This is a genomic window from Psychroserpens sp. Hel_I_66, from assembly GCF_000799465.1.
Lineage (GTDB): Bacteria > Bacteroidota > Bacteroidia > Flavobacteriales > Flavobacteriaceae > Psychroserpens.
Genome location: NZ_JUGU01000001.1, coordinates 2,944,557 through 3,059,899, shown reverse-complemented (window position 1 = coordinate 3,059,899; position 115,343 = coordinate 2,944,557). Strand labels below are relative to the sequence as shown.

Below are 115,343 nucleotides of genomic sequence, written 5' to 3'. Positions count from 1 at the left end.
ATAATTGGTAGCACCACAGCAGGAGCAGATGGCAATGTATCATCCATTAATTTACCAGGAGGCTTAAGCACTATGATATCTGGAATTGGAGTTCAATATCCAGATGGTAGCGAAACACAACGCATAGGGATTGTGCCAGATATAGAAGTAAAACCAACTATAAAAGGCATTACAGAAGGTCGTGATGAAGTATTAGAGAAAGCCATAGAGCTCATCAATCAAAATATAACTCAAACCGAAACTATAAAACACTAATGATTTCAAAACTCAATTTAGAACACATCTTATTCTTAGACATCGAAACAGTTCCTGAGACTGAGCATTTTTCTGAATTGGATGACGTCAAACAAGACTTATGGTCCCATAAATCACAATATCAAAGACGTGACGAATTTACTGCGGAAGAATTTTACGAGCGCGCAGGCATTTGGGCAGAGTTTGGTAAAATAGTTTGTATTTCGGTAGGGTATTTTAAAATGGAAGGTGATGTGAGAACGTTTAGGGTCACATCTTTTTTTGGTGATGAAATTAAAATTCTGAAAGATTTTAAAAATCTTCTCATCACTCATTTTAGCTCCAGCAAACATTTGCTTTGTGCGCACAACGGGAAGGAATTTGATTTCCCGTATATCGCACGTCGTATGATCATTCACAATATAGAGTTGCCTTATAAATTAAATCTCTTCGGAAAAAAACCCTGGGAAGTCCCACACGTCGACACATTAGAACTCTGGAAGTTTGGAGACTATAAAACCTATACCTCTCTTAAATTACTAACCAATGTTTTAGGCATCCCATCACCAAAAGATGACATAGATGGCAGCGAAGTGTATCGTGTCTATTACAAAGAAAAGGAAGTAGACCGCATCATTACCTATTGCGAGAAAGATACAATAGCAGTGGCTCAGATATTTTTGAGATTACGTGGAGATGAGCTACTTCATGATAATGAGATCATTCACGTTTAGGCAACATATTCGTAGCTAGTTAAGTTGTAAATGGAAATAAATTAAAGGGAAATTATGTACTAGTCTAAAACTTTTTTATGACTAAAATCAATTAATGGCATTCGTAGTTTTGTAAATGTGTATAAGAGATATAGAACATTTCCTGAGTGTAAATTTTATGGCGTTGGTTAGTGAAATCTCGAACTTTAACCCTATCAGAATCTTTCAAAAGCGAGACTGGAGCTTCTGTCCAAATAATGAGATTATTAAAGTTAAATACTTAAACTCCTTTAGTTGCACCAATGCTTTACTTCATGTTTACTGATTTCTATACTTTTCCAATTTGTTTCATTATCAGTTGAATTCTTTGGTTCTAAAAAAATTTTCAAAACAAAAAAATCCAGACACGATGTCTGGATTTTTAATATCAACTAATTAAATATATTTATTGTTTGATAAACTTACGGGTTTCAAATTTATCATTGACGTTAAACTGTACAAGGTAAAGTCCAGGTTTAAGATTGCCAACATCAATAGTGTTTGATGATGTACCTTTAGCAACTTCTTGACCTAACATATTTACAACAGTAAACTCTAGATTTTCAATATTAGATTCAATAAATAATTCTCGACCTTTAACTGGATTAGGGTATAAAGAAATCTGAACATCTAAATATTGAACAAAACCTTCATCTGTTATTCTAGCGGTACCACAAGGTCCTAAATTAATCCAACCTGATGATGTTCTTTCATATAGAGAACCTTGATACGTTACTTTATCTCCAATAGAGTAGGATTGACTTCCATTATATGGTGCAACTCCTGCACATTTATCTGCAGCTCCATTTGTTAAACTTACAGCGTCAACTGCCATATCACCTTGCCAGGTTGTACCTGTAGTTCCATCAAAACGAAGTTTTATATTAGAATTAGCATAAGACGATAAGTCTACATTGGCATTTAACCAAGAATTACCTTGATTGCCTGATCTTGTCCAAATTGTAGTCCAAGACGATCCATTATTTGTACTCACCGCTAATTTTAAATTACCCATTGCAGAAGTACCATACATATGATATTTAAAATTAAAAGTCGCTTGACTTTGTCCTGATAAATTAAAACATGGTGACTCTAAAATAGCACGCTTTGTTGAGTAGTTTGGTGAAGATGATTCCATAAATATGTATTGAGAACCTTCCGTTGCACTAGTAGGACCTGTATTGCTTGATGGTGTTGCGCCAGAACGTCTCGTCCAGTTAAAATCATCATTAGTTGCTTGTGTCCAAGCTCCAAATCCGCTCTCAAATCCTTCATTATAAGGAAATGAAGATACACCACCTGTACAACCCGTTGGAGGATTTGTTCCACCTGTAGTTATATTTACAGTATAATCTTCAACTTCTCCATAATCAAATGTCTCACAAGATGTTGGCGTACCATTATATTTCATAGATACTCGCAGTCTCTTATCTCCATTTGTGGTTCCTGCAGGTACTGTAAATGTTCCGCTTACTGGTGTTGTTTGGGTTGCAGCAATAGATAAAATTTGTTCTCCAGAATCTGTAAAATCCCCATCGTCATTATAATCTATCCATGCAGCATAACCCTCACTATACGTTGTACCCGTCCAGGTTGGAGTTACGGTTAACGTATAATTAGAGCCTTTATTTAAATCTGTTGAAGTGCTTGTAAAATCTGAATATGATTGAGCACCAGAAGATTTATTGATACTTCCCACTTGTACTCTAGAAATATACTCATCTGCAACACTGTTACCTTGTGAGTTACAATATTGATTACCTGTTTGACATGGGGTACATGATCCTCCACAGTCTACTCCTGTTTCATTTCCGTTTTGAATACCATCATTACAAGTTGGCTGTGTTACAGCTCCACATTTATCTGACAATGCTAAACTACGTCTAGCACCACCTGCAGCCAATACTGCACGCATTCTATTTTTTTGGCCAGTTGTGAATAAGTTCATACAAGAGTCATTTGTGTAATCCATATAGTTTTGAACCATATCTGTAGATCCACAAGATGTTTGTCCTATTGGACATCCTCCATTAGAGGTTTGATGAGTTGGTGTATCACTTACAAAATCATTTCCGCAGTTAGCATCTCCCCAAATATGACGAAGGTTAAAAAAGTGACCTACTTCATGAGTTGTTGTACGACCTCCATCAAATGGTGCAGAAACATTACCCGTTCTTCCAAAATAGTTATAAGCCATAACAACACCATCTGTAGCAGCACTTCCTCCTGGAAATTGCGCATAGCCTAAAATAGTTCCTCCATTACTTAACATTTGTGGCACAATCCACATATTTAAATATTCTGAAGTATTCCAAGGGTCAATCCCACCGGTTGATGATCTTTTCATGTCATCACTAGTTCCCCAGTCTCTTCTCGTTGTTGATTTTCTGGTAATACCGGTTGTTGCGTTACCATTAGGATCTACGGTGACTAAACAAAATTCAATTTCAGAATCTGCTGCCTGAGACCAAACATTGTCTGCATCTGGATTGGTTCTTCTAAAATCTTCATTTAAAACGTCTAGTTGTGATTGAATTTGGGCAACACTTATGTTCTCTGTACTATTTCGATACAAAACATGCACAACAACTGGAATGGTAATTATGCTACCATCAATTCTGCTATTTTGCATCTGCTCAATTTTGTTTTGAGTAAATATTTCAATCTGTTGCATACGGGCTTCAAGAGTTGGATCTTGTTGTTTCCTCGTTGCTAGATTTTCCATTGCTCCGCAGTTTCTCTCTTGTACATCTTGGGCAAATAAAGAAGTAATAGTGAGAAAACACAATAATGCTAAAGTAATTGTTTTTTTCATGTTAAATGTGTAATTAATTGTTGTTAAAAATAAATATTGTGTCGTGAAAGTATTAAAATATTGTTAATATCAAAACTTTACTATAACGTTTTCGTTGAATTACAATATTTGTTTTTTTGGTTACGGTTTTTCCGTAATTTACGTGAAGAAAACAACTACATTTCTTGATATGGAAGCTATTATAATGAGGAAACCTCTTTATCATGTAAACAAGATAAAGAGGTCTCACTAAGTAAATTTATTAAAAAATCTAATCTATTGTTTGATAAACTGTTTTGTAATGATTTCTCCTTCCGAAGAAAATATGATTCTATAGACTCCTCCGTTTAAATTACTAATGTTCATAGAGTTGTTTTTTACAATTCCTGCGGAAACTTTCTGTCCAACCATATTGTAAATTTCATAAGAAAGGTTGGAATATTCAGACTTTATATAAAGTGTTTTTCCTTCAACCGGATTAGGATATAAAATGATTTCCTTTACTTCATTTATTTCTGTGGGTTCTTTAGATATATCAGTCATATTTCTTGAGGAAATAGAACTGGTTGATAAATTAACATTATCAATGGCAATATCTGCTTTCCATACACTACCCGTAATTCTGTTGAATCTCAATTGTAAACTTCCTCCAGTATAAGCAGAAAGGTCGATATTAGCTGCGTTCCAAGAATTACCTTGATTTCCTATACTATTCCATATGCTAGTCCAACTTACTCCGTCATCTTGACTAACCTCTAACTCTATAGTTCCCATTTCTTTGTCTCCAAACTGGTGATAATTAAAACTGAATGTAGCTGAAGTTTCACTGCTTAAATCAAAACATGGTGAGTTTAAAACAGCTTGTTTGTTAGGATATCCCGTATCCCCTGATGCTTCAACATAAACATAATAAGTGCCCTGTGAAGCACCTGACGGTCCTGTACCTGTCGATGGTGTCCCAGCTGAATTGACCATCCAGTCCGTATCGTCAATTGACGATTGCGACCAGGCTCCCAAAGTGTTCTCAAACCCCTCCGAATATGGGAAGGAGCTGATACCATCCAAGCATCCGTTACCGGTGTTTGAGGAATTACCAGTACTACCCTCAGATAAATAAACATCGTCTATCGCGACATCCCCTTGCCATGTGTTACCGGTTACTCTATTGAAACGCAATTGTAGACTTCCTCCTGCATAGGCTCCAAGGTCTACATTTGCTGTTAGCCAAGTATCTCCCAAATTTCCACTACTGTTCCATATGGATGTCCAGGTCGTCCCATTGTCATCACTCGCCTCAAGATCGATGCTTCCCAGAGCATCTGCACCAAACTGGTGGTACTTAAAGCTGAAGTTCGCATCTGTTAGGCCTGAAAGATCAAAACACGGTGAGTTTAGGATTGCTTGCTTTGTAGGGGATCCCATAGGCGCAGAGGCTTCTACATAAACGTAGTAAGTGCCCTGTGAAGCACCTGAGGGTCCTGTACCTGTCGATGGTGTGCCATCTGAATTGACCATCCAGTCCGTGTCGTCAATTGACGATTGTGACCAGGCTCCCAAAGTGTTCTCAAACCCCTCCGAATATGGGAAGGAGCTGATACCATTCAAGCATCCGTTACCGGTGTTTGATGAACTATTAGTATTACCTTCAGATAAATAAATATCGTCTATCGCGACATCCCCTTGCCATGTGTTACCGGTTACTCTATTGAAACGCAATTGCAGACTTCCTCCTGCATAGGCTCCAAGGTCTACATCTGCTGTTAGCCAAATATCTCCCAAATTACCACTACTGTTCCATATGGATGTCCAGGTCGTCCCATTGTCATCACTCGCCTCAAGATCGATGCTTCCCAGAGCATCTGCACCAAACTGGTGGTACTTAAAGCTGAAGTTCGCATCTGTTAGGCCTGAAAGATCAAAACACGGTGAGTTTAGGATTGCTTGCTTTGTAGGGGATCCCATTGCAGAGGCTTCTACATAAACGTAGTAAGTGCCCTGTGAAGCACCTGACGGTCCTGTACCTGTCGATGGTGTGCCATCTGAATTGACCATCCAGTCCGTGTCGTCAATTGACGATTGCGACCAGGCTCCCAAAGTGTTCTCAAACCCCTCCGAATATGGGAAGGAGCTGATACCATCCAAGCATCCGTTACCTGTGTTTGAGGAATTACCACTACTACCCTCAGATAAATAAACATCGTCTATCGCAACATCCCCTTGCCATGTGTTACCGGTTACTCTATTGAAACGCAATTGTAGACTTCCTCCTGCATAGGCTCCAAGGTCTACATCTGCTGTTAGCCAAGTATCTCCCAAATTACCACTACTGTTCCAAATGGATGTCCAGGTCGTCCCGTTGTCATCACTCGCCTCAAGATCGATGCTTCCCAGAGCATCTGCACCAAACTGGTGGTACTTAAAGCTGAAGTTCGCATCTGTTAGGCCTGAAAGATCAAAACACGGTGAGTTTAGGATTGCTTGCTTTGTAGGGGATCCCATTGCAGAGGCTTCTACATAAACGTAGTAAGTGCCCTGTGAAGCACCTGATGGTCCCGTACCTGTCGATGGTGTCCCAGCTGAATTGACCATCCAGTCCGTGTCGTCAAATGACGATTGTGACCAGGCTCCCAAAGTGTTCTCAAATCCCTCCGAATATGGGAAGGATGTAACTTCTAAAGGACACTCAGTAGTAAAAGTAGGTAGTAATGTGACATCATCAATTTCATTCAAATATTCTTCAATACCAACATATCCACTAGGCCACACGTATGTTGTGATATCCTGGCTTTCATTAAAACCCTTATTAAGCATCCATTGGTTGGGAATACCATCATTATTCGTGTCAAAATTTGAAGGATGTGTATTTATGGGCTGAGTACTTACACTAGCTTGAAATGCATTATAATGAGCTGTCGATAGATTTGTTTCAGGAGTAAAATTTACAAGAATATCATTTTGAACATTATTCAAATAAATAGAATCTGGATTATCTATCTCTTCAATATTGTTTCCATTTTCATCCAAACGAGCATTAGCTCCTACATTGTATCTTACATCTTCAAAAGCGTCAACTGCAGATTGGATTGCAAAAGAACCGCCTAGAAGTGGAAATTGAGTATTTGCTTTAAAATCTGTTGTGAGTTGGCTGTTGGTTGGTGCTCCAGAATAGGGCGTTCCAATAGGATTAAATCTCCATCTCCAAGTAAAGTAATTATCTGCATTTGGATTTGTCAAAACATCACTTATGTAATTACCACTTGTGTATATAGATGGGAATTGAGTTACAGGTGCTCCCGTTGCTTGGCTAAAAGGATACCAGAGATTCCATCTTGATTCATCTGCAGCTGGATAATTAGTAAAATATTGATAATAATTACCTATATGATTTAGGTCATGCCCTCCTTGACTCACACTAATAAGCGTTCTAAAATTCCAAACTACATTATTAATAACATCTACTCTTCCGTTGGATTGATAATTAGGAAATCTTTTGCTACAATTATAAAACATGTTGTTTATAAAACTCATATTCTCAGATTGATCAACATCTCCGCCCAATATCATTCCCGTTTTATTACTTTCAGCAAATAGATTTCTTTGCCAAGTAAAATTACTACCGTTACCAGCATCTGCAGTTTCATCTGTACCCCAAGATATAGAGCAGTGGTCAATAATGTAATTGCTACAGTGGGAGATGTTAAGAGCATCAAGCTCTGTAGCAGGATAAGCAGGATAACTAGGTCTGAATCTTACATATCTTATTATAAGGTTATTCATATTTGAAATTTCAAATCTAGCTGATGAATTAGCACCTACAATAGTAATACCTCCATCTGGAGATGTTTGTCCTGCAATAGTAACATTATCTTGATCTCGGAAATGTAATTTATTAGTGAGGACAATTGTACCAGATACAGCAAAAGTTATAATGCCTCCATCGGTATTTTTTGTGTTTTCTAAGGCTTGTCTAAAGCTCCCAACACCAGAATTATTTAAATTAGTTACCACATACACAGGCTTACCTCTTCCGCCTGTTGCATAAGCTCCTGCTCCATTTGCTGTTGGAAAGGCTTTAAGTGTTTGAGCATTTAATGCTGTGAAAGAGAGAAATATTAAAAAAGAGAATAATATAGTCTGTTTAAAAATGTGATTCAATTTTGAATCACCAACTTTATTTTTATTTATTAAACTATTTTTTACTGAGGTATTTAATGAATTTATAGATTCATTTAAAACATTGTCAATTTTACACATCATGCCGACTTTATCAATTTATTGATTAATTCAAGATTTAAAAAAACTGTCTCACAACAGATTTGTGCGTAGAAAATTGAAGTTTATTATGAAAGGGGGTAGCGGAAAATCTAACGTAAAAATTTCACAATTAGAAGGCGCAAAACTATATATATTTTTAAACCTCACCTAACACAAACCAAAAATAGTTATTAACATTTTTTAAAATAAGTTAAGTGTTTTCAACAAATCTTAATATCAATACTTTTCGAAAATGCTCTATATCACCTGTATATCAGCACAAAACAAAAATATAAATCGCATTCATAGTTGTTAATTAATATCTTGATAAAATCAAAAATTTATTTGAAAAAACACCCGGTTTAAGTAATACAATTAGTTTTTATCCTAAAATTGTTCTAAAATTTCTAATTGATAAAATTAGAAAATAACTACATTTACTAATGCTTAAAACAAAATTACTTGATGTCAAAAACCTTTCAATTTCTTTTTCTTCGGAGAGCATTGAAAAAGAGATTATTCATAACATTTCCTATTATTTGCATCCAAATGAAATTTTAGGTGTTGTGGGAGAATCTGGTTCAGGAAAATCGGTATCCTCATTAGCGATTCTTGGTTTGCTTCCGAAGAAAATTTCAAAAATCAAAAATGGACAGATTCTATTTGAAGAGCGAGACCTCACCAACCTTACATCCAAACAATTTCAAAACATAAGAGGTAACGAAATTGCAATGATATTTCAAGAACCAATGAGTTCTCTAAACCCTTCAATGACCTGCGGTGAACAAGTTCAAGAGGTACTTTTGCAACATACAACTCTTTCAAAACCTAAAGCAAAAAACGAAACATTATCCCTTTTTGAAAAAGTAAAATTACCAACACATCAACGTGTTTACGACGCGTATCCTCATGAAATTTCGGGAGGACAGAAACAACGTGTCATGATTGCCATGGCAATTGCCTGTAAACCCAAAATATTAATTGCAGACGAGCCAACAACTGCGCTTGACGTTACCGTACAAAAAGACATTATTTTGTTGCTAAAACAGTTACAAAAAGAGCAAGAAATGAGCATTATCTTTATTTCCCATGACTTGTCACTTGTTTCAGAAATTGCAGATAGAATTATGGTGATGTATCGCGGAGATATTGTTGAACAAGGTGACGTTGAGCAAGTTTTTAAATTTCCGAAGCATTTATACACCAAAGCATTAATCAACTCAAAACCATCAATGGACACGCGACTTAAGCAATTACCAACCATTGATGATTTTATTAATAAAACTGCTAAATCAGATATTATTTCTTCGGAAGAACGCTCTCAAGCCCACAAAACATTATACGATAAAAAACCTCTTTTAGAAGTCATAAATCTCGAAAAGGAATTCATATCAAAATCTGGATGGTTCTCAAAACCAGATACTTTTAAAGCTGTGAATAATGTATCCTTCAAACTATACAAAGGGGAAACTTTAGGCTTGGTTGGAGAATCTGGATGCGGGAAATCAACACTTTCAAACGCTATATTGCAATTAGACAAAGCTACTGCTGGCTCCATTTTATATCAAGGTGAAGACATTACCAAACTTTCAAAGTCTGAAATTAGAAAACTTAGAAAAGACATCCAGATCATTTTTCAAGATCCCTACGCATCACTAAACCCAAGACTTACAGTGGGAAACGCAATTATGGAACCAATGAAAGTTCATCATATTGGCACCTCTGAAGTAGATAGAAAACAGCGCGTTTTAGATCTATTGTTAAAAGTTGGTTTAGACGAAACTTATTTTAATCGCTATCCTCATGAGTTTTCTGGCGGACAAAGACAACGTATTGGCATTGCTAGAGCTATTGCCTTAGAACCTCAACTAATTATTTGTGACGAATCGGTTTCTGCACTTGACATTTCAGTTCAGGCCCAGGTTTTAAACCTGCTTAATACACTTAAAAATGATTTTGGATTTACCTATATATTTATTTCACACGACATGGCTGTGGTTAAATATATGTCTGATCAATTGGTTGTAATGAATAAAGGGGAAATTGAAGAAATGGGAGATGCAGATGAACTCTACAGAAATCCTCAAAAAGAATACACTAAAAAACTTATTCATGCTATTCCAAAAGGATTATAGCATGAATATTTTTTTAGTTAGGGTTAAGATATTTTTGAGCAATCTCATTGTGTTTTGAAAACCAGCTAAAAGCTTGCTTTCGGTATTAGTAGGGTTTGGTAAATTTGGGGCAAAAAAGTTCATTCAGTTAAATTTTATGATAGATTTGGGGCAAATCATAAAGTTAGGTTAAACATTAAATATCTTATTCCGATTTGGTTTTGTAAACATAATATGATTTTTCAAATAATCAGCCTAAATACATAATTAATCGCTGTAATACATAATATTTTAACATTTAACACCTATTTAACAGATTTTTCTTACAAATATTTGTATTCTTTAATACTCTTCGGAACAAAAAAAAGCCACTCTAAAAGTGGCTCAATTAAAAATTTGAAGACTAATGCCTAAACATCCATTTCTGGAATATCACCTTCTATAATCAAAGTTCCTTCCGTAGCATTGTTAATCTCCTCTACCGAAACTCCCGGAGCGCGCTCTAAAAGTTTAAAACCTTTTGGTGTTACTTCTAAAACCGCAAGATTCGTTACAATCTTTTTAACGCATGCAACACCTGTTAATGGCAGTGAACATCGCTTTAATAATTTTGATTCTCCTGCTCTATTTGTGTGCATCATAGCAACAATAATGTTTTCTGCACTGGCAACTAGATCCATTGCGCCACCCATTCCTTTTACCATTTTACCCGGTATTTTCCAGTTGGCGATGTCTCCTTCTTCAGAGACTTCCATAGCACCAAGAATCGTTAAATCAACATGCTGACCACGAATCATCGAGAAACTCGTTGCTGAGTCAAAAAAACTTGCTCCTGGTAATGTAGTAATGGTTTGTTTACCAGCATTAATAATATCTGCATCTTCTTCACCTTCAAAAGGAAAAGGACCCATACCAAGCACTCCATTTTCACTTTGAAATTCTACTTCTATATCGTCTCTTACATAATTTGCAACTAGGGTTGGAATACCTATTCCAAGATTTACGTAATAACCGTCTTGTACTTCTTTTGCAATTCGTTTTGCGATTCCGTTTTTATCTAACATAATTAACCTCTTTGTCTAACTGTTCGCTGTTCTATTCTCTTTTCATATGTTTCACCTTGAAAAATACGTTTCACAAAAATACCAGGAACATGAATTTGATTAGGGTCTAATGCACCAACTGGCACTAATTCTTCAACCTCAGCTACCGTTATTGTTGCTGCGCCACACATATTAGGATTAAAGTTTCTGGCAGTTCCTTTAAATATTAAGTTTCCTGCTGCGTCCCCTTTCCAGGCTTTTACGAATGCAAAATCTGCTTTAAATGCATGTTCCAAGACATACATTTTACCATCAAATTCTCTGGTTTCTTTACCTTCTGCAACTTCGGTTCCATATCCAGCAGGTGTATAAAATGCTGGAAATCCTGCTTGTGCTGCTCTGCAACGCTCTGCTAAAGTTCCCTGCGGGATTAACTCGACATCCAACTCGCCAGACAGCATTTGTCGTTCAAACTCATCGTTTTCGCCCACATAAGAGGAAATCATTTTTTTGATTTGTTTTTTCTGAAGCAATAAGCCTAAACCAAAATCGTCAACTCCTGCGTTATTAGAAATACACGTGACGTTTTTTACGTTTCGTTTTACAAGTTCTGCAATGGCGTTTTCAGGAATACCCGAAAGCCCGAAACCTCCCAACATAAAGGTCATATCATCTGCCACTCCATCAAGAGCTTCTTGAACATTCGCTACTTTTTTACTGATCATTTTATTTGTTTTTAGCTACGGAAATTTACGAAATAAAAAAGCCATTCAAAAACGGAATGGCTTTATATTTTTCCGAAGAAAAATAAATATTTATATGGCTTTCATGATGTCTTAAAATTCCGACCACGAGATTCACACCTGCGCAGGAATGTGTTAAAAATCAATAACACCATCTAAATCATCATCTGGATCTGCGTCATCGTTTCCATTACCTTCCCATTTACTACAATCTACTTCTATAGATAGATTTTCTGGTTTTTCAAAATTCTCTTTTGAAATCCCCAACTCCTCATCTGCATAACACGCTTTCATATATAATCCCCAAATTGGCAATGCCATTGAGGCTCCTTGACCGTAAGTTATCGATTTAAAGTGTGCTGCTCTATCTTCTGCACCAACCCAAACTCCTGTTACAAGGTTAGGTACCATACCCATAAACCAACCATCACTTTGGTTTTGTGTCGTACCTGTTTTACCCGCAATAGGGTTTGTAAGTTCATAAGGATAACCTGTCATAATCTCTTTATAAACACCTTGATCTGCTCCCCAAGTTCTTGTTAATCTTGCTCCTGATCCTGCCTCTACAACACCTTGCATCAAATTAACCGTAGTATAGGCCACTTCTGCGCTGAGCACATCTTTTGTTTCAGGCGTAAATTGAAATAACACGGTTCCGTTTTTATCCTCTATACGTGTCACCATTACTGGTTTGTTGTAAACCCCCTTATTTGCAAATGTGGCGTAGGCTGCTACCATTTCATAAACACTAATATCTGGAGTACCCAATGCAATTGCTGGTACTGCTGGTATATCTGAATCTATCCCCAAATTATGCGCCATGTCCACAACTGGTTCTGGCCCAACTTTATCCATTAAACGTGCAGTTGCGGTGTTTACAGATTCTGCCAGTGCCTTTTTTAAGGTTAAAAAACCATCGTAACGACCATCTGAGTTTTTGGCTGTCCAAGGTAATGGGTTTCCAAATTTATTAGCTTCTATTGTAATTTGTTGTCTCGGGATCGTATCACAAGGCGATAAATGTAATTGGTCAATTGCTGTTGCATAAACAAAAGGTTTAAATGTAGAACCTACTTGACGTTTACCTTGTTTTACGTGATCGTATTGAAAATGTCTATAATTCATACCACCAACCCAGGCTTTGACATGACCTGTTTGAGGATCCATAGACATCATTCCTGGTTGAAGGAATGACTTATAATAACGCATGGAGTCTATAGGTTTCATGATGGTGTCAATCTCTGTTGGCTTACCGTTTCTCCAAGCAAAAACTTCCATTTGCGTAGGCTTTTGAAAAGATGCTATGATTTCTTTTTCAGATTTGCCTTGAGCCTTTAAAATTCTCCAACGCTCAGAACGTCTCATTCCTGTATTCATCAAGCTTTCTATTTCCTTCTCATCAAGTTCTAAAAAAGGTGCTGTTTTATTTCTATCTGGAGTATTTTGGTTATCAAATTCTGCTTGTAATCTTGGCATATGTCGACCTACAGCATCTTCTGCGTACTGCTGCATTCTAGAATCTATCGTGGTGTAGATTTTTAGTCCGTCGTTATAGAGATTAAAACGTTCACCATCTGGCTTTGGGTTGTCTCTAATCCAATCTTTCATGAACTTATCAAGATACGCTCTAAAATAAGTTGCAGTCCCTTCTCGATGGGATTCAGGCGAATAATTCAAATCGAGTTCTGTTTTTTGAAGACTATCTTTTTTTACTTCGGAAATGTACTCGTACTTATACATTTGTGCCAAAACTACATTTCTTCTATTCTTTACACCTTCAGGATTACGATGTGGTCTTGGGTTGTACAACGATGAGTTTTTGAACATCCCAACGAGCATTGCAGATTCTTTTAGATCTAAATCTTTTGGTTCTTTCCCAAAGTAAATACGGGATGCGCTTCTTATTCCATCGGCATTATTTCCGAAGTCATAAATATTAAAATACATTGCTATGATTTCCTCTTTAGTGTATTGACGTTCTAAACGGATAGCAATGACCCATTCTCTAACTTTTTGGAATAGACGTTGAAATTTATTTGAAGACACTTGTTTTGTAAACAGCTGTTTCGCCAATTGCTGGGAAATGGTACTGGCTCCTCCACCGCTTCCCATTTTAACAATGGCTCTAAGGGTTCCTCTAAAATCTATACCTGAGTGGTCATAGTGTCTTATATCTTCGGTCGCGACTAAAGCGTCAACCAATTCTTTTGGCAATTCTTCGTAATCTACAGGTGTTCTATTATCATCTAAATAAAATTTACCTAATGTTTTATCATCTGAAGAAATGATCTCTGTTGCCAAAAATGTTTTTGGATTTTCTAGAATGGTGTGATCTGGCATTTCTCCTAAAAGTCCCCAAGAAGCCAATAGAAACATAAAGAAAAATGCGAAAACGCCTCCTGCAAATAGGATCCAGAATCGTCTTATATATTTTGAAAAATCTTGAGCGCTATTTTTTGTGGATTTTTTCTTTGCTACAGTTTTTTTTGCCATAATCAATTTGTTTGCGAATGCTCTATTCTAAAACCGACATCTGTGATGCCTTCTAATTTGTCAATGCCATCGACACTTCCGTTTTGCCTCATGGCATGTTGTAAATAAATGGTGTATTCTCCTTTTTCTTCAAATACAAATGGTTCTTTATACCCTTTGTACCACAGCTTATTTTCTTTGATATCTGTAAATCCATCACCTAAAAAAGTACCATCTGGATTTGCCATTTTATATTCTAATGTATCTTTTATTGTTTTACCGTTTGGGTAATTGAGCTCTGCAATTAAAAACAAATTACTGTATTTAAAATCTTCTGTGTTTCTAAGGTTTACGAATAGATTGTAAGCTTTTGTTGTATCTGGAGGTGTTACCTTGAATTCAATTTTATTGTCTTTATCCCACTCATCTGGTACAGATTTATACTCATCAAAAACACGATTAGAATCACATGATGCCAAACTTAATATAACCATCAAACCAATGAACCCATACTTATTTTTTTGCATTACTACTGTTTGGTTTTTTTGTACGCTGTCTTTGCTTGCCTTTATTATTTCTACGTTTCTTTTTACGTTTTGGACCATCGAAACGTGTTAAACTATCTTGACCAACAACGTTTTCAAACTCTGTTTTAGTATCTTGTATGAGCTGGGATGCGTATTCTTCAAGACTTGCAACTTTTTCTCTCTTCTTATTTTTATCAATAATTTCGTTAGCTTGTTCTGTAGTTAATACGTGCCAATTCATCCATTCTCCTTCGTAGGCATACCACATATGACCTTTAAATATGTCTGTTTTTTGGCACACAGCTTTTCCTTTTTCAGTAAAAAGTTTTACATCTGTTTTTGGAAATGCTTTTAATGCATCTAAATAGGCATCTAACTCATAATTTAAACAGCATTTTAGCTTTCCGCACTGTCCAGCAAGTTTTAAAGGATTAAGAGATAATTGTTGGTAGCGAGCAGCAGATGTGCTTACAGATCTAAAATCTGTTAGCCATGTGGAGCAACATAGCTCCCTTCCGCAGGAGCCAATACCTCCAAGACGCGCTGCTTCTTGACGAAAACCAACTTGTTTCATCTCGATTCGAGTTCTAAACTCTCTTGCAAATAACTTGATAAGCTCTCTAAAATCTACCCGTTCTTCCGCAGTATAATAAAATGTGGCTTTGCTTGCGTCTCCTTGATATTCTATATCTGAGATTTTCATTTTAAGCTTTAAATCAATAGCAAACTGTCTTGCCTTGACTTTCATTGGCTCTTCTTTATCTCTTGCCTCAGACCAGATATCGATATCCTTTTGGCTAGCTTTACGGTAAATCTTTAAGACATTTTCTTCATCATCAATCTTAATTTTTTTACGCTTCATTTGTACTCTTACCAATTCTCCAGTAAGTGTAACCATACCAATATCATGGCCAGATTGTGCTTGAGTAGCTACAATATCTCCAATGCTAAGGGTTAAATTTTCTGTATTTTTGTAGTATTGTTTTCGCCCGTTTTTAAAACGAACTTCAACACCTATAAAAGGTTCTTCACCTTGTGGTAACGACATGTTGGCCAACCAATCAAAAACAGTAAGTTTATTGCAGCTATCTGTGCCACAGGTACCATTGTTTTTGCATCCTTTTGGTTGTCCTCCCTCTCCAGTTGAGCAACTTTTACAACTCATGAAATTTTATATATAATTTGATAACGTGAACACGTTACCAAATGGCGATTAATGTTTCTTTTGAAATGTAAAGATAAGATTATTTATTCATAAAAGTAAAGCGCTATAATCTTGTTATATTAAAAATTTTATACCGCTCATAACTTACTTGAATTTAAACTGTTATAAAAATTTTGCTCACATTTTTATTTCTATTCGATGTTTTAATATAATCTTAAAACTCATTTACTATGAAAACAAAAATTACGCTATTGGCTATCGCATTATTTTTAATTGAAATTTGCTTAGCCCAAACTCCAAATGTAAAAGTTGGAGGTGGAGAATTTAAATTTAATCCAGAAAAATCTCCTTGTTTGACTCACCAACAAAGAAGTAACATTTTTGAAAATTTACAAACCAGTATTGAAGACTTAAGACGACAGAACAGGTTATCATTTTCTGAAACTCGAAGAGGAAACCATCCACTATTTGTTTGGCCTCTCAAAAAAGCCGACGGACTAGAATATAATGACGTTTATGGAATTTCGGGCTATGTTGACCACAACTCCTCTTTTCCCAACCAACTAACAGATTATAATTGTGGCGCTCGTTCTTACGACACCAATGATGGTTATAACCATCAAGGCATAGATATGTTTACATGGCCATTTGGCTGGAAAATGATGGATAATGATGAAGTTGAAATCATTGCTGCAGCAGCTGGACAGATCATTTTTAAAAGTGATGGGAATTTTGACCGCAGCTGTTCTTTTGACACAACAACTCCTTGGAATGCAGTTTACGTACAGCATACCGATGGCAGTATTGCCCTTTATGGCCACATGAAAGATGGTTCTCCAACAACAAAAAGTGTTGGTGACATGGTTTTTGAGGGCGAATATTTGGGTATTGTAGGAAGCTCTGGTGTATCTACAGGACCTCACTTACATTTCGAAATTTATACAGACAATACATTTTCTCAACTGGTAGACCCTTATGATGGTGGTTGCAATAATTTAAATCCAGATTCTTGGTGGCAATCGCAAAGACCTTACAATAATCCTGGAATAAATGCAGCTTTGACACATACAGCAGATCCAATATTCCCTGCATGTCCAACTACTGAAACTTCTAATGAAAGCAATCAATTTGATGTTGGAGACGAAGTGTTTTTTACGATATTTTTAAGGGATCAAGAAGCAGGTACGAGTGTTAATCTTAGAATTGTGAAACCAGATGACACCGATTTATTTAACTTCAATTTTGATCTTACAGATGATTACTATGCATCTTGGTGGCGATGGAATGCTTTCCCTAATGTTGAAGGAGAATGGAAATGGGTCGCAACTTATGCTGGAGAAACGGTCACGCATACGTTTAACGTAGGAGAGGCACTTAATGTTGACGAACAGGATTTCGAAACGACTTCGGTCTATCCAAACCCGTTTAATGAGGTGCTCAATATTTCATCCAAAAAGAGAATTATTAAAGCTGAAGTGATAGATATTCTCGGGAAGACTGTTTTCTTGGAACAGCAAGTTTCCGAAGATATAAAAACTTTAAACCTCTCAAATTTATCTAACGGAATGTACTTTTTAAGGTTAGAAAGTGATACCAAAGAGACAAAAACAATAAAACTTGTTAAAAACTAAAAATCAATTAAACTCTATCTCGTAGTTCAATCTATTGGATAGGGTTTTTAACTCGGTTTTTGTTTTAAAGACGTTAGAAAACAGCATTTGACTCCACCCTATTTTGTTTGAGTATTGATTGAAGCTCTCTTCTTTCCAGTTAAATCCGTCTTTCCAGAATTTGTTCGGGGAAATGTAACAAAACGTATAATCAAAAATGAAACTCGACTGGTTTTTACCCTCTAAAACTGACAGCGTATTTGGAGCTAAAAGCGTTATTTTGTGGTCTTTACAATTATTTCTAATCGATTCTATCAACGCAGGATAATCCTCTTTTAAAGTGGAGATATCAAAATCATTATACTCTGTGTTTCCTATTTTTTGAATAGGTCTTATTTGCAAAATATCAAAACTATTGGCGTTAAAATGATTGAAAAAATCCTTTAGCTCGTAAAAATTATCTTTATTGAATGTGTAATTTATCCTAACCTTGAAATCATACTTCGATTTTAATTTTGCAAAAGCCTTAAACGCGTTCTGAAACTTTTCATAACTGGCTTTTTTCATGAAATTCTCATAACTTTCTTTAGTTACACCGTGAAGAGATATGGTAAATTCATTAAGTCCAGCTCTTAATAATGCTTCTATTTTTTCTTCGGAAAGCAGATTGGCATTGGTAGTTATGGAGATATAAGGTACTTTGTACGCTTTGCCCAATTCCACAATTCTAACTAAATTTTTATATAGCGTAGGTTCTGTACCGCAACCTATTTGCAACTTTAAAGCGCGTTTAAAAATAGATTTCGCAACCAATTCCAACTCGTCATCCTTAAATTGGCCTTTGAGTGTTTTTACATAATCCTCATCTGTAAAATAACACATTTTACAGCGTAAATTACATGCCATGACGGGATCTAGATTTACCGCTAAATACCTTTTATTAAATTTATGCAAAAGGTATAGACCAAGAAATTTAATTCTATGACTTTTAATCTTTCTATTAAGCTGTAAAAGTTTATAGATATTCATTTATCATGTTTTGCTGAAGGTATCAAAAATATTTCTTAAATCCTTCTTGAAAGGTAAATGGTCTGCTCTTCCTTTTTTAAAGATATCGTTGCTATTTCCCTGACCTTTGCGCAGTGCTTTTTGCTCTTCAAAAGGCAATCTGTTTATTTCCATACAATTGGTTGAGCAGCAGTTTTCCATTTGGGCTTTGCAATCTTCACATTGTATAAATAACAAATGGCAGGCCTCGTTAGCACAGTTGGTGTGCAAATCTGCTGGCTTACCGCATTGATGGCAATTTGCTATAACATCATCACTAATGCGCTCTGATCGACGCTCATCAAACACGAAATTTTTACCAATGAATTTGTTTTCCAGTTTATTGGATTCTATTTGTCTCACGTAGTTTATAATTCCGCCTTCTAATTGAAATACGTTTTTAAAACCTTTGTGTTTGTAGTATGCACTAGCTTTTTCGCAACGAATGCCTCCTGTACAATACATGACCAGATTTTTATCTTCTTTATGGTCTTTCAAATCCTCCTCAATTAGATCTAAAGATTCTCTAAAGGTGTCCACATCTGGCGTAATTGCATTTTTAAAATGACCAATCTCACTTTCATAATGGTTTCTCATATCAACCAAAACAGTATTGGGATCGTCTATTAATTCATTAAATTTTTCTGCATCAACATGCACTCCCTTATTGGTCACATCAAACGTATTGTCATTTAATCCGTCTGCCACAATTTTTTGGCGCACTTTCACCTTTAATTTCAAAAACGCAAAATTATCATGCTCAATAGCAATGTTCAATCTTACATGTTCCAAAAATGTTATTGTGTCTAAATGGTTTTTGAAAGATTCAAAATTTTCCGCAGGAATAGATAATTGAGCATTAATGCCCTCGTGAGCGACATAGATTCTACCGAGGACTTCTAATTGGTCCCAAGCTAAAAATAAATGGTTTCTAAAAATTTCGGTATTGCCAATTTTGGCGTACTTATAGAAAGAGATTGTTAAGCGTTCTTTACCCGCTTGCTCAATAAGATCTGCTCTTTCTTTAGCACTTAAGTTATTGTACAGTTGCATGCTATACTAATGTTTAAGGTTAAAAAAATGAAATGCAAAGATATAAAAAGTATTCAGTATTCAGTATTCAGTATTCAGTATTCAGTATTCAGTATTCAGTATTCAGTATTCAGTGTTTGGTGTTTGGTGTTTGGTGTTTGGTGTTTGGTGTTTGGTGTTTGGTGTTTGGGTTAAAATTTAACAATAGCGCATAAAAAAGCCCTGCGGATTCGATATAAACAGGGCTTTTTTAGAGGACTAACTCGTTATTAATATTTTTAAATGTTTCTTAAAAATACAATCCGAGTTAACCACCATCGGCCTTGCAGTTACTGTTCGTTAAAACAGCAGCCGAAAAACCCGATACTTTGTTTAAAATAATTTTTCTAAAAAATCTCATTTCTAATAAGAATTTAAGTGTTTTGGATATGCTTTATCCTATAGAAACGATTAAAAATCTTGATGTCTAAAAACATTTCAAACTAAGTCGCACACTTTCTAAATTACTAAAAAGTACAAAGTTTCTAGTTTCAATTTATCTATGATCTTTAATCTTATTTACAGATTTAAAGCTTCTTTTTCATAGCAAGATTTCCCAATCTCAATTGGTAGATGCAAAAAGTTTAAAAAGGTTGCGTCATATGTCAAAAAAAATTAAAAGATGTTGTATTTTAGCTAACCCTTTTTAAAGGATATTAATTATATAAACAAGTAAGAAATGAGCAGTGAAAAAGACGCTAAATTAAAAGCATTAAAATTAACTTTAGATAAATTAGATAAAGCCTACGGAAAAGGAACCGTTATGAAAATGAGCGATCAAGCAGTGGTTGATGTAGATGCTATTTCCTCAGGTTCTTTAGGTCTTGATATTGCTTTAGGAGTTGGTGGTTACCCAAGGGGTCGTGTGATAGAGATTTATGGTCCGGAATCTTCTGGTAAAACAACACTAACATTACATGCCATTGCCGAAGCTCAAAAAGCTGGAGGTATCGCAGCATTTATTGATGCAGAGCATGCTTTTGATAGAACTTATGCTGAAAAATTAGGCGTAGATATAGATAACTTAATTATTTCCCAACCAGATAATGGTGAACAAGCTTTAGAAATTGCAGATAACCTTATTAGATCTGGAGCTATTGATATCGTTGTTATTGACTCGGTTGCTGCATTAACGCCAAAAAGTGAAATTGAAGGTGAAATGGGTGACTCTAAAATGGGACTACACGCGCGTTTAATGTCTCAAGCATTAAGAAAATTAACAGGATCTATAAGCAAAACAAATTGTACCGTGATCTTTATTAACCAATTACGTGAAAAAATTGGAGTTATGTTTGGTAATCCAGAAACGACTACTGGTGGTAATGCTTTAAAATTTTATGCTTCGGTAAGATTAGATATTAGACGTTCTACTCAAATTAAGGAAACAGATGGTAATGTTGCAGGAAATAAAACCAGAGTAAAAGTGGTCAAGAATAAGGTCGCTCCTCCATTTAAAATGTGTGAATTTGACATCATGTATGGTGAAGGTATATCTAAAGTTGGAGAAATTCTAGATGTTGCTGTAGAACAAGAAATTGTTAAAAAGAGTGGTTCTTGGTTTAGTTATGGCGAAACCAAATTAGGTCAAGGTCGTGATGCGGTAAAAGCATTGATAAAAGACAATCCAGAATTAATGGATGAACTTGAAGAAAAGGTTCGCGCTAATATCAAAGCAACACAGTAAAATCTATTTTGAATTTAAAAAAAATCCCTTTTTTGGGATTTTTTTTGTTTTAAGACGCAACCTTTTCAGAAAATAGGCATCTATGTTATGAAATCTTTTATATTTCAAAATTAATTTTAACAAATGAAGAAAATTTTTTTATTAAGTTTTTTAGTGTTTTCAGTATTTGGATGTAGTCTCGATAATGATGCAATCAACTTTTATAATGAGGCATTGCCAATTGAATCTGTCAATGTGCCAGAGACATTTCAATTTGGGCAGGTTTACCAAATAGATGTAACCTATTTTAGGCCTACGGGTTGCCATATATTTAATAATTTTTTAGTTGAAAACGATGACAATGAAACCACTATCGTTCTTTTAAACACGGTTTACCTCAATTCAGATTGCCAAACATTTGAAGCTAACAGTAACCAAACAGAGGCGTCATTTAATTTTCAAGTGAATAATATTGGTACTCATGTTTTTAAATTCTGGCAGGGAAAAGATGATAATGGGAGTGATGTTTATCTAATCGTAGAAGTACCAGTAGAAGAATAAAACTAAATTAATTAAACCGAAATTATGTGAGTTCAGACCAACTCATAGAGCAATGTAAAAAAAATGATGCTCAAGCACAAAGTCAATTATATAAGCTATACGCGAGTAAATTGTTTTCAGTTTGTTTGAAGTATTCGCGCAATTATGCCGAAGCGGAAGATAATTTACAAGACGCCTATTTGACTATTTTTAAAAAAATTGGTCAGTATAAAAGTAAAGGATCCTTTGAAGGCTGGCTGAAAAGAATAGCTGTGAATACAGCATTACAGCGTTATAGGAGCGCTGGTGTGTTTAGTATAGTTAATGAGGACCAAATTGAAGATAAAGCAGTAGAGGTAAATGATGACGAAGACCTAAGTGTAGATTATTTATTATCAATAATTCAAGAATTACCAGATAGGTATAGACTGGTTTTTAATTTATACGCCTTAGATGATTATTCACATAAGGATATAGCAGAAATGTTAAACATATCAACCGGAACCTCAAAATCGAACTTAGCAAGAGCGCGTTTGATTTTAAAAGATAAAATAAAACAATATAAAGCGAGTCCCAATTCGCAAAGCATATAATGAGTGAAAAAAAACATATAGACAAACTCTTTAAGGAGCATCTCAAAGATTTTGAGGTAGCCCCTAATGATGCTGTCTGGGAACGTATTGAGAACGAACTCAATAAAGACAAACGTAAACGCAGAGTAATCCCTATTTGGTGGAAAGTCGCTGGAGTTGCTGCTGCCTTGGTTTTAATGTTCACAGTAAGTTACAGGCTATTAAATAACCAGGAAAATAGCGTTAATACAAAAACCGTTAATACAGAAAAAACAAACAATAACTCACAAAATACTGATGAAACGAATACTTCAGAATTAAATACTTCGGAAGACTTAGAACAAAATCCAATAGTTGTAAACGAGAAATCTTCTGAAGAAAATAACAACTCTACCATATCTCCAAACAAAAACTCAACAACAAAAAACAACTCAACAACAAACAAAAACTCAACAACAAACAATACAAATAATGAAACTGGTGTAGCGACTTCCGAAGAAAATGATACCAATAACAGTGATTCCCAAAAAAATAAATCACTTATCAATAACAAATCATTACAACGTGACGCAGTCGTTTCTAACGAAAAAAACAATCCAAAAAACAAAACAGACAAAACAAATCAAAACCTCAACAATACTGTGGTTGAAAATTCTAATGGTTCTAATACTCAAAACGAGAATCGCATTAATGATATCAAAAAGGAAAATTCTGAAATTGACCAACTCATAAAACAATCTAAGACGGAAACTTCAACCCAGATTACAGATTCTAATTCTTCGGAAAAAGAAAATAGTGAAACCTTGATAGATACCTCTAAAACTAAAATTTTAGAAACCGAAAATGCCATTGAAAAAGCAATTGCTGAAGCAGATAAAGAAGACAGTGAAAAACTCAAAGACAGTCTAGCTACTTTAAAACGCTGGAGTGTTGCACCTAACGTTGCCCCTGTTTACTTCAATTCGTTTGGTAATGGTTCTTCAATAGATGAGCAATTTATAGATAACACAAAAGAGGGCGAAGTGAATATGAGTTATGGTGTAAAAGGCACCTATGCCATTTCAAATAAATTTACAATTAGAGCTGGTGTGAATAAAGTAGATTTGGGATATTCTACAAATAATGTTGTTGCGTTTGCAAATCCCAATGCACAAAGCACAAATCAAGCTTTAGCGAATATAAATTCTACAGATTCTACTACCACTTTTATAAGTGCCAGAAACTTTAGTTTTGCTTCTGGTCCAGAGATTCTATTTACAAAAGAACAAGGTTCTATAAGTCAGCAATTAGGTTTCATAGAAGTTCCCATAGAACTAGAATATCACGTTCTTGATAGAAAATTTGGAATAGATGTTATTGGTGGATTTAGCACGCTGTTTTTAAGTGATAACAACGTCTATTCCGTAAAAAATAACGGTAACAGAACACGTTTGGGCGAAGCTAATAATATTAACGATATGAGTTATAGTGCCAATTTTGGAGTTGGCTTCAACTATAATATTTCCCAACAATTACGATTTAATCTTGAGCCAACGTTCAAGTATCAAATAAATACATTTAACAATACCTCTGGAGATTTTAAACCTTTCTTTATTGGTGTTTATACAGGACTTAGTTTTAAGTTTTAGGTTTTTTAGTTGGTTAGATAGTTATTGCAAATAAAAAGCAATAATGACTAAAAGCTGCTCTGTGCCAAGAGCAGCTTTTTTTTGTTTAGGCATTATAAATTTGGAGCTGAAGTTCAATCAAATCCCGGGCTTGCTTATTGAGTGCTTTGGTATCTGAAACTTTCAAACCTTCCGTAGAAATAAAACGATGCACTTTCGATCTCATTTTACCTGGAGTTCCACTAAAAAAGGTGTAAGAAAATCGCTTTTTATTATCGCCAAACGTAATTGGTACAATTGGGATTTGATGATTGATTGCCATTCTAAAAGCGCCATCTTTAAATTCGTCCAGCATAATACTTTCATCTGGCACACCACCTTCGGGGAATATACAAATACTCATGCCTTGTTTTAAACGTCGTTGTGCTCTTAAAAATACCGCTTGCCTACTTTTAGCATCATTTCTATCTACCAAAATACTCGTACGTTTATAGAAAAATCCAAATAATGGGATTTTAGCCAACTCTGCTTTACCAACAAATACAAACGGATTTTTCACCGTAACCAACATCAACATTATATCTGCCATTGAGGTGTGGTTGGCAACAAACATGTAGCTTTTATTTTTCTGCGGAATCTCCTCACGCTCAATCTTGACCCGAAAACCCATACCAATCAATATAAACCAAGACCAAATACGAGCCAACTTAAAAAAATATGGATACCAAGATTCTTTTAAAATAGATATTACCAATAACGGAAATAGCACTATTATGGGTACTGCCACCAATATGTAGAACCAAATGCGATATAAGGTAGAAGATATGTATCTAAAAATTATCATCGTGCTCAAAACTACTTAAATTAATTCAACATTTCTACTAAAAAAATTACCTTTGCTGACGATTAAAAAAGTTTTAAGTTTCATGACTGAATTAATTTAATTAAAAGAGATACCTGCTTTCGCAGGCAATACTATGGCAAGAATACTAACAGGAATACAAAGTACAGGAACACCACATTTAGGAAACATCTTAGGCGCCATTTTGCCTGCAATAGAAATGGCAAACGACCCAAATAACGATTCCTATTTGTTCATCGCAAATTTGCACACACTCACACAAATTAAAGATGGTGAGCTATTACGAGCAAACACCTATTCTACCGCAGCCACTTGGTTAGCGTTTGGTCTGGATATAGAAAAAACTGTGTTTTATCGCCAAAGTGACATTCCGCAGGTGACCGAACTGGCTTGGTATTTAGACTGTTTTTTTCCATACAAGCGCTTAAAATTAGCCCATGGTTTTAAAGACAAAGCAGACCGTTTAGATGACGTTAACTCTGGTTTGTTCATGTACCCAATGCTTATGGCAGCAGATATTTTATTATATGATGCCGAAATTATCCCAGTAGGCAAAGACCAGTTACAGCACATAGAAATGACCCGTGACGTTGCATCACGTTTTCATGCTCAAATGGGAGATACTTTTGTGTTGCCAGAAGGTAAAGTACAAGAAAACACCATGCTTATTCCTGGAACTGACGGTGAAAAAATGAGTAAAAGCAGAAACAACTTTATCAATCTCTTTTTACCAGAAAAGCAATTGCGTAAGCAAATCATGTCTATTGAAACAGACAGCACTCCTCTTGAGGATCCTAAAGATTGGTCAACCTGCAACTGTTTTGCGTTGTATAACTTACTGGCATCTCAAAGTGAGATTACGACCATGAAAGCCAATTACGAAAATGGAGGTTACGGTTACGGTCATGCAAAACAGGCGTTATATGAGTTGATACTCTCAAAGTTTTCTTCGGAAAGGGAACGTTACAACCATTACATGTCTAACCTCAGCGAAATTGACGCTGCTTTGGCTGTCGGAGCTGAAAAGGCCAAGTTGGTTGCAAATGAGGTTTTGGCTCGTGTTCGTAGCAAGGTTGGGTATTAACAAATTCTTGCGAATGCAGGAATCTCAAAGTAGAGAAGTACTGTTATCTTGATTTTTCGATCACACAAGAACAATAGCTATTTAAGATAAGATTCCCTCTTTAGCAGGAATGGGTCATGCCAACTCAAACAACTTCCCAGGCAAAGGTCGAGTAACACCTTTCAATTCCATACCTAATAAAACACTAGCAACTTTAAATGTAGGAAGTTCGCATTGTATCGCAATGACATCTAGCAACTGAGCATCTTTATCTTTTAGGAAATTATAAATCACTTTTTCTTCCGAAGATAATTCAACAAATAATTGTTTTTGAATGACTGGTTTGGTGTTTTTCTCTAATTGCCAGTTGAGCATATAAGCCACATCTAATGGATTTGATAATAAATGTGCTTGTTGCGTTTTTATCAAATTATTGCAACCTACACTTTGACTATCGGTAACACGTCCAGGAACTGCAAATACATCTTTACTATACGAATTTGCAATATCTGCTGTAACGAGACTGCCTCCTTTCTCTGCAGATTCTATCACAATTGTCGCTTCGCTCATACCTGCAATGATGCGGTTACGTTTCAAAAAGTTATTTCGGTCAAAAGGGTCTGTGCTCCAAAAATCGGTGAGGAATCCGCCATTTGCCTCAACATCTGCCATATACTTTTTATGGACTTTAGGATAGATCTGGTTTAAGCCATGAGCTAAACAACCAACAGTTTGTAAATTATGCTTAATCGCAGCTTTTTGTGCAGTTATATCTGTACCGTAAGCAAAACCTGAAATTATTACAGGATCAAAAGGAGCCAGTTCCTCAATGAGTTTTTCACAGAACGAAACTCCGTAGGTGGTGATTTTTCTAGTTCCAATCACGCTAATGATTCGTTTTTGTTTGAGGTCAACATTCCCAACTTGAAATAATAAAATTGGGCTATCAATACAGTGCTTTAATTTTTCGGGATAATCAAAATCTGTGAAATACAAAGGTGTAATGTCATTTTCTTTAATAAAACGGAGCTCATTTTCAGCTTCCTTTAAATGTTTGCTGTCAAATAACCCATGTAATATCGAGGCTCCTATGCCATCAATTTTAAGAAGGTTACTTTGCTTTTCTTTTAATACAGCTTCCGCAGAACCACAATGATTTATTAATTTTTTAGCAGTTACATCTCCTATTTTAGGAACGTGCTGCAGCGCTAAAACATAAATTAATTCTTGATCTGTCATTCTATAGTGTTGATATATAATTCACAAGAAACGAATTTTAGACTGTTAATAAATACTTCAGTCAATTTTTTATTCGCGTGTTAAAATTTTTAACTTTGTTTTTATGCAACTAGAGAATTACATAAGCGACTTATTGTACAGATATGATTGTGTTATCGTGCCTCACTTTGGAGCCTTTTTAACACATCGTGTTTCGGCAAAAATAAATGAAACGACACCTACGTTTTATCCGCCAAAAAAAGTATTGTCATTTAATGAACAATTACAAACCAATGACGGACTTTTAGCCAATTACATCGCTGAAATTGAAAAAGTGCCTTATCTCGTTGCTGTAGAGAGAATTGCTAAACACGTAAAATCTATCAAATCTTATTTAATTGAAGGAGAAACGATAGCCTTACAAAACATTGGCGAACTCATTCTAAATACTGAAGGCCACATCAATTTTGAACCTTCGCACAACATCAATTACCTTACCGATGCTTTTGGGCTATCCCAATTTTCATCTACTAAAATTACCAGAGAAGTTTATAAAGAGACCGTTGAAGAGGTAGAAAAAGCGATTCCTATCACCATTACTCCAGAGAAAAGAAAAAGCAGACCATATCTCAAATATGCTGCTATTGCATTAATTGCTTTAACAGTTGCGGGTTTTGCAGGTTCTAATTACTACGGAAACCAGATTGATAGCCATAACCAAATTGCACAAGAGGAAGCCAATGATCAATTGGATGCCAAAGTCCAGGAGGCTACGTTTATCATTAGCAATCCTTTGCCAGCTGCAACGCTTCAAGTAGAGAAAGTGACTGGGAATTACCATATTGTTGCTGGTGCATTTCGTGTGGAAGCAAATTCTGACAAAAAAGTGGAGCAACTCAAAGCCAAAGGTTTTAAGGCTCGTAAAATAGGCGTCAACCGTTATGGACTTCACGAAGTTGTTTACTCTAGTTATACAGATAGAATTGAAGCTTTAAATGCATTACGCAACATCAAACGTACGCAAAATCGTGATGCCTGGTTGTTGGTTAAGGCTTTAGATTAATTTAAAAGCGAGACTTTGGATCTTCTACATTTCCAAAGAAAACATTTTCATTTAACAAAAACTTAAATGGCGCAATTAAGCAGCAAAATCATCTTATCTTTGCTTTTTTAAATTTAGATTTCCGTTTTAATGGAAACAAAAAATTAAATTTTTTTAATGGAACCAAGAACTGCTTTTCAGTCTAAAACAATTATGACCGATTTGGTTTTACCAAGTGAAACCAACCCAATCAATAATCTTTTTGGTGGCGAATTACTGGCACGCATGGATCGTGCTGCAAGCATTGCTGCTCGTCGACATAGCAGAAGAATTGTTGTGACTGCAGCTGTAAATCACGTAGCTTTTAATCGCTCAATACCTTTAGGAAGTGTCGTGACTATTGAAGCCAAAGTTTCTCGTGCGTTTTCCAGCTCTATGGAAGTGTATCTGGACGTTTGGATCGAGGATAGAGAATCTGGCGAATGCATAAAGGCCAACGAAGCTATTTACACGTTTGTTGCTGTTGATGAAACTGGGAGACCGGTAAAAGTTCCAGAATTAATTGCAGAAACTAAATTAGAAAAAGAGCGTTATGATGCTGCATTGCGTCGTAAGCAGTTAAGCTTAGTGGTTGCAGGTAAAATGAAAGCTGCAGATGCTACTGAGTTGAAGGCTTTGTTTGAGTAATTGTTAGAATAGAAAACTTTAGATACTTTAGATTTTAAAATACTTACATTTTGTAAATCCAACTTGCTGGATTTTCAGGATTAGAGTCTTTAAAAACTCCAAAACCTAATATAGTTTCACCTTCATTATTTGTAAACACTTCTCCTATTTCTTGTTTAGTAGAAACTTTATCTCCTTTTCTAACATAGACTTTAGATAAATTTCTATACACAGTGATGTAATTACCGTGTCTTATCAAAACCACTGGATTAGAATTTTTCTGTCCAGAAACCGCTAGCACTTCTCCTTCAAAAACGACTCTCACTTTTTCGTTTTTATCAGTCGCAATTCTAACGCCATTACTATTTATTTTTACCGATGGATCAATTGGCGACGGTTGTGTGCCAAAACGCACTTTAACCACTCCTTTCTCAACTGGCCAAGATAATTTTCCTTTATTAGCAGCAAAATTTTTAGCAATCAATTTTGCCTCAGGTGTCAATGCGAATCCTTTTGAAGTTGTTGATTTACCAGCTTCCTTATTAGATGCAGCGATGGCTTCTCTAATCAATCTGTTAATTTCTCTATCTATAGCATCAATTTCTTGCTGCTTCTTTTTAATTTTAGACGAGTAAGAACTTAGGTTTTGTCTAATGGAAGCCATTAATTTTTCTTGCTCTTTCAACTCTTTTTCTAGTTCTTTTTTAGCTTCTCTATTCTCAACAATGAGTTTATCCTTATCTGCTTTTTGGCGCAGTAAATCGGTATTTAATTCTTGTAATTTTGTGGTTTTACCCTTTATTAAATCACCTTGCTCCTTTTGGTAATCTGTATATTGTTTGATGTATTGCAAACGCTTGTAGGCTTGTTTAAAATCGTCTGAAGATAAGAGGAACATGACTCGGCTTTGTTCCGATTTGTTTTTGTAGGACTTCACGATCATTTGAGAATAATCCTCTTTAAGCGTTGTTAATTGGTCTCTTAAACTGGAAATCTCGTTTTGATTGCCATTGATTTCTCTGGTCAATAAATTGGCTTGATCGTTTGTGACCTTTATTAAATTTCGTCTCACGCTTACTTTATGGTTGAGATCTTCTACTAAGGACAGCACGCCTTTCTCTTCCTTTTTATCTTTGGAATACAGGTTATTGAGAATGTTCAATTGCTTCTGAAATTCAACACGCTTCGCCTCGAGTGCTTTTTGTTTATCACTTTGTGCTTCCGAAGAAAAACTTTTAAGAAGTAAAAAAAGAAACAGAATATAGGTAAGTTTATTTGGCATCATCTAAAATAATTTCGTCAAATCCTGAAGGTATATTGAAGGGAAATCGCACCTCTTCATTTATTGAAACCGACTTATACTCCATCATGACATTGAGTTCTTCACTATCTTCTACAGCAATAATTTTAATGTTTTGAGGTAATATTTGCTTGTCAACATCTTGGTATCCCGTATAATCTATTTGCAGAAAACGCTTTTTTGAAGGTTGCAATAATTGTTGGGAATCCATTTTAAAGTGTGACGGATTGAACAATAGGAATAACTCTAAAATTGAATTCTGATTTTTGGGTTGTAAGATATAAGACGCTTCGTTGTTAGAAATGACATATGTATCATCTTTTAAGTTAAAAAGCGGTTCTCCAATTAACAAACTTTGCACTTTATCAAAATTTAATTCTACACCCAATAAATCACTTAAAAGCTTATAATCACCATCAAAATATTGGTTATTGATCTTATCATAAAACTGAACTCGGTCTGGAGTAATCATTGCTCTTGCGAGACCTAGAGTTGCGCTAATCCAAATGGTTTTATCTTTTTCCATTCTCATGCTAAGGGAATACGATGATTCTTTAAGGCCATCAATGATATCAATCTTTACTTTTGCTTGAAGTGTTTTAAAACTAGCATCATTCTTACCATTTTCCCTAATCAATTGCTTGGAGGTAAGCTTATTATCAATCTCACCATTAGCCACTACGCTTCTTGCAGATTTGCAGGATACACCCAAAATTAAAAATAAGCAGGCTGTAGTGATTTTTAAACTCTTCATATATTATTGATCTTTCAATAGGGCTTGCGCCTTTTTAGCAAACGTTTCAGATTTACTTATATTATTTAACTGCTTGTAAGATTCACTTAGCTGTTTGTAGAAATCTGCTTCCATTTTTGGATTTTCAACTAAAAAATCTAAACCTATCTCTAAGCTCTCTATGGCGTTTTCTGGTTGTTTGATTTTATTGTTTGCAACACCATTAACTAGATACAAAATAGGCTGTGACGGGAAAATATCTAAAGCTTCTTTGCTTCTTGTCACTGCTTCTTCATCTTTATTTAAATCTATTTGAAGCAGTAATACGTCTCTAATAATCTTGAACTCATTTGGCTCTTGCTGTAATGCTTCTTCGTAATATCCTAAGGCTTTCTCTTTATCATTAGATTTTAAATAATAATCACCTAACTCTATCAATGTCTTTACACTTTTGTCTTCACTTATCAAAGATGTCATCTCGACTAGGTCTGCCTCATACTCTGGATTCTTACCAACAAAATTAACGAAGTCGTTTAATACCTTGGTTTTTGCTTCTGGCTTTATTACTGGGCTGGCAAGCACAACCTTCATTGAGTTAATTGCATTTTTAGTATCGTTGTCATCTAAATAGAACTTGTATAATGCAAGGTGCACCAATTGTGATTCTGAATTGATTTCCAATAATCGTTTTGCAGAGTCAAATGCCTTTTTGGTTTCGCCAGTTTCGCTATATCTATAAATGAGACGCAGGTAATTGGACTCATCTTCAGGATTACTTTTAACACGATCTTCCAGATTTTCTATTCGGTCTTCATCATTACCTGTTAGATTGTAAATTTGATTGCGCAAAAAATCCCTGTCTTCACTGTATCCCAATTGAGAATCCATTTCATCTAAAAGCTTTATGGCGTCTTTATATTTTTCTAATTGAATATATAATGACGCTAGATCTTGCTTATAATCTGGATGAAATTTTACCAATTGCTTTACTGTTTTTAGCGCTTTATTGGTTTCGTTTTGCTGAATATAAACACCATACAACTCGTCTAAAAACCATTCGTTTTCTGGAGATTTGGAAACTGCTTCCTTAAAGGCATCTTCTGCAGCGCCAAAATTTTTGAGTTGCATGTAATTTTTTCCCAATTCGTAATACAACACAGGATCACTATCGTTGATTTCGATGCATTTTAAAAGCGCATCTGCAGATTTTTGGTAGTTCTCTATCCCTTTTTGTTTTAAGGCTTCAAAGAAATATTCCTGAAAGGTGTCCTCAACATTTCCTAAATCATCATCTGGACGCTTATTGAAATCAACTTGCGCAAGGGTTTTCTGCGGAAGCATAAAAATTCCGAAGAAAAAAAGCAGGATGTATAATTTAGTTTTCATAGTCATTTCCTTTTAAAAAAAGGAGTTTTAGTTGTTTTGCAACTAGTCAGGTTTCAAAATCTATTGCAAAATTAGTTTTGGGATTCCTGCTTTCGCAGGAACTAGGTTATTCCAAAACAGAATAATCGCCAATACTTATTGCTTTAAATTCACCGTTGTATATAACGTGATTGCCAATCATAGCATTGTCTAAATTAGCGTTTTTAATAGTAGTATGGTTTTGTATTAAGCTATTTTTAACGCTTGAATTGTCTACCACACAATTATCACCAATAGACACATTTGGGCCTATTGTGGCATTATTCAGTTTTACGTTTTCACCAATATAACAAGGTTCTATAATTGTTGAGTTATTGTTTTTTACTGTCTTGGCAATCATTTGCTCTTCGCCATCTGCTTTTAAAAAGCCTAACATTTTAGAATTGGTCTCTAGTGTAATGTTTTTGTTTCCGCAGTCCATCCACTCATCTACGGTTCCTGTTTTAAAAACTTTACCATCTGCCATCATACGTTTAATCCCATCGTTAATTTGGTACTCACCACCATTCATAACGTTTTGATCCAGTATTTCTTGCAATTTATCCTTTAAAACTGCAACATCTTTAAAATAGTAGATCCCAATTACAGCTTGATCGCTTACAAACGTTTTTGGTTTTTCAACTAATTCTACGATTTCTTCTTTATCATTTAATTTGACAACTCCATATGCTTCTGGGTTTTCTACTTGTTTGGTCCAAATGACACTATCTGCTTTTGGGTCGAGATCAAACTCTGCTCTAATTAATGTATCTGCATAGGCAATAACTGCTGGTCCAGAAAGCGATGGCTCTGCACACATAATAGCGTGTCCAGTGCCCAAAGGCTGATCTTGGCGGTAGATAGACGGTTTTGCGCCCAAACTTGTAGCTAATTCCTTTAAACTTTCTACAACCTCGTCACCAAACCAAGCTGGATCACCTAATACAAAAGCAATTTCCTCGATAGGTTGCTTTAGTACTTTTGCAATGTCTCTAACCAGTCGATGAACGATTGGCTGACCTGCAACAGGTATTAATGGTTTTGGAACTGTTAAACTATGTGGTCTTAGACGAGAACCTCGTCCAGCCATTGGTACTATTATTTTCATCTGTTAATCTTCAATATTTACTTGTAATTTATTTTCTTTTGCTATTTTGTTAAATGCTTCTAACTGTCCAAGTTCTTTCATTTCCTTGTATATGAACCCAATATGTTTTTGAGCGTCAATATTGTAAGGAGAATCCATTTCGAGATAAAGGTAATATGCCTTGATCATATTTTGTAAAGCAGGTTCGTAATCTTTTTGAAAGTAAAGAATCCTGCCTATCCCGTAAAAGCCCTCTGGATCATTATCATAAGTTATTTTATAGTTCTCATAAGCGCTTAAAGCATTTGGTAAGTCGCCATTGAGCGCATAAGCAACAGCAATATTCATGAGGGGCATTTTTCCTTTTGGATCTAATGCAAGTGATTTTTTATAACATGAAATAGCTTCATCAAAATTGTTCAATTTGCGATAGCTATATCCTAGATTATCCCAAGCAAAAGCAAAGTTTTTATCTTTATTTACCGCTTTTCTAAAAAGTGTAATGGCTTTTTCATAATCTTCATTTGCAAAGGCTATTTGACCTTCTTCATAAAACTTCATTGCTTTTTTTCGTTCTGAATAAGACTTATCTGATGCTTTATTATCGGTAAAATACATCTCTTTTAAAAACTCACAGTTATTGTAGAGATATTCTTCAATTTCTTCATAATTTTCAGAAATATCAATGATAAAATTTTTGTCATTACTAACAACTAAAGAGTCTGTTTTTATTTTAGACTTGCTTAAAGAGTCCATAGATTTTTCTAGAGAACTTAACAGATCATTATCGACTTGATAACCCAAGTTAGCAGATTGGATACAAACTTTTATCTCTTCACTTTTCTCTTTTTTTGTTTTATCGATATCAATTTTGGAAATACATTCACAAGCTTGATCTGAAATCTTTTTTATTTTTTCGTTATCCTGAGCACTGCTCAACGTAAATACTAAAAGGCAAATTAAAACGCTTATGCTTTTCATGATTTATTCTTTATTATTTTACTCCTGTACTCCCAAAACCACCTTCTCCTCGATCGGTTTCAGAAAGTAGTTCTACTTCAGTCCATTCTGCTCTTTCGTGTTTTGCAATCACTAATTGAGCAATACGCTCGCCATTATTTACGATGAAATCCTCATTAGATAAATTTACTAAAATCACGCCTATCTCACCTCTATAATCTGCATCGATTGTTCCTGGAGCATTGAGTACTGTGATTCCTTTTTTGGCTGCCAGCCCGCTTCGTGGTCTAACTTGAGCTTCTATACCAACTGGTAATTCTATAAATAATCCTGTACCAACGATCGTTCGTTCTAACGGTTTTAGAGTTCTAGATGCTGATAGACTTGCTCTTAAATCCATTCCTGCGGAAGCACTAGTTTCATAATGCGGTAGATCGTGATTGGATTTGTTGATTATTTTTATGTGCATGTTATCTTTTTAATAGTTGTATTAGTTGTTTTTTTTCTGAAAAGAACACGATACCCAAAAATACGATTAACATTGAAATTCCTATCATATAATTTTCTCTAAAATAGTAGAAAGAAAGAATGGACATTCCAATTGAGAGTATAAAATACAAACCTATTTTCTTGAGATTATATGGGATTGGGTAATATTTTCTTCCGAAGTAATAAGAAAGCAACATCATAATTAAATAAGCAACTAATGTGGCAATTGCAGACGCTTTATAACTATAGGCTTTAATAAAAAAAATGTTGATTATTAAAGTGATTATTGCCCCAACGATAGAAATATAAGCGCCAAATTTTGTCCTGTCTGTAATTTTATACCAGACTGATAGATTGTGGTAAATTCCCAAACAGAAGTTAGCTAACAAAATAATTGGCACTACCCACATGGCTTCCCAATAGGCTTCACTTCTAACAATATAAGGTTTTAAAAGATCTGCAAAAACGACTACAGTTAATAATATTACAGAACCAAACGCAACAAAAAACTCTAATATTCTAGCATAATTTTTTTGGGGATTTTCTGTTTTTGCGTGACTAAAGAAAAAGGGTTCTATTCCCAACCTATACGCTGTAGCAAATAACGTCATAAACAATGCTATTTTGTAGCAAGCTGAATACATCCCGATTTCAGTTTCGGCAATATCTGGTGGTAGTAATCTATCTAATAGTATGCGATCGAATGTCTCATTTATGGAGAAAGCAACTCCCGCAATTAAGACAGGAGACGCATAACGAAACATGGTCTTCCATAATTTGGAATCGAATTTATACTTGATTTTGGTATAAAACGAAAGCACGAAAATTAATGTTACAGCACTTGCAATGAGGTTAGCAATGAAGATATAACTGATTTCAAAATTATCTACGCAAATACTATTAAAGAAAGCGCCATAATAGGATAGATCTGCCAACCATAATAAGAAAAACAAGTTAAGGCCTAGGTTAATCGCAACATTAAGAATTTTAATAATTGCATACCGCATGGGTTGTGATGTTGCCCTAAGCCAAGCAAATGGGATAATGACTAGTGCATCTAGAAGTAAAATCCAAATCACTAGATTGATATATTTTACATCAATTTGAATTAAGGCTGCTATTTGATTCTGAAATATTAAAGCAAGAACAAAAAAGCCTAAAGAAGATATGATTATCGAAATTGCAGAAGTACCAATGACTTTATCTTTATCGTCTTCCTTGTTGAAAAATCTAAAGAATGCGGTTTCCATACCGTAAGCTAAAATCACATTAAATAATACAAAATAAGAAAAGATTACAGAGACTTTGCCATATTCTGCAACAGATGATAGCACACCATCTGTCGTATAAAGAGGCACTAACAAGAAACTCAACATCCTAGGCAAAACCGTAGCTAAACCATAAATAAATGTTTGTTTGAAAAGAGATTTCAGTGCACTCAAGAGTTCAATTTTGTTGGGCTTAAAAATACGTTTTTAGCAAACGTCAACCAAAGATATATTATTGGATCTCCTCTGGTCCATCTTCATAATATTGGCCTTCGTTTTCTATAATATCAGTTAGCTTAGATAATTAATTGAATTTCTTGTTTGGATTTGGTGGAGCGCTTGGGTAGTTTAAAGGCTCTCTTTCTTTTATGTTTGAAATTTTATAATATTGTGTTTTACCACTTTTAGTATAGCTTACAACGCACTCATGATCTTTTAATTCAAAAGGCATAGATTCATCAGTCTTTATTAATTGGTTATTATATTCTTCGTTGGCATCACTACTCATAACGACATCTTTTGGCTGATTGAAGTCTGTTTGAAACCGACCAACATATAATATTTCATTTCCATTTTTCATTTCTAGTTTTGAAGCTCTCCCTTTAAAATACACACTATCTAATTCGACTGATGTATTCATTACGGGAATAAAGAGGTTCAATCCAGAACCTCCACCACTTACTCCTGCTGTCCAGTTTTGGTAATACACTTCTCCAAATTGTGCTGGTGCTTCTTTTTGTAATTTTTGAGCAGATGAGCATTGAGAGAAACTTGCCATAAGAATAAACATTACAGATAAAAATGATATTTGTTTTAATAGTTTCATTTTAAAGTATTAAGAATTATAAATATACAATTTCAAATTTAATGCCATAAAAAAGCCCAACTCTTTCGATTTGGGCTTTTTAAAATTATAATAAGATTTCTGCCTGCGCAGTAATTTTTTAATTATTCAATGCTTCGGCTCCACCAACAATCTCTAAGATTTCATTTGTAATAGAAGCTTGACGCGCTTTGTTATATGTTAATTTCAATTGATCTCTCAATTCTGTTGCGTTATCTGTTGCTTTGTGCATGGCAGTCATACGCGCACCATGTTCTGAAGCAAAACTATCTCTGATGGATTTATACAACTGCGTTTTTAATGACTTCGGAATTAATTGCTCAACTATTTCTTCTTTTGATGGCTCAAAAATGTAATCAACATTTACATTAGCTTCACCTTTCATAGGAACAATTGGTAAAAACTGTTCTGCCATAACGATTTGGGTTGCAGCATTTTTAAATTTATTATAGATAATCTCAATTTTATCAAAATCACCTGCTATGAACTGATCCATCAACATCTGAGCAATTTCAGAAACGTTATCAAAAGTTAAATCATCAAAAATCTGACTTTTATTGGCTATAACTTTATTTGTTTTTTTAAATGCATCATTAGCTTTCTTACCTATTGCCAGATAAGATACTTCTTGGTTGGCGTAAGTATTTTTTGTACGATTTGCAACCTCCTTGATGATATTAGAGTTAAAAGCTCCTGCAAGACCTCTATTTGAAGTAATCGCTACTAATAATACTTTTTTAACTTCACGTTGCTCAGCAAATTTACTACTTGAATCTCCTTCTAAAGTTGCGCTTAAATTTTGTAAAAGCTCTGTTAACTTATCAGAATAAGGACGCATTGCAGTAATTGCATCTTGAGCTTTCTTTAATTTTGCAGCAGATACCATTTTCATGGCACTGGTAATCTGCATCGTTGAAGATACTGAAGATATTCTGTTACGTATTTCTTTTAAATTTGCCATCTTTCTATCTTAAATACTTTCCGAAGAAACTATTTTTAAATATTATACAATTAAAGTACTGTTTCTATTTTAAAGTGAAACAGCAGCAAGTATTATCCTTTATACTTAGCAGATAAATCTTTAGCTACAGTTATAAGTGTATCTGTAACCTCGTCTGTTAGTTTTCCTGCTTTTAAGGTATCTAATACATCTCTGTGCTTAGCGTTTAAGAATTCTAGGTAATCTCTTTCAAATTCTTTTACTTTATTTACAGGTACATCTCTCAATAAGTTTTTAGATCCTGCATAAATAATTGCCACTTGATCTTCCACTTTAAAAGGATCATTTTGACCTTGCTTTAAAATCTCAACGTTACGTTTTCCTTTTTCAATTACATTTAAGGTAACCGCATCTAAATCTGAACCAAACTTAGCAAACGCTTCTAATTCACGATACTGTGCTTGATCTAGTTTTAATGTACCAGATACTTTTTTCATTGACTTAATCTGTGCGTTACCACCAACACGAGATACCGAAATACCTACGTTAATTGCTGGACGCACACCAGAGTTAAATAAATCTCCATCTAAGAAGATTTGTCCATCTGTAATAGAAATTACGTTTGTTGGAATATATGCTGAAACGTCACCTGCTTGAGTTTCAATAATTGGTAAAGCGGTTAAAGAACCACCACCTTTTACAATTGGCTTAAGAGAATCTGGTAAATCATTCATCTCTTTTGCAATTGAATCATCATTTATAATTTTTGCAGAACGCTCTAATAATCTTGAGTGTAAGTAAAATACATCACCAGGATATGCCTCACGTCCTGGAGGACGACGTAATAATAAAGATACCTCACGGTATGCAACTGCTTGTTTTGATAAATCATCAAATACAATTAAAGCTGGACGACCAGTATCTCTAAAATATTCTCCAATAGATGCTCCCGTAAATGGCGCATAAACTTGCATCGCTGCAGGATCTGATGCGTTTGCAGCAACTATTGTTGTGTAAGCTAACGCTCCTTTTTCTTCTAGTGTTTTAGCAATAAGTGCCACTGTTGAAGCCTTTTGGCCTACAGCAACATATATACAATATACAGGATTACCTGCATCGTAAAATTCTTTCTGATTTATAATAGCATCAATACAAACTGCTGTTTTACCAGTTTGTCTATCTCCAATTACCAACTCACGCTGACCTCTACCAACCGGAATCATAGCATCAATTGCTTTAATACCTGTTTGTAATGGTTCTGTAACAGGTTCTCTATAGATAACACCTGGAGCTTTACGCTCTAAAGGCATCTCATAAGTTTCTCCAGCGATAGGTCCTTTACCATCAATTGGATTACCTAATGTGTCAACCACACGTCCAACAATACCTTCACCTACATTAACAGAAGCGATACGTTCCGTACGTTTTACCGTAGATCCTTCTCTAACTCCAACCGAAGTACCAAGTAATACAATACCTACATTGTCTTCCTCAAGGTTAAGTACGATACCTTCCAATCCGCCATCAAATTCAACTAACTCACCATATTGAGCGTTAGCTAATCCGTAAGCACGTACAATACCATCACCTACTGTTAATACTGTTCCAACTTCGTCTAATGAAGCACTTGCTTCAAAACCTGCTAGTTGTTGTTTTAAGATTGCTGATATTTCAGCTGGTTTTACTTCTGCCATCTTTTTATTATTAGATATTAGACGTTCACTTTAATTTTAAATCTGCATTGTTCACAAATTATCTAGTGACCGAAAAATGTTTAATTTAATGTAAATTCTTTTTTTAACTTATTCAATTGGTTAGAGATACTAGCATTGTACTGTATATCACCAACACGTAAAATGAAACCTCCAATAATTGTTTCATCTACGATATTTTTAACTTCTATATTTTTAGCATTGGTCAATTCTTTAACTTTAGCTAAAACCTTAGTCTTTAAATCCTCAGTTAAAGGCACTGCAGTGGTCACGTTTGCAGTAACTACATTTTGTGACTTTTCATATAACTCAGTATAGATTGTTGCAATATTTCCTAAAATACTAACACGCTTATTAGATACCAAAACATCTAATAAACCAGAAAACATAGGATTAGCATCAGGAAACACTTTAAGTAATGCTGCCTTTTTATCTACAGATTTAATAACTGCACTTTGAAGCATGTTACTTAAATCCTGACTTTCATCAATAGCCTTGGCAATAACTACCATATCCTCATTAACCGCTTGTGCAGTATCCTGAGTCTTAGCTAAATCTAAAACTGCTTTCGCATAACGAATGGCTGCTCTTGTTCCTGCCATGATTTAATTTAATTTTGCATCATCTAACATAGACTCTACCAATTCTAATTGTTTGCCTTTATTAGATAATTCTTCTCTAACAACTTTTTCTGCAATCTCTAAAGATAAACTTGCTACTTGAGATTTAAGTTCTGCCATTGCAGATTTTTTCTCAGCGTTGATAGCAACTTGAGCTTGCTCAATCATTTTGTTTGCTTGAGCCTGAGCTTGAGTTTCAGCATCTGTAATCATTTGTGCTTTCATTTCTCTTGCTTCCTTTAGCATTGCTTCTCTTTCTAATCTTGCTTCTTGCAATAACTTTTGGTTATCTGCTTGAAGGTTTTCCATTTCACGCTTTGCGTTTTCTGCAGCATCTAATGCACCTTGAATTCCTTCTTCTCTCTCGTTAAGTGAGCTAAGAATTGGTTTCCACGCAAACTTTACCATTAAAAAAATAAGTAGCAACAATAGTATTGTTTGCACTACGAATAATCCCGGTGAAAAGTCATTTAATAATTTATCCATCTTAGTAAATAATTATGTGTTCTTTTTTTAATTTTAAAAACACGTCCTGCAACCAACCGTTACAGGATAGTGTTTTGTAAATTTGATCTGGTTCTTATTTTCCTAAGAATAAAGCTCCAAATGCCAAACCTTCTAAAAGTGCTGCAATGATAATCATCGCTGTCTGGATTTTTCCTGTTGCTTCTGGTTGACGTGCAATACCTTCCATTGCTTTTCCACCAATCTGTCCAAGTCCAATACCTGCTCCGATTACGATTAATCCTGCTCCAATTAAATTGTACATAGTAAAAATATTTATAGTTAAATTAAAAAAAACTCTTATTAAATGAAATCCCCTCTTACATCTTCTGCGTCAGGAACTTCGTGACCATGATCATCATGTGCATGGTCGTGGTCGTGCTCTGCTACAGCCATACCAATAAACAGTGCTGAAAGCATTGTAAAGATATAGGCTTGTAAAAAAGCTACCAAAACTTCTATCAATGTTATAAAAAATGACAATACTAATGATAATCCCGTTGCACCAACAACACCAAGTGAATCTTTAAGCGTAAACATTATTGCAATTAAACTCATAACCACAATGTGTCCTGCTGAAATATTGGCAAATAAACGAACTAATAAAGAGAATGGTTTTATTACAAACGCTCCCGCTAATTCAATAACTGCCAATACTGGTCTAATTAAAATTGGAACTCCAGGCATCCATAAAATATGCTGCCAATAATCTCTATTACCACTTACAGTATATATTATTAATGTAAAAATAGCCAAACACGCTGTTACCGCTAATTGACCTGTAACATTAAACCCAAATGGTGTTAGTCCCAAAAGGTTTAATAGCCATATAAAAAAGAAAACCGTTAATAAGTACCCTGTAAACTTTCTATAATGTTTATCTCCAATATTTGGTCTAGCAATTTCATCTCGCACATATATCACAAGAGGCTCTAAAACACGAGCAAAACCTGTTGGTATTTGTTTTTTCTTGTATTGTTTAGCTAATCTAGAAAACCAGAACAACATTAACAAGCCTATTAAAAGAACTCCAAGCACACTTTTCGTTATCGAAAAATCTAAAACCTTATGACCATTAGCAGCATGGTTGTCTTCGTCAAATTTCACTTCGGAAGCGCCAGCGTCTAATTCATAAATCTTAGAGTGTATTTTTGCGAATTTGAGTCCGTTTTTTTCGACGATTACACTTCCGTCATCATTATGGTGAAATGCAGAAGACATAAAAGTAGTTAAACCATTGCTAGTCCATAAAATTACCGGAAGCGGAAAACCGACGTGCTTACGTTCTCCAGCATCGCTTGTGTAAGAAAACAATGTAAAATCGTGAGAATCCTGAATGTGGTGTAAAATATAAGCATCAACTTCGCTCTTAGTATCTACTTGACCATCTCCTTCAGAAGAATTATTTGCAAATGAAACTGTTGAGAAAAACAGCAGACTTACAATCGCTAAAAATTTAAAACTTTGTTGAAATATCTTCATTGTTATAAAATCAAAAAACTACTCTTTCTAAATTCGGTGCAAAAGTACGTAAATAATTAAAAAAACCATCACCTTTTTTATCTTAAAATTTAAGGCTTCTTTTCTCCTAAAATTCGTACAATAAAATAGACCTCTAAAATCAAAAAGAGAAGCAGCGGGACAAGAAGGTTTACGCGCTCTAGTATAGATAAAGATTCTAATTTAAAAATTGAAGATTTGAAAAGGGCAAAAAACAATATTCCTTTTATAAATAGTGTTGGCAAATAGATAAAACCAAGCTGTGGCCTCAACTTTTTAATTGATGAGAATAACAAAAAATGGATGCAAATTAGTAAAGAAGAAATCGCAAAGAATAAATTTGTGTTCCAAAGACTAAATCGAATAGAAGAAATATTTTGACCCAAAATTCCCTTTTGAGTTAAATGCACAGTTACAAATAACAAAGTAAAAGCTAGAATATATAAAAGTAAGGATTTAATCATCTTCTTTCGAAACTTTTATAACCTGGGCTATAACCATATACATTGCAATAAATACAGAAAGTAACGTCACTATATTTTCCCAAATATCGTTATCAAATTTTGTGTCTAGCCATTTTCCGAAGAGATTGCCCAACCAGATCGTGGCTCCCATTTGAAACGCAACTGATGTAAACCTGATAAATTTATTTGGCTTGCTGATTTTGGAGTACTTTTTGTTGCTCTGGTGTTCCATTAATTGACTCTTTTAAGGCACCCTTCATCGAGCATGTGGCATTAAATGTTGCTCCTGGTTCTACAGCTAACTTACCAACAATAACCTCTCCCTCAACATATGCTGAAGATTTAAGTGATAAGGTGTCTGACAAAAACAGCTTACCCATAAACTTACCTTCAATATCTGCATTAGCGCTTTTTAAAGTTCCGTTTATAACTCCTGTTTTACCAATGATTACCTTGCCTGGTGTTTTAATATTGCCTTGAATTGAGCCTTCGATTCTAAAATCGCCCTCACTAATAACATCTCCTGTTATTACTGTTCCTTTTGCAATCGTATTTTGTTGTGAAATTGAGTCTGAAGCCATACGTCCTGTTTTTTTGTCTGAAAACATAGGTTAAATTTATTGAGATTCTAGGTATTCGTTTAAATTTTTATGTCGTTGTACAATTTCATAATTAGGAGATGAAATTGAATAATAACTTCTATCTATCTTATCTTTATTTTCTTTTAAGATTTCAGCAAAACCAGCTGCTCCTTGAATACTTTTAAGCCCATGAACTACAACAAATGTCGTATTTTCATCATAGAAATCAACCGATGTTGACAAATCAAAATAGTTGATTTTCTCAAGTGCGGTGTCCAGTTTTTTCACAAAATCATCTATCTCGCCTTTTTCAGCATTGGTAAAGGGATATAATACATTAAAACGTTTTCCTGTATCGTCGCTTACAAATTCTTTTTTAGCAAGAATCGGGATTGCGTTCTCTAAAATTTCTTTCGCTTTTTTTCCTTCTTCGGAATTTGGATACGTCAACGCAATATAGTTTACACCTTTTTTATAGGCTTCAAATCCATTTAACCTTCCGTTGGCAGAAGCTTTTAAGATTTCAAACTTAGGAACCATTGGATCGCCTTCAAACTGTGTAATATATTCATCTGCTTTAGCTACTACCTCAGCATATTCCTGATCGCCAAATTGCTTAAATAAGTTGTTGTATAAACTTTCTGGACTGTTTTCGTCTTTTGCGAATTCTGATTTTGGATTGAGCAGTATTTGCGCATATCTAGACTCTGGATATGCATTTATGATATCATTCTTCATGACATTGGCTTTATTCTCCAAGCCTAATTCCATATAGATTTTATAGAGATTGTATTTAGAGGGCAATATCAAACGCTCTTCTGGATCGTTCTGTAATAATGTCTCTAGCCTAACTTTAGCTAATTCAAATTCGCTAAATTTTTCTTTGTAGATAACACCAAGTTGATAATAGGCATAATTTCTGTCTTTTGCCAAACTATCAATTTCCTTTTGCTCTATTGGGATTTGCGAAATATAAAACTGAGGATCAAAGCGCTCATCTTCTGTTGCATTTGCAGCGATATCGATTACCTCTAAATTGTTTTGACCTCTTCCAGCAGTATTGGATAATCTCCAATTATCTTTTAATTCTCTATTTCCCCAAATTTTTACGAATTCACTTTTTCCGTAGGAAACTGTTGTAGGGTTATAAAAGTAAAATTCACTTTCTTTACCGCTATTGGTGGCCACTCCTGGATTTGCTCTTACAGATTTTAAAACTGCGTTACCATCTACTTTACTGTTATTATTGAGGTTCCCGGTTTTTAATCCAGAACTTGCTGCATTACGACGCTCTTCGGCTTCTTTCTTTTCTTTTTCGGCTTCTGCCAACAGTTTTAATTCCTCGGTATAGGTTGTAAAATAAGTAAGCCTTTCTTCTTCGGAAAAATTTACCAATCTTATAATACTGTCATTTTGTTGAGCAATATCTTCGTAATAAATGACATCCTCAAGATTTTCCCTTTTACGCTTAACAACGCGATAGGGCTTAGAGTTAAGCTTCATGTTCGTCATTGTACTATCGTAATAAGCACCTGCTACTTTATATTCTGCAACGTCAAAGCTCATGTCCCCAAGAGTGGAATAATCCCGTGATTTTAATTCTTTATCTCCTAAATTGGTGCGTAATGATTTGTTGTAATAGGCTATTGCCATAGAATCTCGTTCATTCGCTCTATGAAACTCTGCAATGCGGTAATAAATCTTATCTAAAAACGGACGATTTTCTCGATCTTCTTCCAAATCTGTTAAGTATTCTAAGAACTCGATCTGGTTTCCGTTTTCCATATCAAAGTTATTTGATTTGGCTAAGTGTGCATTGATGTAGTATGGTCTCGGGATCTTACGGTGCATATCAATGACCTTATCGTAAGCCAGGTTTGCGCTGTCTTTTTTTCCGAAGTCATCATACAATTGTCCAATGATATAATTAAAACGTGCTTTTTCCTTATTCTTATTTGTGAAGTCTGCAGCAATTGAAAGTTGGGCAAGTGCGCTGTCTTTTGACTTAGTATTAATATAGGCTTGAGCTAAAATAGAGGTTGCATCTGCCAAATCCTGGTCTTCTAACTCTTCTTGTTCTAAAAGGCGTTTGAGGTTCTTAATAGCAAGCTCATTATTCTCTAATCTAATGTTTGCTTTCTCTCTCCAAACTTTTGCTGTATTTATTTTATCACTTGCTGGATATTTGTACAAAATATAGTTGAAAGCCTCTAAAGCTGGCACAAAACGTTGATCGAAATAACGTGCTTGACCCAACAACAAATAAGCTTCATCAATTTGGGGATTGTACTCTTTACCCTTAATGTTCATCCCATGTTTTTGAACTGCTTTAATTGCTTTTTCCTCAGCACGTTCAAAGTCTTGGTTTTTGGATTGACCTGGTAATATAAAATCGTCTGAAACCTGCATACGCTCTATAGGCAACAGTTGCCAATAGTTATCTGTTGCAGCGTTATCTACTGTTTCTCTTCCGTTTTCTAAGGCAATATTACCGTTATAGAGAATATTATATTTTGTGCCTAAAGCATGAAAATTACGGTTTACAAAGGTGTCTTTTTTACGAGAACAGCTTGTAATGATCATTGTTATGCAAAAGACTGATATTAAGACTTTAAAAGATGTATTCAAAAGGTTTAGTTTTTTGTAAATACTATAACTATAATCGCTTACATATATTATGTAGCGTTGTAAAAATAAGCATCTTTTTGAATTATTGCTGCAAAAAGCTAGGTTTTTAGATGTATTACAAAGGTTTTAAACCATTTCTGTTCCCGAAAAATGTGCCTCTAGCTCTTTTAAAGTTGCCTCATTAGTTGCCAAATCTTTTACAACTTCTCCTTTTTCTAAAACAACTATACGTTCGCAAACATCTGTGACGTGCATTAAATCATGACTTGAAACCAAAACCGTGACACCTTGTGTTTCTGCGAGATTTTTAATAATTCCTTTTAACCTAATTTGAGTTGTAGGATCTAAATTTGCAAAGGGTTCATCAAGAATAATGACTTCTGGGTTGCCAATAAGAGCTGCTACGATTCCTGCTTTTTTCTGGTTTCCTTTACTTAAATCCCTGAGGTATTTTTTTTGACCTAGAATTTCTCCATGGAAAAAATCTTCAAACTGAGCAATCAACGCATCTACATCTGCCTTATTTTGACCTCGAAGATCTCCTATGAAATAAAAATATTCTTCTGGTGTTAAATAACCTATTAAAAAACTTTCATCAATAAAAGCAGAGGTGAACGGTTTCCAGTCTTCACTTTCATTAACCAAAATATTATTGCTTGTAATTGAACCAGTAGTTGGTTTTATGAGATCAAGAAGCAGACTAAAGTACGTTGTTTTACCTGCTCCATTATTTCCAACAAGACCAAAGCTTTGACCTTTTGGAATGCTTAAATTATCTATTTTAAGTACGGTTTTATTTCCGTAGGATTTTGAAAGGTTTGTGGTTTCTATCATAATAAATTATTTAATCTTGACTAAAAGCGTCAATCATTTTATATTTTGAATCTAAATATTTTTGAGTGATAAATTTGATGAGTTTTTTATGTAATATAATGCCTGTTAAACCGCACAAAATAAGTGCAAGCAATCCTACTTCGAAATTCACAAAAAAGGCTGTTAAACCAAAAATAGCTGCTGGTAAAATCATTAACGGAATTCCAATGATCCACTGTACAGCTCCCGTACCTTGATAATTAAAGGCTGCTCGCTGATTTAGGTCTATTTTTTTACGGTTATAAGATCCTCCAAACATGATCACGTAACTATTAACACCTATGTTGTAAAATGCTGCTGCAAAATGTGCTGCCAATATTTTCCATCCAAAATAAACATACGGAACACTTAAGACAAACATGATAATCACACTCAAAATCATGAGCGTGTATTTAGACTTTAAATACTGTTCATATTTAATATTTTGACTCATTAGCATTTTGTAATAACCACTATCCCAAGCTGGGATAAATTGACCAAAATTTATCAAGAAAATACCGGTCACGAAAATACCTACAAACCCAAAAATCATTGGAGAATCTGCAAATTGTGGGTTTGGATAAAAGACCAAACCATAAAGCAAACCAAATATCAATAAAAATACGGTAGATCTTGGTCGTTTATTTCTCCAAATGAGTTTTAAATCTAATTGCATAAATGGCGCAATATCGCCAAAACGCTTTGTCCATTCCATTGAAGATGCATTAACCACAGCAACCTTGCTTTTTAATGAGCTATCGAGATATAATTTAGATTTCAGTATCTTGAAATTGACTATATAAAGTGCAATCAAAATAAGTATTGGCACCAATATAAAAATCGGGTTGTTATAAATAGCTGTAAATGCGTTAGCTATTAATTCTGAAAATGAAATAACCTCAAAATGATTAAGCGCAAACAAACTTCCTGCGAATAGAATAATTGGGAGGAAAGACAGCTCTTTTTCCGAAGAAAAACTTTCTATTATAAAGTTTAGAAAATTTACGATAAGAGTTACAACCATTATTGCTAAAAACCAAAATAGCACCGAAATTGTTGGGTAACCATTTATAAGCAACATGATGCTAAAAGGCACAAATGCAAATAATGGTAGCCAGTTAAAAAATGAAAATGCCGATTTTCTCAATACATAATGCACCACTTTATTGCGTTTTATAGGCAATGTAAGCAAAGGTTTTACAGACATTACTGGCAATTTTTGCAAAAAGAACCGCATGAGCATATCTGCCAAGATATAAAAGAAAAGATAACTGTTAAGCGTAGCCAATGGGTCTTGGTCTGGAAAAAATTTCTTAAGCGCTGGATATAAGCCAATACCCATTATTAAAAATGAGACTATGAAGTAAAGGGCAAAAAATATCATTAATATTTTTATCCCAATGCTTTTATTAAAGCTTGCAGAACGAAGAAACTGTTTCCATTCTAGATTTAGAAAATGTTTGAGTTTCATTATTTGGTTGATTTCGTTTTGATTATTTCTTGTACTTACTGGCTATTTGAGTTAATTCCATACCCCAAGTTTGACCAATCATCATTCCCGATTGTGTTAAACTAGCTTGTTTAGATGCCAGCTTTTTACCTAAATCTGATTCATAAAAAGTCACTAACTGTGCAATCTCTTCTTTGGTAAATTCTTCCATGTAAAGATCTGCCATTTTACTATATAAACCATCTAGAGTCCCTATAGCTTCTTTGGTATATGCCTCTTTTTTGTCTTCTGGCACCATGGCGCCAATTTGCTCAATAGCGTTATCAAATGCATCTCCAGCACCTGTAAGTTTTATAAACTCGATTGTTTGAGCTTTAAATTCTGAATTATCTTGTGCTTGTATTGTAAGTGTGCAGATAAAGGTGATTACGAATAGTAATTTTTTCATAGAGTTTTCTTTATTAATGGTTATAAAATATTAGTAGTAAAGATTGGTTTTTTGTTACAAACTAAATTCCGGATAAGTTTTATTTAGTAGTGTTTCGGCTTTGTTTGGCAATAGCTCAAGGCTCACAAACATATAAATAATAAAGAGCGTTGTAAAAACAGAAACACCTAACGTGAACCAAAAGGAATTGGAATGATCTAAAGAGATATTGTACCAAGTTGGGAGTTGGGAGATCAAAATAAGACCTGCGCCTCCAGCTTGCCTGAAAATCATTTCTTCGAGCATCCATTTTTTATTGCTTTTTTCTTTTCTACGTCTAAATTGTCTATTTAATTTAATGCTCTTAAAAGTACTCCAAACCAAGATCAAACTATAAGAAATTATAAGCATCGCAGCCATATAAGCTGAAGAGAACATTGCATAACACGCTATGAAAATGCTTACCGTTATTAATAACTTTGGCAATGTAAACCACTCCTTAAATTCATGCCACAAAAACTTTACATAACGCTTACCCATTGCTTTTTGACGTTTTGAAACCACATCCATAAAACCAAAGACTCCAAACTTTTTGAAAGCTATAGTTTTGGCTTCTTCATAAGGCAATTGTGGCTTTGCTTCCCAAATATGCTCGATATCATTGGCGAGATGATCGACAAGTTCGGTTTGTAAATCGTAATGCTCCACAAAATGAAGTCGTGTAAAATTGTATAGGTCTTGTATTTGGTTTGCTGTAATTTTCATGAATTCAAAAGGTTTTTACTCTATACTAAATTTAGGGTTAACTAACACTTGCATGGTTTTTATGTATTCTTGGAGTTCCTGCATCTTGCTAACGGTTTCTTCCGTACCTTTTTCTGTCAGTTTATAATATTTGCGAAGTCTATTATCTACTTTTTTAACCTCGACGTCCAGTAAACCTTCCGCTTCTAACTTATGGAGTGCAGGATAAAGAGCACCTTCGGTAATTTTTAATTCTCCATTAGTTAACTCCTTAACTTTTTGAGTAATTTCATAACCGTACATCTTATCACTTTCCTTTAAAAGTTTTAAAATTATAGTTACTAAACTGCCCTTGTATAACTTTGAGTTTGCCATAAATCAAATATACATAATATTCTTATGCATATATTTTTTATGTATTAATTTTTACTGAAATAAATGTCAAAATGTTTTAGCTTCATTATTTTTACAAAAAAATTTCTATGTCACAATTTCATAAGCTTTCCATAAAAGATATTACTAAAGAGACTGAAAATGCAGTTACCATTAGTTTTGACGTTCCGCAGGAATTAAAAGACACTTTTCAATTTAAGGCAGGACAATATATTACGTTAAAAACCAATCTTAATGGCAATGAAGTACGTCGCGATTATTCATTATGTACATCTCCAAAAAGTGGCGAACTCAAAGTAGCGGTTAAAGAAGTTGAAGATGGTACATTCTCTGCTTTTGCAAATACTCGTTTAAAAAAGGGAGATCAAATTGAGGTTGCGCCACCAAAAGGACGATTTGTATTTGAGCCAAACGACTCTAAAACCAAAAATATCGCATTGTTTGCTGCAGGTAGTGGGATTACTCCAATTTTAAGTATCATTAAATGTGCTTTGGAAGAAGAAGTGTTGAGTAAGATTATTTTAGTCTTCGGAAATAAAACCACAAAAGACACCATGTTCTTAAACGAACTATTAGACCTACAACACCAATATAAAGATCGTTTTGCAATACAGTTTGTATTTAGCCAAGCCGATGAAGAGGATTCTATTTTTGGAAGAATTGAGCAAAGTACCGTCAACTACGTTATGAAAAACAAATATAAGCACATAGATGTTGATGCTTATTATTTGTGTGGACCAGAAGCTATGATACACATGGTCAAAGATGTTTTGATTGGTCATGACGTAGATCAAGACCGTATTCACTACGAACTTTTTAAAGCTGCCAAACCTAATGTTGAAAACGATACCAATATTGCTAGTGGGAGAACTAAAGTAACTGTTCTCGTTGATGACGAAACGTTTACCTTTGAAATGTCTCAAAAACAAACCGTTCTAGAAGCAGCTTTAGATGAAGATATTGATGCACCATATTCCTGCCAAGGTGGAATTTGCAGTAGCTGTATCGCTAAAATTACCGAAGGAAATGCGACCATGAGACAAAATAATATTCTAACGGATGGAGAATTGGCAGATGGACTCATTTTAACGTGTCAAGCACAACCAACAACGCCAACATTATTTGTTGATTACGATGATGTATAATTAACCCTTCATCTGAAAAAAATATATTTTCAACCTTAAAAAGAGTCGTTTCGTCGAAAAAATTAAATATAATCCTAGGTAAATTTCATGACTAATTTTAATCAAAATACATTCGTTCTAGATTAGGATTTTAATCATAGGGATTATCTATATTCTAAATCATGCCTCGTTCTTTTTTAGAGCGAGGCTTTTTATTTTAAAGTGGTTTTGATCTTTGAAATAATAGTGCTAGGAGAAATAGATCTTATGGCATTTTCATAACCTTCTGGCATTTTGTTACCGTAAACAGAGGTTGGTATTTTAGGAAATTGAGAATGGTCTGCTAAAATTGCAGAATCCATTGTGTGACCAAATGGTAGAAAACCAGCGTAAGGATGCGTAATACCCCAAACGGTTACCACCTTTATGCCCAACATTGCAGCCATATGTGCGTTTCCAGAGTCCATCGCCAACATAAGATCCAAATTTGAGATGATGTCTAATTCTTCTTCTAATGTAAATTGTCCTGCTAAATTGATGACATTTTCAAATTGAGTCGCAATTTTTTCTAGCGTGACCTGCTCTTCATTTTTAGCTCCAAACAACAGTACTTTATGTTCTTTAGAAAGCTCTTTAATCACAGTTTCCATTAAATCCAGCGGATACATCTTACCCTCAAAAGCTGCAAATGGAGCAACACCAATCCAGGGTTTAGCATTGGTCCCGATTACTGTTAAAAATTGTTGCTTAAGATTTTCTTTCTTCGGAAAAATGGGATTGCTCAAATCTATCGGGTAACCTAAAGACTCAAAAACATCTGCATAACGCTGATGGTTGGTTTTTAGCTGTTTAAAAGATGTTCCGTTAGTTAAAGCCTTTTTTTCCTCGCGACCTTTATTGATTTGTACGACTTGCTTTCCGAAGAAAAAAGAGTTTAGAATATTACTTCGCAAGACATTGTGCAAATCTGCCACAGCATCAAATTGAAGTGTTTTGAGCTCTCGAGATAATTTCCATAAACCGTAAATCCCTTTGTGCTGGTTTTTGATATCTGCAACCACCACTTGTGTGTTTGGCAAATTTCTAAAAAAAGGAGTGAACAACGTTTTTGTTAAAACGGTTAATTTAACTTCAGGATATTGTGTTGTAAGGGCTTTCAAAACAGGCACAGTCATTGCGACGTCACCCATTGCAGAGAGCCTAATTACTAAAATGTGTTTTGGTTTTTTTGACATAATTAAGTGATTATGTCATATGCAGCTGTTTTGCTTTTAATGACACCAAATTATTTTTGCGAACGCAGTACAGGGTTAAGCTCGTCGTCATTGTACATTTTCATTTGCTTGTACACTTTCATGTATTTATCACCAGTGCTAATATCTTCTAAAAGTGTGTCTATTGCTGTTGATAAATCTACGCGTTGTTCTAAAAGGATGTCGAGTTTTTTCTGGCAGGCTTCTCTGTGTGAACTACTTGCATTTTCACGAGTCGCCTCTTCATGCATGTGATAGATTTTAAGTGCGAGAATTGATAATCTGTCTATTCCCCAAGCAGGACTTTCGGTATTGATTGTTGCGTTTGCCTTTGGAGTAACGTCTTTATATTTTTCAAGAAAATAACTATCAATATACTCCACCATATCTGTTCTATCTTGATTTGATGCATCTATTTGGCGTTTCAGTTTCAAAGCAGCAACAGGATCTATTTGTGGGTCACGAATGATATCCTCATAGTGCCATTGCACAGTGTCAATCCAACATTTTCTGTATAATAAATGCTCTAATAAATTGGACTCCTTATCGTAATGATTGGTAAATGATTGGTCAACGGTATTGACAACATGATATTTTGCAATAACGTCCTGAAATATTTTATTTGCCTTTTCTGAAAACATAATTTCTTGTTTTGAACTACAAATATATAGGTATTTATTAAATTTAGCGACACATAATTGTAACTCTCAGCCATGCACATTCATAATCTCTCTCAAGAACATTCTATTTTAAACTCTTTTATTTCTGAAATTAGAGACGTTAATATCCAAACCGACCGCATGCGTTTTAGGAGAAATATTGAGCGTATAGGAGAGGTTTTATGCTATGAAATGAGCAAAACCTTAGATTATAAACCTAAATCAATTACAACTCCTTTAGGCAAAAGCAATACTTCAATATACAGTGATGATATTGTATTATGTTCCATTTTGAGAGCTGGTGTACCACTGCACAACGGACTTTTAAACTATTTTGATGAAGCCGAAAATGCATTCATCTCTGCCTATAGACACCATAAAGAAAACCCAGAATCATTTGAGATCATTGTTGAGTATCTCGCATGTCCAAGCTTAGAAGGCAAGACCCTTATTCTCGCAGACCCTATGTTGGCAACAGGACAATCTATGGTTTCAACATTTGAGGCCTTAAAGCCATTTGGTACTCCAAAAAATATTCATTTGGTAAGCGTTATTGGAGCTCAAGATGGTGTTGATTTTGTGAATAATCACTTCCACAAAGATACGCACCTATGGATTGCTTCTATAGACAAAAACTTGAGTGATAAAGGATATATCGTACCTGGATTGGGTGATGCTGGTGATTTGGCCTTCGGAAAAAAACTACAGCACTAATAGTGCAATTGGCGTTAAAAAAATAACCCAAAGAAATGTTTCCTTAAACCATTTTTCTTTTATGACTTCTAAATAATTGGTCATAATAATTGATAACGGTGCAAATAAGAAAATGAACTCACTCCCGTTTTTTAAAGGTGCAACAGCTATAATAAACAACCCTAATATGGCGGTTAAGATAATAAGCTTGTATGAAGGTCTGTAACTTTTCATTTTAGCCTTAATATTTTTGATGTAATAAAATAATGACCAAAGCCCAAAAGAAAGCAATAATGTAGAACCAATAATAATTCGTTTTGAGTTTAATGCACTAAAATCTAAGCTATAGTCAAACAGTCCAAGAGCATACTCAAGAATATCCCAATCTCGTATTATAAAATAAGAAACAACTAAAATCACAACAGTTAGAACTGCGATTATTGGAATGATATAATTTTTGACATCTGTAATCACATACACTAAAAGCGCTGCAAAAATTAAAACAAAAAACACCGAAGACCAGAAATAAAATAGCGTTGCCAAAGCAACCCAAAACGATGCATCAAAAAGCTTTTTTTTAATTTCCTTTTGGGATCTTAAACTTATTATACGCCTTAGTGCCAGTAAAATAAAAAAGTTTGAAATTAATATTGAAGTATTTAGCAGTGTTTGGGGTAAAATAGCAATGTACAATACAAAAAGAACAATATTATAACTGTTCTTTTTTGTTAGACCATTACGAGTTACAAAAAAATCAAATACAAAAATAGAAAACAGACTTATAAGAAATAAGCCTATTTGCTTAGAAAAAAAGAACACATTAGCACCTTGATCAAAAATTTCAAGTTTGGCATATAGAAAAACCAATAATAGCAATACACTAACCACTATATAGTGTATTGGTTTGGATTTGCTAAAAAATTTTGAAATCATTGCAATAGTTTAAAATGAAAAAAATACGTAATTTTGCATTGTAAATATATGATTATACACAAGAAGCTCGCTAAGAGATTCAGAAAAAAATAAATCAATGAAAGACTTTTTTTACGCTATAGAAGATTTTTTTGTAAATGTATTATTCGCTCCATTTGATGCATTAAGAGCATTAGAGTTAGAAAACTGGTGGACCGCAAATCTAATATCTTGGGTTTTTATCATCGTTGGTATGGTAGCCTTCGTATATTGGATGTTACAACTTAAAAAGTATAATGATAACAACGAAGAAGATAAAAGTATCACTTCACATTCTTATCTATAAACTATAAATCGAAACCAATATCTTTTCGATAATTCATCTTATCAAAATGTAGTTTATCTATATTTTGATAAGATTTTTTTATGGCCTCTTGGTACGTGTTTCCATATGATGTAATTGCCATAACACGCCCACCAGAAGTAACAATCTTACCATCTTTTGTTGTTGCTCCTGCATGAAAAGCAATAGACTCTTTTACATGTTCTAAACCTGTAATTTCCATTCCTTTTTCATAAGCTTCTGGGTAACCACCAGACACTAACATTACAGTTGTTGCAGCTCTTTCATCTATTTCCAGCTCGATCTCATTGAGTTTTTCTTCGGAAATAGCTCTGAAAATATCAACCAAATCTGTTTTTAATCTAGGTAGAACAACTTCGGTTTCTGGATCTCCCATTCTCACATTATACTCAATTACTTTAGGGTCGTCACCAACTTTGATCAAACCTATAAACACGAATCCTTTGTAAGGAAGATTATCTTTTTGAAGTCCGGAAATTGTTGGTTTCACAATTCGCTCTTCAATTTTATTTAAAAACTCTTCTGTTGCAAAAGGCACTGGAGAAACCGCTCCCATACCACCAGTATTTAAACCTGTATCTCCTTCGCCAATACGCTTATAATCTTTTGCGGTTGGTAGAATTTTGTAATTTTTACCATCGGTTAGTACAAAGCAGCTCAGTTCAATTCCGTCGAGAAACTCTTCTATGACTACTGTTTTGCTGGCGTCACCAAACTTGGCGTCTAGCAACATGCTTTTTAGTTCTGCTTTAGCTTCAGCTAAATCATTTAAAATGAGCACGCCTTTTCCTGCTGCCAAACCATCTGCTTTTAAAACGTAAGGTGCATTTAGGGTCTCAAGAAATTTATAGCCTTCTTCAACATTGTTTGCGTTAAAACTTTGGTAAGCTGCAGTTGGGATGTTGTGTCTATATAAAAATTCTTTTGCAAATTCTTTGCTGCCCTCTAGCTCTGCAGCAGCTTTTTGTGGACCAATAACCGCAACATGCTTTAAGGTGTCATCATTTAAAAAGAAATCATGGATACCGAGTACCAAAGGATCTTCTGGACCTACAACAACCATTTCGATTTTATGTTCCAATACTAGGGATTTAATAGCATCAAAGTCGGTCACTTTAATGTCAACATTTGTCGCTATTTGCGCAGTGCCAGAGTTGCCTGGAGCTACGAATAGTTTTTTACATAAAGGGCTTTGAGCTATTTTCCAAGCGAAGGTATGTTCCCTACCGCCAGAACCGAGAATTAAAATTGTCATGCTTTTAATTTGTTTGCGTAAAAATAATTGTTTTTAAGGGTTTCGAAGTTTCTAAACAAAACTTTTTTTCTTTACTTTACATCAAACACAAACCCTAGTATTCTTTGAATATTTTTGATTTTTCATTGCAATTAAATGGCTATCCCCTAAAGAAAGCGAAAAAGGAATTGGCTGAAATCCAAAAAAAAGACGACATTGAATTTAAAACGTTTTTAGACAAAAAACGTGCTGAAATTGTAAACTATCACCTAAAAAACACTGCGTTTTATCAATCTTTAGCTCGTCAAGCAGACTCCAAAGATTGGGAATCCATACCTGTAATGACAAAAAAAGATTTACAACAACCTCTTGAGAAGAGACTCTCAGCTGGTTTTAATGTTAAGGATGTTTATATTAATAAAACCTCAGGATCATCGGGAGACCCTTTTATTTTTGCAAAAGATAAATTTTGCCACGCTATGACTTGGGCTGTAATTCAAAATAGATTTAGTTGGTTTGGATTGGATTTCAATACCTCTAAGCAAGGTCGGTTTTACGGAATCCCCTTAGACAAAAAAGGATATTACAAAGAACGTTTTAAGGATAGGTTGAGTAAGCGATATCGGTTTTCGGTATTTGATTTGAGTGATGATGCCTTTGAAAAAACCTTACAAAAATTTAGGTCTACAGCTTTTGATTATATAAATGGCTATACGAGTTCTATTGTTCAGTTTGCTAAATTTTTGGAGCGAAAATCTATTTGTTTAATTTCAGTTTGTCCAAGTTTAAAGGCGTGTGTCGTAACTTCGGAAATGTTATTTGAAAACGATAAAGTGCTTATGCAACATCAATTTGGAGTACCAGTGATTAACGAATATGGAGCTTCAGAATTGGATTTAATTGCATTTCAAAATCCAAATAATGACTGGCAACTTAACAGTGAAACGTTGTTTATAGAAATTCTGGATGATGATGATAAAGTGTTGTCACATGGGACCGAAGGTCGTATTGTCATCACCTCACTTTACAATAAGGCACACCCATTTATTAGATATGATATTGGTGATATTGGAGTAATTTCTCAAAATAGTACTTTACAAAAGCCCATTTTAGAAAAACTTGTTGGTAGAACCAATGATATTGCCATTTTACCTAGCGGAAGAAAAGCTGCAGGCCTCACTTTTTATTATATCACCAAAAGTATTATTGAAGATGATGGCAAGGTTAAAGAGTTTATTATCGAGCAATTAGAGAAACATTTGTTTAAAGTTATTTATGTTAGTGAAGAATCACTTACGGAAGAAATAAAATTAGGAATTGTTAATGAAATGGAGAGGTATTTGGAAAACGGATTAACTATTTCTTTTGAAAGGCGAGACGTTTTAAAACGCTCTAAAAGTGGAAAATTAAAACAGTTCACCTCCTTTGTAACCTCAACATAATGGGTAAAAACGTACTAATAATCACAAGTTATTTTCCTCCAGAAATTGGAGCAGCATCCAACCGAATCTTTCAGTTGGCAGATGGTTTACAGAAACATCATTTTAATATTACCGTATTGACGCCTTTGCCAAATTACCCGACTGGTCAAATTTTTGATGGTTTTAAGGGTAAATTCAAGCACGTTTCCGAAGAAAAAAATATTACCATCAATCGCCTTTGGATTTTTGCCAGCAACTCAAAAAACAAATTGTTGCGTTTAATCGCGATGCTCTCTTACAGCTTTAGTTTGATTTGGTTTTTTATGTGGAACAATATCCCAAAAACAGTAATTGTTCAATCTCCACCTTTGTTGGTTGCTTTTACTTGCGTGTTTTTTTTAAAGAGCAAAAAAAGAAATCTCATATTGAATGTGAGTGACCTTTGGCCTATCGCTGGTTTAGAATTGGGCGCTTTTAAAAATAACTTTAGTTATAGAGTATTAGAAAAAATTGAGCGCTATAATTACAAGAATTCAAGTTTGATTTTGGGTCAAAGTGAAGAGATTTTAACCCATGTTTGTTCTATGTTTCCGAAGAAAAAAACGTTTTTATACAGAAATTTTCCTGCTTTTAATCCTCCGGAAATTAAGAAAACTACTTCTAATGGAAAATTAAGAATCGTTTATGCTGGGCTTTTGGGGATTGCCCAAGGGATTTATAAATTGTGCAAAGAGCTAGATTATTCTCGCATAGAATTTCATATTTACGGGTCTGGTGCTGAGCAGAAAATAATTGAGGGTTTTATTTCCCAAAACCCTGATTTACCCATTTTTTTCTACGGAAGAGTTACTCGAGATGAGCTTCATAAACTGTTGATGGAGTACGGTATTACGGTTATACCGCTCTTAAATAGAATCTACGGAAGTGTACCTTCTAAAATATTTGAATATGCACATTTGGGACTCCCAATGCTCTATTTTGGAGGTGGTGAAGGTGAGCGAGTGGTCGAGGAAAATAATTTGGGCTGGATTGCAAGACCTGGTGATTATAAAGATTTGAATCGTGTAATCTCGAGGATTGAGGTTGGGGAAATTTCCGAAGAAAGAAAAAAGGGTATCCAGCAAACTGCAATAAGAACATTCAATTTTGGATCTCAATTGGATGAATTAAAAAAACTGCTTTAATAGGCTTTGTCGTCTCCAATAAAAAAATTTATTATAGTTTGACCTATAATTTTAAAATCTAGCAGCAATGACCAATTTTCTATATAAAATATGTCATACTTAATTCGATTAATAATGTCTTTATCAAACTTGATCTCTCCACGATAACCTTTAATTTGAGCTAAGCCGGTTATACCTGGCTTAACATTATGTCTAAAAATAAAGTTGTATTTATTAATTTTTTTTGAATAGTCCTCCGTATAAGAAAGCATATGTGGTCTTGGCCCTACAACGCTCATGTCGCCTTTGAGGACATTAATAAATTGGGGTATCTCATCTAAGCTTGTTTTTCTTAAAAACTTACCAATTTTAGTAACTCTCTTATCATTTTTCTTTACATAAGTTCCTTTAATTTCCTTTGTTATGGTAAGAGAACGAAACTTATAACAATAAAATACTTTGTAATTGATTCCAGTTCTTTTATGTTGATACAAAAGGGGCCCTTTAGATTCTAATTTAATTAGAATGAAAAGTATAACAGATAACCAAGAGAGAACAAAAATTATAATTAATAAAGAGAAAACAATATCAAAACTTCTTTTAATGAACTTATTAAATTCTTTATTTAAAGCTACCTCTTGGATTGATAATACTGGAACATAATTATAAAAATCTATTTTTAATCTTTTAGTAAAAAGTTTATTTGTGTTGGGAATAAACTTTATGTTACAGTGATTTAAATTTGCATGTCTTACGTACTCATTAATTTGTCTCTCTGATAACTCATCTATTGCGCAATAAATTTCATCTATAGATTGGTTATTCTCAATAAATTTAAAACTGTCTTTAATGTTGCCATCATTGTTTTTAATATCATTATTAAAAACTCCAACAATTTTATAACCAAGTTCCCTTTTATCTGAAAATATTCTTTTTAATTGCTTTACACTTTCTCCACTACCAATCACCACTATGTTTCTTAGATTTCCTTTAAGATAAATCCTCACAGATTTCAAAATGTAGTAACTAAAGAGCTTAATTAATGAAATAGCTGTGAACGCGTAGAGCAAATATCTTAAAGTTTCAAAGACTGAAATATTTATACTTCTAAACGCTCCTTCAAAAGCAAAAGTTATTATTCCGAAGGTAAAAAACTGCTTTACTATTAATGATAGTATATCTAGCAAAGATGTGTATCTATATACCTTATAGAATTTTATAAAGTATGTTGAAACCAACCAAAAAATTATTGAATAAATTAAAAAGAGTAAGTTTTTATTGTTAAAAAATTTTAAAGAAAAAAAGTAAAGGTTTTCGTCATTAAAATTTAATAATGTGTAAGCAAAAAAGTTTAATACAAATATATCGTAAACAATGAGTATGGGCCTTAAAATCCATGAATACCTTCCACGCTTAAACTCCATTGGTTTATGTTATATATTCTGTAAAATCTTTGTGCTCGCTTCTATGCAGGTCTTCCTTAGATAAATTTTTAAAATAGTCAAAAGTGCGTTTCATACCTTCAGCTCTCTGCACTTTAGGCTCCCAATCTAACAACTTTTTAGCCAATGTAATGTCCGGTTTACGTTGCATTGGATCATTAAAGGGAAGATCTTTATAAACAACTTTTTGGGTTGTATTGGTAAGCTTTATTATTTCCTCTGCAAAATCACTTATTGATATTTCATTTGGATTACCAATATTTACTGGAAATACATAATCACTTAATAACAATCTATAGATCCCTTCTACTTGATCGTCAATATAGCAAAATGAGCGTGTTTGAGATCCATCTCCGAAAACTGTTAAATCTTCACCTCTTAAAGCTTGTCCCATAAATGCAGGGATAACTCTACCATCGTTTAATCTCATTCTTGGACCATAAGTATTAAATATACGTACAATCCTTGTTTCAACTCCGTGAAAACGATGATAAGCCATTGTTATAGATTCTTGAAAACGCTTAGCTTCATCGTAAACACCTCTTGGACCAATAGTATTTACGTTTCCGTAGTAATCTTCTGTTTGAGGATGAACAAGTGGATCTCCGTAGACTTCAGATGTTGATGCAATTAACATTCTAGCTTTTTTTGCTCGAGCTAAGCCTAATAGATTATGAGTTCCTAGCGATCCAACCTTGAGCGTTTGAATAGGGATCTTTAAATAATCTATTGGACTTGCTGGAGATGCAAAGTGTAAAATAAAGTCTAATTTACCATCGATATCTATAAATTTTGTGACATCATGCTTTATAAAGTCAAATAATGAATGATTTACTAAATGCTTTAAATTTCTTGGATCACCAGTAACGAAATTATCCATTCCTAGAACAGAATAACCTTCTTTTATAAATCGGTCACACAAGTGTGATCCTAAAAAACCTGCTGCTCCAGTTATTAAAATTCTACTCATTTTGTTGTACTTGTCTGCCTATTGAACTATAATAGAATCCTTCGTTTTTGATTTCTTTAACATCATATAAATTCCTCCCATCAAAAATAACATGGTTTTTCATTTCATTTCTTAATTTATTGAAGTCTGGTGTTCTAAAAATACTCCATTCTGTACAAATAATTAATGCGTCGACATCTTTGACAGCATCATACATGTGGTTTGCATATTCAATTTTATTACCAAATTTGTGCTTTACATTTTCTATGGCTTCAGGATCAAATACTTTTAAGTTTGCTCCTTTTTTAATTAGTTCATTGATAATATAAATTGATGGTGCTTCTCTAATGTCATCCGTCTCAGGTTTAAAAGCCAATCCCCAAATTGCAAATGTTTTGCCATTTAAATCGTTTTTAAAGTAAGATTCTATCCTAGGGATCAATACTGTTTTCTGAGTATCATTTACATTAATCACAGATTCTAAAATATTAAATTTATATCCAACATCTTCTCCTGATTTATGTAGCGCTTTAACATCCTTTGGAAAGCAAGATCCACCGTATCCAATGCCAGGGAACAAAAACCTTTTTCCAATTCTTGAGTCTGTTCCCATACCAGCTCTAACCATATCTACATCAGCTCCCACTTTTTCACAAAAGTTAGCAATTTCATTCATAAAAGTGATCTTTGTCGCTAAAAATGAATTTGCAGCATATTTGGTTAATTCGGCAGATTTTTCATCCATTACTATTATTGGATTTCCTGATCTCACGAATGGTTTGTAGAGTTTTTCCATTAATATGATTGCTTTCTCTGAATCTGAACCTATCACTATTCTTTCTGGTTTCAAAAAGTCATCAACAGCAAAACCTTCTCTAAGAAACTCTGGGTTAGAAACGACATCAAAATCAACATCTGTATTTGCTGCAATAGTTTTTCTTACTTTCCCAGCTGTACCAACAGGAACGGTACTTTTATCAACAATAACTTTATAGTCTTTAATTAGCTTTCCAATTTCTTTTGCACAACCTAGTACGTATGATAAGTCTGCAGATCCATCTTCATCTTCTGGTGTTGGTAAGGCTAAAAAGATAATGTCTCCATGCGCAAGTCCTTCTTCTAGGGATGTTGAAAAGTGTAACCTATCAGCTTTAATATTTCTCTGAAATAAAACATCTAAGTGAGGTTCATAAATAGGCACCTCTCCTTTTCTCATTTTGTCAACTTTTGAGCTATCTATATCTACACATAAAACATTATTACCTGTTTCTGCCAAACATGTTCCTGTTACTAAGCCAACATATCCTGTTCCTATTACTGATACTTTCATAATCTAAAATTTAAAATTTAATAAGCTTTTTCTTCTCCCTTGAAGATGTTTAAAATGGTTCGTGCAATAATATTAAAATCTAAGAGTAATGACCAATTTTCAATGTAAAATATATCATATTTTGTTCTATTGACTATATCATCTCTTTTTTCTATTTCCCCTCTATAACCACTAACCTGAGCTAATCCAGTCACTCCAGGTTTAACAACATGTCTAACCATATATTTTGAGATTTTGGTGCCATACAATTCGTTTTGTTTCCATAAATGAGGCCTTGGTCCAACTACAGACATTGAGCCAAATAATACGTTAAAAAATTGCGGTAGCTCATCTATACTTGTTCTTCTAATGAACTTTCCAACTTTCGTTACTCTCAAATCATTTCTTGTCGCTGATTCTTCTGATCTAGAATTTATACTCATAGACCGAAATTTGTAGCATAAAAATCCTCTTTCGTTAATTCCTGGTCTATTCTGCTGAAAAAAAATGGGCCCTTTACTTTCTAACATTATAATAAGGCCTAAAATAGGTATTAACCACGAAAGGAGAAAGCATATTATAAAAAGAGAGAAAATAATATCAAAACCTCTTTTTAAACCACTTTTTAAAGGATCATCAAGAGGAACAGCTCTCAAAGAAAGGATGGGTGTAATATTATAGTAATCTAAATGTAGATTTTTAGCAAATAAGCCCTTGTTATCTGGTATGAATTTTAGCGTTTTTAATTTTACATCACAAAATTCAATGAACTCTTTTACCGTGTTGATAGGTAAATCTTTAATAGAACAGTATATTTCGTCAATATTATTATTAATTATGTAATCAAAACTTTCTTTGATAGTTCCCTTTTTTTCTTGGTTTTCTAAATCAGTAAAAAAACCCATAAACTTATAGCCATATGCGGGTTGTTTATTGAAAAAATCTTGCAGATTTTTAGTTGATTTGTTTGCACCAATGATAACAACTCTCTTATAATTGCTACCTGTAACTACTCTATATTTTCTAAATAGAAAAAAAATTATCAACCGCCAACTAAAAAGAACAACTAGAATTAAAAAAAAATACTTTAATATAACTGCCGAATATATATATTGTTGGTTGATATAAAGATATGACATTATCACCAATGAAAATAAAAGAGTTTGCTTAAAAAGAAGAGAGATTATCTTAATTATTTTGGTAAATCTATAGACCTCATAAAAAGAAAATAACATTGATAAAATAAACCAAAATGTTACAACTAAAGCAATATCAATTAAATTTTCGGTCAAGAAGAAGAATGACAAAATGGTTATAATCAATAAATCTAAGGTATATAAAGAGGGCCTTATTAAACTAGAGTATCCTGCTTCTTTTGCCATATAAATTCATATTTCTATAGGGCAAATATAATTTAATATATAAAATATCACTAATTGAAAGGTAGATTCCAACTCGTTTAGCAAATCAAGTTTTAAAGGACTTTATATTAGGGTTAATCTTTTGAGCTTGAGATGAAATCCTATATAGTAAGCAATATAAGATTATAAATAAAAAAAGTCCTCTCTGTCTCCATAAAATACTTTCAGTAAAAAACACAAAAATCATCATTATACTAAACATAATTAATAGATAATCTTTTGATTTTATTCCTCTCAATAAACAGCTCAATAAAATTGAAATTATGCTAATCAATCCAAAAATCCCAACTTCAGATACTATTTGCGCATATTGGTTATGGTAATTATAATGGTGAAACTTAAAGTAAGTATCATAATCTTTGTGTCGTTGCACCATATTTTGTTTAGAGGCAAATAAACCAAATCCTCCCAATAAAATTTTTTCTTCTTCTATTTGCTCTTTTAAAATTCTAAGTTGAAATAAGCGTATAGAACTTCCTGTCCAATAGTAAACCTTGCCAAAATAATCTTTCTCAAGTACTTCGTTGAATCTGCTGTGTTTTTCAAATAGAAAACGCTCAGAAAGTGTTATTGAGCTTATACCAATGATAAAAATTGCTATTATAGAAGATACTAGCATTTTTTTTCTGTTGAGCTTTGAGAATCTAAAACTGAACAAATAAATTAATATTCCAATGCAAATGACAAATAGTATAGTTTTTGAGGACAGTAAAAAAAGAAAGAGTAAAAAGAACACTATCATGATTTTATTCATTAATGTGCGGTTCTTTAGGGACACTAAATAAAATAAACTTGTAGCAAATATTAACGAAACATAGATGGCGTTCAAATCGAAAATTGAAACAAGATCATGATAAGTAAAAGCATCTAATGTTTTGGTTTTTATATAATTAAAAGTTGCTACAACTAAAAAAAAACATCCAATCATAAAGTTGGAAACAGTAAATAGGCTCAATACAATTTTAAATTCTTTTTTATTTATCTTTGGAATTATGGCAAAAGCAATTGGCACTAGAAGAAGCGAGACTGTTCGCTCTAGACCTTTAAGAGTTTGCGCTCTATCTACAGACCATATCATAGACAATACAAATAGAATATATAACAAAACTGGTAGCAATAACGGAAGTTGGATTTTAAAACCTATTCTATTTAAAAAAGCATATCGTATTGAGAAAAAGACAAAAAGCCCAAGTGCTATTCCACTTGGAGCATAACCTATCAATAATGTTGACAATGAAATACCTAGTAAGTACATCAAAAACTCAAGAGAATTGATCTTAGTTTTAATTCTTTTTAACGCATTCATGTAAAAAATCCAAATACTTTTTATTGATTAGTTCCCACTTAAAATTGTTCTCTATTTTTTTATAACAGTTTTCTATTTTGTCTAAATGATCATCTTTTTTAAGTGATTCTATGTGGTTTTTAACGTCTTTTTTATTGCTGAAATAAAAAGCATCATCCCCTAAAATTGACTTTGTGAACTCATTGTTATGAGCAATCATTAAAACTTTAGATGCCATTGCTTCTAATAAAGAAGGATTGGTTCCTCCTACCGAATGGCCATGAAAATATAATTTTGAGTAGAACCTTAAATTATTTAAATGTTCTATGTTATAAATACCTCCCATAAACCTGATGTGGTCTACATCTTTAAATTTATTTTTAAGATATGCTCCAAACTTATTTACATCGTGTTTACCAACAACTAGAAATGGTATTTTTTTGTTAGATAATGCTGCACCATCTAAAATTATTTCCAAGTTATTTTCTGGTTCAAATCTCGCGATTAACATATTATAATTAGAGGCTTCTACATCATAATGTTTTAAAACCTCTATGTTTGGATTTTCAAATAATTCTGCACCATAAGCTATATATTCAGAATCTGCATTATATTCTTTTTTTAAATAGTTTTGTATTCCTACAGAATCTGATATTAAGAAATCACTAGATTTAACCGCTAATCTTTCAGCATATTTTAAAAATCGTCTTACTGGTGGAGAATATTTAGAACGTTTCCACTCGAGACCATCCATGTTACTAATAATTACAGGTTTTTTGGGAAGTAACCTGTGCCAGATGGTATTACTTGTATATCCTAATTGTAATAAGACGTCAAAGTCACGTTCTTTAGAGTCTTTGATGCAATTGAAATCGTAAATAAACTGGCCAAAAGTTCCTAGTTTGTCTTCTGGATCTTTACAATGAATTAATTTAACGCCTTTAAATGTTTTTTGTTTGTATTTATGCAGGCTGGAACTATAAACGTATATATCATATCCTTTTTGGGCAAGATAAACAGCAAAAAACTCTGTAAATTGTTCAAATCCTCCATAGTGGTTTGGTATGCCTCTTGTTCCTAATATTCCTATTTTCATTATAATTCTTTCATTTTCGGATAAAATTACATCTTATCATAAATTTGGACAAATTGATTGATATGTCTAGTCAATGAAAAATCTTTTATAGCTTTTTCACTACCCTTTAAACCTAAATCAATTATTCTAGATTTATCTTCTACTAATTGTTTAATAACTTTTGAAAGGTCTTTACTGTCATTTGGTTTAAAGAAAAAACCTGTTTTATCTTCATCTACGATTTCTTTTAAACCACCATGTTTTGCAGCTATAACTGGTTTTTTTGCTAACATTGCTTCTAATGCAACCAAACCAAAAGGTTCTGGCTCTGTTGAGGGTACGACCGCAATGTCTATACTATCCCATATATTCCATATGTTTTTTCTGAAAGGTATGATTTTACAATACTCTTGCAAATTATAAATTTCAATTTTATTATTTAAATCTTCTAATAAATGCTCTTGATTTGGAGGGGCTGAACCTACAAAAATCAATCTAAGGTTCTTATATTTGACTCTACACTTGACGAATGCATCCAATAATAGATGTTGTCCTTTCCACTTGCTAATCCTTCCTACAAGAGCTAAAACTATATCATCTTTATTTGCATTAAATAATTTGTTTCTGGTTTTAATTATTTCTTTTTCAGAGGTAAAAAAAACATCTCTATCAATACCATTTAAGTTAACTATAGATTTCTCTTCTAAAGCTTTATTGTCTTTACATAAAAAATCCTTTGACGCTTTAGAGTTAAAAACAACTTGTTGTGACAGTAACCTTACTATTAAAGGATAAAAAAAACTAACTATTTTTGGTTTCTTTATTATTTCATGTACGTGCCATATATGTTTAATTTTGTAACGTCTTGCGTAAAATCCACCTAACAAAACCGCCAATGTATTAGAATGAATAAGGTCAATTGATTCATTTTTTAAGATTTTATTCAAGCCCTTGGTTGTTCTTAATATGGTAAAAGGAAGCTTGATCAATGCTAACGGTTTGAACATACTTCTTGATACTTTAATAACAGGAAATATAATGACCCTTATATTATGGCTTTCTAAAAGGTCCTTTAATGGACCGTCATTTGGAAGCACTATGATGGGATTAAATTTTTGTTTTGCAGAAATACCTTTAACCAAATAGAATAGAGCTTTATCTGAGCCATAAAGTTCTGCAGATTGATGTATGTAAAGTATGGTTTTAGGCATTGATTTGTTTGATTATTTTTGCAGGTACACCGCCAATTACTACGTTTGGGGGAAATACGTCCTTTACAACAGAACCTGCTGCGACTACAGAGTTGTCTCCAATTTTACAACCGTCTAAAAATGTAGCCTTAGAACCTACCCAAATGTTATTCCCTAGTTCTATACCAATTGATGTCACTCCTTGTTCTCTAATAAGCTGATTTGTATTAGAGAAGATGTGATTTTCTGAATGAAAACTAATATACTGTCCCATTATTACATCATTGCCTATTTTTATCCCTCCTGAGCATCCAAAATATGAATATTCACCTACAGCAGAGTTATTTCCTATTTCTAAACCAATCCCATATTTAGATAAATGACTAGTAGTGCTAATTGTTGAAAAGGCCCCAATTTTTACCACATTACCAAAAGTTATTTCTTTACTTGCATAACAGTCTATAAATACATTTTTCTCAATTGTGCAACTATGTCCAAACTTAAAATTTTTTGAATTTAATATTTGAGTCTTGGATCCAACAAAAACTTTTCTTTTTGTTTTAAATATACCTCTTAACATCATAAATAGTCTTGAAAACAAGAAAGATAGAATCAATTTATTTGAGATCTTTTCGTCCAAAGAATATGATTTACCAAACTTAATAAGTAGCTCTTGTAGTATGTTTTTAAGCATTATTTGCTAAAATTCTAATGGTTAAAAGCTTGTCAAGCATCCTTTAACGTATTATTTGAGGTGTAATAATAGTTTAAATATAAAAGTCCTCCAATTATTAATCCACCAAAATCTCTTGGGTTGTAAACTCCAGAAACAATTAATGTGATAAATAGGTAATAAATAGCAATTCCAGATAAGAGATTATTAATAATTCTAGCTTTATTATTTTTTTCTTTTTTATACACTTGAAAATATAGCATTAAAAGAAATACAAGAAAAGATGCAAGTCCTAAAACACCTGCTTTGAAAGCAATATAGGCGTAACCGTTGTGAAGCGTAGTAATATAGCGGATTCCATCTCGATCTAAAGGTGCCAGAAACTCAAGATCTACTAGTGACCCAACACCTTTTCCATGTAATATTCCCAAACTCCAAGGTGTATCTTCTAATTGTTCAAATGCTTTTTTAGCCTCATATGCTCTCCAATGATCCCATAAGTCTCTATGATCTTCTACATCAATCTCCGACGAAAATATCTCGGCAGGAGCAATTTTTATCTTATACAGAAAACCTTCAATACCATCTGCTCCTCGTTCAAGGTCTGTAGAAAATAAATAAGCATAAAATAATATCACAGAAATAAAAAAGCCAAACATGTAAAACAGGCCCTTCCTAGTGATGGCCAAATAACCATTTATAGCTAAAAATAAAATTATAAATGAGACGGTAATTGTTCTTGAAAAATAAAAAATAAAAGATACAATTAGTAGAGTAATAATGAGCTTTTTATATTTTGATTTGAAATGAAATAGAATTTTTCCTTTTTTTGACAATAGTATGATAAGTGCAAATACTTCTAGCGCATTTCCTCGTCCAGCAAAGTCCCTTACTCTATTGACATTAAAATCATGGCCCATTAAAAAATATATGGTTAGGCACAAATGAATAATTGCAAAAAATACACCTGAATATATTATAACTCTAAATAAGTAATCTTTACTTTTAATTTTACTAACCAAATAATATCCAACAATAATGTATAGCACGGGTTTTGCTAAAAAAAAGAGGTCTTTAATAATATCAAAAATTTTACTTGAAAAGAAAATAGAGGAGAAAATAGCAATTAAAAAAATTACTACTAGAGGCGCTATTAAGTTTATTAATGCTTTAGTATACAAGCTGCTTATATTTGCAAATACAAAAAAAGAAACCAAAGAAATTAAAATAATATTTACTTCGATAGAGAATATTAATGGTGGAGCAATCAGAAGACCTGCTAAGACTGTTTTCTGTATGAAATCTAATTTTATCTTCATTAATTGCAAGCTAATCTTTTATTGGCAAATAACTATATTTAGCGATTCAATATACTCTTAATTTTAAACTTTAGAAGTGACATATAATAATCAAAGTAACAAAGGAATAAACTCACTCCTCCTGTTTCTCTTTTAGCTCTTAGTGTTTCTCCAAAAACTTTTTTAATCATATTATTGCTCACTCCACCACCATCCATAATTGCTGTTGTAATTTCAATTTTAGCAGTTTTTAAATGACTCTTGGGTCTTAATAAAATTTCGTAATCACCAGCTATTTTATAAGTTGTATCATATACTCCGTAGGTTTTAAAGAACAACTTATTGTGAAATGACCCAACGTGTGCAGGAGTTATTTTTATATTTCTTCGGAAATCTTTCCAACTCCAAACTGAATTTAAAAGCCTTTTATTGTTTTCGCCTTTAACAAACAAGACGTTGGAGTAAATCCAATCTAATGGTTTATCACTAATACTGAGCAATTTAAAATAATTTTCTAAGGCATCATTTAAGTAGTAATCATCAGAACCTAAAAAAGAAATCCAATCGCCTTTAGCGTATTTGAGACCCTTGTTCCATGCGTCATATATACCCGAATCAGGTTCAGAGAACCAAGCAAATGTTAAACCCTTTTCTTTGAATTTAGACTCATACGATTTTAAGATATTTAAAGTACCATCCTTAGAATTTCCGTCAATTATAATATACTCAAAATCTAATAATGTTTGATTGAGCAATGAGTCTAGAGATCTTGCTATCGTCTTTTCACTGTTGTAAGTAGCTGTTATAATTGTAAAAGTCATTTTAAGAAATTAAAGACTGTTAAGACATGAATCTTTTTTTTGTCCAATCCATATCTTTCGACTTGTAATTATACAAATTAAATCTAATAATACATTTGTAACCTAGATATTGCAACATGTCTTTCAATGGATTAAATTTTCCTTTATTATTTAGCATATCAATCTCATTTAATATTCTTGACTTATCATAACCTTGGGCAACCAAATTGCTATTGGTTATATTGTTGTTTATATATCGTTTGAGAATTCGTTTTCTAAATCTCGTATTAAAAACTTTTTCCCATTTATGTAATGTGTCTTTACTAATTGACTTGTACATTTTTACTCCTGTAGGATCTCCCAGATTTTTTATATTTTCAGTATCAATCTTAGAATGTATAAAATTATCTTTAAGTTTTTCGTCATATTCCAATTCTAAAAACTCTTGTAGTTCTTTTATCAATTTATCAGGATTAGAAACCAAATCCTCATATTTTATTCCAATTGTATTTTTTTTGTTTTTATGTTTTAGATAGGCTTGACTTATTTTATTAAACCCTTCGGTTAAATCATTATGACTGCCATAAAGTTTTAGAAAGTTGTTTTGACACCATGTAGATAATATTGAGGCATAAATGTGGGTTGGGTTTCTAAATAAAAAAATAAATTTCGCATTTGGATACACCTCATAAATTTCATCAATAATAAAATAGTATCTAGGTGTTTTATCTAAAAAAAAAATCTCCTCATCCTTTAATGATTTACCATAAAAGCCATTAGCAAACACTCGTACTTGTTTATAAAAAAACTCGTCAGAGCAAGACGTTTCTTCTAACATGTCATTAATGGCTTTATGAGATAGCCTACTAGAATACTCTGAAATGACACCTTGATTTTTTTTCATATATATCAAAGGTAGTAACAACCATGGCTCTGCTGTTCCACCTATAGATTTATGACTAAGTAAAATTCTCTGCAATAATGTAGAACCTGCTCTTGGCATAGAAAATATAAATATCGGAGATTTCATAAAATGTTATAAATTAAAACTATGATCAATGACTAAAGGCCAATAATGTTACTAAAACCCTAAAAGTGATAGTATGAAAATAGAAATTAAGATTTGAGATTAAATTTTTGTAATACTTGGCTCCCAAATAATTTATAGCCATCAATATTTAATGGGTGTTTAGATATATATTTTATGGTATCACTTATAGATTTATTAATTCTACTTTGGGTTAACATGAAAAATGTATTAATTTTTTTATCTATTTTTTCTTTTCTATTTATGTTATTAATCAATTCATTATTTTTTAAAATAACATACTTCATTTCATCGAGTAAAACTTGATCTTTTGATTTTTTAGAAATACCGTCTGGATCCATTACATAGGCTGAACCCAATTCATTATTATACGCTACTTTAAATAATTTAGTCATTCTAATTCTTGAATCCCAGTCATGAAAAGCTTTTATATCTTCATCATAATAATTTATAGATTCTAATACCTCTTTCTTCATCAACTCACACCTATATAATGTTCTATAAGGAAAATCTCTAGTGAACACTTTTTCAAAAATATTTCCTTCTACAGGTTTAAAACTACTTTTTGCCCAATATTTATTTGAGATTATTTCAAAATCGGTAAATGTGAAATTCGAATAAACAATTTTTGCCCAATCATTATTTTTGAAGGTTTCTATCTCAGTCTTAATTTTATCTTTATAGTAAAAATCGTCTCCATCGAGGTATGTTATATAATCTCCATCACAGGCTCTAAAACCAGCATTTTTATTTTTCGGAATTCCTACATTTTTAGACTGTAATACGGTTTTAATTTTATTTGGATAAGTTTTTCTATAGTCTTCAATTACTTCTAGGGTATCATCTTTAGATGAACAATCGTCAGCAATAACAATTTGAATGTTATCATAACTTTGCGACAATACGCTCTCTATTGCTCGTATAAGCTGATCTCTTTGATTGTATGATGTTATAACAACAGAAACTAATGGTTCCGTTAGTGATTGGTTATTTTCAATTTGAGTGTTTAACTTTCTTGTCATTATTTAAGGCTTGCAATGAACATCGATACTTCTATGATAGCATATTTAATGTAAAAAACTATTTAAACTCATCTTTTAAAATTGCTATAATATTTTGAAAAGCATAAATTTCGCATAAAACGGGATTATACTCTTTTAATTCCATTAATCTACCTCCTGGTAAAATCCTATAAAAAGTATAATTAATTAAAATATCCCAAAAATCCTTAAAACTTGATTTGCTTATTATATTCATTTCGTTAAACTCAAAATGAATTGCATGAATTTTATTTTTTGCTAAGTGTTTTTTTATTCCTAATAAAGCGTTGAATTCATTGCCTTCAATATCTAATTTTAACAAATCAATTACATCAATTTTTTGAGTTTCAATAAAATCATCTAATTTAATAATATCGACTTCATATTCTACAGGATCTCCTTTATGTAGATCTTTAATAACATCTAAATATATGGAAGCGTGTTGAGAAGATCCGTTTTTTATAGCATAATCATAAAATTTTATTACATCATTCTCTTTTCCGACTGCAACATTGAAATGATGAAAATTTGAGTTATTGACTTTGCGTACTAATAATTTATAAGTTTCTGGATGTGGTTCAAAGGCGTAAACAATACTCGACTTGTTAGCTTCAAAAATAAATGATGAATAATCACCAATATTTGCTCCGACATCAATTATAAGAGCATTTTCTTTATTTTTAATATACTTTTTTATCCAATAAACCTCACCTATTAAATAATCACTTTTATAATTTAGTATTCCAAGACCTCTAAGGCTTAATTGAAATAAAAATTTATTTATTCGAACAAAAAAATTCTTTCCAAACAGTGTTCCATATAGATTAAAAATAATATTTTTCATAACTTTCTGTATATGGGGATTATTGTTTTGCACTTCATATAAAATAATTTTCTCGTTTTTTTATTTAATAAATCAAAAACAAATGCTGCCATTATCTGGCTAACAAGAGTTGCAAAGGCAGCTCCCTTTAAACCGAATTTTGGTATTAAAATCATATTTAAAAACACATTAGATAACATGCCAAGAAAAGTTCTCCAAAAAGATAATTTTTGCAAGTTCTCACTAATAAACCAACGTTCACTAGCAACACCAAGAAAAACAAATATTCCCGCCCAAATATGTATAGCTAAAACTCCACCAGAATTTATATATTTTTCCCCGTATAATATGTCGATAACCCAATCGCTAAGAAATGTCATAGGTATAGCTAAAGCAAGTGCCATCCATACCATTAAGGTAAAAAGATTTTGTAGTCTTTTATAGTATATGTTTTCACTAATTTTTTTTGCATTAATAATTGCTGGAAAAAGTGATGAAGAAATAATCATTGGAATAAAATACCATGATTCACTTAATTTTACAGCAGCAGAATATTGACCAACAGCTTCATTACCAAGGATCTCTTTAATCATAATCTGGTCAATTTTCATATAAATTGTAATCATTATACCTCCCAGCATAAGAGGCCAACTGTTTTTTAATAAATGAATTGCAAAATTCTTATTGAAAACCCAACGCTTCAAAGATAAATTATTTTTTATATAAAAATAGATAAAGCCTAAGGCCAGAATAAAACTATCAAAAACAAAAGCATAAACAAATGCCATCAAAGAAGCATCAATCGTTATAAGATGAATTTTTACAATGCTTGAGATAATTAATGAAATAATATTTGATAATACAATAAACCTACTTAAAACTTGACTCTGGAAATAATAGTCAATAACATTAAAGCTTTGAAAAACATAAGAAATGGAGATAATTATAATTATCTTATTAGTATAAACATCTTTGGAAAAAAAATTTAAAGTTATTATTAAGGAAGAAACTAAAAATATTGAACCAATAAATTTAAGCCAAAAAGCTGCGCCTATAATTAGATCTCTTTTAGTTTTATTATTAACAAGTTCTCTTACGATAATATTATTTAATCCCAGCGTTGTAACGAAAGAAAAAATTATAACAAAACTAATAGCATAATTTAACAAACCAAATTTTTCAGGACCTAGATACCGAGCAACCCAAACACCAATAAAAAGACCAACAACTAAGCGCAGAATTTTTTCAAAAAACAACAAGAATGTATTTTTAAAATACTTGATGAAGCCTTTATTGTTTTTTAATCTCTTTAACTTCGTGAAAAGAATATCCAATTTTTTTGATTGTTGTCAATTTCCAATTAAAATTTTAAGTATATCCTGTCTATTAACAATTCTCTAGAATCAAAGCGAGGTTTATACTGATCACCTATTATCTTAGTAGTCGCAGTGATTGATTCATTGTCATATATTACATACTGGTTAGGAATAAAATATTGAATAAATTTTTCCTTTTCAATTGAAATCAGTTCATCGCCATAAGATAATTCTGTAGTTAAAAAATTTATTTTTTGTTGCCTTTCATCATTCCCAAAACTTAAGAAAAGTCTAGTAGGTAAAATTTCTTCTTTAATTTGAAATCTTAATTCTTGAGGTTGATCTGAACCAGATACTTGAACTGTTACTGAATTTTCAGTTGTGATGTTTTTTTGTCCATCATCCAAATAGTGTAAAACAAATTTATCGTCATATTCTACAACAGCATTGATTTTTAAAACAAAACTATCCTTTTGCTCAACTTTTTTTGGACTGTCTTGTATTTCGGTGTTTTGTTTTTCATTCTTACAAGACATTGAAAAAATCAGAAGAATTACTAAAGTTATTTTTTTCATTTTTATAGTTTTAATAGTTTAAACAATCATACCAGCAGCAACAGTTTCATTAGTTGCATCATCAACAAGAATAATACTTCCCGTTGTTCTGTTTTCTCTATAAGAATCAATCATTAAAGGTTTCGTGGTTCTAATTTTAACCTTACAAATATCATTCATTTTCAAGTCTTTATCTTCTTGATTTCGACCTAAAGTTTCAATATTAATCTTATACACGACCTCTTTAATCATCGCCTTTTGTTCATTAGACGTGTGTCTAATGCTATACTTTGCTCTTGGTTTTGCAGAATTGTTATTCAACCAACATAGCATTACTTCAATGTCTTGAGAAGCTTCAGGTTTATTATTGGATCGCACGATCATATCACCTCTACTAATATCTATATCATCTTCTAAAGTGATAGAAATAGACATTGGAGCATATGCTTCTTTAAGTTGTTTATCTAAAGTATCAATTGTTTTTATCTTTGAGGTAAATCCAGAAGGCATAACTGTGATCTCATCGCCAACCCTAAAAACACCACTCGCTACTCTACCGGCATAACCCCTATAGTCTCTATGGTTTTCACTTTGAGGTCTTAATACTGTTTGAACGGGAAATCTAGCGTCAACTTTATTAATGTCGCTACTTATGTGCATAGTCTCAAGCGTATGTAACAAAGGTGCACCTTGATACCAATCCATATATTTGGACCTATTAACAACATTGTCTCCATTAAGTGCACTAATCGGTATAAATCTAATATCTTGAACTAGTAATTTAGAAGAGAACTCTTCGAATTGGTTGATGACTTTGTTATATGCCTCTTCAGAATAATCCACTAAATCCATTTTATTGATACAAACTATAACATGAGGTATTTGTAATAATGAAGCTATGAAAGAATGTCTCTTTGTTTGTTCTATTACACCATGTCTAGCGTCTACTAGTATTATTGCTGCATTGGCTGTAGAAGCACCAGTAACCATATTTCTAGTATATTGAATATGTCCAGGAGTATCTGCAATAATAAACTTTCGTTTTGGTGTTGTAAAATAACGGTATGCAACGTCAATAGTAATACCTTGCTCACGTTCATCCTTTAAGCCATCTGTAAAAAGAGCTAAATCAACTCCATTATGACCCTTCTTTTTACTTGTGCTTTCTATAGCTTTCAATTGATCTTCAAAAATAGATTTAGAATCATATAACAAACGACCAATCAATGTGCTTTTACCATCATCTACACTACCTGCGGTTGTAAATCTTAATAACTGATTATTATCTAACATGTTCTTGCTTTCTTATTAAAAATACCCTTGTCGCTTTCTGTCTTCCATTGCAGACTCAGACCGTTTATCATCGCTTCTATTGCCACGTTCTGTTTGGCGCATACCAGATACTTCATCTGCTATTTTTTCTAGTGTGTCTGCATCAGACTCTATGCCACCAGTAATTGTGATATCACCTAGAGTTCTAAATCTTATTTTTTTGGTTACAATGTCTTCGTGATCTTCTAAAATTAGAAATTCTGAATTTGGAATCCAACTATCTTGCCTCCAAACCACCTCTCTTTCGTGGGCAAAGTAAAGAGATGGAATTGCTATTTTTTCTCTTTTAATATAATTCCAAACATCCATTTCTGTCCAGTTACTAATTGGGAATGCTCTAAAATGCTCGCCTTCAAAATGCTTTCCGTTAAAAATGTTCCACAATTCAGGTCTTTGGTTTTTAGGGTCCCATTGCCCAAAATCATCCCTGTGTGAAAAAAACGCTCTTTTGCCCTGGCCTTTTCCTCATCACGTCTTCCACCTCCAATGGCACAATCTATTTTATTAGATTCTATCGCGTCTAAAAGCGTTGTGATTTGTAATACATTACGCGTAGCGTTTTTTCCTTTTTCTTCGGAAACTCTGCCACCATCAATTGATTCTTGTACAGATCCCACAATTAATTGAACACCTAAATCTGCAATAATATCGTCTCTAAACTTAATGGTCTCAGGAAAATTATGTCCAGTATCTACATGCATTAATGGAAAAGGAATCTTTGCTGGATAAAATGCTTTTTTAGCCAAATGAGTGACCAATATAGAATCCTTTCCACCAGAAAATAAAATTACTGGATTATCAAATTGAGCCCAAACTTCGCGTAATATAAAAATAGCCTCACTTTCTAATTCATCTAAATAATTTAAATAATATTTACTCATGATTGAGTTTTAATTTTGGTGTTATAAAATCTATTATTTTTTCTACGGAAATCTCAATAGATTCGCGTTCTGTATTAATTTCAATATCAGGCTGTTCTGGTACTTCATAGGGTGCTGAAATTCCAGTCATATTTTTTATTTCTCCTGCCCTAGCTTTTTTATAAAGGCCTTTTACATCTCTACGTTCGCATTCTTCAACACTTGTATTGATGTATACTTCCACAAAGTTAACATCTTTGACAATAGTTCTTATATTCTCTCTATCTTTTTTATATGGAGAAACAAATGCTGCTAGGACCACAAGACCTGCATCTATCATCAAATTAGAAATTTCGGCTATACGTCTAATGTTTTCTGTTCTGTCTTCTGGAGCAAATGTTAAATCGCTATTAATACCCTTTCTAATATTATCTCCATCTAATGAGTAGGTTTTGACACCTATTTCAAACAGCTTTTTTTCTACCAAATTGGCAAGCGTTGATTTTCCAGATCCTGACAATCCAGTAAACCATATCAAAAAAGAATTATGGCTGTTAGCATCCAACCTATCTTGCCTTTTAATTTGGTAATTATGCTGTATGATATTCTCTTTCATTAGTTATTGCTTATAAATTTGTGCTTTTTCTATTGTTTAGCCCATAATTTGATTTATACCAAAAACGTTCATGTATATAATATAATATCATTTTCGTAACCACTTCAGCAAACCCTATTTTTAATCCAGTTAACGGATTTCCAGAAATAATCCATGCCAATAACATCGTGTCAACAGTACCAATTAAGCGCCATGTAATCGTTTTTGCTATGTGGCGTTTTCTGCTTTCTAGAACCTGACCATCTTTGGATAAGTTTATTTTAAACCATGCCCTTTCATGAAAATAATACAATAGCATTTTTGTTACTACCTCAGCAAAACCTATTTTTAATCCTGTTAAAGGGTTTCCGGAGATGATCCATGATAAAATAATGGTATCAATTGTTCCCACAATGCGCCAAGTAATAGTTTTCGCAATATGCCTTTTATGGGATTGGTCATTCATTATTTACCTACTATAAACCAAGGATTTAATAGATTTTCTTTATTATATAATAACGATTCATTAGTTACTTTTGAAATCACTTCTACACCAACTGCATTGCAAATAGCTTGTCCCGCAGCAGTATCCCATTCCATTGTGGGAGCGAATCTAGGGTACACATCTGCACTTCCCTCTGCAACTAAACAGAATTTTAAGGAACTTCCTTTAGAGACAATCTCAACTTGTTTTCCTTTAGCTTTTAAATCTTCTACATAATCCAATGTATCTTGACTCATGTGTGATCTACTGCCAACAACTTCTATTAAATCATTACTGTTGAATTTTGGTTTTAGAGCAATCGCATATTCTAAAATCTCGTTTATAGAAGTATCATGCGATTTTAATTCAATTTTAAAGGCTTCATTTTTTGTGTTGTTGGCAAAATATAATGTTTTAGAAGCGGGCACATAGATTACTCCCAAAATTGGTTTCCCGTCGGTAATCAATGCTATATTAACTGTAAACTCACCATTGCGTTTTACAAACTCTTTAGTTCCATCTACAGGATCAACAACCCAACATGTATTCCAAGTCTTTCTTATTGAGAAATCCACTTGCTTATTCTCCTCGCTAATAATTGGTATTGGTGTATTTTCAAGATAAGAATTTATAACATCATTGGCTTTTTTATCTGCCTCTGTTAATGGCGATTTATCATCCTTAATATAGACATCAAATGCAGTGTCATAGACTTTCATAATCACATCTCCTGCCTTTAGGGATGCTTCTATAGCTGTGTTTAAATATTTATTTATCTCTATACCAGTCATACACTAATTTAATTCCGCTTTCTAACTCTATTTTATGTTTCCAACCCAAACCGTTAAGTTTTGAGACATCTGTTAATTTCCTCAATGTACCATCAGGTTTGTTTGTATCATAAACCAAATCCCCTTTGAAACCTATAATATTCTTAATAGTGTCTGCAAGTTTTTTTATTGAAATATCCTGACCTGTACCAATATTGATATGTGTGTTTCTAATTTCTTTTTGTTCTTCGGAAAAAGTATCGCTAAAATCTCTGTTTTCCATAATAAAGACACAAGCATCTGCCATATCCTTGGACCATAAAAATTCACGTTTTGGTTTGCCAGAACCCCAAATCTCAACTGAATTTTCTGTGACTCCATATGAATATAGGTAAGCTTTTGCTTTTTCAAATTCAGTAATTCCCAAATCACTCATAACCTCATCCCTCCTATTCTCATTGAGCAGTTTAGCTAAATGTATTTTCCTAATTAACGCTGGAAGTACATGGGATTTTTCCAAGTCAAAATTATCATTAGGGCCATAAAGATTTGTTGGCATTACCGAAATAAAATTGGTGTTATACTGTAGATTATAGCTTTCACACATTTTTATTCCTGCTATTTTAGCAATAGCATATGGCTCGTTTGTATATTCTAAAGTATCGGTTAACAGATACTCTTCTTTCATAGGTTGAGGTGCGTTTTTAGGATAGATACATGTGCTACCTAAAAATAATAGTTTCTTGACATTATTAATATAACTTTGATGGATTACATTATTCTGAATCATTAAGTTAGCGTAAATAAAATCTGCTCTGTAGACATTATTTGCAACTATTCCACCAACTTTTGCAGCAGCAAGAAATACATAGTCTGGTTTTTCCGAAGAAAAAAATAATGCAACCTCTTTTTGGTTTGTTAGATCCAGTTCTTTGTGTGTTCTGGTTACAATATTTTGATATCCTTTAGATTGTAAATTTTCTAATAATGCGCTACCTACGAGTCCTCTATGTCCTGCGATGTAAATTTTAGAATGCTTTTCCATATGGTGTTACTCAAAGTAGTTTTTGATTTTATAACCGCCATCTTTTAGATACTGCTGTTTTTGCATTAAATGAATATCGCTAGACATCATATCCTCAACCAGTGCTGGCAAATCATATTTAGGCACCCAACCTAATTTTTCTTTAGCTTTTGTAGCATCACCAATAAGTAATTCTACTTCTGTTGGTCTAAAATATTTTTCGTCGACTGCAATGACTTCTTTCCCGATTTCTAATTGATAATCTTGATTGCTACATGATTTAACATAACCTCTTTCATTTGAACCTTCTCCTTTGAATTCAAGTTCAATGCCAACGTGCTCAAAGCACATTCTCACGAAATCTCTAACTGTTGTTGTTTTACCTGTTGCGATGACCCAATCTTCAGCTTCGTCTGCTTGAAGGATCATCCACATCATTCTAATGTAGTCCTTAGCGTGTCCCCAATCTCTTTGGGCATCAAGGTTACCTAAATAAATCTTGTCTTGCAGGCCTAGGGCTATTTTTGAGGTTGCCCTAGTTATTTTCCTGGTTACAAAGGTTTCTCCACGAATTGGGGATTCGTGATTGAATAAAATACCGTTACAAGCGTACATACCATAAGCTTCGCGGTAATTTACAGTAATCCAATAGGCGTACATTTTTGCTACCGCATAAGGACTTCTTGGATAAAAAGGTGTTGTTTCGGTTTGTGGTACTTCTTGAACTTTACCATATAGCTCAGATGTTGATGCTTGATATATTCTTGTTTTCTTCTCTAATCCAAGAATTCTAATTGCTTCCAAAAGACGTAGAGTACCTACTCCGTCTGCATTAGCTGTGTATTCTGGGATTTCAAAAGAGACATGAACGTGACTCATGGCAGCCAAATTATAAATTTCATCTGGTTTTACATCTTGTATGATTCTTATAAGATTTGTACTATCTGTTAAATCTCCATAATGTAAAATGAAGTTTTGATTTTCTACATGAGGATCTTGGTATAAATGGTCTATTCTGTCTGTATTAAATAGAGATGATCTTCTTTTCACTCCATGAACAATGTATCCTTTCTTTAATAGAAACTCACTTAGATAAGCTCCATCTTGACCTGTTACTCCTGTTATTAATGCTACTTTTTTCATTTTATTAGTTTGTCAAATTATTCAAATTTAAAATAGCTTTTTTTAAGCTATCTCTCCAATGAGGAATTTCTATACCCAAATTATCTTTTATCTTTTCTTTATTCAAAACGCTAAAAATAGGTCTCTCTGCTGGAGTTGGATAATTTGATGTTTTTATAGGTATTATTTCTATGTTACTATTTTTTATTTCAAAAATGGCTTTTGCAAAATCATACCAACTCGCAACACCTTCATTGCTATAATGATAACATCCATAAGATGTAGATTCGGTCTCTATTATTTTTAAAATGACAATAGCTAAATCTTTGGCATAGGTTGGTGTACCAATTTGGTCACTAACTATTGAAAGTTGATCTCTTTCTTTTGAAAGCCTAAGCATGGTTTTCATAAAATTATTACCATGTTCAGAGTACAACCATGATGTTCTTATAATAAAATAATTAGATAGGTTTTCTTTTATTTTTAGTTCTCCATCTAACTTGGTTTGTCCATAAACGCTTTTTGGGTTGGTACTATCGGTTTCATTATAGGCTTTTGATTGTTCGCCATCAAAAACAAAGTCGGTCGATATATGGATTAAAATAGCATTTATTTTGGAACATTCTATGGCTAAATTCTCCGCACCCAACACATTTACTTTTGTTGCCTGCTTTCTATCTTGTTCTGCTTTGTCAACTGCTGTATAGGCAGCACAATTTATGCAATATTTAATTTTATTTTGCTTAAAAAATGACGCTAGATCTTTGTTATTTGTGATATCTAATTCTGAAGAATTTTTGAAAATATAATTATAATCAGAATTGACAATTATAGTGTCATTTAAACAACTTGCAAGTTGACCGTTAGCGCCTGTTACTAAAACATTTACCATAATGTCGCATTCTCAAATTTTGGTAAGATTACATCCTTTTCTGACACTATAAATTCATTTTGAGGTAATTGCCAGTCAATATTTAGCTTAGAGTCATTATATGCAATACCTCTTTCGGAAGATTTATCATAAAAATTATCGCATTTATATGAAAAAATCGCTGTGTCACTCAATACAATGAAGCCATGAGCAAAACCTCTTGGTACGAACAGCTGTTTTTTATTTTCTTCTGAAAGTTCTACTGAAATATATTGTCCAAAAGTTTTAGAATGTTTTCTAATATCTACAGCCACATCCCATACTTTGCCACAAATTACTCTAACTAATTTAGCTTGAGCGAAATCACCTATTTGATAATGCAAGCCTCTTAAAACTCCTTTTGTAGAGAAAGATTCATTGTCTTGTACAAATTTGGTGTCAATTCCTGCTATTTTATTAAAGCTTTTTTGATTAAATGTTTCAAAAAAATAACCTCTTTTGTCTTTGAAAAGTTTTGGTTCTATAATAAAACAATCTTCTAGCGCTGTATCAATCCTTTTCATCTTTTAATTTTCTAAAATGCTCAATAGATGCTTACCATAACCACTTTTTATAAGTGGCTGAATTAAATTACTAAATTCATTTTTATTTATATAACCCATTTTATAAGCTACTTCCTCTATCGCTCCTATTTTTAATCCTTGACGTTCTTCAATAACTTGAACAAATTGTGAGGCTTGCATCAATGATTTAAAAGTGCCTGTGTCTAGCCATGCTGTGCCTTTGTCTAATACGCTCACTTTTAATTTTCCTTGGTTGAGGTATTCTTTATTAATGTCTGTTATTTCTAATTCATTCCTATGGCTCGGCTTTATATTTTTTGCGATCTCAACTACTGAATTATCGTAAAAGTATATTCCAGGGACAGCATAATTAGACTTTGGTTTTTCTGGTTTTTCCTCAATTGAAATAACATTACCTTGCTTATCAAACTCTGCAACTCCATAACGTTCTGGATCATGAACATGATAGGCATAAATAATCCCTCCCTCTGGGTCGTTGTTAGCTTGTAATAATTGTTCTAGCCCTGTTCCGTAGAAAATATTATCTCCCAAAATTAATGCGACTTTATCATCGCCTATAAAATCTGATCCAATTATAAATGCTTCTGCCAATCCGTTTGGTGCTTCTTGAACAGCATATTCAAAATTACAACCAAATTTTTTTCCGTCTCCTAAGAGTTGTTGAAACAATGGTAAATCGTGAGGAGTAGAAATGATGAGAATGTCTTTTATACCAGACCACATTAAAGTCGATAATGGATAATATATCATTGGTTTATCGTAAATAGGCATTAATTGCTTACTTACTGCTAAGGTTAATGGATGTAATCTCGTTCCTGATCCTCCTGCCAGTATTATACCTTTCATAATTTTTTAGGAATTGATTTTAAATATATTGCTTATTATAATAATATTGATATTCTCTACTAGCGAAGCTATTAAGTTAATTTTCATTCTCTAAATACCATTACATTGTTTTTTTTAATACTTATTCAAATAGTACTCATGGTTTCCAGTCTAATTCTCTTCTCTGTAGATAATCCTACTTCTCTCAAAGTCCCATAAACTTCATCTGTACTAATATGATAAAATAATTTATCTTTAGTTAGTCTGTTTATACAGAGTTCTGCAGCTAGATTTATGATACTGTCAAAATTAAAAATCTTATATTCTGGATTTTTCTTAACAAAAAACCTTAAAACATTAGATCCAATAAATCCTCCGCCAGTTATTAAAATTGTTTTATGCTTCATATTTGCTTACAAATCTTATTGTTTTAATACCTAAAAATGTAAGGCATAATATTATAAATGCAAGTGCTGGAAGTAACAGTGCAAATTTCTTTAAAATATCATCAGATTTCAATCCAACATCAGAAAACGTAGAAAGCACATCATAATAAACATTTTGTTCAATAATCTGTTGATCTAATACTCTGATGGAATCTCTAATTCTTAATTCATTTTGAAACATTTCAAATTCTCGAGTTATCGTCCTATCTTGAGTAAGAGGGATGAGCCCTTCCAATCCAATCGATACAGATCCCTTTTTAGATTCCTCTTGCAATATTCTTAAATATACTTTTTGTAATGAATCAATTTTTTGTAGATCTTTTCGGTATGCTAATTTCTTAATTACAATTGTAGAATCTCTTCTTTTCATCAATTTTTTTGAATATTCATTTGAAAAGGTTGATTCAAAACCTTTGGTTAAACTCTTAAATATATCTCTCTTGTAAGATTTAACTTCTATTGTAAAAAGATCACTAGAAAATAGATCTCTATTATCAACAAAATCTTCAAAAGATATATCTTGAGCCCTTATACTATCTATGGATTGCACATATTCATCATATTGTCTTATCAAATCATTTTCGGTTTCTGGACCTACTTCTATTTGAAAGCTTACTAACTCTTTAGTGTCTTCCTTTGGTATTTGGAAAATATTTGATAATTCATCGTAGTTATCTATAGAAATAAGTGCGTTGTAGTAATCAATATTATTGACAAGTTGGTATTTAGACTCAAAGTAGGGTTTTACCAACATTTTAGAAAAATAGATAGGTTCTTTTGTTTTATCAATTGAAAAACCAATAATGAATGATGACAATAGAACGATACAAATAATCTTAAAATTATCAATAATTGCTTTCAAAGCAAATACAAAAACGGAAAAGATGCCCTTAATTATAGAAGCAAAAAATTTATATATTTTTGAAAAAACGTTTCCAATAAGACTGAAAAAGACAACTAAATCTAGTTCTTCGGTTGAATTTTTATCTTGTTTTGAATGGTCATTTGGTAAATTTTCACTCATAATTATTAATTCTTATTTAAATATCTGTTGTAATATTTTTCTTGTTATTAAATAGGTTGGTCTTACTCCTGAAGTCCCCAAACCACCTGAGGCCAATGTGCTTCCTGTTTCTAGAGGATTATCACTCGCATAATAAGCATATCGTACTTTCACATCTTCGTTTATACTCCCTCTAACTTTTGACGCTGCTTGTATCGCTTTTTGGTAATGAGCACCTTCCATTTCCAGTCCAATCACATTCCATGTAGAATTGTAAAAGAACTTCAGTATTTCTTTATTTTGAAGAGAAGTTCCCAAAACACTAATCATAGACCCTTCGTAAACCTTTACGCCTTGACCTTCTAAATCTGATTTACTAAGCTCATTTTTAAAAGGGTAATTATCTGCAGTACCTTCAAAAATATGTGCAGATGGTATCATTATATCGCCTTTTCCCCCTTCTAAAATACCTGCTTTACCCATAATGGAAACAGACTTTACATTTAAATGAACTTTCTCGCCATCAACCACATACGGTTTTAATAACTCATCAATAGTTTCATAAGCTTGCTCTCCAAAAGCATAATCCATAACAAATATCACAGATTTTTCATCATTTTTAAAGTCTTCTCCAACTCCAATATCTGTCTTAGAAAAATCTATTTTTTCAGTATCAAAAATCTGAACGTCTATATTAGTTCCAGATGTATCCTGTATATAAATCATTCCACTTTGCAACGCTTCCTTGGTAATTTTATTGCGTAACGTTTCATTTTCCCTTTGGCTTATGGCCTCATAAACATCAAAAATATCCTTTTTAGCTGCCATTGACTTTAATGCAATTGGGGCAAAAATAGAGTTCATAACGCTGTGCATATTTGCGCTGATAACGTGTATTGGGCGATTTAATAAATTATTTTTCTCTAAAACCTCCTTTATGTGGTCCGCCCAGATTTCTCCGTGAATATGGTGTCCTAAACGTTCTCTCAGCACAGGGCTAAAAGTAACGGTGCGCTTATTATTATGGATTACCTCTTCAATAGCCAACTTGCCCAACCAATACACAATATGTAATAAGCGTTCTGGTTTGGTTTTCGTTGTAAATTTTAAATGTGCATTGGTAAGCTCTTCAAATGTTCTACCCAAAATATTTGCAGTATGGGTAATTGCAATCTCACGTTCTTGCTGCGTTAATTTCTTTTTAGAAAGTACAGCCTTTTCTAATTTGATCCAGTCTCTTGTGGTTGTCCCCTGTTCGTCAATTAAAACACGTTTGCTTATTTTATGCGATTCAATAAATAGAAAAGTGAGATGGGTTAGAATATCATAAATTTCACTTCGTCCCCTAGTAATCTCAATATTCATCTGTTCATCATCAATACGATAACAGTTCCGACGTCTTTTAGGAGGAATTATAGGCTTAAAATGCGAATTTCCGTAGCCTTCATCACTTGTAAGATTTATAAAAGTACACTCTTCAATACCTGCTGGAAGCCGGTCAATAACATACAATAAACCTTCTAATTCTGCTTTTTCTTCGGAAATTGACCCGTAAATCTCAGGTCGTAATAACAATAAAGATTCTCTTAATGTTTCACCAGAAACACCCATAGGTTTATAAAACCCACGGTTGAATAAATGTCGCATTGTGATGTACATTCTTTCAATGGCATTTGAGCTTTCTTGTGCTCTCGTCCTCTCGTGAATCTTTCTTTTATTCATTCATTAATATTTGCGGACAAATATAGTATTATTTCAACAATTTCAAGTTGTAGAGCGCATCGGCAATTTTTCGGTCGTTTGATAACCTTGGGATTTTATTTTGTCCGCCCAATTTACCAACGGATTTCATATATTCTTGAAAGCCATTTTTCTTAATTGTTGATACCTTGAGTGGTTGTAGCACATTTCCGAAGATCAAATCATAATAATAGCTATTTTGCTTCTGCATTGCCTCATCAATTTTTTTTGTCAATTCAGAAATATCATTTGGCGCTTCGTCAAACTCAATAAACCACTCGTGAAATGGCAAGCCAGAATCGGGATTTATTTGTGGAGCCACCGTAAACTCAGTAACATTGATCTTTAAATCTTGTGTTGCCTCCTGCAAAGCAACCTCAACTTCCTTCCCAATCACATGCTCTCCAAAGGCAGAAATAAAATGTTTGATCCTACCCGAAACAATCACTCTATAAGGTTTTGTTGATGTAAACTCAACAGTGTCACCAATATTGTAAGCCCATAGACCTGCATTGGTAGAAACGATCATCACATAATTGACTCCAATTTTTACTTCGGAAATCGTTAAACGTTTAGGCTTGTCGTCAAAAAAATGACTGGCCTCAACAAACTCATAAAACATCCCAGAATTTAACTGAAGTAGCATCCCTTTTTCATCCTGTTTATCTTGAAAAGCAAAAAAGCCTTCACTTGCAGGATAAAGCTCAATGCTATCAACTTTTCTACCAATTAAGCTTTCAAATTTTGCTCGGTAAGGCTCATAATTGACACCTCCAAATATGAAGAGATTGAAATTTTTAAATACCTCTCCAACTTTTTTTCCAGTTTTAGCATTTATCTTTTCAAAGTACATTTGTACCCAAGATGGAATCCCAGAAATAACGGTCATATCTTCTGGTAATGTCTCGTCAACAATAGCTTCGACTTTGGTTTCCCAGTCATCAATGCAATTGGTCTCCCATGATGGCATTCTATTTTTTTGGAGATATTTAGGGACATAATGCGCTACAATACCCGAAAGTCGCCCAAGTTGCACTCCGTTTTTTTCTTCCAAAATTGGGCTTCCTTGCAAGAATATCATTTTACCGTCTACAAATTTGCTATTTCCTGTTTCAGCAATATACATTAAGATCGCATTACGGGCAGCTTCAACATGAGTTGGCATGCTCTCCTTTGTTAATGGTATGTATTTAGCTCCAGATGTGGTGCCAGAGGTTTTTGCGAAATATAAGGGTTTGCCTTTCCAAAGAATGTCTTCTTCTCCTGCAACAACACGGTCAACATAAGGCTTAAGGTCTTCGTAGTCTCTAATAGGCACACGCTCAACAAAATCTTGATGTGTTACAATGGATTTGAAATCATGATCCTTGCCAAACTGAGTACTGGAAGCCTCTTTAATTAACGTTTCAAAAACCTTTTTCTGAGTCTCTACAGGATTGCTAGACCACCTCATAACAGATTTTCTAACGTTCTTGGCAAACAATTTTGCTAGTATTGGTTTTAAAAATATCATTAATTGAAGTCTATAAAGTTTGTAGGATTAACTGGGTAGCCTCTGTTCCAAAGCTCAAAATGCAAATGTGGTCCAGAAGTTAATTCTCCAGAATTTCCAGCCATTGCGATAACTTCTCCAGACTTCACCAAATCACCCTGTTGTTTGGTAATGGATGCATTGTGCTTATATACCGAAATTAGCTCATAACTATGCTCAATGATAACGACGTAACCTGTGTCTGCAGTCCACTCAGCAAAAATAACAGTCCCATCTGCGGTAGCTTTTACTGGTGTGTCTTTTGCTACCACTACATCTACTGCATAATGTTTTTCTTTGACGTTGTATCCTTCGGAAATCGTACCATTCACAGGAGGAAACAAGACGAAGTTTGTTGATGATATCGTAGATTCAAACACATTGTATTTATCTTCTTTATCTACTAGTTCACGTAGTAACGAATCTTCTTTTGAAGGTTTCAAAGCCAAATCTTTAGGGTTTATGCTTGATGCATCAATAATTGAATCCCTATTAAACTCTACAGTACTCACATCTCCAGATAATACTTTTTTTATGGATGCGTAATATTGCTCATTTAAGTTGATCACTTGCTGGAGAGAATCTGTTTTATAGTTTAAAACCGTGGCTTGTTTTTTTAAAGCGGTTGATGAGTAACCTGGAATATATTCTTTTAAAGAGGTAAATGCTATTAAAAAAATGGTACCAGCAATAAGCAAAATACTTCCTAAAGACACGATTACAAATACATTAAGTCTAGTTAGTTTTATTGCAAAACGTTCTTCAAAAGTATCTTCATTGAGAACTACCAAACGATACTTGTGAAGTAACTTCCTTTTAAATTTTTTATCTTTTTCTTTTGCTGCCATGTCTCGCAAAATTAATTAAAATATGTCCAAATTTCACCAGCCCATATTAAAGTTTGCTTATTAACGTTTATTTTGAAGTATAATTATTAAATTTGTAATTCAAAATTTAATATTATGATAGCATCAAGTATATTTTTAGCTCCTGGAGCTTGGCAAATAATTTTAATCGTTGTTGTGGTTTTATTATTGTTTGGAGGAAAGAAAATCCCTGAACTTATGAGAGGACTTGGAAGCGGTATCAAAGAATTTAAAGACGCCAGCAAAGATGAGGACGTTACAACCTCTACTAAAACTAAAACTGAAAAAGAATAAATTATTTATTCTACAAACCTTATAAAAAGTAAAGCCAACGATAACTCGTTGGCTTTACTTTTTATATAGGTTCAGGTTTATTTTATTGAAATCGATTTAATAATAGATTCCAGCTCAAAAACATATTCTCGTTTAGCTATGGATGGAGCAAATACATAACCTTCTGCAATAATATATCGGTTATTTACTTTATCTTCAATAGCATAATTTATAAATGGTCCAGACATAAATGCATTTTTCAAGTCCCAAAGCCCTCTAGTTTCATACGCTGGTTTATTGTCTATAATGACCTCATTTATAAATGGTGTAAAAGCTGGCTCTGTTGACATATAAGTGTCTTCGAGAGCTCCTTCAATATGAATTTTACCTACGGAATCTCTAACTCTAACAACATCCATAACTGCACTATCACCTTTTCTTATGGATGATAAGGGAATTTCATATAACAACAAATCAACATTTCCCGTTTCTATATCACGTCTAATCCAGAAAAAATCTTCCTCAGATTTTGCAATTCTATAAGCTGAAGGGAATTTAATGGAAACACCAAGATTTTCTTCAATTGGAGTATCGTTAAACAATGATTTGCTAGTTCTACGTTGACGCTCTGTTATCTCTGTTTTTTTAAAGGCATCTATAATTTTTTCTGAATTATTTTTAATCTGCTCAATAATGTCTGAGTTGGTTTGACCAGAAACAACTACCAACGTTTGTGGTCTAGCAAAAGCATCTCTAGCAATTTTAACACCAGCTTCTTTACCTTTTTCAATTTTTAAAACAGTTCTGTTATTTTTCGCAAAACCAGTAAATACCTCTGGTGGCATTTGGCTCATCGAAAATTGAGGTTCGTCTTTTGATAACCCCTCAACAGATGCTGCTAAAACATTTCTAATTTCTTCTCCAACATTGTTTTCCCAAAGTAAATTATCGGCAACTACAACTAAGCTATTAATATTTCCTGAAGATTTAGGAGCATATTTTTTTGCATTTTCATCGTTACACGAAAAAAATAGAGTAGTTATCAATAATAGTATACTGAACGTTTTATTAATCATTTTAGAAATTTTTAAGCTTAAATTTATTTCGACACAACGAGTGTCATTCCAATTTTCAATTTATTACTGCTAATATCGTTCCATTCTTTAATATTTTGAACAGAAACTCCAGGAAATTTTTGCGAGATACTCCATAATGAATCTCCTTTTTGAACGCGATACGTAGATTTACCTTCAGTAGTAACTACTCTTTTTGTTGTACTTACACTCACTGGTTTCACCGAAGACGTGTTTGGTGTTCTAGGATATATGGTTAATCGCTGTCCTATTTTTAGATTGTTACTTCGTAATCCATTCCACTGTTTAATTTGGCTTACCCTAACGCCAAATTTTCTGGCAATTTTACCAAGATAATCTCCAGATCTTACCCTATATCGGGTTTTGCTATCTGCATCAAATAACTGAGGAAGAGGCTTCTCACGCTTATTCAATTCTGCAGTAACATGAGCATAAATCTCATCCTCATTAGTGACAAATCTACCAACAGCGTCTCTAGGTAACCGTAATGTGTAATCTTCTCCTTCAATATAAGGAATTATATCCAATTTATACGATGGGTTTAGAAACTGAAGTTCCTCAATAGGCACATCTACCAACTCAGAAACCTGATCTAAAGAAATCATTTGTTTAACATGAATTGTATCTGTTTCTACATAGTGATAATTTGGTCTTTCTATTTTAAAACCATGCTCTTCTGCAAATTCAAAAATGTACATTGTTGCTAAAAAAGCTGGTAAATATCCTGCTGTTTCACGTGGAAGGTTTGGTCTAATGTTCCAATAATTTTGGTATCCACCAGATCTTCTAATGGCTTTAGAAACATTTCCAGGACCTGAGTTATAAGCTGCTAATGCTAAATCCCAATCGCCAAAAATCTTATATAATCTCGCCAGATATTTACTTGCTGCCTCAGTAGATTTTATGGGATCACTACGTTCATCAACGTAGCTACTCACATTTAATCCATACTCTTTTCCTGTACCAAACATAAACTGCCATAAACCAGTTGCACCAACTCTAGAGCGCGCTTTTGGCTTAAGAGCAGATTCTACAATAGCCAAATATTTCACTTCCAGAGGAATATCATAATTGTCTAAAGATTCTTCAAACAAAGGAAAATAATAGTGACTCAAAGACATTAATCGTGACATAGAATTGCGACGATTTTTAAGGTATGATTTAATAACACTCTCTAAAGAAGGGTTATATTCTACATTAAAAGGGGTTCTTGCGTTTAAGCGCTTTAATCTTGCTTTTAATGTATCTGTACTTAATTCTGGATAATCAACAGGATCGTATTTTAGATTGGTTACAGATTCATAAATGGTATCAAACAACACATTGCTGTATAACTCCTCTAACCATTTTACATCAATTTCTGCAGCTAATTTATGGTCTTCTAAAGATTTGGTCTTTAGAGAATCTGAAACGGGCTCGATATTGATTTGTTGTTTAAAGTACGTTTGACCATCGATAATGGTATCGATGACATAGGAGTTGCCTTCAATAAAATCGGCTTTTGTGATTCTCTTTATTTCTTTTTTCTTCGGAATTGAATCCTGACCAAAAGAAACTGAGGCGCAAAACAAAAAGCCAAAGGTTAGGGTAATAAGCTTATAATTCATTGGTTAAATCTTTATAATATCGTTGACTATAGTTGGGTATACTCTAACGTCAAGTCAGCTAAAATCGTATTTTTTTAGCTAAAATGAAAGTTTAACACCGTAATTTAACAGTGAGTGTAAGATTCTTCCGAATTAAAAAATGTATTTGAGTGCTTTATTCTAAAATAGCAGCGATTCCTGGTAAGGTTTTGCCTTCTAGGCTTTCTAACATCGCACCACCACCAGTACTTACGTAGCTCACTTTATTCTCAAAACCAAATTGTTTCACAGCAGCTACAGAGTCTCCTCCTCCAACTAATGAGAACGCTCCATTTTTAGTCGCTTCTGCAATAGAGTTCCCTAAGGCAATTGTTCCGCCGGCAAAGTTTTCCATTTCAAAAACACCTAAAGGACCGTTCCATAGAATGGTTTTACATTTTAAAACAACATCGTTAAAAATCGCTTTTGTTTTTGGCCCGCAATCAAGACCTTGCCAACCTTCTGGAATACTATCAACATCTACAATTTTAGTTTCTGCATCGTTTGCGAAATCATTGGCAGCGATCACATCAACAGGTAAGTGGATTTGTACGTTTTTTGAATTGGCTTGTTTTAGGATGTCTAGTGCGAGTTCCATTTTATCGTCTTCACAAATGGAATCACCAACCTTACCACCTTGTGCCTTTACAAAGGTGTAGGTCATACCTCCACCAATTATTAGGTGGTCTACTTTATCTAAAATATTTTCTATTATTGTAATTTTTGAAGATACTTTTGCGCCACCAAGTACTGCCAATACCGGTTTTTCTCCTGTTTCCATCACTTTATTGATACTTTCTATTTCTTGGGCTAGCAAATTTCCGAAGCATTTATTCTCTGGGAAAAATTGTGCAATAATCGTTGTTGATGCGTGCGCTCTATGAGCGGTACCAAAGGCATCGTTTACATAAATATCACCTAATTTTGATAACTGTTTAGCGAAATCCTTATCTCCAGCAGTTTCTTCGTCATGAAAACGCAAATTCTCCAACAATAAAATTTCTCCTGGCTTTAAATTGGCTGCAGCATCTTCAGCTTTTTCACCAACACAATTGTCAACAAATTTCACCTCTACACCCAAAATATCTTCAATTTTATCGACTATGTGCTTTAAAGAATATTTCTCCTCATTACCTTTTGGTCGACCTAAATGAGACATTAATATACAACTCCCACCGTCTTCTAAAATCTTGATAATTGTTGGCTTTGCAGATACAATACGAGTGGCATCTGTAACCTCAAAATTATCATTTAACGGTACATTAAAATCTACACGAATTAATGCTTTCTTATTTTTGAAATTAAAATCTTTTAGAGTCTTCATTATTGCTTTTTATAAAGTTGCTTCACAAATGTAACCAATAAAACGACTCTAAAAAAGGTGTTTTTTCACGAAACCGTTTGCGGTGATTGGATATGTGGAGAATTAAATAAAAAAGTATATTTGCGTCATGCTATTTTCAGACATTTTAGGACAAGAACATATTAAAAACCACTTAACCAAAAGTGCCGATTCTGGTCGCATACCTCACGCACAATTGTTTGTGGGTCCTGAAGGTTCTGGCACATTACCAATGGCAATTGCCTATGCTCAATATCTATTGTGTAAAAACACTAATGGCGAGAACAATAATGGTAATGAAAGTTGTAATTTAAAGTTTAAAAACATTTCTCATCCCGACCTTCATTTTGCATTTCCTGTTGCTGCAAATGATAAAGTTAAAAGTCATCCCGTCTCTAATCATTTTATGGAAGAATGGCGACAACTCATTGAAAAACAACCATATGGAAACTTATTTGATTGGTATAGAATTTTGGGAATTGATAATAAACAAGCCCAAATTGGTGTTGACGAAGCACTAGACATCGTAAAAGCTTTGGCGTTAAAGTCTTACGAAGGTGGTTACAAAGTTATGCTGATTTGGATGGCAGAAAAAATGAACACATCTGCCTCAAATAAACTTTTAAAACTCATTGAAGAGCCACCAAACAAAACCATATTTATTCTTATTGCTGAAGACGAAGAGCAGATAATAAATACCATTCGCTCACGCTGTCAGGTTTTACATTTTCCACCTTTGGCTGAAGATGTTATAAAACAAGCGCTAACTAAAAATTATCAAATTCCCGAACCTGATGCTATTAAAATAGCACACCAAGCTAACGGAAATTATAATAAGGCTTGTGATATTGTTTACAGTGACAGTGAAGACACCCAATTTGAAGATTGGTTTGTTTTTTGGATTCGGTCTGCTTTTAAAGCAAAAGGAAATAAAGCTGCGATACACGATTTAATTTCATGGAGCGAGACCATTGCCAAAACAGGTCGTGAAACACAAAAGCAATTTTTAAATTTTTGTTTGGATTTTTTCCGTCAAGCACTGCTTTTAAATTATAAAGCAAATAGTTTGGTTTTTATGGAACCGAAATCGGGTTTTAAATTGGAAAAATTTGCTCCTTTTGTTCACGGTAATAATATTATGGACATTTCCGAAGAACTTCAAAATGCGATTTACCATATTGAGCGTAATGGAAATTCTAAGATTATTCTAACCGACCTCTCTATAAAACTCACGAGGTTATTACATAAAAAAGCCGACTAAACAAGTCGGCTTTTTATATTTTATGTAGTAAGATATTTATTCTTCCTCTTTTTTATAAGCATCGTTAAGACCTTTTAAAACCTCATCAGAAATATCACTAACCTCTTCACCATACAATATGGTAGTAGTTACGTCGCTTGTTCCAAAAATAAAACTATACCCGTTTTTCTTACCGTAATCCTGAACAAAAGTTTTCATGTGTGACATTACAGAATCCATTTCTGTCGTAAAAGATTGTTGCAATGTTTGCTGCTCCATTTGTAGTTGTTGCTGCAACATTTGCCCTCTTTGGTTGAATGCCTGACCTTGTTCCTGTTGTTGTTTTTCAGTCATTTTTGAAGCTTCCATTTGAAACTGTTGGTAAGCCATTTGAAAATCTTTACCGATACTATCCGATTTTTTATTGAAATTTTCTTCTCTTTCCTTGAATTTTGCCTCAACATCAATTTTTTCTTGATATTCATTAATGACTTCAGATCTATTAACGAATGCCATTTTTTTCTGTTCTTGACAAGATGCTAAAACCAATACTATTGAAAGTGCTCCTAATATTTTTTTCATTTTAAAATTTTAAATTAATTTTTGCAAATGTATGAAAGTGCATTAATTTTTTATAAAAAAAGTGTTTATTAAAATTATCAATACTAATTTTAAATATAATTAAATTTACCTATCATAATTAGCTTCAATAGATGTGGCTAATTTTAAACATCTATTTAAATCAATATGTTTACTTGATACATATGCTAAAATGCTTTAAATCGCTTAAAAACTACGAATTGACCTTTTTAATACAATAAATCAATGAAGAATACTCTCCAGTTTGTCTAGCTTTGAAATTTGACTTCCATCCTATCCAAAAAGCAGATATAGGATTCATAGATTTATATTTATATTTTTCTGAAAGCAGTGACACATAATAAGCGTCAAAACTCATTGGTAATGTTTTTTCAACATTCATGTGTTTTGTTGCAACTAATTTACTTATTGAAATTCGTGAAAAATGCCATAAATGTCGTGGCACATCAAAAGCAGCCCAAAATTCCTTATAATGTTTCGCGTCATAACTTTTGTAATTTGGTACTGCAATTACCAATCTCCCTTTTGGTTTTAAAAGTGATTCGAAAAGTTCTATTTGGGATTTCAAATTTGGTAAATGCTCAAGTACATGCCAAAGCGTTATAACATCAAAACTTTGCGGTTCAAATTTTGATAATTGATCTATACTAAAAACCGAATGATTCGTTTTAGCATTTGCTATTGATCTGGCATTTTCATTTGGCTCAATTCCTGAAATGTTCCAATTATTATCTTTAGCTATTTTTAAAAAGTCTCCTGTACCACATCCTATATCTAGAAGGTTTTTTTCTTCAGAAGAAAATGAATTAAGCAATTTTAATTTTCTTTTAAGCGCAATTGATTTTATAAAATGATATGCTCTTTCAAAATTGTTTCTTTTGGAATCTGTATGTGAAATGTAATCCTCACTCTCATAATAATTTCCTAAAACATCTTCGGAAGGTTGCGGATACGTTTCTAAAAAATCAAATTCTTCATTATACCTTAACTGGAATTCTTCTCCAGAAACTGAATGATCTTTTACGTTTAAATACAATTTTTTGTCAGTAGAATTTACCACAAATAGAGCGTTGATTTTATGTTTTTTAATACATGTTCCACGTGAAACATTCAAAAAAAGATTTAAATTTTAATTCAAAATAAAGGTGATTGAATATCGTGAATTTACCTTCTCATGTAAACCAAAAGAACAGAAACATCTGCTGGAGATACTCCACTAATTCTTGAGGCTTGTGAAATGGTTACAGGTTGAATTTTAGTTAATTTTTGAACCGCTTCCGTACTCATAGATTTTAATTTTGTATAATCAAAATTTGGTGGGATTTTTACATCTTCTAACCTATTAAGCTTATCGGCATTGTTTTTTTCTTTTTCTATGTATCCCGAATATTTGATTTGAATTTCAGTCTGCTCAATCACTTCTCTGTCGAGATCATGTTCCTGTATATAACTTTCAACTTCCTCAAATTGGCGCATATCTTCCGAAGTAATATTTGGTCTAGAATACAATTTATACATCTTATCTGACTGTTTCACCAAAGCAGAATTTTTAGATTCTAAAACAGGATTAGCATCTTCAGGCTTCACACTTGTATCTCTAAAGAAGTCTACAAAGTTTTCAGATTGTGATTGCTTTTCCTCCATACGTCGCAATCTGGTTTCACTAGCTAAACCTAAATCATATCCTTTAGGCGTTAATCTAAAATCGGCATTATCCTGTCTTAAAAGGGTTCTGTACTCTGCACGTGATGTAAACATACGGTAAGGTTCTTCAGTTCCTTTTGTGATTAAGTCATCTACCAAGACTCCAATATATGCCTCGTTACGTTTCAATATAAATGGTTCTTTTTCCTGAACCTTAAGCGCAGCATTTATACCTGCCATTAACCCTTGAGATGCTGCTTCCTCGTAACCGGTTGTACCGTTAATTTGACCAGCAAAAAACAAACCTTCAACCAATTTAGTTTCTAAAGTGTGTTTTAATTGTGTTGGCGGAAAGTAATCATATTCGATAGCATAACCTGGTCTAAAAAACTTTACGTTTTCAAAACCAACTACAGATCGCAACGCTTTAAATTGAACATCCTCTGGCAATGAAGTAGAGAAACCGTTAACGTAAACTTCAACGGTATTCCAGCCTTCTGGTTCAACAAATAACTGGTGCCTATCCTTATCTGCAAAACGATTTATTTTATCTTCTATTGATGGGCAATATCTTGGTCCTGTACTTTGGATTCTACCGTTAAACATTGGAGAACGATCAAAACCTTCTCGAAGCAAATTGTGAACTTCTGGACTTGTATAAGTCATGTGGCAAGAACGCTGTTCTTTTAAAGGTTTGATGCTTTCTAAATACGAGAACTTTTCTGGCTGAGCGTCTCCAGGCTGTTCGACCATTTTAGAATAATCCAATGATCTGCCATCCACTCGTGGCGGTGTTCCTGTTTTCATTCTACCAGATTCAAAACCTAATTCAACAAGCTGTCCTGTGATTCCTGTTGCAGCTCTTTCTCCTGCTCTACCTCCTCCAAAATTTTTATCACCAATATGAATTAATCCATTAAGAAATGTTCCATTGGTAAGCACTACAGTTTTTGCTTTTATCTCTAAACCTAATGACGTTTTAACACCAACTACTTTATGATTTTCAACTAGTAAACCAGAAACCATCTCCTGATAAAAATCCAAATTTTTAGTCTGTTCAAGCAATAGTCTCCAATCCTCTGCAAAACGCATTCTATCACTTTGAACCCTCGGACTCCACATCGCAGGTCCTTTAGATTTATTCAACATTTTAAACTGGATGGCAGATGTATCACTTACGATACCACTATAGCCACCAAGGGCATCAATCTCTCTTACAATTTGTCCTTTTGCAATTCCACCCATTGCAGGATTACAAGACATTTGTGCAATGTTTTGTAAATTCATGGTGATGAGCAGCGTTTTGCTTCCCATGTTTGCAGCAGATGCAGCAGCTTCACTTCCTGCGTGACCTGCTCCTACAACTATGACATCATATACTTCGTTAAACATACTATTGATTATTGTTCCACGTGGAACACTGTGTTTTTAAATTTTGGTTTGCAAATATACATTGAAATACTAATATATCAATCCATTGCGCTTAGGTAGTGATTTTCTTTTGCCCTCATAAGTTTTGAGTCTTCGTCACTTTTGTCTTTGTAACCGCAATAATGTAAAATGCCATGAATCATTACACGATGTAATTCTTCGGAAATTTCTACATCATAATCTTTTGCGTTATCTGCTACTCTTTCAACAGAAATATAAACATCGCCATGTAGCTCTTTTCCGACTGAATAATCAAAACTAATAATATCAGTTAAGGTATCGTGTTCTAGAAATTCCACATTTAATTTGTGCAGATAATCGTCATCACAAAAAATAAAATTAATTTCTCCTTCATTACAATTTTCCGAAGAAATGGTTTTTGATATCCATTTTGAAAGCCTTGTTTCATCTTCCAATTTGAAATCGGTCTCGTAATTAAAACTAATCATTTGCTTTTTTAAAATACTCTTGAACTTTCTTTTTGTAAACCTGCTGCAAAGGTAATGCTTGTCGGTTTAAAATTTCGGTAGTATTAAAATATTCTTTGGCCTTTGGGATTTGATTGGGAACCGTGTTATCGTACGTTTTATTATTCGTTTCAGATTTACGCTTGTCATCCTGTCCCTGCATAAATGTGGCGTTTTCCAACTTGAGCAATTGGTGTTGTAATTCCATCATTTTTTGCAATGTTTGATTTGTAAAGCCTTTATTGATGAGATCTAATTCAATCTCTTCCATGTCTTTTAATAATTGACCGCCAGGACCACCTTTTAAACCATCTTTTTCCAATCGCTTTTCTAAAGCCTGACGTAATTGCTGCTGTTTTTGATAAATCTCATATAGCTCACCGTTTTGCATTTCACTTTCTCCTTCTCCCTGTCCTTCTCCTCCTTTTCCTTCTCCCTCGCCTTTTTTCTCACCTTCTTTTCCATTCTTTCCTTCTTTGCCTCCTTTTGGCTTTCCATCTTCTCCCTCTTTCTCTCCTTCTTTACCTTTGCCACTTTCTCCTTCTTCTCCATCCTTCGGCTTTTTTCCTTCCCCTTTTTTCATGCCTTCTTCCATCTTTTTATTGAGTTCTTCTTGACTCATAATAATATCTGGGAGTTGTTCACCTTGTCCTTGACCTTGACCCATTGACGGGTTCATTTCCTGATTCATATTATCAAGAACATCACTTAAAAAACTAGCCAATTCATTGGTCGCTGTAACGGTGTACTGTTGTGATGAAACACCTTGATATAACTGATTTTCAGATAGTTGATTAAGTGTTTTGTCAATATAAAAGAATACATCTGTAATTTGAGTATTCACCGTTTCTGAAATAGCTGGTTGACGCAATGATAATGCAAACAAACTATCATCAATATGCTCAAAATGTTCTCTTAAGTTGTTTTGTTTCCGAAGAAATTTACCGTATTCATTGTGATTGACTTCGATAGACTTAAAATCGTTCATTAAGTTTTCTTGATCAAAAGAAAATAGCACAAGATTGTCCAAGATTTGACGCAGCACGTCAATATCTTCCTGCATTTGTTCACCACCACCCATTGACATCGCCTGGGCCATTTGCTGCGTCATTTCTTTCATTTTCTTGGCAGCCTGCTTTTGCTTTTTCTTAGCTTTTTGCTGAGGACCTTGAGGACTATCCTGCGGTTCACCTTCTGGCTTTTCTTGTGGCTCTTGAGGTTCGCTTCCCTCTTGTTGATCTTGCTCTTTCTGTTCCTCTAAAGCTTCTGTAGCCTCTTTTTGATCTTGTTTTATGGAATCTTCGGTAGGTTTGTCCTGAGGTAGATCCATTGGTTTTTTGAGCTCTTTATTCTCTTTTTCGAGTTCTTCCATTTGTTTTTGGAAATCCTCAAACTTCTCATTTAGCTTTTCCTGCTCTTCTTTAGTATTCTTTTCTTTCGTTTCTTCGGAAAGTTTCTCCTGCTCTTCTGCAAGATTCTCTAAATCCTTCATTAGCTTTTCAGCTTTTTTAGCAACGTAAAAACGTTTTGTTAATTCTAAAAGCTGCTTTAAGCTTTTCTCTTTGTTTTTATTCTGTTTTGCTAACTCTTCAAGTTTTTGGGTAAATTCTTCTTTATTGATTTTATCTTTCATCTTCTCCAACTCTTCCAATAATTTCTCATCCTTTTTGAGTTGTTCTTCATTTTCTTCTAACCGCTTTTGAAGATCTTCTTTAAACTGATCTTTTTCTTTATCCTCATTTTGAAACTCTTCAATGTTCTCTTTTAATTTTTTATTAAAATTTTTCATCAGTTGCTCCTGCTCTTTCTGACGTTTTAAAAAGTTTTCAAATTTCTTTTTGTCGTTAAAATTAAGCTCCTCTTTCTCTTTTTGGGTTTTAGACAACTCTTTTAATTCTTTGTCTTGATCCTTTAGTTTTTCAAACGTTTTGCTAATATCCTTAATCGTTTCGTTTTGCTCGTTTAATTGCTTTTGCTCTTCCTCATCTTTAGTGAGTTTTCTATAGCTAAACACCGAACTTTTTGAACTTTTATAATTATGGATGGCATCATTATCAAATACCTGAAAGTATAGTTCATAATCCACTCCATCTTCCAGATTTAACTGGTTTGGAAATGCGCTCACAAACTCATCAAAATTGGATTTTGAAACGTTCATCACTTCGTATGACTTATCCTCTGGATTTTTACTTGGGTAATATACCATTTGAAGTTTACTCAAACCATAATCGTCACTTACTTGACCTAAGAAATATAATGTTTGATTATCTAGCGAATCTTTTTCCATTTTAATATTCATTTCAGGATAATTATCCTTTATCACATTGATGGAAAATGCTAAATTTTCATAATCTCTTAATTGCTTATTACTTGTAGTAATGTTATAATCGGTATTGTTATAAATACGCTTTGAAGCTTCAAATCTTCCTTTATCGATTGGCTCAAACACAACCGTATCCTTAGAATAAAACACCACCTCGTCTGTAGATTTTGTATTTACTCTCCATGTCACATTTGTGCCTTCTGGGATGGTAGAGTTTCCAGTGCTTTTTAAAACCTCGTCTTGCTTTTTGGTGTAAGCGGGATAATCTAAAACCATTTCAAAATTGACGAGCGTTGGCACTTTTATAATGTCTACCGTATAATTTTTAGATACTACATCATTTGCCGATAAACTAAATGATATTGCTTCTTTTGGTTGCGCAAACACATATTCAAACTGTCCTGGAGCAGTTTGCTGCATAAAAAATGACTGTCCGTTGAAATGGATTTGAGCATTATTAGGGATAATCTCTCCTGCAGTATTCACCGTAACTTTAAAATCTTTATTTTCAATAGCGCTTAGATCTTCATTGACCACAAAAAACTGAAATGGTGCTGGTGGCTCATAAGCAGTATTGTAATTAACAACACGTTCATAACTATCACTAAACCAATTGATTTTTCCGGTTGCAAAAGACAGTAATAAAATCGCTATTGGTATTGCTGCATATTTTAGATACTTTGCGTTTTTCTTAAAATTAATGGCCAATTTAAAAGGAATTGGGCTCAATTCATCAGATTTCTGCTCAATACTAGCTTTCAGAAGTTCCGATTGTGCAGTATTTTGATTTAACTGTAAAACATTCAACAGTTTGTCGTTAACTTCAGGAAAATGATTACCAATAATTTTTGAAGCCTCTTCGTAATCGATTCCTTTTTGAAGCTTGAATAGTTTTGCCAAAGGAAACGCTATAAACTTGACAAAAAGTCCAATTTCCACCGCGATAAAAACCCAAAACAAAATGGTTCTAGCTATTGGGCTTAACCATAAAAAATATTCAATAAGTAACGTTACAATAAGATACAGCAGACCTATTGCGAAAAATAAAATCGCTCCTTTAAGCAATTCATTGGTATAATACCGTTTGATAAATTGCTCTAATTTGCCCTGAATTTGCTTAAAATGTCCTGCCATATAGTTAAATAACTCACTAATATAGAATTTATTTTCATCTGTAATTGCCTAAAATTGGTAAGATTCTGTTAATTTCGAGGAGTTGTGTTAAATTTCAAGGTTTATAATCACAACATTTTAGGTTTAACAGAAACATTAAACTATTTCTCTTTTTCAAGGGAATGAATTAAATTTAAATGAAAGATCTCAAATATCTTGCTGCGTTCTCCATCCCAATTGTTGCTTTTGTAAGCCTCTATTTAAAAGGGAGCTGGTCTTATTTGACACCTATTTATGCCTTTGTATTAATCCCTTTTCTAGAACTTATTTTCCCGGTGGTTACAACAAATTTTTCTTCGGAAGAAGTAGACCAAAGGTTAAAGCGCACTATTTTTGATTGGTTATTATACCTCAATCTTCCAATAGTTTACGGGTTGGTTTTCTTCGGAATTTACGAAGCCTCCACCACTCCAATCGAAACTTACGAATTGGTAGGCATGTTTATTTCCGTAGGTATCGTTTTAGGGGTTAACGGAATAAACGTGGCTCACGAATTAGGTCACAGACAATCGACGAATGAACGTTTTTTAGGCAAGGCTTTATTATTACCGTCTTTATATATGCATTTTTATATTGAACATAATTTTGGGCATCATTTACACGCAGCAACTCCAGAAGATCCTGCAACCGCACGTTATAACCAATCGGTTTATTCGTTTTGGTTTACATCTATCTATAGGCAATATGTAAAAGCATGGAAAATTCAAGGAAAATTGCTCAAAAACAACAAAAAAGGCTTCTTTTCTCCAAAAAACGATATGTTTTGGTATGTTTTACTTCAAATTTCATATTTGGTGACTGTATTTTTATTCTTTGGAAAAATTGGGTTTCTATTCGCGATTGCTACTGCAATAATCGGTATCCTATTATTAGAATCTGTCAATTATATAGAACACTACGGATTATTGCGTCTTAAAACAACATCTGGAAGATACGAGCGTGTTAAAGAAATCCATTCTTGGAATTCTAACCACGTAATTGGGAGAATTGTACTGTACGAACTCACGCGACATAGCGATCACCATTTTAAATCGACCAAAAAATACCAAGTATTGGATTGCCATGACGAGAGTCCGCAAATGCCATTTGGCTATCCAACCTCTATGGTTTTGGCGATGGTGCCTCCTTTGTGGTTTGGGATTATGAATAAGCGTGTGCCGATACAGATGGTAATAGATTAAAGTAAATAAGCCAAAACCAACAATTGCATCCATAACATTAAACACATATATTTGCTAAGCCTCAAATACCAAGCATGTTAAAACGTTTTATTTTTTTTTATATTCTACTCACATCTCTGCAAACCATTGCACAAGGCGAAACTAATATTTGGTATTTTGGCGATAATGCTGGATTAGACTTTAATAGTGGTTCTCCAGTACCAATATTTGATGGAGAACTAATAACTGATGAAGGTTGTGCAACAATATCAGATTTTTCTGGTAATCTATTATTTTATACAGATGGTGTTACGGTTTGGAATAGAAATCATAACATCATGCTTAATGGTACAGGGTTAAATGGTAATGTATCTAGTACTCACTCAGCTATTATCGTTCCAAAACCAAATGATTTAAATATTTATTACATTTTTACAATTGATGAAGTTGCAGGACCAAATGGCTTGCAATATTCTGAAGTAGATATGTCTTTAGATGGCGGATTTGGTGGTTTAACATCAAACAAGAATATTTTGATGTTTGCACCAACAACAGAGAAGCTTACAGCCATAAAAAGTGAGGTTTCAAATGAATATTGGGTGGTATCTCATAAATGGCAGAGTAATGAGTTTTTAGCATATAAAATATCTTCAGCAGGTATAGATATAACTCCTGTTTTAAGCCCAGTTGGGACTTACGTAGGTGATGATGTCCAGAGCGTATTAGGACAAATAAAAATTTCTCCAGACGGTACAAAGTTAGCGGTAGCAAGAGGTGAAGGTTTGTGTGAAGTACAGTTATTTGATTTTGACGCTAATACGGGAATAGTTTCAAACCCTCTAACATTATATACTCACGTACCATGTAACGTAGAAGTTTATGGTGTTGAATTTTCGCCGAATAGCAAAGTCTTATATATCTCTGTAATAGGTATTGGTGTATTTCAATTTGATCTTGAAGCTGGAACACCTTCAGCTGTTATAGGTTCAATATTAGAATTAACCCCTGAAACAGATCCTTATGGCTCTTTACAATTGGCTAGTAATGGTAAAATTTATGTTGCCAAAGCAAATAGATTTTTATTAGATGTTATTGATAATCCTAACACAGTTGGAACAGGATGTAATTATTTGTTTGAAGAATTATCCCTCGGAGGTCGTAAAAGTAGATTGGGGTTGCCTCCATTTATACAATCTTTTTTTCAGGTTGGTTTTGATGTAGAAGATATATGCTTTGGAGAAACGACACAATTCAATGCGAATATTTCACAACCTTATGATAGTTTGCTATGGGAATTTGGAGATACGATGACATCCTCAGACGAGAACCCAACGCACACATACACATCTCCAGGCACCTACAATGTGCAGCTCACTGTTACCGTTGGTACTGAATCCTCTAACGAAACAAAAGAAGTGATCATATATGAGCAACCCATTGCAAATCAACCTAGTGATATGGTTATATGTGATGACAACAATGATGGGTTTTATACTTATGATTTAACATCTAGAGATATAGAAGTGCTAAATGGCCAGAGTAATACAACTTTTGATATTGTATATTTTGCTTCAATAGATGATTATAACAATGACTTAGTGATAAGTAATCCAAATGCATATGTAAACATGAATATGTATGCTACAGAAACCATTATTGCTAGTATTAGAAATGCATCAAACACATCATGTGAGGCCATCACTACATTTGATATATCCCTTTTCGGATCTCCCACGCCTAGTCAAAATGTGCCAGAGGTATCGTATTGTGATAATGAAAGTGTTGGTACAGATAGTGATGGAATCATCATTTTTGATTTAACCGAAAATGAAACGACCATCCTAAACGGTCAATCTATTGCTACATATAGCGTTAATTACTACAGCGATGCAGCATTTGCAAACCAAATTACAACTCCAGCGAATTATCAAAACACCAATTCTCAAGAAACGATTTATATTAGGGTTATTAATAACAGCAACCAAGATTGTGTGGGAGAGACTTCGTTTCAAATTAATGTTCTCGAATTGCCAATAATTGTACCAATTGTCAACTTAGGCCAATGTGATGATGATTTAGATGGTTTTACGGTATTTAATTTAAATGAAGTGATAACAGAAATAACAACCAATAGTGCTAATGAGACAGTAACATTTTACGAAACACAATTAGATGCAGAAAGTGGAGCAAGCATGATTACAAACACTGATACTTACGTGAATCAAAATGTAAGTAACGATGTGATATGGGCTAGAGTTGAAAACGCTCAAGGTTGTTTTAGAACTTCCGAGGTCAATTTACAAGTCTCCACAACTCAAATACCAAACTCATTTACACGGGATTTTTATAGTTGTGATACTGCCTTAGATGGAGATAACGCTAACGGAATTACGGTATTTGATTTTAGTACTGTGACAACAGATCTCCAAGGGTTATTTCCTAGCGGTCAACAACTAATCATCACTTACTATGAAAGTGAACAAGACGCTCTTACAGAAACTAATGCAATCCCAGATCCTTCAAACCATGAGAACACAAACAGTCCTTTTACTCAAGATATATACATTAGAGTAGATAGTGCAGTAAATAATGATTGTTTAGCATTAGGTAATCACATCACATTACATGTAGAACCAGTACCTGTAGATAATGGTCCAATCATTATAGAACAATGTGATATTGCAAATGATGGTGTAGAATCTATAGATACCTCTACCATTAATGACCAATTATTACAAGGTCAGACCAATGTTGCTTTGAGTTTTGTAGATGGTAATGGTGTAGCATTATCAAACCCATTACCCAACCCTTTTGTTACAGGTTCTCAAACTATTAACGTGACGATGACCAATACTGCGTCACAAGATTCAAATGGAGCTTGCGAAATCATAACAACTATAGATATAATTATAGATGCAGGAGTTGTGGCTTATCCTGTAAATGAATTTGCAGTTTGTGATGATGATAGTGATGGGTTGTTTGCTTTTGATACAAGCACGATTGATACCACAATTAGAAATGGTCAAACCGATGCAACTGTCACCTATACTGATGAAAATAATAACGCATTATCAAGTCCGCTACCAAATCCTTTTGTTACAGGTACACAAAGCATCACTGCAAAAATTGAGAATCCATCAAATGCTTTATGTTTTGATGAAACTATTATTGCGTTTGTTGTGAGTTCTCAGCCTACAGCATACGACGTTCCAAATGAAATTATATGTGATGACATCTCTAATGATGGTGAACATGTATTTAATCTCACAAATTATACTACTAGTGTGCTAAATGGTCAAGTATTAGAAAACCATAATGTGCTTTATTTTTCTTCGGAAAGTGATGCCAATTCAAGTACTAGTCCTTTGCCAAATAATTATGTAAGTACATCAACTTCCGAAGAACTATATGTTAGAGTCGAAAATATTGAGAATCCATCCTGTTATGATGTAACGTCATTTTTTATAGGTGTTTCATATCTGCCAATAGCCAATCAACCTGTTGATATTAGTATTTGTGACGATTCTGTTAATGATGGTTTTGAGACTATAGATCTAACAGTCCAAGAAGACGATATTTTGAATGGTCAATCCAATACAGAGAATGATATTACTTATCATTTAACACAATCTGATGCAGATGATAATAGCAACGCATTACCAACAAATTATACAAATACCGAAAATCCTCAAACGATTTATATTAGAATAGAAAATGTAAACAATAGTGCGTGCTTTGATACCACTTTTTTTGAGATCATAGTTAACGAACAACCTGTTTTAAATATGGAAGCTCTATGGCCTATCTGTGAAGGGGATTCGGTAGATTTAATTGCAGACGACGGTTATGATTATTACACATGGTCAACTGGAGAGACAACAAGAATTATTACTGTATTTGACGAAGGTACATATACGGTAACCGTTTCTAATGTTTATGGTGATGTAGTTTGTGAAACTTCTAAGAATGTTCAAGTCACGCAGTCAAATATTGCAGTCATAACCGATATTGAAACTGTAGATTGGACGCAAAACGATAATGTGATTTCTGTTTTTGTGTCTGGTGATGGTGATTATGAATATTCTTTAGATGGCGTAAATTATCAAGATTCTAATGAGTTCATTAATCTAAATATTGATGAGTACACAGTTTACGTTAGAGATAAAAATGGTTGTGGTATAACCACAGAGGATGTGTATCTACTTTATTACCCTAAGTTTTTCACTCCAAATAGTGATGGTTATCATGATTATTGGCAATTAATCAATTCTGAAAAAGAACCTCAAAATCAAATCTTCATCTATGATAGATATGGAAAACTTATAAAACAAATAAGCCCTAGCAATATTGGATGGGATGGTACTTTTAATGGTAAACCATTACCAACAAATGACTATTGGTTTACACTAATTAGGCAAAATGGGAAACAGTATAGAGGGCATTTTACATTGAAACGATAAATAAATAGTTTTTCCTAAATATTAATTAAAAATTTTTAAACGTAAAATTTACTCTCTACTCTATTTTCTTTGTTCTCTAATCTTATCAATATATCTTTACACCTTTCAAAACAGAAATCATGACCAAACCCGTTCGCGTGCGTTTTGCACCAAGCCCAACAGGACCTTTACATATTGGAGGTGTTAGAACAGCACTTTTTAATTATTTATTTGCTAAAAAACACAACGGTACGTTTGTACTTCGTATTGAAGATACAGACCAAAACCGTTATGTAGAAGGTGCAGAAGATTATATTGTAGAGTCCCTTAACTGGTGTGGAATCCCATTTGACGAAGGTGTTGGTAAAAACGAAAAATTCGGTCCATATCGTCAAAGCGAGCGCAAGCATTTGTACAAGCAATATGCAGAGGAGTTGATCAAAAAAGGTCATGCCTATTATGCTTTTGATACTGCAGAAGATTTAGATTTCCACAGAAAAGATCACGAGGAAAAAGGAAAAACATTTATCTACAATTGGCACAATAGACTTAAATTGAGTAATTCGTTATCACTTTCTGAAAGCGAAACAAAAGCGAAATTAGACGCTGGAGAGGATTATGTGATCAGGTTTAAATCACCTCAAGATGAGACTTTACATTTAAAGGATATTATTAGAGGAGATATTAAAATTGATACCAATATTTTAGATGATAAAGTACTTTTCAAAAGTGACGGGATGCCAACCTATCACCTAGCAAATATCGTGGATGACCATTTAATGGGAATCTCTCACGTGATTCGTGGTGAAGAGTGGTTACCATCATTAGCTTTACACTACCAATTGTACAATGCTTTTGGTTGGGATGCTCCTGAATTTGCGCATTTACCGTTGATACTAAAACCAACAGGCAAAGGGAAGTTAAGCAAACGTGATGGTGATAAATTAGGGTTTCCTGTATTCCCTTTAGAGTGGAAAGATCCAAAAACTGGTGATATTTCTAGAGGCTTTAAAGAAGATGGTTATTTCCCTGAGGCGATGCTAAATTTCTTAGCGTTTTTAGGGTGGAACCCAGGTACAGAACAAGAAATTTTTAGTCTCGATGAATTGGTCAACGCTTTTGAACTGGAACGCGTCAATAAGGCTGGTGCACGTTTTGATCCTGATAAAACAAAATGGTTTAACCATCATTACATGCAGGAGCAAAGTGATTATGAGTTAGCTGTAGCCTTTAAAAATCATAGATCAGAATTAAAAGATATCGATATTAATTACATAGAAATGGTCGTTGCCCTAATTAAAGAGCGCGCCACATTTGTAAGTGATTTTTGGGATTTGAGCCACTTCTTTTTCACATCACCACAAGAATTTGATGAAAAGGCGTCAAAAAAAGCAATAAAAGAGGATACTGCCTCAATTATGTTGAAAGTAAAAGAAATTATCACTCATATTGATGATTTTACGGTCGAGGCATTACAAAAAGACATTAAAGGCTGGATTACGTCTAATGAGATTGGCTTCGGAAAAGTGATGATGCCACTACGTTTAGCACTTGTTGGAGCTCTCCAAGGTCCAGATGTTTTTGATATTATGTTTATGATTGGAAAGGCAGAAACTGTGAAACGTATTGATACGTTGATCGCTGCGAACTAGTAGTATTGACAATATCAATATCATTTAACTATTTTATAGTGTTATATTTATGTAACACAAATCATTATTTGTCGTAAAAATGAATCGGTTATTTTGTTTAGTTTTCCTTTTAATACTAACTACTTCTTGCGAAAATGAAGTAAAAGAAGAGCTTCCATTACATAACAAGCGAGTACTCATCTTAGGAAATAGTATCACACAACATGGGCACTATGTTGATTTTATAGAATATTTTCTTCGGAAAGAGTATCCAAAAGACAGTTTAGATATTATAAGTATTGGATTGTCTGGTGAAACGATTTCTGGAACTTCGGAAGGCGGTCGTGAATTTCCAAGACCATGTTTACATAACCGATTAGATAGAGCGCTCAACAAAATCAATCCAGATTTGGTTTTAGCGTGTTACGGTATGAATGATGGAAATTATCAACCTATGGATAGCCTTAGGTTTGAAGCTTATAAAAATGGCATTTTAGAGTTAAAATCTAAAGTAGAACAACGTCATGCACAATTAATAATACTTACACCAACTGTATTTGATGCAGATCCTATTCAAAATAGAGTCTCAAAAGATGATGAGATCCACACCTATTGGAATCCTTATTACGATTATAATAATGTGCTTAATACCTACTCAAATTGGTTATTGAGCCTGGAAAATGAATCACTAAAAGTGATTAATTTACATCATCATCTCGATAGTATTCTAAAAAATATAAAACAGATTAAAGCAGATTCAACATTTATTCCAGATGGTGTTCACCCAAATAAAAGGGGACATTATTACATTGCGCAAAAGGTATTGAAGGATTTATATCCTAATTTAAAATTAAAAAATCATAAACCTGAAATTGAACTTCTCGAGCAGGACACACTTTATAAATTAATAAGTAAAAGGCGTGATTTACGATCTGAAGGCTGGAGAAATTATATTGGTTACACTAAAGGGAAAACCGTAAAATCTGATGATATTTCTGTCACAATAACCAAGGTTAGTGAATTGGATTCAATAATTAGAAATCATCAAAACAACTAAAGTTTATATTAACTATTTACCATGAGATTCCTGTTTTTACAGGAATTAGTTAGAACGTAATCATCAACGCAAAAGATAGCATGCTTTGATTTCCTTCAAAACGATCTGCATTATTAAGATTAAAATCGTTGTCGTTCAATTTTCCGAAGATATTTGTAAAACCGTAACTATACGTCGCTCGCAATCTAAAATTACCTATTCCTGCTGAAGCACCTACCACTCCATTAGCATTAAATTTGGAGATATCACTAATATCTTCAGCAAAAAGATTGTCATAACCTTGAATGATAAAGTTTTTCTGATCATCATTTTTTAGTTCAAGTTCGCTGTTATATTGTAATTGCGGACCCAAATCTAAAGTCAAATTATCTGATAACAGTTTTACATGAAGCAAAAAAGCGACTTGAGCCATTTTTATGTCATATTCAATAGGTTCTTGCGTTATGGTGGTCAAACTTGGTCTTCCTGTAATTTCTATAGAATTCTGTGAGAATTGAAATCCGTAGCTCACCGTATACCATTTGTGAGGGATATCTACCGTTGCCACCAAACCGCCAATAAAGCCAGTACCGCTTTTGGTTTCAAAATTATCTGTTATTATATCGTACTGTGTTAATCCACCAATAACACCAATCCCGTTTTTTATTTTATAAGTGTTGTGTTGAGCCACGGTTATTGTGACAAACCCTATACAAAAGGTTAATAATAAGATAAATTGCTTTTTTTGCATGACATCAATGTGTGTATTGAACAAATATAACTTAAATTAGTAATCCAATATTTTAACTAACTATTAAAAACCTATTCATGGAAAATTTTATTTATATACCTATTGTCTTTTTTGGCTTAATTATTTTGATTTCCTCATTCTTTGTAGTCAAACAGCAAACTGCAGCAATAATTGAGCGTTTTGGTAAGTTTCACAGTATTAGACAGTCTGGATTACATTTAAAAATTCCGTTAGTTGATAAGATTGCAGGTAAGTTGAGTTTAAAAATTCAACAATTAGATGTTATTATAGAAACTAAAACGCTTGATGATGTATTTGTGCGTTTAAAGGTTTCTGTGCAATACCGTGTAATTAGAGCAAAGGTATATGATGCTTTTTATCAATTAGACTATCCTCATGACCAGATTACGTCTTATGTTTTTGATGTCGTGCGTGCAGAAGTTCCTAAAATGAAATTAGACGACGTATTCGTAAAAAAAGATGATATCGCATTGGCTGTAAAAGCAGAGCTTAATGACGCCATGTTAGAATATGGATTTGACATTATCAAAACATTGGTAACAGATATTGATCCAGATGCGCAGGTAAAAGCTGCTATGAATAGAATTAATGCTGCAGATAGAGAAAAAACAGCTGCACAATATGAAGGTGATGCTGCTCGTATTTTAATCGTAGAAAAAGCGAAAGCAGAGGCAGAAAGTAAACGATTACAAGGTCAAGGTATTGCAGACCAGCGTCGTGAGATTGCTCGTGGTCTTGAAGAATCTGTAGAAGTGCTTAACAAAGTTGGTATCAACTCACAGGAAGCCTCTGCGCTTATTGTGGTAACGCAACATTATGACACCTTACAATCTATAGGTCAAGAAACCAATAGTAATCTTATTTTGTTGCCAAATTCCCCTCAGGCTGGTAGCCAAATGTTAAACGACATGGTAGCAAGTTTTACAGCCAGTAACCAAATTGGTGAAGCAATGAAAAACGCAAAGAAGAAACCAAAAAACGACTAGATTATCTTAAGTACAAAAAAAAGCCTTTAGAATTCTAAAGGCTTTTTTGTTTTATCATTTTAATGATTAATGCTTTGAATTATACTCAGAAATCATTTTTTTGAGCTCTTCCAAATAAGATTTCAATTCTTTTTCATTAATCTCTGCTTCTTGATTACCACCTTGCGGTAGTGTGCTTTGTGTCTCGTCGAGATATTTTTGTAACTCAGGATAATTTTCCTCTATATCTCTTGTAACCGTAGAAATATCGGTTAATATTTTTCTAGTTTTATCGTTCATATCTTTAATTGGTTTATGGATCTTATATTCTTAAAAGTTAAGTTATTTTATAATATTCTCAAAACATAAATACTTCTTTAACGCCAATTTCACATTTTAAAAAGGATGGCGCTCCTCCCATTCTCTAATGGGACTAGCATATTTTACTATCAATTTTAAAACGGTATTCGCAATAAAATTATTAGTATGCTTCACATAAATTTGCATAGGATATGGCTTTGCACCAATGGAACTTTTGATTTCCATTGCGGTTCTTGCAAAAATGACTGACTTAAATCGATTTTCAATTCCAAAAAATGCCATATCAAAAAGCATATTTAAATACATTTGATATCTATGCTGAAATTCTTGATTATAGCCTAAAAAATAGGTCTCTAACTCATCAAAATTTAAAATTAAAGTATAAAATCCCACAAGTTCATTATTTAAAAAATATCCAAAAACCTTAAAGTTTTCTTTAAGCTGAAGTTTTAAATTGTAAAAGTGATCGCTATCTAATTTAAAGGAATTGACTCCTGCATTATCACTCACGTTTTCATACAATTCATATAACTTTTTGGACATTGATTTTATGGTTTCCAAATTGAGTTCTTTTCGCTCAAAATCTGCACCTTTTTTTTTAGCAGTTTTATAACGACTTCGATACTTTTTATTAAAAGAGGCCACGTAATTCTCTGGTGATTTCCAATGGTCTCTCACCTTAAAAATCATATTGGGCTGCACATGGGCTTTGTATAATTTTTCTCTTCGGAAATATGCTTCGCTCAAATGAATCTCGTCATCTTCAAAATAATCTTTATAAGCTATGATTCTTATTTTTTTGTTGAATTTGGCCTTAATTTGCTTTGAGAGTAGTCTTAAACCTTCTGAAACTGTTTCTAAATAGTGTTCTTGTGTTAGATAATCTGAATTAAAATACAATCCATGCTGGCCTGTATGCATTAAATTACCTACAATTAGTGCATTTCCCTTAACGATTTTGGAGATGAGCACTTTTCCGCAGCGCTTAAAAAATTGATTTGAGGTTTTTCTAAACACGTCGTTGACATACAATTCTACACGTTGTACAATGGCAATACCTGCTAAAATTTCCGAAGAAAAAATGGCTACATAATACGTAGAAATATTTGTTGGACTTGAGTTTTCAAGTGCCTTGAGAAACGGTGTTTTTAAAAATAGGTCCTCAACTGGAAGTTCGTCCCAGGCTTGTGGTAAATCTCTAACCGAATTGTATATTTTGAAGTCTATCAATATGAAAATGAAAAGGCTGAAAATTACAATTTCCAGCCTCTATTAATGTTAAAAATTTACAAAATTAAGGAGTCCATCCTGCAATGATACTTCCCATAATTGCTAAGCAAACAATCCAATAGCCTGCGTTTATAAAGATATACTTTGCGTTTTTTCTTTCAAATAAGGCGTTGATGCCAATTACTGGCAATGCGAACATCACTCCTGCCATTGCACCATGTAGAGCGCCATGTTTAAATGAACGGTACTTGCCTGCCCATTCTTGTAAAAAGGCTTGGGTTGTTGCACCATCCATTTGACCTTCTGTCATACCATATACTCCAAATTCGTGGATGACCAAAAAGTTTGTAAAGAAGGCTAGCATTAATGATAATACCAATGAGACTCCAAAAATAATTGCCATATTACCGCCTTTTATTTTGGCTTCGGTCATTTCTGCTGCTCGCATCCAAGGGATTCCAAAAACTTTTGGATTATACCAAATAAAGCCCAATACGATTGGGATCACTGCAGCAACTAAAATTGCTAAATAATTAAATTCAATCATGATTTTTTGATTATAGTTAGTTCTATAAATGTACAAAAAAACCTCAAAGTTGAGGTCTTTGAGGTTTTAAACTAAGAATTATGACAGCCTTATAAAGCTTTTGCCTCAGCTACCAGAATTTCATTTTTGTCTTCTAATGCTTTAGATATAAAATCATTGATAGCGTCGTTTTTTTCTAATCCGTTATCCAATAAAACACCTAGACTGATCATTGTTATGATTCTTGTTCCTGCTTTTTTAACTGAGGTTCCAAAAAGCGCCTCTAAATCTTCATAAGACACCTGTTTTGCAAGTTCTTGAATTTCAGCTTTCGCTTTTTCTCTTTCAGCATCTTTCATTCTATCATACTTTTTACCGTATGATTTTATCTCCTCAATCGCAGGACGTTTATGTTGTTGAGGTTTGCTATTTTGATTTTGCTGGGCTTTTGGTTTTTGCTTTGCCCAAGAATCTCTTAAACCTACAATTTTATTAAAGACTAAATGTTCTGGTTTAGAATCTTTGTCTACATTAAAATAACCTATACGTTGAAACTGGAATCGATCCCCAACCTGCGCATCTGCCAAACTAGGTTCTACAAAAGCCTCTATAATTTTAAGCGAATTTGGATTTATAAACTCCATAAAATCTTTGTCTTGATGGCTATCTGGAGCCTCATCCATGAACAAACGATCGTATTCTCTCACCTCTGCTTTTATAGCATGCTTAATAGAGACCCAATGTAAAGTTCCCTTCACTTTCTTTTCGGTATCTGTGGTATAGGTGCAATGGATCTCGGTAATTTTTCCTTCGGAATCTTTAACCACACCTTCTGCCTGTATGATGTAAGCATTTTTTAAACGTACCTCTCCTCCTAACTTCAGTCTAAAAAACTGGTTGCTTGCTTCTTCCTTAAAATCTTCTCTTTCAATATAAATTTCCTTACAAAAAGGAACCTTTCTAAAACCAGCACTCTCATCTTCCTGGTTATTT

The 115,343-nt window shown here is 33.5% G+C and carries 103 protein-coding genes and 2 pseudogenes (2 of these 105 cut by a window edge); 24 read left to right on the top strand and 81 right to left on the bottom strand.

Annotated features, from left to right (window positions below):
* Together GQ40_RS13580 and GQ40_RS13575 are read left to right on the top strand one after the other, a co-directional pair.
* On the top strand, positions 1 to 255 hold the 3' portion of the coding sequence (locus GQ40_RS13580) for a S41 family peptidase (protein WP_047551968.1). 1,974 nt of this gene lie to the left of the window's left edge; the window shows 255 of its 2,229 coding nt (coding positions 1,975-2,229); its start codon lies off the left edge, out of view; its stop codon occupies positions 253 to 255.
* Complete coding sequence (locus tag GQ40_RS13575; RefSeq protein ID WP_047549489.1) at positions 255 to 968, top strand: 3'-5' exonuclease; 714 nt, start codon at positions 255 to 257, stop codon at positions 966 to 968. The genes GQ40_RS13580 and GQ40_RS13575 overlap by 1 nt, the downstream gene beginning before the upstream one ends.
* A 424-nt stretch (positions 969 to 1,392) precedes the next feature.
* On the opposite strand, the gene GQ40_RS13570 is transcribed toward GQ40_RS13575, so the two are convergent.
* A complete protein-coding gene (locus GQ40_RS13570; RefSeq protein WP_047549486.1) occupies positions 1,393 to 3,801 on the bottom strand; it encodes a GEVED domain-containing protein in 2,409 nt (802 codons plus the stop codon).
* Between the two features lie 255 nt (positions 3,802 to 4,056).
* Positions 4,057 to 8,037, bottom strand: coding sequence for a T9SS-dependent choice-of-anchor J family protein (locus GQ40_RS17840; RefSeq protein WP_231565579.1), 3,981 nt, complete (start codon positions 8,035 to 8,037; stop codon positions 4,057 to 4,059).
* Between the two features lie 440 nt (positions 8,038 to 8,477).
* On the opposite strand from GQ40_RS17840, the gene GQ40_RS13555 reads away from it, so the two are divergent.
* The gene (locus GQ40_RS13555; RefSeq protein ID WP_047549483.1) at positions 8,478 to 10,169 is read left to right on the top strand and encodes an ABC transporter ATP-binding protein; all 1,692 of its coding nucleotides are present in this window, start codon (positions 8,478 to 8,480) and stop codon (positions 10,167 to 10,169) included.
* Between the two features lie 389 nt (positions 10,170 to 10,558).
* On the opposite strand, the gene GQ40_RS13550 is transcribed toward GQ40_RS13555, so the two are convergent.
* The 5 genes from GQ40_RS13550 to GQ40_RS13530 all read right to left on the bottom strand — a co-directional run bounded on the left by GQ40_RS13550 (position 10,559) and on the right by GQ40_RS13530 (position 16,098).
* Positions 10,559 to 11,212: a CoA transferase subunit B gene (locus GQ40_RS13550; RefSeq protein WP_047549480.1), complete on the bottom strand. Its 654-nt coding sequence runs from the start codon at positions 11,210 to 11,212 to the stop codon at positions 10,559 to 10,561.
* Positions 11,213 to 11,214: 2 nt separating this feature from the next.
* Positions 11,215 to 11,916: a CoA transferase subunit A gene (locus GQ40_RS13545; RefSeq protein WP_047549477.1), complete on the bottom strand. Its 702-nt coding sequence runs from the start codon at positions 11,914 to 11,916 to the stop codon at positions 11,215 to 11,217.
* Between the two features lie 153 nt (positions 11,917 to 12,069).
* Complete coding sequence (locus GQ40_RS13540; RefSeq protein ID WP_047549473.1) at positions 12,070 to 14,427, bottom strand: penicillin-binding protein 1A; 2,358 nt, start codon at positions 14,425 to 14,427, stop codon at positions 12,070 to 12,072.
* 2 nt (positions 14,428 to 14,429) lie between these two features.
* Positions 14,430 to 14,933, bottom strand: a complete 504-nt coding sequence (locus GQ40_RS13535) for a gliding motility lipoprotein GldH (protein WP_047549470.1) — start codon at positions 14,931 to 14,933, stop codon at positions 14,430 to 14,432.
* Entirely contained in the window at positions 14,920 to 16,098 is a 1,179-nt protein-coding gene (locus tag GQ40_RS13530; RefSeq protein ID WP_047549467.1) for a stage 0 sporulation family protein, read from the bottom strand. The genes GQ40_RS13535 and GQ40_RS13530 overlap by 14 nt, the downstream gene beginning before the upstream one ends.
* A 230-nt stretch (positions 16,099 to 16,328) precedes the next feature.
* Here GQ40_RS13530 and GQ40_RS13525 point away from each other — a divergent pair, with 230 nt between their 5' ends.
* Positions 16,329 to 17,729, top strand: coding sequence for a T9SS type A sorting domain-containing protein (locus tag GQ40_RS13525; RefSeq protein ID WP_047549464.1), 1,401 nt, complete (start codon positions 16,329 to 16,331; stop codon positions 17,727 to 17,729).
* A gap of 3 nt (positions 17,730 to 17,732) precedes the next feature.
* Here the strand turns inward: GQ40_RS13525 and GQ40_RS13520 are convergent, their stop codons facing one another.
* Positions 17,733 to 18,737 (bottom strand): radical SAM protein, encoded by a 1,005-nt coding sequence (locus GQ40_RS13520; RefSeq protein ID WP_047549460.1) that lies wholly within the window; start codon positions 18,735 to 18,737, stop codon positions 17,733 to 17,735.
* Between the two features lie 3 nt (positions 18,738 to 18,740).
* A complete protein-coding gene (locus tag GQ40_RS13515) occupies positions 18,741 to 19,808 on the bottom strand; it encodes a rhodanese-related sulfurtransferase (RefSeq protein WP_047549457.1) in 1,068 nt (355 codons plus the stop codon).
* Between the two features lie 697 nt (positions 19,809 to 20,505).
* On the opposite strand from GQ40_RS13515, the gene recA reads away from it, so the two are divergent.
* The 4 genes from recA (at position 20,506) to GQ40_RS13495 (ending at position 24,229) form a co-directional block, all read left to right on the top strand.
* Positions 20,506 to 21,510 (top strand): recombinase RecA, encoded by a 1,005-nt coding sequence (recA, locus tag GQ40_RS13510; RefSeq protein WP_047549454.1) that lies wholly within the window; start codon positions 20,506 to 20,508, stop codon positions 21,508 to 21,510.
* A 123-nt stretch (positions 21,511 to 21,633) separates the two neighbouring features.
* Positions 21,634 to 22,050 carry a hypothetical protein gene (locus GQ40_RS13505; protein ID WP_047549451.1) on the top strand — a complete coding sequence of 139 codons (417 nt, stop codon included), beginning with the start codon at positions 21,634 to 21,636 and terminating at the stop codon, positions 22,048 to 22,050.
* A 26-nt stretch (positions 22,051 to 22,076) separates the two neighbouring features.
* Complete coding sequence (locus GQ40_RS13500; protein WP_047549449.1) at positions 22,077 to 22,622, top strand: RNA polymerase sigma factor; 546 nt, start codon at positions 22,077 to 22,079, stop codon at positions 22,620 to 22,622.
* Positions 22,622 to 24,229, top strand: a complete 1,608-nt coding sequence (locus GQ40_RS13495) for a hypothetical protein (protein WP_047549446.1) — start codon at positions 22,622 to 22,624, stop codon at positions 24,227 to 24,229. The genes GQ40_RS13500 and GQ40_RS13495 overlap by 1 nt, the downstream gene beginning before the upstream one ends.
* 85 nt (positions 24,230 to 24,314) lie before the next feature.
* Here the strand turns inward: GQ40_RS13495 and GQ40_RS13490 are convergent, their stop codons facing one another.
* A complete protein-coding gene (locus GQ40_RS13490) occupies positions 24,315 to 25,052 on the bottom strand; it encodes a lysophospholipid acyltransferase family protein (protein ID WP_047549444.1) in 738 nt (245 codons plus the stop codon).
* 133 nt (positions 25,053 to 25,185) lie between these two features.
* On the opposite strand from GQ40_RS13490, the gene trpS reads away from it, so the two are divergent.
* The gene (trpS, locus tag GQ40_RS13485) at positions 25,186 to 26,154 is read left to right on the top strand and encodes a tryptophan--tRNA ligase (RefSeq protein WP_047549441.1); all 969 of its coding nucleotides are present in this window, start codon (positions 25,186 to 25,188) and stop codon (positions 26,152 to 26,154) included.
* Between the two features lie 114 nt (positions 26,155 to 26,268).
* Here the strand turns inward: trpS and dprA are convergent, their stop codons facing one another.
* Positions 26,269 to 27,372: a DNA-processing protein DprA gene (dprA, locus tag GQ40_RS13480; RefSeq protein ID WP_047549437.1), complete on the bottom strand. Its 1,104-nt coding sequence runs from the start codon at positions 27,370 to 27,372 to the stop codon at positions 26,269 to 26,271.
* Positions 27,373 to 27,475: 103 nt separating this feature from the next.
* On the opposite strand from dprA, the gene GQ40_RS13475 reads away from it, so the two are divergent.
* Positions 27,476 to 28,414, top strand: a complete 939-nt coding sequence (locus tag GQ40_RS13475) for an SPOR domain-containing protein (RefSeq protein ID WP_047549435.1) — start codon at positions 27,476 to 27,478, stop codon at positions 28,412 to 28,414.
* 156 nt (positions 28,415 to 28,570) lie between these two features.
* On the top strand, positions 28,571 to 29,080 hold the full coding sequence (locus tag GQ40_RS13470; RefSeq protein WP_047549432.1) for an acyl-CoA thioesterase: 510 nt from the start codon (positions 28,571 to 28,573) through the stop codon (positions 29,078 to 29,080).
* Positions 29,081 to 29,123: 43 nt separating this feature from the next.
* On the opposite strand, the gene GQ40_RS13465 is transcribed toward GQ40_RS13470, so the two are convergent.
* From GQ40_RS13465 to GQ40_RS13355, 23 genes are all read right to left on the bottom strand, one after another.
* Complete coding sequence (locus tag GQ40_RS13465) at positions 29,124 to 30,344, bottom strand: murein hydrolase activator EnvC family protein (RefSeq protein ID WP_047549428.1); 1,221 nt, start codon at positions 30,342 to 30,344, stop codon at positions 29,124 to 29,126.
* Positions 30,331 to 31,113, bottom strand: a complete 783-nt coding sequence (locus GQ40_RS13460; protein ID WP_047549425.1) for a DUF4292 domain-containing protein — start codon at positions 31,111 to 31,113, stop codon at positions 30,331 to 30,333. The genes GQ40_RS13465 and GQ40_RS13460 overlap by 14 nt, the downstream gene beginning before the upstream one ends.
* Before the next feature lie 3 nt (positions 31,114 to 31,116).
* A complete protein-coding gene (locus tag GQ40_RS13455; protein ID WP_047549422.1) occupies positions 31,117 to 32,478 on the bottom strand; it encodes a tetratricopeptide repeat protein in 1,362 nt (453 codons plus the stop codon).
* 106 nt (positions 32,479 to 32,584) lie between these two features.
* Positions 32,585 to 33,604: a sugar phosphate nucleotidyltransferase gene (locus tag GQ40_RS13450; RefSeq protein WP_047549419.1), complete on the bottom strand. Its 1,020-nt coding sequence runs from the start codon at positions 33,602 to 33,604 to the stop codon at positions 32,585 to 32,587.
* 3 nt (positions 33,605 to 33,607) lie between these two features.
* Positions 33,608 to 34,564, bottom strand: coding sequence for a tetratricopeptide repeat protein (locus GQ40_RS13445; protein WP_047549416.1), 957 nt, complete (start codon positions 34,562 to 34,564; stop codon positions 33,608 to 33,610).
* A gap of 13 nt (positions 34,565 to 34,577) precedes the next feature.
* Positions 34,578 to 35,012 carry a dUTP diphosphatase gene (dut, locus tag GQ40_RS13440; protein WP_047549413.1) on the bottom strand — a complete coding sequence of 145 codons (435 nt, stop codon included), beginning with the start codon at positions 35,010 to 35,012 and terminating at the stop codon, positions 34,578 to 34,580.
* A 1-nt stretch (position 35,013) separates the two neighbouring features.
* Positions 35,014 to 36,474: an oligosaccharide flippase family protein gene (locus GQ40_RS13435; RefSeq protein WP_047549410.1), complete on the bottom strand. Its 1,461-nt coding sequence runs from the start codon at positions 36,472 to 36,474 to the stop codon at positions 35,014 to 35,016.
* 130 nt (positions 36,475 to 36,604) lie between these two features.
* Complete coding sequence (locus GQ40_RS13430) at positions 36,605 to 37,126, bottom strand: hypothetical protein (protein WP_047549407.1); 522 nt, start codon at positions 37,124 to 37,126, stop codon at positions 36,605 to 36,607.
* A gap of 118 nt (positions 37,127 to 37,244) precedes the next feature.
* On the bottom strand, positions 37,245 to 38,105 hold the full coding sequence (gene atpG / locus GQ40_RS13425) for an ATP synthase F1 subunit gamma (protein ID WP_047549404.1): 861 nt from the start codon (positions 38,103 to 38,105) through the stop codon (positions 37,245 to 37,247).
* Between the two features lie 92 nt (positions 38,106 to 38,197).
* Positions 38,198 to 39,778 (bottom strand): F0F1 ATP synthase subunit alpha, encoded by a 1,581-nt coding sequence (gene atpA, locus GQ40_RS13420; RefSeq protein WP_047549401.1) that lies wholly within the window; start codon positions 39,776 to 39,778, stop codon positions 38,198 to 38,200.
* Positions 39,779 to 39,858: 80 nt separating this feature from the next.
* Entirely contained in the window at positions 39,859 to 40,398 is a 540-nt protein-coding gene (gene atpH, locus GQ40_RS13415) for an ATP synthase F1 subunit delta (RefSeq protein WP_047549398.1), read from the bottom strand.
* A gap of 3 nt (positions 40,399 to 40,401) precedes the next feature.
* Positions 40,402 to 40,902, bottom strand: a complete 501-nt coding sequence (locus tag GQ40_RS13410) for a F0F1 ATP synthase subunit B (protein WP_047549395.1) — start codon at positions 40,900 to 40,902, stop codon at positions 40,402 to 40,404.
* Positions 40,903 to 40,996: 94 nt separating this feature from the next.
* Positions 40,997 to 41,185, bottom strand: coding sequence for an ATP synthase F0 subunit C (atpE, locus tag GQ40_RS13405; RefSeq protein WP_013993139.1), 189 nt, complete (start codon positions 41,183 to 41,185; stop codon positions 40,997 to 40,999).
* Positions 41,186 to 41,223: 38 nt separating this feature from the next.
* Entirely contained in the window at positions 41,224 to 42,402 is a 1,179-nt protein-coding gene (gene atpB, locus GQ40_RS13400) for a F0F1 ATP synthase subunit A (RefSeq protein WP_047549387.1), read from the bottom strand.
* Between the two features lie 89 nt (positions 42,403 to 42,491).
* Positions 42,492 to 42,884, bottom strand: coding sequence for a DUF6168 family protein (locus tag GQ40_RS17930; protein WP_047549385.1), 393 nt, complete (start codon positions 42,882 to 42,884; stop codon positions 42,492 to 42,494).
* The gene (locus tag GQ40_RS13390) at positions 42,877 to 43,116 is read right to left on the bottom strand and encodes an AtpZ/AtpI family protein (protein ID WP_047549382.1); all 240 of its coding nucleotides are present in this window, start codon (positions 43,114 to 43,116) and stop codon (positions 42,877 to 42,879) included. The genes GQ40_RS17930 and GQ40_RS13390 overlap by 8 nt, the downstream gene beginning before the upstream one ends.
* On the bottom strand, positions 43,067 to 43,492 hold the full coding sequence (locus GQ40_RS13385) for a polymer-forming cytoskeletal protein (RefSeq protein WP_047549379.1): 426 nt from the start codon (positions 43,490 to 43,492) through the stop codon (positions 43,067 to 43,069). Before GQ40_RS13385 ends, GQ40_RS13390 begins: the two co-directional genes overlap by 50 nt.
* 9 nt (positions 43,493 to 43,501) lie before the next feature.
* Positions 43,502 to 46,048, bottom strand: a complete 2,547-nt coding sequence (locus GQ40_RS13380; RefSeq protein WP_052184263.1) for a tetratricopeptide repeat protein — start codon at positions 46,046 to 46,048, stop codon at positions 43,502 to 43,504.
* A gap of 171 nt (positions 46,049 to 46,219) precedes the next feature.
* Complete coding sequence (locus GQ40_RS13375) at positions 46,220 to 46,927, bottom strand: ABC transporter ATP-binding protein (RefSeq protein ID WP_047549373.1); 708 nt, start codon at positions 46,925 to 46,927, stop codon at positions 46,220 to 46,222.
* Positions 46,928 to 46,937: 10 nt separating this feature from the next.
* Positions 46,938 to 48,416, bottom strand: coding sequence for a DUF5687 family protein (locus GQ40_RS13370; RefSeq protein ID WP_047549370.1), 1,479 nt, complete (start codon positions 48,414 to 48,416; stop codon positions 46,938 to 46,940).
* Positions 48,417 to 48,438: 22 nt separating this feature from the next.
* On the bottom strand, positions 48,439 to 48,843 hold the full coding sequence (locus GQ40_RS13365; protein ID WP_047549367.1) for a DUF2059 domain-containing protein: 405 nt from the start codon (positions 48,841 to 48,843) through the stop codon (positions 48,439 to 48,441).
* 54 nt (positions 48,844 to 48,897) lie between these two features.
* The gene (locus tag GQ40_RS13360; protein WP_047549364.1) at positions 48,898 to 49,587 is read right to left on the bottom strand and encodes a hypothetical protein; all 690 of its coding nucleotides are present in this window, start codon (positions 49,585 to 49,587) and stop codon (positions 48,898 to 48,900) included.
* 15 nt (positions 49,588 to 49,602) lie between these two features.
* Positions 49,603 to 49,941, bottom strand: coding sequence for a PadR family transcriptional regulator (locus GQ40_RS13355; protein WP_047549361.1), 339 nt, complete (start codon positions 49,939 to 49,941; stop codon positions 49,603 to 49,605).
* 107 nt (positions 49,942 to 50,048) lie between these two features.
* Here GQ40_RS13355 and GQ40_RS13350 point away from each other — a divergent pair, with 107 nt between their 5' ends.
* Entirely contained in the window at positions 50,049 to 51,104 is a 1,056-nt protein-coding gene (locus GQ40_RS13350; protein ID WP_047549358.1) for a ferredoxin--NADP reductase, read from the top strand.
* Between the two features lie 191 nt (positions 51,105 to 51,295).
* Here the strand turns inward: GQ40_RS13350 and GQ40_RS13345 are convergent, their stop codons facing one another.
* Together GQ40_RS13345 and GQ40_RS13340 are read right to left on the bottom strand one after the other, a co-directional pair.
* Positions 51,296 to 52,318: a glycosyltransferase family 9 protein gene (locus GQ40_RS13345; RefSeq protein ID WP_047549354.1), complete on the bottom strand. Its 1,023-nt coding sequence runs from the start codon at positions 52,316 to 52,318 to the stop codon at positions 51,296 to 51,298.
* A 50-nt stretch (positions 52,319 to 52,368) separates the two neighbouring features.
* Complete coding sequence (locus GQ40_RS13340) at positions 52,369 to 52,977, bottom strand: DUF4254 domain-containing protein (protein ID WP_047549350.1); 609 nt, start codon at positions 52,975 to 52,977, stop codon at positions 52,369 to 52,371.
* Between the two features lie 72 nt (positions 52,978 to 53,049).
* Between GQ40_RS13340 and upp the strand changes: the two genes are divergently transcribed.
* Positions 53,050 to 53,709 carry a uracil phosphoribosyltransferase gene (gene upp, locus GQ40_RS13335; protein WP_047549347.1) on the top strand — a complete coding sequence of 220 codons (660 nt, stop codon included), beginning with the start codon at positions 53,050 to 53,052 and terminating at the stop codon, positions 53,707 to 53,709.
* On the opposite strand, the gene GQ40_RS13330 is transcribed toward upp, so the two are convergent.
* Positions 53,698 to 54,621: a DUF6427 family protein gene (locus GQ40_RS13330; protein WP_047549344.1), complete on the bottom strand. Its 924-nt coding sequence runs from the start codon at positions 54,619 to 54,621 to the stop codon at positions 53,698 to 53,700. The two genes, upp and GQ40_RS13330, sit on opposite strands and share 12 nt — an antisense overlap.
* A gap of 97 nt (positions 54,622 to 54,718) precedes the next feature.
* On the opposite strand from GQ40_RS13330, the gene GQ40_RS13325 reads away from it, so the two are divergent.
* Positions 54,719 to 54,946 carry a DUF6341 family protein gene (locus tag GQ40_RS13325; protein WP_047549341.1) on the top strand — a complete coding sequence of 76 codons (228 nt, stop codon included), beginning with the start codon at positions 54,719 to 54,721 and terminating at the stop codon, positions 54,944 to 54,946.
* Position 54,947: 1 nt separating this feature from the next.
* Here the strand turns inward: GQ40_RS13325 and purD are convergent, their stop codons facing one another.
* The gene (gene purD, locus GQ40_RS13320; protein WP_047549339.1) at positions 54,948 to 56,219 is read right to left on the bottom strand and encodes a phosphoribosylamine--glycine ligase; all 1,272 of its coding nucleotides are present in this window, start codon (positions 56,217 to 56,219) and stop codon (positions 54,948 to 54,950) included.
* 104 nt (positions 56,220 to 56,323) lie between these two features.
* Here purD and GQ40_RS13315 point away from each other — a divergent pair, with 104 nt between their 5' ends.
* Together GQ40_RS13315 and GQ40_RS13310 are read left to right on the top strand one after the other, a co-directional pair.
* Positions 56,324 to 57,640 (top strand): phenylacetate--CoA ligase family protein, encoded by a 1,317-nt coding sequence (locus tag GQ40_RS13315; protein ID WP_047549335.1) that lies wholly within the window; start codon positions 56,324 to 56,326, stop codon positions 57,638 to 57,640.
* The gene (locus GQ40_RS13310) at positions 57,640 to 58,803 is read left to right on the top strand and encodes a glycosyltransferase family 4 protein (RefSeq protein ID WP_047549332.1); all 1,164 of its coding nucleotides are present in this window, start codon (positions 57,640 to 57,642) and stop codon (positions 58,801 to 58,803) included. The genes GQ40_RS13315 and GQ40_RS13310 overlap by 1 nt, the downstream gene beginning before the upstream one ends.
* Here GQ40_RS13310 and GQ40_RS13305 read toward each other — a convergent pair.
* The 5 genes from GQ40_RS13305 to GQ40_RS17750 all read right to left on the bottom strand — a co-directional run bounded on the left by GQ40_RS13305 (position 58,800) and on the right by GQ40_RS17750 (position 64,645).
* Complete coding sequence (locus GQ40_RS13305; RefSeq protein WP_047549329.1) at positions 58,800 to 60,206, bottom strand: exopolysaccharide biosynthesis polyprenyl glycosylphosphotransferase; 1,407 nt, start codon at positions 60,204 to 60,206, stop codon at positions 58,800 to 58,802. The two genes, GQ40_RS13310 and GQ40_RS13305, sit on opposite strands and share 4 nt — an antisense overlap.
* Before the next feature lie 4 nt (positions 60,207 to 60,210).
* Positions 60,211 to 61,194, bottom strand: a complete 984-nt coding sequence (locus tag GQ40_RS13300) for a UDP-glucuronic acid decarboxylase family protein (protein WP_047549326.1) — start codon at positions 61,192 to 61,194, stop codon at positions 60,211 to 60,213.
* Positions 61,187 to 62,503 carry a UDP-glucose dehydrogenase family protein gene (locus GQ40_RS13295; RefSeq protein ID WP_047549323.1) on the bottom strand — a complete coding sequence of 439 codons (1,317 nt, stop codon included), beginning with the start codon at positions 62,501 to 62,503 and terminating at the stop codon, positions 61,187 to 61,189. The genes GQ40_RS13300 and GQ40_RS13295 overlap by 8 nt, the downstream gene beginning before the upstream one ends.
* Positions 62,504 to 62,520: 17 nt before the next feature.
* Entirely contained in the window at positions 62,521 to 63,864 is a 1,344-nt protein-coding gene (locus GQ40_RS13290; protein ID WP_047549321.1) for an exopolysaccharide biosynthesis polyprenyl glycosylphosphotransferase, read from the bottom strand.
* Positions 63,865 to 63,949: 85 nt separating this feature from the next.
* Positions 63,950 to 64,645 carry an O-antigen ligase family protein gene (locus GQ40_RS17750; RefSeq protein WP_231565601.1) on the bottom strand — a complete coding sequence of 232 codons (696 nt, stop codon included), beginning with the start codon at positions 64,643 to 64,645 and terminating at the stop codon, positions 63,950 to 63,952.
* Positions 64,646 to 64,895: 250 nt separating this feature from the next.
* Here GQ40_RS17750 and GQ40_RS17745 point away from each other — a divergent pair, with 250 nt between their 5' ends.
* Positions 64,896 to 65,117, top strand: a complete 222-nt coding sequence (locus tag GQ40_RS17745; protein WP_197052678.1) for a hypothetical protein — start codon at positions 64,896 to 64,898, stop codon at positions 65,115 to 65,117.
* A 69-nt stretch (positions 65,118 to 65,186) separates the two neighbouring features.
* On the opposite strand, the gene GQ40_RS13280 is transcribed toward GQ40_RS17745, so the two are convergent.
* The 25 genes and pseudogenes from GQ40_RS13280 to GQ40_RS13160 all read right to left on the bottom strand — a co-directional run bounded on the left by GQ40_RS13280 (position 65,187) and on the right by GQ40_RS13160 (position 89,040).
* On the bottom strand, positions 65,187 to 66,284 hold the full coding sequence (locus GQ40_RS13280) for a DUF1972 domain-containing protein (RefSeq protein WP_047549315.1): 1,098 nt from the start codon (positions 66,282 to 66,284) through the stop codon (positions 65,187 to 65,189).
* Positions 66,285 to 66,310: 26 nt separating this feature from the next.
* A complete protein-coding gene (locus GQ40_RS13275) occupies positions 66,311 to 67,474 on the bottom strand; it encodes a glycosyltransferase family 4 protein (protein WP_047549312.1) in 1,164 nt (387 codons plus the stop codon).
* A complete protein-coding gene (locus tag GQ40_RS13270; RefSeq protein WP_047549309.1) occupies positions 67,467 to 68,147 on the bottom strand; it encodes an acyltransferase in 681 nt (226 codons plus the stop codon). Before GQ40_RS13270 ends, GQ40_RS13275 begins: the two co-directional genes overlap by 8 nt.
* Positions 68,148 to 68,179: 32 nt before the next feature.
* Entirely contained in the window at positions 68,180 to 69,445 is a 1,266-nt protein-coding gene (locus GQ40_RS13265) for an O-antigen ligase family protein (protein WP_047549306.1), read from the bottom strand.
* A 38-nt stretch (positions 69,446 to 69,483) separates the two neighbouring features.
* Positions 69,484 to 70,245: a glycosyltransferase family 2 protein gene (locus GQ40_RS13260; RefSeq protein ID WP_047549303.1), complete on the bottom strand. Its 762-nt coding sequence runs from the start codon at positions 70,243 to 70,245 to the stop codon at positions 69,484 to 69,486.
* A gap of 19 nt (positions 70,246 to 70,264) precedes the next feature.
* Positions 70,265 to 71,254 carry a sulfotransferase family protein gene (locus tag GQ40_RS13255; protein WP_081990218.1) on the bottom strand — a complete coding sequence of 330 codons (990 nt, stop codon included), beginning with the start codon at positions 71,252 to 71,254 and terminating at the stop codon, positions 70,265 to 70,267.
* Between the two features lie 86 nt (positions 71,255 to 71,340).
* On the bottom strand, positions 71,341 to 72,294 hold the full coding sequence (locus GQ40_RS17245) for a glycosyltransferase family 2 protein (RefSeq protein WP_052184262.1): 954 nt from the start codon (positions 72,292 to 72,294) through the stop codon (positions 71,341 to 71,343).
* Positions 72,295 to 72,352: 58 nt separating this feature from the next.
* Positions 72,353 to 73,156 carry an FkbM family methyltransferase gene (locus GQ40_RS13245; protein WP_052184261.1) on the bottom strand — a complete coding sequence of 268 codons (804 nt, stop codon included), beginning with the start codon at positions 73,154 to 73,156 and terminating at the stop codon, positions 72,353 to 72,355.
* Positions 73,153 to 74,469: a flippase gene (locus tag GQ40_RS13240; protein WP_047549297.1), complete on the bottom strand. Its 1,317-nt coding sequence runs from the start codon at positions 74,467 to 74,469 to the stop codon at positions 73,153 to 73,155. Before GQ40_RS13240 ends, GQ40_RS13245 begins: the two co-directional genes overlap by 4 nt.
* Positions 74,470 to 74,495: 26 nt before the next feature.
* Positions 74,496 to 75,026, bottom strand: coding sequence for a hypothetical protein (locus tag GQ40_RS13235; protein WP_156115587.1), 531 nt, complete (start codon positions 75,024 to 75,026; stop codon positions 74,496 to 74,498).
* Positions 75,027 to 75,044: 18 nt separating this feature from the next.
* On the bottom strand, positions 75,045 to 76,298 hold the full coding sequence (locus GQ40_RS13230; protein ID WP_047549291.1) for a sulfate adenylyltransferase subunit 1: 1,254 nt from the start codon (positions 76,296 to 76,298) through the stop codon (positions 75,045 to 75,047).
* Between the two features lie 15 nt (positions 76,299 to 76,313).
* A pseudogene (gene cysD / locus GQ40_RS13225) lies at positions 76,314 to 77,218 on the bottom strand (sulfate adenylyltransferase subunit CysD).
* Positions 77,211 to 77,813 carry an adenylyl-sulfate kinase gene (cysC, locus tag GQ40_RS13220; RefSeq protein ID WP_047549288.1) on the bottom strand — a complete coding sequence of 201 codons (603 nt, stop codon included), beginning with the start codon at positions 77,811 to 77,813 and terminating at the stop codon, positions 77,211 to 77,213. The pseudogene cysD and the gene cysC overlap by 8 nt, the downstream one beginning before the upstream one ends.
* A 10-nt stretch (positions 77,814 to 77,823) precedes the next feature.
* Complete coding sequence (locus tag GQ40_RS13215; protein WP_047549285.1) at positions 77,824 to 78,258, bottom strand: DUF2061 domain-containing protein; 435 nt, start codon at positions 78,256 to 78,258, stop codon at positions 77,824 to 77,826.
* Entirely contained in the window at positions 78,258 to 79,067 is an 810-nt protein-coding gene (cysQ, locus tag GQ40_RS13210) for a 3'(2'),5'-bisphosphate nucleotidase CysQ (RefSeq protein WP_052184260.1), read from the bottom strand. Before cysQ ends, GQ40_RS13215 begins: the two co-directional genes overlap by 1 nt.
* Entirely contained in the window at positions 79,045 to 80,091 is a 1,047-nt protein-coding gene (locus tag GQ40_RS13205; RefSeq protein ID WP_047549282.1) for a GDP-L-fucose synthase family protein, read from the bottom strand. The genes cysQ and GQ40_RS13205 overlap by 23 nt, the downstream gene beginning before the upstream one ends.
* Positions 80,092 to 80,097: 6 nt before the next feature.
* Positions 80,098 to 81,213 (bottom strand): GDP-mannose 4,6-dehydratase, encoded by a 1,116-nt coding sequence (gene gmd, locus GQ40_RS13200; protein ID WP_047549278.1) that lies wholly within the window; start codon positions 81,211 to 81,213, stop codon positions 80,098 to 80,100.
* Between the two features lie 4 nt (positions 81,214 to 81,217).
* A complete protein-coding gene (gene rfbD, locus GQ40_RS13195; protein WP_047549275.1) occupies positions 81,218 to 82,084 on the bottom strand; it encodes a dTDP-4-dehydrorhamnose reductase in 867 nt (288 codons plus the stop codon).
* Positions 82,078 to 82,626: a dTDP-4-dehydrorhamnose 3,5-epimerase gene (rfbC, locus tag GQ40_RS13190; protein ID WP_047549273.1), complete on the bottom strand. Its 549-nt coding sequence runs from the start codon at positions 82,624 to 82,626 to the stop codon at positions 82,078 to 82,080. The genes rfbD and rfbC overlap by 7 nt, the downstream gene beginning before the upstream one ends.
* A gap of 3 nt (positions 82,627 to 82,629) precedes the next feature.
* Complete coding sequence (gene rfbA / locus GQ40_RS13185) at positions 82,630 to 83,493, bottom strand: glucose-1-phosphate thymidylyltransferase RfbA (protein ID WP_047549270.1); 864 nt, start codon at positions 83,491 to 83,493, stop codon at positions 82,630 to 82,632.
* Between the two features lie 161 nt (positions 83,494 to 83,654).
* Positions 83,655 to 83,879 (bottom strand): annotated as a pseudogene (locus GQ40_RS13180) (hypothetical protein); the annotation flags it as partial.
* Positions 83,869 to 84,942 (bottom strand): hypothetical protein, encoded by a 1,074-nt coding sequence (locus GQ40_RS13175; protein WP_047549264.1) that lies wholly within the window; start codon positions 84,940 to 84,942, stop codon positions 83,869 to 83,871. The pseudogene GQ40_RS13180 and the gene GQ40_RS13175, both read right to left, overlap by 11 nt.
* A gap of 12 nt (positions 84,943 to 84,954) precedes the next feature.
* On the bottom strand, positions 84,955 to 86,643 hold the full coding sequence (locus GQ40_RS13170) for a DUF6909 family protein (RefSeq protein ID WP_047549261.1): 1,689 nt from the start codon (positions 86,641 to 86,643) through the stop codon (positions 84,955 to 84,957).
* 28 nt (positions 86,644 to 86,671) lie between these two features.
* On the bottom strand, positions 86,672 to 88,174 hold the full coding sequence (locus tag GQ40_RS13165) for a GH3 auxin-responsive promoter family protein (protein WP_047549258.1): 1,503 nt from the start codon (positions 88,172 to 88,174) through the stop codon (positions 86,672 to 86,674).
* On the bottom strand, positions 88,174 to 89,040 hold the full coding sequence (locus GQ40_RS13160) for a M23 family metallopeptidase (protein WP_047549255.1): 867 nt from the start codon (positions 89,038 to 89,040) through the stop codon (positions 88,174 to 88,176). Before GQ40_RS13160 ends, GQ40_RS13165 begins: the two co-directional genes overlap by 1 nt.
* Positions 89,041 to 89,154: 114 nt before the next feature.
* Here GQ40_RS13160 and tatA point away from each other — a divergent pair, with 114 nt between their 5' ends.
* Positions 89,155 to 89,352: a twin-arginine translocase TatA/TatE family subunit gene (gene tatA / locus GQ40_RS13155; protein ID WP_047549252.1), complete on the top strand. Its 198-nt coding sequence runs from the start codon at positions 89,155 to 89,157 to the stop codon at positions 89,350 to 89,352.
* Positions 89,353 to 89,429: 77 nt separating this feature from the next.
* Here the strand turns inward: tatA and GQ40_RS13150 are convergent, their stop codons facing one another.
* From GQ40_RS13150 to GQ40_RS13140, 3 genes are all read right to left on the bottom strand, one after another.
* Entirely contained in the window at positions 89,430 to 90,407 is a 978-nt protein-coding gene (locus GQ40_RS13150; RefSeq protein WP_047549249.1) for a DUF4837 family protein, read from the bottom strand.
* 23 nt (positions 90,408 to 90,430) lie between these two features.
* Positions 90,431 to 92,032, bottom strand: coding sequence for a LysM peptidoglycan-binding domain-containing protein (locus GQ40_RS13145; RefSeq protein ID WP_052184259.1), 1,602 nt, complete (start codon positions 92,030 to 92,032; stop codon positions 90,431 to 90,433).
* 154 nt (positions 92,033 to 92,186) lie between these two features.
* The gene (locus GQ40_RS13140) at positions 92,187 to 93,374 is read right to left on the bottom strand and encodes a phosphoglycerate kinase (RefSeq protein ID WP_047549246.1); all 1,188 of its coding nucleotides are present in this window, start codon (positions 93,372 to 93,374) and stop codon (positions 92,187 to 92,189) included.
* Positions 93,375 to 93,501: 127 nt separating this feature from the next.
* Between GQ40_RS13140 and GQ40_RS13135 the strand changes: the two genes are divergently transcribed.
* Positions 93,502 to 94,653 (top strand): ATP-binding protein, encoded by a 1,152-nt coding sequence (locus GQ40_RS13135; protein WP_047549243.1) that lies wholly within the window; start codon positions 93,502 to 93,504, stop codon positions 94,651 to 94,653.
* Between the two features lie 36 nt (positions 94,654 to 94,689).
* Here GQ40_RS13135 and GQ40_RS13130 read toward each other — a convergent pair whose 3' ends face one another.
* The 5 genes from GQ40_RS13130 to GQ40_RS13110 form a co-directional block, all read right to left on the bottom strand.
* Positions 94,690 to 95,214 (bottom strand): OmpH family outer membrane protein, encoded by a 525-nt coding sequence (locus GQ40_RS13130; RefSeq protein ID WP_047549237.1) that lies wholly within the window; start codon positions 95,212 to 95,214, stop codon positions 94,690 to 94,692.
* A 211-nt stretch (positions 95,215 to 95,425) separates the two neighbouring features.
* Positions 95,426 to 96,292, bottom strand: a complete 867-nt coding sequence (locus tag GQ40_RS13125; RefSeq protein WP_047551953.1) for a class I SAM-dependent methyltransferase — start codon at positions 96,290 to 96,292, stop codon at positions 95,426 to 95,428.
* Between the two features lie 104 nt (positions 96,293 to 96,396).
* Positions 96,397 to 98,268 (bottom strand): tRNA uridine-5-carboxymethylaminomethyl(34) synthesis enzyme MnmG, encoded by a 1,872-nt coding sequence (gene mnmG / locus GQ40_RS13120; protein WP_047549234.1) that lies wholly within the window; start codon positions 98,266 to 98,268, stop codon positions 96,397 to 96,399.
* A gap of 77 nt (positions 98,269 to 98,345) precedes the next feature.
* On the bottom strand, positions 98,346 to 98,756 hold the full coding sequence (gene ybeY, locus GQ40_RS13115) for an rRNA maturation RNase YbeY (RefSeq protein ID WP_047549231.1): 411 nt from the start codon (positions 98,754 to 98,756) through the stop codon (positions 98,346 to 98,348).
* The gene (locus tag GQ40_RS13110) at positions 98,749 to 102,231 is read right to left on the bottom strand and encodes a DUF4175 family protein (protein ID WP_047549228.1); all 3,483 of its coding nucleotides are present in this window, start codon (positions 102,229 to 102,231) and stop codon (positions 98,749 to 98,751) included. The genes ybeY and GQ40_RS13110 overlap by 8 nt, the downstream gene beginning before the upstream one ends.
* Positions 102,232 to 102,407: 176 nt before the next feature.
* Here GQ40_RS13110 and GQ40_RS13105 point away from each other — a divergent pair, with 176 nt between their 5' ends.
* The 4 genes from GQ40_RS13105 (at position 102,408) to GQ40_RS13090 (ending at position 110,557) form a co-directional block, all read left to right on the top strand.
* A complete protein-coding gene (locus GQ40_RS13105; RefSeq protein ID WP_047549225.1) occupies positions 102,408 to 103,451 on the top strand; it encodes an alkane 1-monooxygenase in 1,044 nt (347 codons plus the stop codon).
* A 74-nt stretch (positions 103,452 to 103,525) separates the two neighbouring features.
* The gene (locus tag GQ40_RS13100) at positions 103,526 to 107,890 is read left to right on the top strand and encodes a T9SS C-terminal target domain-containing protein (RefSeq protein WP_047549222.1); all 4,365 of its coding nucleotides are present in this window, start codon (positions 103,526 to 103,528) and stop codon (positions 107,888 to 107,890) included.
* Between the two features lie 119 nt (positions 107,891 to 108,009).
* Positions 108,010 to 109,521, top strand: a complete 1,512-nt coding sequence (gene gltX / locus GQ40_RS13095) for a glutamate--tRNA ligase (protein ID WP_047549219.1) — start codon at positions 108,010 to 108,012, stop codon at positions 109,519 to 109,521.
* A gap of 79 nt (positions 109,522 to 109,600) precedes the next feature.
* A complete protein-coding gene (locus tag GQ40_RS13090; protein WP_052184258.1) occupies positions 109,601 to 110,557 on the top strand; it encodes an SGNH/GDSL hydrolase family protein in 957 nt (318 codons plus the stop codon).
* A 49-nt stretch (positions 110,558 to 110,606) separates the two neighbouring features.
* On the opposite strand, the gene GQ40_RS13085 is transcribed toward GQ40_RS13090, so the two are convergent.
* Complete coding sequence (locus tag GQ40_RS13085; RefSeq protein WP_047549216.1) at positions 110,607 to 111,287, bottom strand: outer membrane beta-barrel protein; 681 nt, start codon at positions 111,285 to 111,287, stop codon at positions 110,607 to 110,609.
* Positions 111,288 to 111,364: 77 nt separating this feature from the next.
* Here GQ40_RS13085 and GQ40_RS13080 point away from each other — a divergent pair, with 77 nt between their 5' ends.
* Positions 111,365 to 112,294, top strand: a complete 930-nt coding sequence (locus GQ40_RS13080) for an SPFH domain-containing protein (protein ID WP_047549212.1) — start codon at positions 111,365 to 111,367, stop codon at positions 112,292 to 112,294.
* A gap of 66 nt (positions 112,295 to 112,360) precedes the next feature.
* On the opposite strand, the gene GQ40_RS13075 is transcribed toward GQ40_RS13080, so the two are convergent.
* From GQ40_RS13075 to GQ40_RS13060, 4 genes are all read right to left on the bottom strand, one after another.
* On the bottom strand, positions 112,361 to 112,573 hold the full coding sequence (locus GQ40_RS13075) for a hypothetical protein (RefSeq protein WP_047549209.1): 213 nt from the start codon (positions 112,571 to 112,573) through the stop codon (positions 112,361 to 112,363).
* A 96-nt stretch (positions 112,574 to 112,669) separates the two neighbouring features.
* Entirely contained in the window at positions 112,670 to 113,824 is a 1,155-nt protein-coding gene (locus GQ40_RS13070; protein ID WP_047549207.1) for a hypothetical protein, read from the bottom strand.
* Positions 113,825 to 113,888: 64 nt separating this feature from the next.
* Entirely contained in the window at positions 113,889 to 114,371 is a 483-nt protein-coding gene (locus GQ40_RS13065; RefSeq protein ID WP_231565577.1) for a DUF1761 domain-containing protein, read from the bottom strand.
* A gap of 89 nt (positions 114,372 to 114,460) precedes the next feature.
* On the bottom strand, positions 114,461 to 115,343 hold the 3' end of the coding sequence (locus GQ40_RS13060) for a glutamine--tRNA ligase/YqeY domain fusion protein (RefSeq protein ID WP_047549204.1). Its footprint extends 1,118 nt past the window's final position; only the last 883 of its 2,001 coding nucleotides appear in the window; its start codon lies beyond the right edge, outside the window — the gene reads right to left on this strand; it ends in the stop codon at positions 114,461 to 114,463.

Coding starts and splice junctions, on each gene's coding strand:
- GQ40_RS13230 (WP_047549291.1), bottom strand. CDS start 76,298: ATGTTAGATAATAATCAGTTATTAAGATTTACAACCGCAGGTAGTGTA.
- GQ40_RS13105 (WP_047549225.1), top strand. CDS start 102,408: ATGAAAGATCTCAAATATCTTGCTGCGTTCTCCATCCCAATTGTTGCT.
- GQ40_RS13445 (WP_047549416.1), bottom strand. CDS start 34,564: ATGAAAAGCATAAGCGTTTTAATTTGCCTTTTAGTATTTACGTTGAGC.
- GQ40_RS13430 (WP_047549407.1), bottom strand. CDS start 37,126: ATGAAACTATTAAAACAAATATCATTTTTATCTGTAATGTTTATTCTT.
- GQ40_RS13350 (WP_047549358.1), top strand. CDS start 50,049: ATGTCACAATTTCATAAGCTTTCCATAAAAGATATTACTAAAGAGACT.
- GQ40_RS13525 (WP_047549464.1), top strand. CDS start 16,329: ATGAAAACAAAAATTACGCTATTGGCTATCGCATTATTTTTAATTGAA.
- GQ40_RS13255 (WP_081990218.1), bottom strand. CDS start 71,254: ATGAAATCTCCGATATTTATATTTTCTATGCCAAGAGCAGGTTCTACA.
- GQ40_RS17745 (WP_197052678.1), top strand. CDS start 64,896: ATGGCAAAAGCAATTGGCACTAGAAGAAGCGAGACTGTTCGCTCTAGA.
- GQ40_RS13505 (WP_047549451.1), top strand. CDS start 21,634: ATGAAGAAAATTTTTTTATTAAGTTTTTTAGTGTTTTCAGTATTTGGA.
- GQ40_RS13520 (WP_047549460.1), bottom strand. CDS start 18,737: ATGAATATCTATAAACTTTTACAGCTTAATAGAAAGATTAAAAGTCAT.
- GQ40_RS13570 (WP_047549486.1), bottom strand. CDS start 3,801: ATGAAAAAAACAATTACTTTAGCATTATTGTGTTTTCTCACTATTACT.
- GQ40_RS13495 (WP_047549446.1), top strand. CDS start 22,622: ATGAGTGAAAAAAAACATATAGACAAACTCTTTAAGGAGCATCTCAAA.
- GQ40_RS13470 (WP_047549432.1), top strand. CDS start 28,571: ATGGAACCAAGAACTGCTTTTCAGTCTAAAACAATTATGACCGATTTG.
- rfbC (WP_047549273.1), bottom strand. CDS start 82,626: ATGAAAAGGATTGATACAGCGCTAGAAGATTGTTTTATTATAGAACCA.
- GQ40_RS13085 (WP_047549216.1), bottom strand. CDS start 111,287: ATGCAAAAAAAGCAATTTATCTTATTATTAACCTTTTGTATAGGGTTT.
- GQ40_RS13575 (WP_047549489.1), top strand. CDS start 255: ATGATTTCAAAACTCAATTTAGAACACATCTTATTCTTAGACATCGAA.
- purD (WP_047549339.1), bottom strand. CDS start 56,219: ATGACAATTTTAATTCTCGGTTCTGGCGGTAGGGAACATACCTTCGCT.
- cysQ (WP_052184260.1), bottom strand. CDS start 79,067: ATGACTGGTATAGAGATAAATAAATATTTAAACACAGCTATAGAAGCA.
- GQ40_RS13270 (WP_047549309.1), bottom strand. CDS start 68,147: ATGCTTAAAAACATACTACAAGAGCTACTTATTAAGTTTGGTAAATCA.
- gltX (WP_047549219.1), top strand. CDS start 108,010: ATGACCAAACCCGTTCGCGTGCGTTTTGCACCAAGCCCAACAGGACCT.
- GQ40_RS13550 (WP_047549480.1), bottom strand. CDS start 11,212: ATGTTAGATAAAAACGGAATCGCAAAACGAATTGCAAAAGAAGTACAA.
- GQ40_RS13260 (WP_047549303.1), bottom strand. CDS start 70,245: ATGACTTTTACAATTATAACAGCTACTTACAACAGTGAAAAGACGATA.
- dprA (WP_047549437.1), bottom strand. CDS start 27,372: ATGACAGATCAAGAATTAATTTATGTTTTAGCGCTGCAGCACGTTCCT.
- rfbD (WP_047549275.1), bottom strand. CDS start 82,084: ATGGTAAATGTTTTAGTAACAGGCGCTAACGGTCAACTTGCAAGTTGT.
- GQ40_RS13475 (WP_047549435.1), top strand. CDS start 27,476: ATGCAACTAGAGAATTACATAAGCGACTTATTGTACAGATATGATTGT.
- recA (WP_047549454.1), top strand. CDS start 20,506: ATGAGCAGTGAAAAAGACGCTAAATTAAAAGCATTAAAATTAACTTTA.
- GQ40_RS13075 (WP_047549209.1), bottom strand. CDS start 112,573: ATGAACGATAAAACTAGAAAAATATTAACCGATATTTCTACGGTTACA.
- atpA (WP_047549401.1), bottom strand. CDS start 39,778: ATGGCAGAAGTAAAACCAGCTGAAATATCAGCAATCTTAAAACAACAA.
- GQ40_RS13275 (WP_047549312.1), bottom strand. CDS start 67,474: ATGCCTAAAACCATACTTTACATACATCAATCTGCAGAACTTTATGGC.
- GQ40_RS13245 (WP_052184261.1), bottom strand. CDS start 73,156: ATGAAAAATATTATTTTTAATCTATATGGAACACTGTTTGGAAAGAAT.
- GQ40_RS17750 (WP_231565601.1), bottom strand. CDS start 64,645: ATGATAGTGTTCTTTTTACTCTTTCTTTTTTTACTGTCCTCAAAAACT.
- GQ40_RS13165 (WP_047549258.1), bottom strand. CDS start 88,174: ATGATATTTTTAAAACCAATACTAGCAAAATTGTTTGCCAAGAACGTT.
- GQ40_RS13065 (WP_231565577.1), bottom strand. CDS start 114,371: ATGATTGAATTTAATTATTTAGCAATTTTAGTTGCTGCAGTGATCCCA.
- GQ40_RS17930 (WP_047549385.1), bottom strand. CDS start 42,884: ATGATTAAATCCTTACTTTTATATATTCTAGCTTTTACTTTGTTATTT.
- GQ40_RS13325 (WP_047549341.1), top strand. CDS start 54,719: ATGAAAGACTTTTTTTACGCTATAGAAGATTTTTTTGTAAATGTATTA.
- GQ40_RS13090 (WP_052184258.1), top strand. CDS start 109,601: ATGAATCGGTTATTTTGTTTAGTTTTCCTTTTAATACTAACTACTTCT.
- atpH (WP_047549398.1), bottom strand. CDS start 40,398: ATGGCAGGAACAAGAGCAGCCATTCGTTATGCGAAAGCAGTTTTAGAT.
- GQ40_RS13310 (WP_047549332.1), top strand. CDS start 57,640: ATGGGTAAAAACGTACTAATAATCACAAGTTATTTTCCTCCAGAAATT.
- GQ40_RS13410 (WP_047549395.1), bottom strand. CDS start 40,902: ATGGATAAATTATTAAATGACTTTTCACCGGGATTATTCGTAGTGCAA.
- GQ40_RS13145 (WP_052184259.1), bottom strand. CDS start 92,032: ATGAATTATAAGCTTATTACCCTAACCTTTGGCTTTTTGTTTTGCGCC.
- GQ40_RS13110 (WP_047549228.1), bottom strand. CDS start 102,231: ATGGCAGGACATTTTAAGCAAATTCAGGGCAAATTAGAGCAATTTATC.
- atpB (WP_047549387.1), bottom strand. CDS start 42,402: ATGAAGATATTTCAACAAAGTTTTAAATTTTTAGCGATTGTAAGTCTG.
- GQ40_RS13355 (WP_047549361.1), bottom strand. CDS start 49,941: ATGGCAAACTCAAAGTTATACAAGGGCAGTTTAGTAACTATAATTTTA.
- GQ40_RS13100 (WP_047549222.1), top strand. CDS start 103,526: ATGTTAAAACGTTTTATTTTTTTTTATATTCTACTCACATCTCTGCAA.
- atpG (WP_047549404.1), bottom strand. CDS start 38,105: ATGGCAAATTTAAAAGAAATACGTAACAGAATATCTTCAGTATCTTCA.
- GQ40_RS13385 (WP_047549379.1), bottom strand. CDS start 43,492: ATGTTTTCAGACAAAAAAACAGGACGTATGGCTTCAGACTCAATTTCA.
- GQ40_RS13130 (WP_047549237.1), bottom strand. CDS start 95,214: ATGAAAAAAATATTAGGAGCACTTTCAATAGTATTGGTTTTAGCATCT.
- GQ40_RS13455 (WP_047549422.1), bottom strand. CDS start 32,478: ATGAAAACTAAATTATACATCCTGCTTTTTTTCTTCGGAATTTTTATG.
- GQ40_RS13530 (WP_047549467.1), bottom strand. CDS start 16,098: ATGAGTTGTAAAAGTTGCTCAACTGGAGAGGGAGGACAACCAAAAGGA.
- GQ40_RS13175 (WP_047549264.1), bottom strand. CDS start 84,942: ATGAGTGAAAATTTACCAAATGACCATTCAAAACAAGATAAAAATTCA.
- GQ40_RS13205 (WP_047549282.1), bottom strand. CDS start 80,091: ATGGAAAAGCATTCTAAAATTTACATCGCAGGACATAGAGGACTCGTA.
- GQ40_RS13490 (WP_047549444.1), bottom strand. CDS start 25,052: ATGATAATTTTTAGATACATATCTTCTACCTTATATCGCATTTGGTTC.
- GQ40_RS13375 (WP_047549373.1), bottom strand. CDS start 46,927: ATGATAGAAACCACAAACCTTTCAAAATCCTACGGAAATAAAACCGTA.
- GQ40_RS13555 (WP_047549483.1), top strand. CDS start 8,478: ATGCTTAAAACAAAATTACTTGATGTCAAAAACCTTTCAATTTCTTTT.
- GQ40_RS13535 (WP_047549470.1), bottom strand. CDS start 14,933: ATGCAAAAAAATAAGTATGGGTTCATTGGTTTGATGGTTATATTAAGT.
- GQ40_RS13545 (WP_047549477.1), bottom strand. CDS start 11,916: ATGATCAGTAAAAAAGTAGCGAATGTTCAAGAAGCTCTTGATGGAGTG.
- rfbA (WP_047549270.1), bottom strand. CDS start 83,493: ATGAAAGGTATAATACTGGCAGGAGGATCAGGAACGAGATTACATCCA.
- GQ40_RS13460 (WP_047549425.1), bottom strand. CDS start 31,113: ATGAAGAGTTTAAAAATCACTACAGCCTGCTTATTTTTAATTTTGGGT.
- GQ40_RS13380 (WP_052184263.1), bottom strand. CDS start 46,048: ATGATCATTACAAGCTGTTCTCGTAAAAAAGACACCTTTGTAAACCGT.
- tatA (WP_047549252.1), top strand. CDS start 89,155: ATGATAGCATCAAGTATATTTTTAGCTCCTGGAGCTTGGCAAATAATT.
- GQ40_RS13170 (WP_047549261.1), bottom strand. CDS start 86,643: ATGAATAAAAGAAAGATTCACGAGAGGACGAGAGCACAAGAAAGCTCA.
- upp (WP_047549347.1), top strand. CDS start 53,050: ATGCACATTCATAATCTCTCTCAAGAACATTCTATTTTAAACTCTTTT.
- GQ40_RS13390 (WP_047549382.1), bottom strand. CDS start 43,116: ATGGAACACCAGAGCAACAAAAAGTACTCCAAAATCAGCAAGCCAAAT.
- atpE (WP_013993139.1), bottom strand. CDS start 41,185: ATGTACAATTTAATTGGAGCAGGATTAATCGTAATCGGAGCAGGTATT.
- GQ40_RS13295 (WP_047549323.1), bottom strand. CDS start 62,503: ATGAAAGTATCAGTAATAGGAACAGGATATGTTGGCTTAGTAACAGGA.
- GQ40_RS13540 (WP_047549473.1), bottom strand. CDS start 14,427: ATGGCAAAAAAAACTGTAGCAAAGAAAAAATCCACAAAAAATAGCGCT.
- trpS (WP_047549441.1), top strand. CDS start 25,186: ATGGCAAGAATACTAACAGGAATACAAAGTACAGGAACACCACATTTA.
- mnmG (WP_047549234.1), bottom strand. CDS start 98,268: ATGTTTAACGAAGTATATGATGTCATAGTTGTAGGAGCAGGTCACGCA.
- GQ40_RS13280 (WP_047549315.1), bottom strand. CDS start 66,284: ATGAAAATAGGAATATTAGGAACAAGAGGCATACCAAACCACTATGGA.
- GQ40_RS13080 (WP_047549212.1), top strand. CDS start 111,365: ATGGAAAATTTTATTTATATACCTATTGTCTTTTTTGGCTTAATTATT.
- GQ40_RS13305 (WP_047549329.1), bottom strand. CDS start 60,206: ATGGAGTTTAAGCGTGGAAGGTATTCATGGATTTTAAGGCCCATACTC.
- GQ40_RS13215 (WP_047549285.1), bottom strand. CDS start 78,258: ATGAATGACCAATCCCATAAAAGGCATATTGCGAAAACTATTACTTGG.
- GQ40_RS13150 (WP_047549249.1), bottom strand. CDS start 90,407: ATGATTAATAAAACGTTCAGTATACTATTATTGATAACTACTCTATTT.
- dut (WP_047549413.1), bottom strand. CDS start 35,012: ATGCACATAAAAATAATCAACAAATCCAATCACGATCTACCGCATTAT.
- GQ40_RS13450 (WP_047549419.1), bottom strand. CDS start 33,604: ATGAAAATAATAGTACCAATGGCTGGACGAGGTTCTCGTCTAAGACCA.
- GQ40_RS13265 (WP_047549306.1), bottom strand. CDS start 69,445: ATGAAGATAAAATTAGATTTCATACAGAAAACAGTCTTAGCAGGTCTT.
- GQ40_RS13370 (WP_047549370.1), bottom strand. CDS start 48,416: ATGAAACTCAAACATTTTCTAAATCTAGAATGGAAACAGTTTCTTCGT.
- GQ40_RS13340 (WP_047549350.1), bottom strand. CDS start 52,977: ATGTTTTCAGAAAAGGCAAATAAAATATTTCAGGACGTTATTGCAAAA.
- GQ40_RS13330 (WP_047549344.1), bottom strand. CDS start 54,621: ATGATTTCAAAATTTTTTAGCAAATCCAAACCAATACACTATATAGTG.
- GQ40_RS13515 (WP_047549457.1), bottom strand. CDS start 19,808: ATGCAACTGTACAATAACTTAAGTGCTAAAGAAAGAGCAGATCTTATT.
- GQ40_RS13290 (WP_047549321.1), bottom strand. CDS start 63,864: ATGGCAAAAGAAGCAGGATACTCTAGTTTAATAAGGCCCTCTTTATAT.
- GQ40_RS13345 (WP_047549354.1), bottom strand. CDS start 52,318: ATGTCAAAAAAACCAAAACACATTTTAGTAATTAGGCTCTCTGCAATG.
- GQ40_RS13365 (WP_047549367.1), bottom strand. CDS start 48,843: ATGAAAAAATTACTATTCGTAATCACCTTTATCTGCACACTTACAATA.
- GQ40_RS13360 (WP_047549364.1), bottom strand. CDS start 49,587: ATGAAAATTACAGCAAACCAAATACAAGACCTATACAATTTTACACGA.
- ybeY (WP_047549231.1), bottom strand. CDS start 98,756: ATGATTAGTTTTAATTACGAGACCGATTTCAAATTGGAAGATGAAACA.
- GQ40_RS17840 (WP_231565579.1), bottom strand. CDS start 8,037: ATGATGTGTAAAATTGACAATGTTTTAAATGAATCTATAAATTCATTA.
- GQ40_RS13135 (WP_047549243.1), top strand. CDS start 93,502: ATGCTATTTTCAGACATTTTAGGACAAGAACATATTAAAAACCACTTA.
- gmd (WP_047549278.1), bottom strand. CDS start 81,213: ATGAAAAAAGTAGCATTAATAACAGGAGTAACAGGTCAAGATGGAGCT.
- GQ40_RS13160 (WP_047549255.1), bottom strand. CDS start 89,040: ATGGCAGCAAAAGAAAAAGATAAAAAATTTAAAAGGAAGTTACTTCAC.
- GQ40_RS17245 (WP_052184262.1), bottom strand. CDS start 72,294: ATGACAAGAAAGTTAAACACTCAAATTGAAAATAACCAATCACTAACG.
- GQ40_RS13235 (WP_156115587.1), bottom strand. CDS start 75,026: ATGAAAAAAATAACTTTAGTAATTCTTCTGATTTTTTCAATGTCTTGT.
- GQ40_RS13300 (WP_047549326.1), bottom strand. CDS start 61,194: ATGAGTAGAATTTTAATAACTGGAGCAGCAGGTTTTTTAGGATCACAC.
- GQ40_RS13465 (WP_047549428.1), bottom strand. CDS start 30,344: ATGATGCCAAATAAACTTACCTATATTCTGTTTCTTTTTTTACTTCTT.
- cysC (WP_047549288.1), bottom strand. CDS start 77,813: ATGAAAGAGAATATCATACAGCATAATTACCAAATTAAAAGGCAAGAT.
- GQ40_RS13140 (WP_047549246.1), bottom strand. CDS start 93,374: ATGAAGACTCTAAAAGATTTTAATTTCAAAAATAAGAAAGCATTAATT.